Genomic DNA, 110,411 nt, shown 5'->3' with positions numbered 1-110,411 from the left:
GCCCGAGCACGTCTCCCGCGATTGAGAGAAGCCAGTCTGGGAACCAACTCGGGAGCCAACTCGCAGCCATGGCACAGCGCGCGTTCTGGAAGGGCTGGCTGAAGCTCTCCCTCGTCACCTGCCGCGTGGCCATGACCCCGGCCACCACGGAGCGGGAGAAAGTGCGCTTCCATACCCTCAACCGGGAGACCGGCAACCGCGTGGTGGCGCACTATGTGGACGAGGCCACCGGCAAGCCGGTGGATGAGGCAGACGAAGCCCGCGGCTACCAGACCGGCGACGACACCTATCTCCTCATCGAAGACGAGGAGCTCGACCAGATCGCCCTGGACAGCGCCCGCACCATCGATATCGACCGCTTCGTGCCGCGCGACGGCATCGGCTGGGCCTATCTCGACAAGCCCCATTATCTCGTTCCGGACGACACGGTGGGGGCGGAAGCCTTCGCCGTCATCCGCTCCGCCATGGCGCAGAGTGGCACCGCTGCCCTCGCCCGCCTCGTGCTCTACCGGCGCGAGCGCGCGGTGATGATCGAGCCGCGCGGACGCGGCCTCGTCCTGTGGACCCTGCGCTACGGTGACGAGGTCCGTACGTTCGACGGCGCGCCGCAGGCCGATGGCCAGCCGGACAAGGCGGCGCTGGCCCTGGTGAAGAAGCTGATCGCCGAGCGCACCCGGGACTGGTCCCCCGATATGGTGGAGGACCCGGTGCAGCAGGGCCTGCTCGACCTGATCGCCGCCAAGGTCCGCAAGCGCCCCGCTCGCAAGCCCAAGGCGGCGCCGGCCGAGGCCCCGCCGGGCAATGTCATCGATATCATGGACGCCCTGAAGCGCAGCCTTGCGGCCGGAAAGGGCGGCGCAGGGCGCAAGAAATAAGGCGCCCGGAGGCGCCTTATGGTTTCGGCAGGCCCGCCTCAGCCGGCCTTCTTGCCCTCGCCCTCGGCCAGGAAGTGCTCCAGCCAGTGGATGTCGTACTTGCCCTCGGCGATGTCGCGGGTGCGCACCAGGGTGCGGAACAGCGGCAGGGTGGTGTCGATGCCGTCCACCACGAACTCGTCCAGCGCGCGGCGCAGCCGGCGCAGGCATTCGTCCCGCGTCTTGCCGTGCACGATCAGCTTGCCCACCAGGCTGTCATAGGTGGGCGGGATCACGTAGCCCTGGTAGGCATTGGAATCCACGCGGATGCCGAGGCCGCCGGGCACGTGATAGTGGGTGATCCTGCCCGGCGAGGGCCGGAAGGTGGTGGGGTGCTCCGCATTCACCCGGCATTCGATGGCGTGACCCTCGATCACCACGTCATTCTGGGTGAGGGTCAGGGGCTCGCCGGCGGCCACCCGGATCTGCTCGTTGATCAGGTCGATGCCGGTGACCATCTCGGTCACCGGATGCTCCACCTGGATGCGGGTGTTCATCTCGATGAAATAGAACTCCCCGTTCTCGTACAGGAACTCGATGGTCCCCACGCCGAGATAGGCGAGGTCGCGCATGGCCTTGGCGCAGGTCTCGCCGATCTGCGCCCGCTGGGCGGCGGTGATCACCGGGGACGGCGCCTCCTCCCACACCTTCTGGTGGCGGCGCTGGAGCGAGCAGTCGCGCTCGCCGAGATGAATGGCGTGGCCCTTGCCGTCGCCCAGCACCTGCACCTCGATGTGGCGCGGGGTGGAGAGATACTTCTCCAGATAGACCGCATCGTCGCCGAAGGCCGCCTTGGCCTCGTTGCGAGCGGTGGAGAGGGCCTCGGAGAGGTCCTCCCTGGTCATCGCCACCTTCATGCCGCGCCCGCCGCCGCCGGCGGCGGCCTTCACCAGCACCGGGAAGCCGATCTCCTGCGCGACGCGGTGGGCCTCCTCGTCCGAATGGATGCCGCCATCGGAGCCCGGCACCACCGGGATACCGAGGGACTGGGCCGTCTTCTTGGCCTCGATCTTGTCGCCCATGATGCGGATATGCTCCGCCTTGGGGCCGATGAAATAGATGTTGTGATCGGCGAGGATCTCGGCGAACCGGGCATTCTCGGCCAGAAAGCCGTAGCCGGGATGCACCGCATCCGCCCCCGTGATCTCGCAGGCGGCGAGCAAAGAGGGGATGTTGAGGTAGCTCTCGCGGGCGGCCGGCGGGCCGATGCACACGCTCTCGTCGGCGAGGCGCACATGCATGGCGTCGGCGTCGGCGGTGGAGTGGACCGCGACCGTCGCAATGCCCAGCTCCTTGCAGGCGCGCAGGATGCGCAGCGCGATCTCGCCGCGGTTGGCGATGAGGATTTTTCTGAACATCAGCGGTGCCTGCCTCTAAAGCAGATGCGCGCTTCGAAGCGTAGCGGCCCTGCTCCAAGTTTCTGCGTTAACGCGTTTTCGTCACGCGAACCGGTGCCCACTTCGCTTGAAAACGCTTTGGTCTGCGCTAACGCGTTTTCATCACGCGAACCGGTACCCACTTCGCTTGAAAACGCTTTGGAGAGCCCGTTCATTCGATGATGAGCAACGGCTCGCCGTATTCCACGGGCTGGGCATTGCCCACCAGGATGCGCGTCACCGTGCCCGAGCGCGGGGCCGGGATGGCGTTCATGGTCTTCATGGCCTCGATGATCAGCACCGTCTGGCCTTCCTTCACGCTCGCGCCCAGCTCGATGAAAGCGGCAGCGCCGGGCTCGGGGGACAGATAGGCGGTGCCGACCATGGGCGAGGGAACCACGCCCGGGTGCTTGGAGAGATCGGCCGGGGCGGCCTCGGCGACGGCGGCCGCGGGTCCTGCGGCCAGCGGGGCCGCCACGGGCGCCCCATAGGGAGCCTGGGCGTAGGTGACGGGCGCAGGGGCGCGCACCACGCGGATGCGCAGGCCCTCGTGCTCCACCTCGATCTCGGTCAGGTCGCTGCCCGAGAGGAGATCGGCGATCTCCTTGACGATGGCGGTGTCGATGGGGGGGTGATTGGGCTTCATCTTGTTCCTGCTCTTGCCGGCCGGATCTGCTGGCCGGATCGGGCCGCACGAAGGCGTGTTTGACTTGGGCGCGTTTGACTTGGGCGCGTGTGATTTGGGCGCGTGTGATTTGGGCGCGTGTGAATTGGGCGCATGTTACGGGGGCGCATGTGAATGATGCGTCACGGGGCGCGCGGCAGGCTGGCGAGGGCGCGAAGCCCCAGCACGTAACTCTGCGGCCCGAAACCGCAGATCACGCCGCGCACCACCGGCGACAGAAAGGAGTGGTGGCGGAACGCTTCCCGCGCGAACACGTTCGACAGATGCACCTCTATGGTTGGCACCCCCACCGCCGCCACGGCGTCACGCAACGCCACGGACGTGTGGGTGTAAGCAGCGGCGTTCAGCACGATGCCCCGCGCGCCGCGCGCCGCCTGGATGAAATCCACCAGCGCGCCTTCCGAATTTGTCTGGCGGAAGAGGATTTCAAAGCCGAGCGCCGCGCCTTCGGCACGGCAAAGCGCCTCCACGTCGGCAAGCGTCGCCGCGCCGTAGATGCCGGGCTCGCGGGTGCCGAGGAGGTTCAGGTTCGGCCCGTTCAGGACGTGGACGGTATCGGACATCCGTGACAGATCTGCCGCCGGCTCCATTTGGCCGGGTCGCAGCCTTATAGGGGTGCGCGGCCCGCAAGGAAAGAGCAGGCCGCGCGGCGGGCGCACGCTCCTGTGAATGCGCGCCCGCTCATGGCCAAAGGGACTGCCGGAGCCGACGGCCCCGGCGCTCGGATGCTACTTCGCGGCCGGCGGGTGCTTGCGCGCCTCGGCGATGGCGGCCTTCAGCTTGTCGAAGCCCACCGCGCCGATCACCACCTGGTCGCCGATGACGTAGGACGGCGTGCCGTTCAGCGCCAAAGCTTCGGCCATCTTCATGCTCTCGTCGAGGGTGGCGTTCAGCTCGGGCGAGGTGGCCTGCTTCTGGATCAGGGCGGTATCGATGCCCACTTCCTTCGCCGCCGCCAGCGCCTTGGCCCGGTCCGCCTGGCCACGGCCATTGAGCAGGGCCTGATGGAAGGCCATGTACTTCTCGGGCGCCACCATGCGCACCGCCACTGCCACCTGGGCGGCTTCCACGGAGCCCTGGCCCAGCACCGGGAATTCCTTCAGCACCACGCGCAGGTTGGGATCCTGCTTGATGAGGTCCTGGAGGTCGGAGAGCGCCTTTTTGCAATAGCCGCAATTGTAGTCGAAGAACTCCACCAGGGTGACATCCCCCTTGGGATTGCCCGCCACAATGCCGCGCGGGCTGTTCACGAGAAGCTGGCGCACCTCGCCCACGGCCTTGCTGCGCTGGCTGGCGTCCTGAACCATCTGGCGGGATTCGAGGACCGAGATGGCCTCCTGCAGCACCTCCGGATTCTGGATCAGATACTCGCGGATGATGCCGCCAAGCTCCTTCTTCTCGCTGTCGGTGAACGCAGCCGCCGGGCGCGCGACCAGGACGACAGCCGAGACGGCGGCCAGCGCCAGCGTGAAGAGCCGGGGGGCGAGGCGCCGAAGGCTGGTGGTGGGCGAGCCCATATGGGGGGGCATTCGGATCTCCATGGGGTGAAAGGGTGTCACCGCTGGTTGGCGGCGCTTTTGGGCGGTTTGAAGTTCACCAGGTCGTCGGCCTGCAGCCAGCCCGGCGAACCCTGCGGAAAACGTTGGCGGGCGCGGGCGGCAAGCTCCCGCCCCAGCTTGAACTCACCCTCGGCGAAACTGCTCTGGGCGGCGGCAAGGTCGGCGTTGGCGAGGTCGCCGGAGCGGCCATAGGCCAGGGAAAGCGACCGCCAGGCGGAGGCGGAATTGGGATCGCGCTGGGTGGCCTGCACCAGCTCGCGAATCGCCTCCTGGGTGTAGGAGGGATTACCCGCCTGCACCAGCGCCTGCCCCAGCATGGAGCGGATGAGCGGGGCGCCGCCGGTCATGGCCACCGCCTTGCGCAGCGGGGGAACCGATTCGGCGGCCCGCCCGGCCTCCAGCAGGGCCTGACCCTTCAGTTCGTAGAAGTAGGGATTGGACGGATCGCGGGCGATGAGCGCATCGATCTGGGCAACGGAGCCATTCACATTGCCGAAGCGGTAGGCCGAGATCGCCCGCGCATATTGCGCTGCCATGGAGCTGTCGGAGGCCGGATAGCGCCGCGCCACCGTCTCCGGCCGTTCCATGAAGCCGATGAGCTTGGCCCGCATCATGTCGTGGCGGGCCTGGAGCGCCGGCGGGTCCTTGGTCTCGTAATAGGGGCTGGCCTTGGCGAGCTGCTCCAGCGCGGCGATGCGCTCGCGCGCCATGGGATGGCTCAGGGAATAGGGATCCACCCGCTGGCTGATGAAGAGCTGGTCGTTCTGGAAGCGCTGGAAGGTCTCCAGCATGCCCTTGGCCGACTGGTGAGTGGCATCCAGATACTTCACCGCAGACCGGTCGGCCGCCGCCTCCTCGCCCCGCTGGTAGTTGAGGAGCGAGCGGCGGATCAGTTCCTGCGGCGCCGACATGGCCGCGCCGCCCACATTGCCAAGGTCACGCCCGTTCATGCCGCCCGCGGCGCCCGCCGCCATGCCGCCCGCCGCCATCAGCATGGCGACGATGGCCATGGTCTGGGCGCCCGCCAGTTGCTCGCGCATGCGGGCAAGATGGCCGCCGGCGATATGGCCGGTCTCATGGGCCAGCACGCCGATGATCTGGTTGGGCGTGGTCGAATCCACCAGCGCGCCGGTGTTGACGAAGATGCGCTTGCCGTCGGCAACAAAGGCGTTGAACGAGCGTTCCGAGATCAGCACCACCTCGACATTCTGCTGGCCGAGGCCCGCCGACTTAAGGATGGGGCGGGTATAATCCCTCAGCAGGGCCTCGATCTCGGTGTCGCGAATGGTGCTCGGCCCCTTGCGGGCCTGCTCCTGCGCCACCGCCACGACCGGCAGCGCCACGGCGGCCACAAGGCACAGGCCGCGGGCAAAGGCCAGGGCAAGGGCCCGGCCGGCTGCGCGGAGAGCCGTGAGAATAGACGGCGATGAAGAAGGCATGGGCATTGTCGCTCGGCTTCGATCCGTTTCCTTGATCACTCTGGTCCGCGCCGATCCATGATGGGGACGGCGCATCATCCAGGTTCCGGGCGGCGCCGACCTCGACGCATTCGTTCCACGCGGCCCACCCATCGCACCCGCTCGTCGCACCAACGCATCGCACCAGCGCATCGCACCAACTCATCGTACCCTTGGCGACCGCGACGGCGCAGGCTACGAGACGGCCGGACACTGGTGCCCGCCGGACCCATGGTCAAGGCGCCGGTCTTCACGTTGAGGCGAACCCGTCTCAGGGACAGTCAGAATAAGGCGGCAGCACGGCAGCGCGGGCGTTCCGCCGCGTCGATGCCCGTCCGTGCACGAAACAGGCTGGAAATCGCAGCATGGCCACAGCGCCCCTTCCCCGCCCCATCGCCCTCTCCCGCCGCAGCGCGGTGGAGCCGTTCATCGTCATGGACGTGATGGAGCACGCCGCCCGCATCGAAGCCGGCGGCGGCCACGTCATCCATCTGGAAGTGGGCCAGCCGGCCGCCCCTGCCCCCGCCGTGGCCCGGCGCGCGGCGGCGGCGGCGCTGGAAGCGGGACAGGTGGGCTATACCGCCGCCCTCGGCATTCCGGCCCTGCGGGCCCGCATCGCCCGCCACTATGGCGAAGCCCATGGCGTGGCGGTGGACCCCGAGCGCATCGTGGTGACCCATGGGTCGTCCGGCGGCTTCGTGCTCGCCTTCCTGGCCCTGTTCGAGCCCGGCGACCGGGTGGCCATCGCCGCGCCCGGCTATCCGCCCTACCGCCACGTGCTCCATGCCCTCGGCTGCGAGCCGGTGCTGATCGAGACCCGCGCGGAAGACCGCCACGCCCTCACCCCCGAGCGACTGCTGGAGGCCCATCGCGCCGCGCCGCTCAAGGGCGTGCTGGTGGCGAGCCCCGCCAACCCCACTGGCACCATGATGGACCGCGCCGCCCTGACCGCGCTCCACGCCTGCGCCCGCGACCTGAACCTCGCCTTCATCTCCGACGAGATCTACCACGGGCTCGATTATGCCTTCCCGGCGGTGAGCGCGGTGGAGATCGGCGATGATGTCACCGTCATCAATTCCTTCTCCAAATATTTCTGCATGACCGGCTGGCGGGTGGGCTGGATGGTGGTTCCGCCCGGCGTCTCGCGGACCATGGAGCGGCTGCAGCAGAACCTCTCCATCTCCGTGCCCACCCTCTCCCAGATCGCCGCCGACGCCGCCTTCGAGGGCCGCGCCGAGATGGACGGGGTCAAGGCGACCTATGTGGAGAACCGGCGCATCCTGACCGAGGGCCTGCCCCAGGTGGGGCTGAAGCGCTTCCTGCCGGCGGACGGCGCCTTCTATCTCTATGCTGACGTGTCCGATTTCACCGACGACAGCGCCGCCTTCGCCCGCCGCATGCTGGACGCGGTGCATGTGGCGACGACCCCAGGCGTGGATTTCGACCCCTTCCACGGCCACCAGTTCCTGCGCATCTCCTACGCGGGCGCGGCCCCCGATATGGCGGAAGCGGTGGCGCGGATCGGCGACTTCCTGAAGCGGGGGTGAGGCGGGTGCCACACAGCCGCGCCAATTACGGCCGCGCCATTTCCTGCTATTCTTGTTCCCCATGAGCCGGCTGAGCGACCAGATCGTCGAGATCACCCCCGATGTGCTGCTGAAGGCCTATGCCTGCGGCATCTTTCCCATGGCAGAGAGCGCCGAGGATCCCGGCCTCTACTGGATCGAGCCGGAGCAACGCGGCATCATCCCATTGGACGGCTTCCACATTTCCTCCCGCCTCGCCCGCACCGTGCGCTCCGACAAGTTCGAGGTGCGCATCGATCACGATTTCGACGCCGTCATCGACGGTTGCTCGGAGCCGCAGGACGGCCGCGAGAAGACCTGGATCAACGAACGCATCCGCAAGCTTTACGGGGAGTTGTTCCTGCGCGGGCGCTGCCACACGGTGGAAGCCTGGCGCGACGGCAAACTGGTGGGCGGGCTCTACGGGGTGCGGCTCGGGGGCGCCTTCTTCGGCGAGAGCATGTTCCACCGCGAGACCGACGCCTCCAAGGTGGCCCTGGTGCATCTGGTGGGGCGGCTCATCGCCGGCGGCTTCCGGCTGCTGGACACCCAGTTCGTCACCAGCCACCTGAAGACCTTCGGCGCCATCGAGGTGTCGCGGCGGCACTACCACCGCCTGCTCGATCACGCCCTCCAGGGCGAGGCGGACTTCTATTGCTGGCCGCGGGCCGTGACCGGGGCCGAGGCTTTGCAGCCGATCAGCCACACGTCATAGATGGGGTGCTCCACCGCGTGGAGGCCGGGGCTGGCGGCGAACATCCACCCGGTGAAGATGCGCTTGGCTTGTCCCTGTAGCGTCACCTCGTTCACCTCGGTGAAGGAGGTGGTGTTCTGTGTCTCGGTGGCCGGCCGCGTGTAGCACACCCGCGGCGTCACCTGGAGCGCGCCGAACTGGGCCGTCTCGCCGATGGCCACGTCGAATGAGGTGATGCGGCCGGTGATCTTGTCGAGGCCGGCATAGACCGCATAGGCGTTGGCGAATTTCTGCGTCGGCGGCTGCACCACCACCACATCGCCGCCCGCATCCGAGCCCGGGGCGGGCGTTGGCGTCGCGCCGGGAGCCGGCTGGGTACCGGGGGGCAAGGCAGAAGGGGGCAAGGTTGGCGCCGGGCCGCGCTGGACCGCGCCGGGCGCCACCGGCCGGGGCGCCGGAGCGGCGGAGGGTGCAACCTGACGGGGAGCCGGAATGGTGCCCGGCGGCGCCGGAATTGTGCCGGGCGGCGGCAAAGGCGCGGATTCGATCTGGCCCGGACGCTGATACTGCACCTGCGCCAGTGCCGCGGATGCCGTGCCGGCGAGAAGCGCCGCGGCGAGAAGCGGCACGGTACGGTAAAGGCGCATCAGGACATCAACCCGTAACAAAATCTGAAGGCGGCGGGCATCCGCCACGCCGCCCTTCTGAAGCGCCGGATTCGGGCGGCGGCAAGGCGGCCCCACAAAGAAGGCGATCCGACGAAGAAGGCGGGCGCGCGGAACGGTGCCGCGCGACAGCGCGCCATCAATCGCCGGGGGTCCAGGCCTTGTAGTCGCCGGTGACGCGGGGGCGCAGCCCGCCGGCCAGGACCGAGCCCTTGGGCCGGTAGGCGCCGGGCGAGCCGGTCATGTTGCGGCGGTGCGGCTTCTGCCAGGCGTAGGGCGTATAGGCCTCGTCCACCGGCGGGGTATCCACGCGGTGATGCATCCAGCCCCACCAGCCGGGCGGGATGGTGGAGGCCTCCGCATAGCCGGGATAGATGACCCAGCGACGCTCGAAGCCCAGCGTGGGGTCGATCTTGCCGCCCTTGGTGCGGAAATAGCGGTTGCCGAACTCGTCCTCGCCCACGAACTCGCCGAACCGCTTCGTCCACCACATGGTGCCGACGGTCTGCTTGTTCCACCACGTGAAAATATAAAGCAGGAAGTTCTTCACGGCCCGCGCCTCGTTCGGGAAATCGGGCGGGAACATGCCATCTGGCCCGCCGCCTGTCCACCTGTCGCCACCCCGCCTTACGGCATGAACAGCAGCATCACATAGACGCAGAAGACGATGAGATGCACAACGCCGTTCAGCGCATTGGTCCGCCCCGTGCCGAACGACAGGATGGCCAGCACGAAGGTGACCAGCAGCATGGTGCGGTCCTCGGTGTCGAGGCCGAGGACCATGGAGTGGCCGATGAGCACCGAGATGACGGCCATGGCCGGGATGGTGAGCGCCACCGTAGCCAGCGCCGAGCCCAGCGCGATGTTCAGCGAATGCTGCAGGTGGTTGCGGGAGGCGGCCCGCACCGCCGCAATGCCTTCCGGCAAAAGGATCAGCAGCGCGATGAGGGCGCCGGTCACGGCGTCGGGATCGGCCAGCGCGAAATGGCCGAGGAAGTCCTCCAAGGCCGCCGCCACGTGCTTCGACAAGGCCACCACCGCCCCGAGGCTCGCAAGCAGCATGACAAGGCTCAGCGCAAAGACGCGCGGCGGGGGCGGCTGCTCGGTGTGGCCCTCCGGCTGGCTCTCGTAGTGCTCGCGGTAGCGCACCGTCTGCATGTAGAGGAACGCCCCGTAGAGCGAGACCGCGACGAAGCTCATGAAGATGAGCTGGCGCGGCGAGAAGGTGCCGGTTTCGCCCTCATGCGTCTCGGCCGGCAGCACCAGCAGCAGCACCCCCAGCGCGATCATCACCGAGAGGTAGCCCGAAACACCCTGCTGCTGGATGGTCTGTTCCCGGTGCTTGAGGCTGCCCAGCAGCAGGCACAGGCCGACGATGCCGGTATTGACGATCATCAGCACGGAAAACACCGATTCCCGCGCCAGAGTCGGGTTGTTCGCTCCGTGAAGCATCATCGAGGCCATCACCGAGACCTCGATGATGGTGACGGACATGGTCAGCAGCAGCACGCCGTAGGGCTGGCCCAGGCGGCCGGCCACCACATCCGCATGGGCGACGGACGAGATCGCCGAACCACACAGCAGCGCGATGGCGAGAACCGCAGCGATGCTCGGCACCACACCTTCCGCACCCGGCGCAAGGTCCGGCCACAACGACAGCAGCAGCGCGAGTGTCAGGCCCAGTCCCGGCAGGAGATAGTTGCGCATGGTCGGGCGGGGTGCCTTCACGCTGTGCTCCTGTCCGATGCGATCCAGCTCGCTGTCCCACATCCGTTACGGCCCCGCAAGGCTTCGGCACCCTGCCGGGCCGCCGGCTCAGAGGGCGACGGGCCGCCCGGTCGCCTTGCGCTCGGCGAGAAGGCACAGATAGACCGAGGCCAATGTCGCCCCCGCGAGGGCGGTAATCTCCGCATGATCGTAGGGCGGGGACACCTCCACCACGTCGAAGCCCTTGAGATCGAGGCCGCCGAGCCGCCGCAGGCACGAAATCGCCTCGCGGGTGGAGAGCCCGCCGCAGACCGGCGTGCCGGTGCCCGGCGCGAAGGCAGGGTCCAGCGCATCGATGTCGAACGTCACATAGACGGGGGCATTGCCCACCCGCTCGGCAATGCGGCGCGCCAGCGCGATCGGCCCCATCTCGGCGGCGGTAAGGCCATGGACGATCTCGATGCCGCAGGTCTGGGGCGCATAGGTGCGGATGCCCACCTGGATCGAGCGATCCACCCGGATCAACCCGTCCTTCACGGCGCGGGTGATCATGGTGCCGTGGTCCACCCGCTCGCCGCCGTCCTCCCAGGTGTCCTGGTGCGCATCGAACTGCACCAGCGCCACCGGCTCGCCAAGATGGGCGACCAGCGCACGCAGCATGGGATAGGTGAGGAAATGGTCGCCGCCGAGGGTCACCATATGGGCGCCCCGGGCATAATGAGCGCGCGCCTGCGCGGCGATGGCGGCCGGAATCCCGGCGGGCAGGCCGTAGTCGAACACGCAGTCCCCGGCATCCGCCACGTCCAGCGTCTCGAACGGATCGATGCCGAAGGGATAGAACGGGTCGCCGTCGAGGATGGTGGATGCGGCGCGGATGGCGCGCGGCCCGAATCGCGTGCCCGGCCGGTTGGAGACCGCCACATCCAGCGGCACGCCCCACACCACCACCTCCGCTCCGCCGCCGTCGCGCGCATAGCGCCGGCGCAGGAAGGAGGTGACGCCGGAATAATTGGGCTCGGTGGACTGGCCGTGGCGAAAGCCGGGATCAAGGGCGCGATCCACCGGGCGGGGATGCAGCGGATCGGTCGGGGTGGTGTTCGACATGACACTCCTCGAATGGACGGCACCCGAACGCAACCGGCGCCGCAACGGCGGCATCATAAGCATTTTCGCCGATCGGGTTGATGCAATCCGATCTGATCCGGCCTCAGGCTCTCACTCCGGCGCGAGGCGTCCGCGATAGACCACCTTGCCCGGGGGCTGCCCATCGGCGGAGGCCGCGCCGGACCCGAGCTTGGGACCCTGCGTCACCACCACTTCCGCCGTGCCGAGCCGGCTCCTGCCCAGCCCCGCGAGCCCCGGAGCGTGACCGGACATCCCGGCGCTGAACGCGCCGAGCAGCAGCGCCGGCCGGCCGGGGACCAGCAGCCACAACCGATTGATATCGCCGTCCGGCGGTGCCGGCGCGAAGCTGCGCACGAAGATCACGCCGCTGTCCGGATCGAGGCGGACGGCGATGGATGGCAGCGGCTCGCTCTGCAGCACGCCGACCCATTGGCCGTCCCGCGGCCAGAACCATTCGCGATAGGCCGCGAAGGCGGCGACACCGATGAGCAGCGCCAGGAGCGTGAGCGCCGCCGTCCGCCACGCAAGGGCATGCCGCCGCTGCGGCACGAAAAGACCAGCGGCCGCAGCGGGCTCAGTGACCGTCGCGGCCGGGTCCGGCAGCGCCGAGACCACGCCGGAGGCGACCACCGCCGCCCAGCCCGGCAGCGGCGACGCCTCCTCCCCCTTCGCACCGGCCGCCGGATCGGCGGAGGGCGGCTCGGCGGCGGCAGCTTCGATCGGGGCGGGCTCGATGGAGGTGGACTCGATGGGCGCAGCTTTGAGGGGCGCAGCTTTGAGGGCGGCGGATTGGAGGGGGGCGGATTGGAGGGGGGCCGCCTCGGGAGCGGAAGGCACGGCCAGCGCCTCGGCGGAAGGAGCCTGATCGGACGGAGCCTGAACACCGGCCGGCGGGGCTTCAGCCGATCGCGCGTCGACCACCGACGGCTCCGCCGCCCCGGGACCAACGGCCCCGGAGGACGTCCCGACTTCAGGTCCAGCGGGAAGCGCGGCAGGGGGCGCGGCGGGAGGCGGGGATGGTGCGGGGGCCGTCTCGACGCTTGTGTTCTGCTGCGGACCGTCGGGCAAAGCCGCGGACGGCAATGCCACCGGGACCTGCGGGCCAGGGCCGCCTTCGGCAACCTGGGCAACCGGCGCTATGGACTGGGGCGCATTGGACTGGGTGGGCGGAGGGGTCGTCGCGTCCGGCGAAGGAGCGACGGGAACGGTCGCGGCCGAAACGGACGCGGGATTGGCGATCGCCTCGGCATCGACACCGCCGGGCGCGCCGGGCGTCGGGCTCCCGGATGGCGCCGGCGCGAGCGTCACATGCTCCGTTGGCGGAGCGGTTGCGGACGGATCCGCGATCGCCGTGGCCTCGGGAACACTGGCAGCGGGAACACTGGCAGCGGGAATACTGGCCTCGGGAACACCGGCAGCGGGACCCGGGGCCGCAGGCTCCAGCAAGGTGAAGGCCGGCGGCGGTGCAATGGAGGCCGGCGCGCCCTCGTCCGCCAGAGGCGGGGCGGGCGCCATCCCATCCGGCCCAGTCCCGGTCTGGGGATCTTGGGCGGCGGGCGGCGGATCGGGCTCCAGGAAGATGAAAGCCGGGGGCGGAATCAGCGGCTCCGGCACCGGACGCGGGCGCGGCGGCGCAGGGGGCCCCAGCCTGAGCGGTGGCGGCAACGGGTCGGCCCGCTCGGCCGCGGGGGCGGGCGGCGGCTCCGGCAAGGGCGGGGCGGGCGGCAGCAGGCCGGCGGCGACCGCATCCTGAATGGCGCCGCCGAGGGTCCGTCCGCCGGGCACCCTGAGCGCAACCGGAACCGGCGGCGTGGCAAGGGCCGGAGCAGGAGCCGGCACCGGGGCCGCTCGCTTCGGGCGCGGGCTCCCCTCCCCGGCCCCGTGTCCGTGTCCGTGCCCGTGTCCGTGTCCCGGCAGGGCCAAGCCGAACAGCCGGCGGATCGTCGCCACCGGTCCCTGGGGGCGGGGGGCGGGCGCACGGCCGGGGCGCGCCTCTCCCACCACCGGGCGCGGCGCGGGCTCGGCAGGAGAGGGCGGCGCCTTGCGCAGCGCCTTGGGGCGCGCGGCGGGCGGCGCGGCCTTGAGATCAGCAACGATGACCCGCCAGATCGAGGGCGGCGGCATCACCGGGACGGCGAGTTCATGCAAGGGCGACAGCCGGCGCTCCCACAGCCGCACCAGCCCTGCGAACGCGGGATCGGCGGCGATGCGCACGCGCACCCTTTTGCGCTCCTCCGAATCAAGGGTGCCGAGCACGTATTCGGCCGCCAGCGTCCGATCGGCGTCGGTCAGGTGCGCCGCTGGGGCCGGCACCGTCATGAGCGGCGCCCCATGCACTCGCCGAGCTGGGCCACGCTACGCGCCATCCAGGCCCGGATGGCAGCCACCGGCGCGTCGAAATAGATAGAGAGGGCCTCGCGGTTCCAGCCGTCATAGAAGGCGAGCAGCACCATGCGGCGGCGCTCCTCGGGCAGCTTGCCGAGGCAGCCGAGCAGGCGGATCAGCGCCGGGCTCCGGCGTTCGGAGGCCAGCGGGTCCTCGCCCCTCTGGGCGGCGTCGAACGGCTCGAAGGCATCGCCCACGGGCCGCTTCCAGGCCATGTCGAGGGCACAGGAGCGAGCCACGGCCGCCATCCAGCAGACCGGGTCCTCCTGCGGGCGCAGGGTGTGGGCCTCGGCGCGGATGCGCCGGTATGCCTGCCGCATGGCCTCGCCGGCCAGCTCCGGCCGGCGGAGCAGGCGGAGCACGAGCCCGTACAGCTTCGGGCTCGTCAGGCGGTAAAGCTCCTCGAAGGCGTGGAGGTCGCCGGCGGCGACGCGATCGACGAGGGCATGGACCTTGCGGTGGGAGGTCACGGAACACTCGTGCTCGGTGGGGGACCGCGCAGAAGTTACCGGAGCGGCACCGCGCAATGGAAGCCTTGAATGCCACAGGACACGCGTGCCGCGCGCAAAAAAGCGCGCCGCACGACAGGATCAGTTACCTCTCTACCGCCCTCGAACCTTCCCCGGCCTTTCCGTCCCGCAGAAGGCTCCGAGCGAAGGCGTCAAGCGAAGGCGTCAGTGGCGCGCGGTCTCGCCGGGGCGCAACGGGGGACGCCGCCCCGGCGCCTCGACCCGCCCGGCGCGATCCATCTCGCCGGCCGCCTCCACCAGGGCAAGGTCGGTCTCCGCTTCGGCGAGGGTGGCCCGGGCCGCCTCCTGCTGAACTTTCAGATCCTGCGCCGACCTGTGAAGGTTGTCGCGCCGGTTGCGCGCGGCGAGGGCCAGCGGCGGATAGGCGAAATGCCGGGGATCGGAGATGCCGGAGCGCTCCTCTTCCGCGGCAATGTCGCGCTCGAGATCTTGGGCCATGCGCTCGAACTCGGCGATCATGGTGTCGATCTGGCCGAGGCGGCGTCGCGCATCGTCGATCTGGAATCGCTTTGCACGGATCAGGGGGTCACGCGACTTCATCGCCACTACTCCGGTACGCATACGGGAACGCGCCCCCAACGCCCGTGTGCGCTCGGAGCTTCCGGCCTCAGAGAATGTCGCGTGCTGGTTGCCCTTTCCTTACCTCGACCCCGGCAATGGGATGAAAATCGCGTTCGCGGACGCCACGGCAACCAATCGTTTACCGCCTTCATTAATGATGACGCTACGGTTCGGGTGAAGCGCCATGGCGTGCGTCACCCGGGCACCGCCCCAGGGCTCGGGCGGAAGGGGTGGCCGCACACGTGACCGAGGGCTTGTGGAAAAGACCTTAAGTGCTTGATGAAGAGTCAGTCTTGACTCTCCAGCATAAAGTTTTTTCGACAGACTCTTGTGGAATAGAATCAAGATCTGCTAACGATTCTACACACGTAACGCGAATCACCCCGATGGCCGAGCAACAGAAGTCGGCGAGCCCGATTTCTGGGTAGTTGCGAGGAAAGGGATAGCCATGCGCGTCTTGCTCATCGAGGACGACAGTGCTACGGCCCGAGGCATCGAACTGATGCTGAAGACCGAGAGCTTCAACGTCTATACGACCAACCTCGGTGAGGAAGGCGTGGACCTCGGCAAGGTCTACGAATACGACATCATCCTTCTCGACTTGAACCTTCCCGACATGTCGGGGTTTGAAGTCCTGCGCGCCCTGCGCGTAGCGAAGGTGAAGACACCCATCCTCATCCTGTCTGGCCTTGCCAATACGGAAGACAAGGTGAAGGGCTTCGGCTTCGGCGCCGACGATTACCTCACCAAGCCGTTCCACAAGGACGAGATGGTGGCGCGCATCCACGCCATCGTGCGCCGGTCCAAGGGCCATGCCCAGTCGGTGATCCAGACGGGGGACCTCGTGGTCAACCTGGACACCAAGACCGTGGAGGTTGAGAACAACCGGGTCCACCTCACCGGCAAGGAATACCAGATGCTGGAGCTGCTCTCGCTCCGCAAGGGCACGACCCTCACCAAGGAGATGTTCCTCAACCATCTCTACGGCGGCATGGACGAGCCGGAACTGAAGATCATCGACGTGTTCATCTGCAAGCTGCGCAAGAAGCTCGCCAACGCGTCCGCGGGCAAGAACTACATCGAGACCGTTTGGGGCCGCGGCTATGTGCTGCGCGAGCCCATGATGGGCGCCGAGCGCATCGCCGTCTGATCCCCGACCTCCTCGCAGCCAACAAGAGGCCCCGCAATGCGGGGCTTTTTCGTTTGGGGTCCAGGCCCGCGCCGCGAGCGGGAAAATGGTTCCGTGCCTCGAGCGGGAAAAATATGCCGCGCCTGGTGCGGCAAAAACACCCGCGCCGCGGAACGTCCGCCCCCGCGGCCGCCGCGGTCAGGCGGGCGTGGAGATGGTCACGGTGTCGCCCTCCTGGGCGAAGCGGATGGCGATGGCGCAGTCGCGGGCCAGCATGCCGGCATAGAAAGGCTGCACCGAATGGGCGTCGAGCCCGCCCTCGGGGGCAACGCCGTCCACCAGCGCCTGAAGGCCTTCCGGAATGCGCGCCTTCTCGCCGGTGGAGGCCAGCACGAAGCCGGTGGCATCGCCCTCTCCCACCGCAGCGATGCGGATGATGCCGCCGCGCGGAATGGTGGTGCCGGCGAGCAGCACCAGATTGAGCAGCAGTTTCACCCGGTTCTTGGGCAGCAGCTCCCGCGGCAGGGACCATTCCACCCGCGTGCGCCCGTCCTCGATCACCGGGCGCACCACCTGCTCCGCATCGCCGAGATCGAGCCGCGCCCCGGCCGAACCCGCCGCACCGAAGGCCAGGCGGGTGAACTGGAGCCGGGCCGACGCCTGCCGGGCGCTCTTGGCGATGAGGTCGAGGGCCACGTCACGCATGTCCGCGGCGTCCTCGTCCTCCAGCACCTCAAGTCCGTTGACGATGGCCCCCACCGGGCTGATCACGTCGTGGCACACCCGCGAGCACAACAGCGCCCCGAGATCGAGCGCCGAAACGGCCAAGATGACGGCGGGCGTGGCAGCAGCGGACTTTTCGGTGGCGGACTTTTCGGTGGACATGGCGTCTTCCGGTCAGCGACGGCGGGCGGCTCAATGCGGCTCCGCCGGACCGCGCCCGAATCCGTCTGGATCAAAGTCGGTCCAGTTACACCGCCGGCGCGGCGCGCCACAAGCGTTGCCGCTCTGCCGCCGGACTTGTCGCCGGACTTGCCTCTCCTTGCCGCACCGCACCAACCCTGAAGTCGCCCCGCGCATCGACACGGCCGCCGCACAGGGCTAGAGACTGCGTCCCCGAGACCCGCAAAAGCCGCCCGCCATGACCTTGCCCGTGCCCCGCGCGCCTGCCCCCACCGATGCCGCCCTGCTGGCGGGCCTTGCGGAGGCGGCGCTGGCGGCCGGTGTCGTCATCCGCCGCATCGAGGCGGGGGGCATCACCCATCGGCAGAAATCCGACCTGAGCCCGGTCACGGAGGCGGACCACGCCGCCGAGACCACGATTCTCGCCGCCCTGGCCCACCTCATGCCCGGTGTGCCGGTAGTGGCGGAGGAGGCAACGGCGGCGGGCACCGAGGTCGTCTGCGGCAACCGATTCGTGCTGGTCGACCCCCTCGACGGCACGCGCGAGTTCATCTCCGGCAATGGCGAGTACACGGTGAATATCGCCGTGGTGGAGGATGGCGCCCCCGTGCTCGGCGTGGTCTATGCGCCGGCCCGGGCCCTGCTGTTCGCCGGGCGGCCGGGAGCGGCCTTCCGGGCCATCCGCGCACCCGGCGCCCGTGTCGATGCGCAGGACTGGACCCCCATCACCTGCCGCAAGGTGCCGGACGGCCCCCTCGTGGTGGCCGAAAGCCGATCCCACGGCGATCCCGCCACCGACGCGCTCATCGCCCGCCACCGCGTGGCCGAGCGCATCCCGGCGGGATCGGCGCTGAAGTTCGGGCTCATCGCCGAGGGCAAGGCGGATTTCTACCCCCGCCTCGGCCCGGTGATGGAATGGGACAGCGCGGCGGGCCATGCGTTGGTGGTGGCAGCCGGCGGCAGCGTCACCCGGCCGGACGGCAGCCCCCTGACCTATGGACATGCGGAGATCGGCTACAGGGTCCGCGGCTTCGTCGCCTGGGGCGCCGGCGGGCCGCCGGAGACGGGATCGGCCGGTTAACCCACCGATAATTCCGGATCCCGCATGGTGATTTTCAGGTAACGCCCGACCATTCACGCGCGGCCGACGTCCCCGCGTCATACTCACCGCCATAATTTGAGCGATTCGCGCGGTCGCCATAGACGCCCCAGTTGACGCGGCCCCCTTCATCGAAGCCCACTGCGAGATCCCCCATGCGCTTCTCTTCGAGCTTCCTCAAGACCGCCCGCGCCCTGCCGCAGACACTGCGGCGCCAGATGGGGCGGCAGATCACGCGCCATCTTGGCGGCCTCGTTGTCGCCCTCGCCGCGCTCGGTGCCGCGGTGCCCGCGAGCGCCCAGGGCCAGGGGCCGACGCCGCAGGCCTATTCCACCAACGAACTGGTCAGCAAGGGCCACTCCTTCTTCGGCAGCGTCTCACGCGGGCTCGCGCTCAGCATCGAGAAGGCGGTAGGCCAGTGGGGCCAGCCCAACGGCTACATCCTCGGCCAGGAAGGCTCCGGCGCCTTCGTCGGCGGCCTGCGCTACGGCGAGGGCGTGCTTTATACCCGCAACGCCGGCGACCTGAAGGTCTATTGGCAGGGCCCCTCCGTGGGCTGGGACTTCGGCGGCGACGGCGCCCGCACCATGGTCCTCGTCTACAATCTGAGGAGCGTGGACGACATCTTCCGCCGCTTCGGCGGTATTTCCGGGTCGGCCTACGTGGTGGCCGGCTTCGGCATGACCGCGCTGGGGGCCGACGGCATCGTGGTGGTCCCGATCCGCTCGGGCGTCGGCGTGCGTCTCGGCGCCAATCTGGGCTACCTCAAGTTCACCCCCAACCCCACTTGGAACCCCTTCTGAAGCCCCCGTCGGGCGGCAGACGCACGACCCATCGACGCGCCCGGAGCGAAACGGGCGCGTCGCCGCTGGCACGCTGCGGCGCGTCGTGGCATGAATGAAAACGGGTTCCGGGACGGCGCGCGGTGGACGCATTCCACTACCGCCCGCCTGACGGAACGGCAGATGAGACATGGGACGGCCCCCTCCCGCTCGCGACAGCGAAACGGATCCGCCGGGCCGGCTCAAGGGGAAGGGCGAGTGCGCGCGTGATCGAGCAGATCATGTATTTCACGTTGGGCGTGCTGATTGCGACGCTCATCGCTTTGCTCGTGCTGCCAGCGGTCTGGCACCGGGCGGTGCGGCTCACCACCAAGCGGGTGGAAGCCGCCGTGCCCATCTCCATCTTTGAGGTGCAGGCCGACAAGGACCAGCAGCGCGCCTTCTTCGCCCTCAACCAGCGCCGGCTGGAACTCCAGACCGACGCCATGCGCGAGACCATCACCGCGCACGCCGCCACCATCGAGACCCAACGCCAGCGCACCTTCGCCCTTGAGGGCGCGCTGAAGGCTCTTCAGGTTCAGCACGATCTCTCCTCCGCCACCGGCGCCGAACGCGACGTGGTGCTGGGCGAGACCCAGGACCAGCTGGCCGACCGCACCGCGGCCGTCGCCCGCCTGGAAGACGAACTGGCCGCCCGCACCTCGGCGCTCACGGCGCTGGAGGCGGCGCACCGCACCCTGGAGAGCGACGCGCAGGCCCTCGCCGCGACCCTGGCGACCCGCGAGGCGACGCTGGTGAGCGAGCGCGAGCGCATCGCCGCGCTGGAAACGGCAGCAGGCGACCTGCGCGCCCGCCTGGCCGACACCACGCGGCAGCTTGAGGAAACCTCCGCCGCGCTGGAAACCGAACGCTCCACTGCGATCGAGGCGAAAAGAGTCGCGGCGGATGCGGCGACCACCCTGTCCACCGATCTGGCCGAGACCCAGGCAGCCCTCGCCCTGAAGGCCTCGGAAAGCGACCGGCGGCGCGACGTCATCGCCACGCTGGAGGCGGAGCGCGACCGGCTGACCGGGCTGCTTGCCATCGCCGAGCGCGATCTGGACGCCAACCGCGCCGTCGTTCATGCCTTCGAGCAGCGCCGCGCCAGCGAGTTCGCCGCCGCCGAGGGGGAGAACCGCCGCCTCGCCGAAACGCTCCACATGCTCAAGGCCGACCATGCGCTGATGGAAGAGGCGATCCAGCGCGCCCCCCGCGATACGACGGCCGAGGCCGTGCCGGCCCTCGCCCCCGAGGGGCTCGATGCCCTGCGCGACGGCGTCACCGAGGTGGCGGCGAAGCTCGCCGCCCTCAGCGCCCGTCTCGAAGGGCCCGGTTCACCGGTGCGCAAGCTGGTGGCCGACGACGCGACGGGCGAGCTCGCCGCGCGCATCCGGGACCTTCTGGAACAGGACGACGCCGCGCACATGGACGTGGTGGAGGTGGACGCGCAGCTGGCCGATGCCGGTGTGTCCGGCGCTACGGCGGATGCGCCCGCCGAACCTGCGGCGACCAAGCGCTCCGCACAAAAGCGCGGCCGCGCCATCGCCGGCTGATCGCCTGCGCAATTATGATCGGAAGGTCCAGGCGACCTCAGCCTCATGGAAAGGGGGCTTATCGGAAGCCCCCATGCTACCGCGACGCCATCTCCAGCTCGGACAGGCGCGCCCTGATATCCCGGGACAGTTCGGGAAACCGCGCGGGGGCGACGAAGTCGGCTTCGCGATAGGGCGGCCCTCGGCGGCCGCCGGTGAACACCCGGCTGCCCTCCTGCGTCATCACCACATCGCCCCGCCGAAGCGTCGGATCGTTCATCACGTCGATCCGGGTGAGCCCGCCGATGCGGCTGTCCGCCGTGCAGGTGCAGCCCTCCACCAGGCGCTGGCGATAGACGAAGGCGTTGGGCAGTTCGGAATAGGCCTTTCCGGACCGGGAGACCGCCGCGTCGATGCCTTTGCTGCTGTCGGAAGAGGTGTAGATCGCCATCTTCGCGGCCGGGCAGAACGCGTTGCACTGGGCGAGCGCGCCGTCGTCCGCGGCTTTGCCCTGGAGCGGGAAATAGCGGCCGTCGCAGGTGCGCACGCAATAGGCCATGCCCCCGCCCCAGCTGGCATTGGCCGACCCCTCCCTGCGGACGCGGGGCGTGATGACGATGCGCGGCCGTTCCGGCGTGTCAACGAAGGTGCGCGGGCGCATACCGCCGAACAGCAGTGAGAAGAAGTTTCCGGGCGAGGCCTGCGCGTGCGAGGTCTGCGCGTGCGACCCCTGCGGCGCGAACGGCAAGGGTCCGCCTCGCGACTGTGCACGCGCTTCGCCGGCGCCCAGGACGACAGCCACGAGCAAGCACGATGTGAAAAGCAAGCACGATGTGAACAGAACGGCACGCGAAATCGCCGGCCGGCCGATCGGGGCCGCCCCATTGTCCTGTCGTCCCAAGGCCAACCTCCCGTGCCAGCCGCCCCTCGCGACACGGCCGTCGTCTCTCTCCAAGCCCGGCCGTTCCTCACCCCTCCCGCGCCTCAAGACAAGGCGCAGGTCGAGGCTCCAGAATCAGGTGAAGGCTCCAGAAAAAGGGATCGCGTCCAGCAAAAGTGTCAGGCGAACGCAGAAACCGTAAGTAACGGCCGCGGGGCCTCGCTTGGTCGCTCCTGCGGATGGGTCAGGAACGCCAGCGTGGGCGTCGCCAGCAGAACTGCGGCGAACAGCATAGCCACGAGAGAAATCAGAACTGAACCATGAGCCAAGCCAGGCATGGCAGGACTCCCCTTCTTAACCCAGAGTCTCGGCCTCCGGTCCACCGCGCCGTTGCCGATCTTTAAGATAACGTTAAAAGCTTGCCTGTGGCTCTAGTGTCACAGTTCACGTTCGCGCGAGCATGGTTGCAATGCCGCAAATCTGCCCCCTGATACCTTCTGGAACTACCGGCACACCTGCTGCCAGTGGGACTGGCCCTGAGGACCGGTCCGAAGAACCCAGGAGCAGTTCGGACGTGGGGGCGGACCCCAGCTTTGGGCATAAAAGGGGACACGGACGTTGGACCGGGGCCGCCACACGCATCGGCCATAGGTGCAGACCCAGCGCACCTGCCGGGGCGCCACCTCGGGCCGCTCGGCCGCGAGCGCGGTGCCGGGGTTCAGCAGCGAAGCGGCCTGCCCCCCGCCTGCGGCGAGAAGCACGGCACCGGTGCCGAGCGAGAGCGCAACCAGCATGCTCTTCATGGACCACCTCTTCAGCCGGCAGCCCGGCCCACAACAGATATCGCAGGCGCGGCGCCCGGGCGCTACGGGCGCTGGTGGACCAGGGCGCTCGTGGACCAGGGCGCTGGTGGACCCCCAAGGGCGGAAGCCGCCGTAGCCTGGCCCGCGCAAGACCGACTGCGCTATCCGTGCCCGTCTACCGCCGTCATGCCGAAATGCAAGCGTTGCCCACCGGTTGCCCACCACGCCCTGCCGCGTTGGCGCTGCGCTGCGGCAACGAAGCCGCCTTGCGCAGCACCCCGTGTCTCCCTGATATGGCCCCATGATCGACAAACTCGAATACCTGATCGCCCTCGCCCGGGAACGTCATTTCGGCCGCGCCGGCGAAGCCTGCGGGGTGACCCAGCCGACCCTTTCCGCCGGAATCAAGCAGCTGGAAGAGACGCTGGGCGTGCTGCTGGTGCAGCGCGGCTCGCGCTTCCTGGGCTTTACGCCCGAGGGCGAGCGGACGCTGGAATGGGCGCGGCGCATCGTGGCCGATTCGCGGGCCATGCGGCAGGACATCGACGCCCTGAAGCGCGGCCTCGCCGGCCCGCTGCGCATCGCCGCCATCCCCACCGCCCTGCCCATGGTGGCAGCGCTGACCACCCCGTTCCGGGCGCGCCATCCCGACGTGCGCTTCACGGTGATCTCCCGCACCTCCATCGAGATATTGAACCATCTCGAAAACCTGGAGATCGACGCCGGCCTGACCTATCTCGACAACGAGCCGCTGGGCCGGGTGAACACCGTGCCGCTCTATCGCGAGCGCTATCGCCTCGTGACCTCGCCCCAGTCCCGCTACGGCGAGCGCGAGGCGGTGACCTGGGCGGAGGTGGCCGAGCTCCAGCTCGCGCTGCTCACCCCCGACATGCAGAACCGCCGCATCGTCGACAACCTGCTGGCCGCCGCCGGCGCCAGCCACAAGCCGACCCTGGAGTCCAATTCCATGATCGTGCTGTTCACCCATGTGCGCACCGGCCTGTGGGCGAGCGTGATGCCGGCCATGCTGGCGGACTCCCTGGGGCTCACCTCGGTGGTGCGCTCCATTCCCATCGTGGAGCCCGATATCTCCCACTCCATCGGCCTGGTGGTGCCCCACCGCGAGCCGACCACGCCCATCACCGCGGCGCTGGTGGCGGAAGCGCGGCGCATCGCGCCGAAGCTCGAACAGAGCGGTCTCGCCGACCCAGCCATTGCTGCAATGCAATAATTCCGCCGGCTTGGCGCAGGCCCGCGGCGGCTCATACATAGAAAAACACGATCAATATACCAAGAACCATCCCAGACAGACGTGATTGACGCAGCGCCGAGCCTTTGATTTAGGGATGCCGGTCTATAATACCTCCACTATCAATAGGGATGTTCTATTGCAACATCCTACAGCTGGCTTGATAAGAGGGCCGGTTGTGCCACACTTTCCCATAAGCAAGACGAAGCGGCGGCAATGCGCCCTCACGGCTTTTGGGAAAGCGAGACGTCCATGGCGGTCTATGAGGATTGGAGCACCGAACGCGCAGCGCAGGTGATCTCGGAGAACCGGCATCTGGAAGGGGCCACCATGCCCATCCTGCACGCTTTGCAGGAGACGTTCGGCTTCGTGCCGGACCCGGCGGTGCCCATGATCGCCGAAAGCCTCAACCTCTCGCGCGCCGAGGTCTATGGCGTCCTCACCTTTTACCACGACTTCCGGCGCGAGGCGCCCGGTCGCCACGTGGTGAAGATGTGCGCCGCCGAGGCGTGCCAGTCCGTCGGCGGCAAGGCGCTCGCCCACTATGCCGAGGAAAAGCTCGGCGTGGACATGGGTACGACATCTCCTGACGGGCGGGTGACGCTGGAGCCCATCTATTGCCTGGGCCTGTGCGCCTGCGCCCCTTCCGCTTTGGTGGACGGCCAGCTGGTGGCCCGCCTCGACCGCGATGCCATCGACGAGATCGCCGACTGCTTCGCCAACGGCAAGAGCTTCGGAGACGCCTGATGAAGTCCCCCCGCATCTTCGTCCCCAACGACGCCACCGCGGTGGCCTGCGGCGCCGACCGCGTCGCCCGCAAGCTGGAAGCCGGGCTGCTGGCCCGGGGCATCACCGCCGACATCACCCGCAACGGCTCGCGCGGCCTGTTCTGGCTGGAGCCGCTCATCGAGGTGGAGACCGAGCGCGGCCGCATCGGCTACGGCCCGGTGAAGCCCTCCGACGTGGAAGACCTGCTCCACGCCGGCATCCTCCATGGCTCCGACCATCCCCTGTGCGTGGGCGTGGTGGACGAGATCCCGTATCTGAAGAAGCAGACGCGGCTCACCTTCGCCCGCATCGGCATCATCGATCCGCTCTCGCTGACGGATTACAAGGCCCATGGCGGCTATCGCGGCCTGGAGCGGGCCATCACGCTGGGCCCGGCCGCCACGGTGGAAGAGGTGGTGGAAAGCGGCCTGCGCGGGCGTGGCGGCGCGGGCTTTCCCACCGGCATCAAGTGGCGCACGGTGGCAGCCGCCCCGGCGGACCAGCGCTACATCGTCTGCAATGCGGACGAGGGCGATTCGGGCACCTTTGCCGACCGCCTGATCATGGAGGCGGACCCCTTCTGCCTCATCGAGGGCATGACCATCGCCGGCCTCGCGGTGGGTGCCACCCGGGGCTACGTCTACTGCCGCTCGGAATATCCCCTCGCCTTCGTGGTGATGGAAAAGGCCATCGAGAAGGCGCGCATGGCGGGCCTGCTGGGGGACAACATCCTCGGCTCGGGCCTCGCCTTCGACATGGAAATGCGCATGGGCGCCGGCGCCTATGTGTGCGGCGAGGAAACCTCCCTGCTGGAAAGCCTGGAGGGCAAGCGCGGCCTGGTGCGTGCCAAGCCGCCGCTGCCGGCCCACAAGGGCCTGTTCCAGAAGCCCACCGTCATCAACAATCTGGTGTCGCTCGCCACCGTGCCGGTGATCCTGGACAAGGGCGGCAAATATTACCGTGACTTCGGCATGGGCCGTTCGCGCGGCACCATGCCCATCCAGATCGCCGGCAACATCAAGTTCGGCGGCCTGTTCGAGACCGCTTTCGGCATCCCGCTGGGCGAACTGGTCTATGACATCGGCGGCGGCACGGCGTCCGGACGTCCGGTCAAGGCGGTGCAGGCCGGCGGCCCGCTGGGCGCCTATCTGCCCACCCACCAGTTCGATACCCCGTTCGACTACGAGGCCTTCAGCGCCAAGGATGCGCTGATCGGCCATGGCGGCCTCGTGGTGTTCGACGACACGGCGGACCTGGCCGACATGGCCCGCTTCGCCATGGAATTCTGCGCCCACGAGAGCTGCGGCAAGTGCACGCCCTGCCGCATCGGCTCCATCCGGGGCGTCGAGACCCTCGACAAGGTGATGGCCGGCGAGCAGCGCGAGCAGAACCTCGCCCTGCTGACCGACCTTTGCCACACCATGAAGCTTGGCTCCCTGTGCGCCCTGGGCGGCTTCACGCCCTACCCCGTGATCAGCGCGCTCAATCATTTCCCGGAAGACTTCGGCGTCGCGCCGAAGCTGCCGGCCGCCGCAGAATAATTGGAGGAACACCATGTCCCTCGTTCACGAAATCGACTACGGCACGCCGGCTTCCAAGTCGCAGAAGCTTGTTTCCCTCACCATCGACGGCATGAGCGTCTCGGTGCCCGAGGGCACCTCTATCATGCGCGCCGCCATGGAACTGGGGAACCAGATCCCCAAGCTCTGCGCCACCGACATGCTGGAGAGCTTCGGCTCCTGCCGGCTCTGTCTCATCGAGATCGAGGGCCGCAACGGCACCCCGGCCTCGTGCACCACGCCGGTGGCCGAAGGCATCGTGGTGAAGACCCAGACCGAGCGCCTGAAGCAGATCCGCAAGGGGGTGATGGAGCTTTATATCTCCGACCACCCGCTCGACTGCCTCACCTGTTCCGCCAACGGCGATTGCGAATTGCAGGACATGGCCGGCGTGGTCGGCCTGCGCGACGTGCGCTACGGCTATGAGGGCGAAAACCACACCAAGCTCGGCAAGGACGAATCCAACCCGTACTTCACCTACGAGCAGTCGAAGTGCATCGTCTGCAACCGCTGCGTGCGGGCCTGCGAGGAAGTGCAGGGCACGTTTGCGCTCACCATCTCCGGCCGCGGCTTCGGCTCGCGCGTTTCCCCCGGCATGGACGAGCCCTTCCTGACTTCGGAATGCGTCTCCTGCGGCGCCTGCGTGCAGGCCTGCCCGACGGCGACGCTGAACGAGAAGGCCATGTACGACATCGGCACCCCCGAGCATTCGGTGGTGACCACCTGCGCCTATTGCGGCGTGGGCTGCACTTTCAAGGCGGAAATGCGCGGCGACGAGCTGGTGCGCATGGTGCCCTACAAGGACGGCAAGGCGAACCGCGGCCATTCCTGCGTCAAGGGCCGCTTCGCCTATGGCTACGCCGTCCACCAGGACCGCATCCTCAAGCCCATGATCCGCTCGTCCATCCACGAGCCGTGGCAGGAAGTGACCTATGAGGAGGCCATCGCCTACGCCGCCTCCGAGTTCAAGCGGATCCAGGAGAAGTACGGCAAGCGCGCGGTGGGCGGCATCACCTCCTCGCGCTGCACCAACGAGGAAACCTACCTGGTCCAGAAGCTGATCCGCGGCGGCTTCGGCAACAACAACGTGGACACCTGCGCCCGCGTCTGCCACTCGCCCACCGGCTACGGCCTGTCCCAGACCTACGGCACCTCCGCCGGCACCCAGGATTTCGACAGCGTCGAGGAGACGGATGTCGTCCTGATCATCGGCGCCAACCCCACCGACGGCCACCCGGTGTTCGGCTCCCGCCTCAAGAAGCGGCTGCGTGAGGGCGCCAAGCTGATCGTGGTGGACCCGCGCCGCACCGATATCGTGCGCTCGCCCCATATCGAGGCGTCCTTCCACCTGCCGCTCAAGCCCGGCACCAACGTGGCCATCGTCACGGCGCTGGCTCACGTCATCGTCACCGAGGGGCTGGTGAACGAGCAATTCGTGCGCGAGCGCTGCGACTGGGACGAGTTCCAGGACTGGGCCGCCTTCGTCGCCGACGAGCGCCATTCCCCGGAAGCGGTGGAGACCTACACCGGCGTCGATCCGGCCCTGGTGCGCGGCGCGGCCCGGCTCTATGCCACCGGCGGCAACGGGTCGATCTATTACGGCCTCGGCGTCACCGAGCATTCGCAGGGCTCCACCACGGTGATGGCCATCGCCAACCTCGCCATGGCCACCGGCAACGTGGGCCGCAACGGCGTGGGCGTGAACCCGCTGCGCGGCCAGAACAACGTGCAGGGCTCGTGCGACATGGGCTCGTTCCCGCACGAGCTGCCGGGCTACCGCCACGTCTCCGACGACGCCACCCGCTCGACCTTCGAGGCGCTGTGGGGCGTGCCGCTGGACGACGAGCCGGGCCTGCGCATTCCCAACATGTTCGACGCGGCGGTGGATGGCACCTTCAAGGGCCTCTACGTGCAGGGCGAGGACATCCTCCAGTCCGACCCTGACACCAAGCATGTCTCGGCCGGCCTCGCGGGCCTCGAATGCCTGATCGTGCAGGACCTGTTCCTGAACGAGACGGCCAATTACGCCCATGTCTTCCTGCCCGGCTGCTCGTTCCTGGAGAAGGACGGCACCTTCACCAATGCCGAGCGGCGCATCCAGCGCATCCGCAAGGTGATGGCGCCGAAGAACGGCTATGCGGACTGGGAGGTCACCCAGCTCCTGGCCAACGCGCTGGGCTTCCCCATGGCCTACACCCACCCCTCGCAGATCATGGACGAGATCGCGGCGCTCACCCCCACCTTCGCGGGCGTGAACTATGCCAAGCTCGACGATCTGGGTTCGGTGCAGTGGCCGTGCAACGACAGCGCACCGGAAGGCACGCCCATCATGCACATCGGCGGCTTCGTGCGCGGCAAGGGCAAGTTCGTCCTCACCGAATACGTGCCCACCGACGAGAAGACCGGCCCGCGCTTCCCACTGCTGCTCACCACCGGCCGCATTCTCAGCCAGTACAATGTGGGCGCCCAGACAAGGCGCACCGCGAACGTGGCCTGGCATCCGGAGGACGTGCTGGAAATCCACGCCCACGACGCCGAGAACCGCGGCATCCGGGACGGGGATTTCGTGAAGCTGGACAGCCGGGCGGGCTCCACCTCGCTCAAGGCGGTGATCTCGGACCGGGTGGCGCCGGGGGTGGTCTACACCACCTTCCACCATCCGGTGACGCAGGCCAACGTGGTGACCACCGACTATTCCGACTGGGCCACCAACTGCCCGGAATACAAGGTGACCGCGGTGCAGGTCTCGCCCTCCAACGGCCCGACCCAGTGGCAGGAGGACTACGAAAACCTCTCGCGCACCTCCCGCCGCATCGCCGCCGAAGCGGCGGAGTGAGGCAAGCGCTTTCGCGCCCCCTCTCCCGCAGGCGAGAGATCTGCGAAAGCCCCCCAGATGCCCTCCTCCCCTCTCCCCTTGCGGGAGAGGGGTTGGGGGTGAGGGGGTTCCACCACGAGAAACGCCTGTCTGCCCAGGATCGCAGCACACCCCTCACCCCGGCCCTCTCCCACAAGGGGAGAGGGGGCGGCTCTTTGGACCGGCTGGAGGGGACTTTCGCTGAGGTCTCGCTCGCGGGGAGTTCACCCCCTTCCGGAACCAACGCTCCGCTCCCATGTGAAACCTTGAGATGACCGAAACGCCCTCCACCTGCCCGCTGACGGCGGACACCGCCCTCCCCGCCCCGCCTCCGGTGCTGCGGGTGGAGCGCGTGCAGGTGCGGGATGGCTTGGTGTCTGCCGGCGAACGTGCCGTGCCCGAGGAAGTGCCGGTCGCCCTCACCTTCAACGGCACCACCCACGCGGTGATGATGGCGAGCCCCACGGACATCGCCGACTTCGCCCTGGGCTTCGCCCTCACCGAGGGTATTGTCGCCGCCCCGGCCGAGATCCTGTCCCGCGAGGTGATCGTGGTGGAGGAGGGCATCGAGGCCCGCATGTGGATCGCCGAGGAGAAGATGAAGCATCTCTCCGCCCGCCGCCGCGCGCTGGCCGGCCCCACCGGCTGCGGCCTGTGCGGGGTGGAGAGCCTTGCCGAGGCGGTGAAGCCGGCAGCGCTGGTGACCGCGGACATGCATTTCTCGCCGGCGACGCTGCTCGACGCCATGGCAGCCCTCGGCCCGCTCCAGAGCCTCAACCATGAGACCCGCGCGGTGCACGCGGCCGCCTATTTCGAGCCCGGCCGGGGCATCCTCGCCCTGGCCGAGGATGTGGGCCGGCACAATGCCCTCGACAAGCTGGTGGGCAAGGCGGCGGAAGCCGGGTTCGACACCGCCCAGGGCATCCTGCTCCTGACCAGCCGGGTCTCCATCGAGATGGTGCAGAAGGCGGCCGTGCTGGGGGTGGGGGTCATTGCCGCCGTCTCGGCGCCGACCTCGCTGGCCATCCGCACGGCGGACGCGGCGGGCATCACGCTGTGCGCCATCGTGCGCGCCGACGGCTTTGAAATCTTCACCCATCCCGGGCGCATTGCGCTCCCCTCACCGGAACGGCAGAACCATGTCGCATAGCACTGCTGAAAAGCTCGTCTACATGGCGAACCAGATCGCGACCGCCTTCTCGGCTCAGAAGCACGCCGAGGCGGTGGAGGCCACGCGCATTCACATCCAGAAATTCTGGGACCCGCGCATGCGTTCCAAGATCGCCGAGCACATCGCCCATGGCGGCGAGGGTCTTTCGCCCATCGCCAAGGAGGCGCTGGAAGGCCTTCAGGCGGCAAAGGCCGCCTGACCAGCCCACGCGGCGCATGAGCGAAGCCACGCAGAAGGCGGCGAAGGCCGCCTGAAGCCCGCGCGGCGCATGAGCGAAGCCACGCAGAAGGCGGCGAAGGCCGCCTGAAGCCCGCGCGGCGCATGAGCGAAGCCACGAAGGATCGGCAAAGGCCGTCGGATCACGCGCTGGCGACTAAACGACATCCTTCGGCGCGAGGGCGCAGGCCATGCGCCCCTGCTCGATCTGCAGCACCGGATGGGCGATCCCGAATCGCGCCGTGAGTTCGGCGCAGGTCTCGCTCAGGAAATCGTCGTCGAGCGCCGCCTCCGGCCGCACCAGATGGGCGGACAGGGCCACCGACGTGGTGGAAAGCGCCCAGATGTGCAGGTCATGCACCTCACTCACCCCCGGACGGGCGGCGAGAAAGGCTTCTACCTGTTCGGGATCGACGCCCGTCGGCACCATGTCCATGGCGAGGTTGACGCTGTCGCGCAGCAAGCCCCAGGTGCCGAGGATGATGGCGACGGCGATGGCCAGCGACACCACCGGGTCCAGCCACAGCCAGCCGGTGAGCGCGATCACCCCCGCCGCCACCACCACGCCCAGCGAGACGGCGGCATCCGCCACCATGTGAATGAAGGCGCCGCGCACGTTCAGGTCGCCCTTGCGGCCGGCCATGAACATCAGCGCCGTGCCCATGTTCACGGCCACGCCGATGAGCGCCACCACCATGACGATGCCGGTCTGGACCGGCTCGGGCTGCGACAGGCGCGAGATGGCCTCCAGGATGATGCCGCCGGTGCCCAGCAGCAGGATCATGGCATTGGCCAGAGCCGCGAGGATGGAGGAGCGGCCGTAGCCGTAGGTGCGCAGCCGCGTCGGCGCGCGCCGCGACAGCCAGGCCGCGCCCCACGCCAGCACCAGGCCGAGCACGTCGGAGAGATTGTGGCCGGCGTCGGCGAGCAGCGCGAGGGAGCCGGCATAGAGGCCGAAGATCACCTCGAAGATGACGAAGCCGAAATTCAGCCCCGCGCCGATGGCGAAGGCGCGCAGGGAATCGGGAACGGCATGGGCGTGCCCATGCCCCGCGTGAGCATGCCCCGCGTGGCTGTGCTCTGCGGGGCCGTGCTCTGCGGGGGCGTGCACGCCATCGCCTTGCGCGCCACGGCCATGGGAAGGACCAGCGTCGTGGCCGTCATGGTCATGGTCATGATCGTGTGCCCCGGTCTCCGGCGACGCCATCCTGTCCTCCCGGTCCATCCGCCGCGCATGTTCCACAGGCGCGCGCGATTGTCACCGGCTCATACCCACGGCCCATCAGATTGGCTCATCGGCCGCGGGTCTCAAGCCCGCGCGGCGCCTGAGCGATGCGCTCGGTTCCGGTCGAAGACCGGGCCGTGGGTATCGGAGATGTGGAGACCGGTCGCGCCTCAGCCGAGGAAGCCTTCCACCGTGCACACGAACGCCTCCGGCTGCTCGATGGCGGAGAGGTGGCCACCGGGCAGCCGCGCCAGCTTGGCGCCGGGGATGGCGGCGGCAATGGCCTCGCCCCAGGCCGCAGGCGTGGAACGGTCGCCATCGGAGACCATGACCAGCGTTTCCACGCGCACCGCCTCGAGGTCATGGCGAAAATCCATGTCGCGCATGGCGGCGCTGGTCCCCATGTAGCCGGCAGGGCTGGTGCCCGTCACCATGGCCCGCACCGCCGCCACCCTGGCCGGCGCCCCGGCGCGGAACTCCGGCGTGAACCAGCTGTCGATAACGGAATTGGCGATGGGCTCCAGACCGTCGCGGCGCACCGCCTTGATGCGCTGGTCCCAGAAGCGGGGCGGGCCGGCATGGGCGGTGGTGTTGGCGAGCACCAGCCGCGTCAGGCGCTGGGGCGCGTTCAGGGCCAGCCATTGCCCCACCATGCCGCCCAGCGAGAGCCCGCAGAAATCGGCGTGGGCAAGGCCCAGCCGGTCGAGGATCGCCAATACATCCCGGCCAAGGTCGCCCATGGCATAGACCTGATCGGGCGCCGCGCTGGCGCCATGGCCACGGGCGTCGTAACGGATGACGCGCCGGCTGCGGGCGAACAGGGGCGCCACCTCGTCCCACATGCCCAGCGTGCAGCCCAGGGAATGGGACAAAACGAGCGGCGGCGCGCCTTCGGGCCCCGTGACTTCGACCTGGAAACGCTCCCCGGACATGTCGATGAGCGGCACCGCACACCTCTTCTGGATTCATTATGCCACGACAGGTGTAGCGCCTTCGCATGGCGGCGCAAGAGGCCGGACGCTTCGATTCGCGGTCCGCAAGTCGTCGCCCGCAAACCGCCACCCGCAAGTCGCGGTCCCCAAGTGGGGGCAAGGTGGGAGGCGGCACCATCGCGCCGCCCCCCTTTCACGCGGCGAGACCGCGGGCCAGCTCCATGGCCTGCCGCTCGAACAGGCGGCGGTAGAGGCCGCCCTCGCGCCGCACCAGGGCGTCGTGCTCGCCTTCCTCCACGATCCGCCCCCGGTCGAACACCAGCAGGCGGTCGAGCGAACGCACCGTCGAGAGCCGGTGGGCAATGACGAGGGTGGTGCGCCCCACCATCAGCCGCTCCATGGCCTCCTGGATGGCGGCCTCCGATTCCGAATCGAGGCTGGAGGTGGCCTCGTCCAGGATCAGGATGCGCGCATCGGCGAGGAAGGCGCGGGCGATGGCGATGCGCTGGCGCTCGCCGCCGGAGAGCTTCACGCCCCGCTCGCCCACCAGCGTGCCGTAGCCGCGCGGCATGCGCTCGATGAAGCCGGACGCATTGGCCAGTTCCGCCGCTCGCCGGATCTCGGCAAAGGAGGCGTCGGGCCGGCCGTAGGCGATGTTCTCCATCAGCGAGCGGTGGAACAGGACCGGCTCCTGCTGCACCACCGCGATGGCCCGGCGCAGCGACGCCTGCGTCACCGCGCGCACATCCTGCCCATCCACGATCACCCGGCCGGAGGTCACGTCGTGCAGGCGCTGGATGAGCTTCACGAACGTGGTCTTCCCCGAGCCGGAATGGCCCACGAGGCCCACCCGTTCGCCTCCCTCAATGGTGACGTTCAGGTCCTCGAACAGCGGCGCAGCGTGGCCGCGATAGTGGAAGGTGACGTGCTCGAACGCGATGCGTCCATCCTCCACCTTGATGGGCACGGCCTCCTTCGCATCGGCGATGGCCACGGGCTGCTGGTGGATTTCCACCAGCTCCTCCAGCTCGTTGAGCGAGCGCTGGAGATTGTGCACGTGCATGCCGATGTCGCGCAGGTAGGAATGCACGACGAGGTAGGTGGTGAGCACATAGGCGATGTCGCCCGCGCTCGCCGCGCCCTGCCGCCACAGCAAGAGCGCCGTGCCGATGATGGCCGCCTGCAGCGCCACCAGCGCGAGAAGCTGCGCCGTGCCCGCCCAGGTGCCGGCCATCCAGGTGCGATAGGTGCGCCCGTTCCACTTGGCGAGCACGCGGTCGAGCCGCGCCTCCTCCCGCTCTTCGGCGCCGAAGCCCTTCACCACCGCGTTGCAGCCCACCGCATCGGCCAGCACGCCGCCGACGCGGGTGTCCCATGCATTGGAGAGGCGGGCCGCCGGCGCCACATAGTTCAGGGACAGCACCAGCGTCAGCGTCACGAAGGCCACCGCGCCCACCGCCACCACCAGGCCCATCACCGGCCAGTGCAGGCCGAGCAGGATCGCCGAGCCCGCCAGCGCCACCACGGACGGAAACAGCGCCACCAGCAGGGTGTCGTGCAGCACGTCGAGGGACCACATGCCGCGCGAGATCTTGCGCACGGTGGAACCGGCGAACGTGCTCGCATGCCAGTCCGCCGAGAAGCGCTGGACCCGCGCGAAGGCATCCGCCGCCAGGTCCGACATCATGCGCAGGGTGAGCCTGACGATGATCACATAAGTGAGGTGCCGCGCGGTGACCATCACCGCGCCAAGCGCCACGATGGCGAGAAAGGCCGCGCTCGCCGCCTGCCATGCCGCCTCCCGGTCCGCGCCCGCAAGCGCGCCGATGAGCCGGCCGGCAAACAGCGGCACGAACACTTCCGCCAGCGTCGCGACGAGCACGGCGGTCGCGGTGGCGGCGATGATGCCCTTCCGCCGCCGCCAATGGCCGAGGAGAAAGGCGAAAACCGCGCGGAAGGACACCCCGCGCTTGTGGGTCTGAAAGAGCGACATGACACGATTCCGGCCGCGCAAGGGCATGCGCCAGGCGCATACGCCAGGGCCGGTCCCTGGTTCGGACAAGGAGAGGCGGCGCAAGGCGCGCCGCGGACGTAAGGCGGAGGGAGGGCGGGCGTCGTCACCCCCGCCGGGTGCCGGGAGGCTGGCCGGCGCGAGGGAGACCGCGCACTGGAAGGAAAGGCTGGCTAGCGGCGGGGGCGTCGGGGAATGACGTCGGTGTGGTGGGTGCGCCGGAAGATGCCGCGCGCAAGACCCGCACCGATAAGGGCTCCAGACGGGACGCGGGCAAACCTTAAACGGGATGGTGCGTCGGACATGAAATGCTGCATGGACACGACCCTCCCCTTTTCCACCTGACGCAAGGATAACCCCGACAAAACCGTTCGTCGAGGCGGCGCCCGTTTCCGGAAACGCGGTGTTGGCCGATCTGCGGCCGATCTGCCGCGGACCGGGGCCTTTCACCGGCGCGCATCAGAGGCTAAGGTCGCGGCGCTTTTTTGAACGCACACGGGCGGAACCATGGCGGACACCGGCATTCCCCACTTCTGCAACGACCTCGGCGTCACCCTGATCGAGGTGGGCAGCAAGGAGTTCATGTGCGTCGGCGCCCAGCCGCCGTTCGACCACCCGCACATCTTCATCGACCTCGGCGGCGACACCGAGGCGGTCTGCCCCTATTGCTCCACTCTCTATCGCTACAACCCGGCGCTTGCCGCCGGCGCGGCGAAGCCGGAAGAGTGCGAGTGGCACGATACCCCGGCGGCCACCGCCGCCTGACCGAAAGCTGATCCGCCGGCTCCCCGCGCGGAGCCGGATGCCGCCATGGCCGAGCCCATTCCCTTCAAGCCCATTCCGTTTCGGCCAAAGCCCGTCCGCGCGGCGCGCAGTGCCGTCGTAGTGGGCGCAGGGATCGGCGGGCTGGCCGCCGCCATCGCGATGGCCCGCGCCGGCCTCGCGGTGCAGGTGGTGGAGCAGGCGCGAAAGCTGAAAGAGGTCGGCGCCGGCCTCCAGCTCACCCCCAACGCCACGCGTATCCTGCGGGATTTCGGCCTGCTCAACCGGCTTGAGCAGGTGGCGGTCGCCCCGCGCGCCCTTGAGGTGCGCGACGGGCGCAGCGGCGCGCCCCTCACCCGCGCCGAATACGGCCCCGCCGCCAGCCGCTACGGCGCGCCTTTCCTCGTGGTCCATCGCGCCGACCTGCAGAACCTGCTGGCCGAGGCGGCGCAGGAGGCCGGCTGCGCCATCGCCCTGGGCTGCGACCTCACCGCCGTGGAGCCGGCCTTCGGCAGCGTCCGGGCGGTGGTGAAGCAGGGCGAAAACCTCATCGCCCATGGCGCGGACATCCTTGTGGGCGCCGATGGGGTGCGCTCATCCGTGCGCGCCCATCTCGGCCTGTCGGCACCGCCCGTGTTCGCCCGCCGGCTGGCGTTCCGCGCCACCGTGCCGGTGCCGGACGGCCACCCGCCCGAGGTGCGGCTCTATCTGGGGCGCGACGCCCATCTCGTGGTCTATCCGGTGAAGGGCGGCGAGGTGCTCAATCTCGTCGCCATCGTCAAGCAGACCGAGCCGGTGGCCCGCTGGAACGCGCCGGGCGACAGCGCCACCGTGCACGCCGCCTTCGCCTCCTGGACCGGCGAGGTGCGCAAGCTTTTGGAAAGCGCCCCCCATTTCCTGTGCTGGGGGCTCTACGATATCGATCCCCTGCCCCGCTGGAGTTCGGGCCGGGTGACGCTGCTGGGCGATGCCGCCCACGCCATGCTGCCCTTCCTCGCCCAGGGCGCGGCGCAGGCCATCGAGGACGCGGTGAGCCTTGCCGGCGCGCTGACCCGCGAGAACGATGCCGCCACCGCCCTGCGCACCTACGAGGGCGAGCGGCGCACCCGCACCGCCCGCATCCAAAGCGAGGCGCGGCGCAACGGCATCATCTACCACCTCTCCGGCCCGCCGCGGATCGCCCGCGACCTGGTGCTGCGCCGCCAGGGCCCGGCCCTGCTCCACCGCTACGGCTGGATCTACGGCGCCTGACGGCCCGCCCTCTGGACCTTACCCGACGGCCGTGGTATCGGCCCGCCTCTCTCCCGGGGAAGATGTTCTCGTGCAGGACGTGATGGTGAACCACCTTCAGCGACGACGACAGGACACGGCGCGCACGACCGCCCGTGCCTTGCTGCCCGCCTGACGATCCGGTTGGTAATCCCTCCGGCTCTCTCGCGGGCCTTTTGTCCTGCCCGCGAAACGAGCCTTTCCATGACCGAGCTTCCCCTGTCCATCGCCGTCGAGACGGCGGCCGACGACTACGACATCGACAAGCTGCACGACCGCACCTTCGGCCCCGGGCGCTTCGCCCGCACCGCCTTCCGCATCCGGGAACAGGCGCCGCACGAGCGCGCGCTCTCCTTCACCGCGCGGGTGGGCAACATGCTGGTGGGCTCGGTGCGGCTGACGCGCGTGCGCATTGGCGCCACGCCCGCCTTGCTGCTCGGCCCGCTCACGGTGGAGCCGCCGTTCCAGTCGGTGGGCATCGGCGCCCGGCTGATGGAAGTAGCGCTGAAGGCGGCGCAGGAGGCCGGCCATGGCCTGGTGGTGCTGGTGGGCGACGAGCCCTATTACGCCCGCTTCGGCTTCAGCCGCGTGCCCGTCGGCCGGGTGACCCTCCCCGGCCCGGTGGACGCCGCCCGCCTGCTGGTGGCGGAGCTGGCGGAGGGGGCATTTGCGGACGTGCACGGCCTGGTGGGCGCATCCGCTTAAAGTCGTGTAAAACCATAGAGATCAACAGAAAAGGCGATTTTCGGACCGAAGTGTTGCAAGCTTCTGGGAGCATTTGCGTCCAGAGCGCGCCCGCCGCCGCATCCCCCGAAAACGAAAGCGGCGAGCCTGAGCCCGCCGCTTCCATGGATCACAGGATCCACATCACGCGATCCGCGTCACACGATCCACATCACTCCGCTGCCACCACCTCCGGGCGGCCGCGGGCGAGGCGCTCGCGCTTCAGCAGCTCGGCCACCAGGAAGGCGGTCTCGATGGCCTGCTCGGCGTTGAGGCGCGGATCGCAATAGGTGTGGTAGCGATCGCGCAAGTCCTCGTCCGAGATGGCGCGGGCACCGCCGGTGCACTCGGTGACGTTCTTGCCGGTCATCTCCAGATGCACGCCGCCGGCAAAGGTGCCCTCGGCCGCATGGATGTCGAAGAACGAGCGGATCTCCGACTGGATGCGCTCGAACGGCCGGGTCTTGTAGCCCGACGCCGCCTTGATGGTGTTGCCGTGCATGGGATCGCACGACCACGCCACCACGCGCCCCTCCTTCTCCACCGCGCGGATCAGGCCCGGTAGGTAGTCACCCACCTTGTCGGCGCCGAAGCGGCAGATGAGGGTGATGCGGCCCGCCTCATTGTCAGGCTGCAGCATGTCCAGCAGGCGGATGAGGCCGTCCCCGGTGATGGAGGGGCCGCACTTGATGCCGATCGGATTGCGGATGCCACGGAAATACTCCACATGCGCATGGTCCGGCTGGCGGGTGCGGTCGCCGATCCACAGCAGGTGGCCGGAGGTGGCGTACCAGTCGCCGGAGGTGGAATCCACCCGGGTCAGCGCCTGCTCGTAGCCGAGCAGCAGCGCCTCGTGGCTGGTGAAGAAATCCGTGGTCCGCATTTCCGGGTGGCTCTGCGGATTGATCCCGCAGGCGCGCATGAAGTCGAGCGCCTCGGTGATGCGGTCCGCGAGTTCCTGGTAGCGCGAGGACTGGGGGCTGTCCTTCACGAAGCCCAGCATCCACTGGTGGGCGTTCTCAAGGTTGGCATAGCCGCCGTTGGCGAAGGCGCGCAGCAGGTTGAGGGTGGCCGCCGACTGGCGGTACGCCTCGATCTGCCGGCGCGGGTCCGGAATGCGCGCCTCGGGGGTGAAGGCGATGTCGTTGACGATGTCGCCGCGGTAGCTGGGCAGCGTCACGCCATTCTCGGTCTCGGTATCCGAGGACCTCGGCTTGGCGAACTGGCCGGCGATGCGGCCCACCTTCACCACCGGCGTGCCGCCGGCGAACGAGAGCACCACCGCCATCTGCAGGAAGACGCGGAAGAAATCGCGGATATTGTCGGCCGAGTGCTCGTCGAAGCTCTCGGCGCAGTCGCCGCCCTGCAGCAGGAAGGCCTCGCCGCGGGCGACCTTGGCGATTTCCGCCTTCAGGCGGCGCGCCTCGCCGGCGAAGACGAGGGGCGGGTAGGAGGCAAGCTTGGCTTCCACCTCGGCGAGTTCTGCCTTGTCCGGATAATTGGGCATCTGCACGCCGGGATAAAATCGCCAGCTATCCGGACGCCAGCCTTCGGCGCGGCGAGACATCTCGGCGCCAGGGACAGGTGCGGATTGCGGGCGGGTCACCATTTCACTCTCCATGTTCTCAAAATCCGGGCCGGCTCGTCCGGCGCCGGGTCCAACCCCTGCGTTCCTCTTGTGTTCGCCGGATCGGAAGGCGGGCTTATACACGAAGCCGCGCCGCGCCGAAAGGACGCGGCGCAAACACGGTTTGGTGTCGGCGGACGGCACCTCTTCTCCTGCGCCGCGCCATCGCCTATGTGTCCCCCCTTGTGTTCTCCCTTGCCGGTCGCCCTTCCCCGCGCACCGCACCTCACAGCCGTGTCTGTTGCGGGACACGCCCAACGCCAGAGCGTTTCATGTCCCATCCCGAGCGCGCCGCCGCGCCCCGCAACGCGTCCGTCCCGGCGAAGGCGCCGGCACCCCTGCGTCCAGCCTTCGTGGAGTTCGTCGCCCTCATCGCCCTGCTCATCGGCATGACGGCCTTCTCCATCGACAACCTGCTGCCCGCCTTCGGCGCCATCCGGGAGGATTTCGCCCTCGCCAACGCCAACGACGTGCAGGTGATGGTCTATGCCTATCTGCTCGGCATCGGCGCCGCGCAATTCCTCTACGGCCCCATCTCCGACGTGGTGGGGCGCCGGCCGATCCTGTTCGCGGGCCTTGCCATCTATGCGGCGGGCACGCTGCTGGCCCTGTTCACCCAAGACTTCACGGTGCTGGTCGCGGCCCGCGTCATCCAGGGCGTGGGTGCGGCGTCGGGGCGGGTGCTCGCCATCACCATCGTGCGCGACCGGTTCGAGGGGCGCGAGATGGCGCGCATCATGTCGCTGGCCATGATGGTGTTCCTCACCGTGCCCATCCTGGCGCCGGCGCTGGGCAGCCTCATCCTGGCCTTCGGCTCCTGGCACCTCATCTTCATCGCCATGCTCGCGCTGGCCTTGCTGCTGCTGATCTGGTTCGGCCTGCGCATGCCGGAGACGCTGCATCCGGAATACCGCATTCCCTTCTCGTTCCGCGCCATCGGCAAGGCGGTGACGCTCACCCTCACCACCCGCCGGTCGACGGGCTATGCGGTGGCCATCGGCCTGATGATGGGATCGCTGATGGCCTATGTGGGCTCCGCATCCCAGGTGTTCCAGACCGATGTCTACAAGCTGGGCAACCTGTTTCCGGTGGCGTTCGCCGCGGTGGCGGGCATCATGGCGGTGGCCTCCTTCACCAACGCATCGCTGGTGCGGCGGATCGGCATGCGGCGGCTGTCCCACGGCGGCATCTGCGGCTTCATCGCCGTGGGCGCCATGATGGTGGCCGCCAGCCTCGCCTTTGGCGGGAAGCCGCCGCTGCTGTTGTTCTGTGGCCTCGTCGGGGCGGGACAATTCCTGTTCGCGCTCACGGTGCCGAACTTCAACTCCATGGCCATGGAACCCCTGGGCGCGGTGGCCGGAACCGCGTCCTCCTTCATCGGCGGGTTCACCACCCTCATGGCGTCCATGCTCGGCTATGTCGTGGGCCGCGCCTTCGACGGCACGGTGCTGCCGCTGAGCCTCGGCTATCTGGTGCTGGGCGCCATCGCGCTCGGGTTCGTGCTGTGGGCCGAGAAGGGCCGGCTGTTCGGGCACACCCCGTAGCGAGCGCCGTTCGCGACGCTCGGGCATCCCGCTACGTCATGGCGGCATGGCTGCCCTGCCCCCGCGTCGCCGATTCTGTCGGAGAACTGTCCGCAAGCCGTGGTAGAAGAAACGCTTGCGCCTACACGCTTGCGCGATCTTGCGCCCGCAGTTCGAACGACAACAGGAGCCTCATGCCTCAACTCTCGCCCGAAGGCCAGGCGGCCATCAACGCCATCTCCCAGCGCACCGGCTTCAGCCCGGATGCCGTCACATCCATGCTGTTCTCGGTCATCGCCGGCAACGGCTCGATGGCCCAGTTCAGCCATCCCGAGTTCGGCGGATCCGGCCAGTGGATGCGCGGCGGGATGACCATGGTCTCGGACATGTTCAACAATTACCTGAAGGGCCGCGTGGACGGCCTGTGCAGCGAGTTGTCGAACCTCGTCGCCAACCAGCCCGGCCTCACCCAGAGCGGCAGCTTCCAGTCCCAGAACCAGGGCGGCGGGAATTTCGGCAGCGGGCAGTGGCAGTCGAGCGGCGGCGGAATGGGCGGAGGAATGGGGACCGGTGGCAATCAATCCAGCCTGTTCGTGCCGGACGCCTCGGGCAACTTCAACTGGTGGCCGGCCGATCTTGGCCAGCCGGCCAGCACCGGCGCGCAGAACTCGGTGCGCTACGCCTATTTCCCGGGATCGCACCGCCTCGCCATCGACCTCAACGGCCAGGTGACGGTCTATGACAGCCTCGACCACCAGATCGGCGGCTTCTCCCAGCAGCAGGGCGGCTCGGGTTCCCTCACCTTCACCAGCCAGTATGGCACGGTGTTCGTCTCCAACCTGCCCATCGTGAGCGGCGCGCCCCAGGCCCCGGCCTATGCTCCGCCGCCGCCGGTCTACGATCCCCCGCCGCCGCCCCCGCAGCAGCAGACCTATGCGCCGCAGCCCCAGAGCTTCGGCAATGCCCTGCCGCCGCTGGGCCAGAACGAGGTGATCTCCGCCATCGAGAAGCTGGCCGATCTGCATGCCAAGGGCATCCTCAGCGACCAGGAGTTCAGCACCAAGAAAGCCGAGCTGCTCAGCCGGCTCTGAGCGCCCATTTGGAAGTTCATAAGGGCACCACCACAATCACCGTAGTCATGCCCGGGCTTGTCCCGGGCATCCACGCCGAACCGCTTGTGACAGCTTGCGAAAGCTCTTCCCAGCCTCCCCGCGTGGATGGCCGGGACAAGCCCGGCCATGACGATGGTAAAGCACTGCGGCGGCTGCAAGCGCCAATCTGGGCGAATTTTATCTGGCTCTGAGCGCGCCGGACGACCGCCGCTCAGACGCTGCGCGTGGGCGTGCGCAGCGTCACCAGTTCCTCGGCGGAGGTGGGGTGCACGGCGATGGTGCGGTCGAAATCCGCCTTCTTCGCCTTCAGCCCCAGCGCCACGCCGGCCAGCTGGATCATCTCGGAGGCGGCGTCGCCCATGATGTGGCAGCCGAGCACCACGTCACTCTCCTTGTCCACCACCAGCTTCATGAAGGTGCGCGTCTCGCGGCCCGAGAGCGTCGCCTTCAGCGGGCGGAACGACGTGCTGTAGATATCGATGGGCCGGCCGAGGGCACGGGCCGCCTCTTCCGAGAGGCCCACGGTGCCGATCTCCGGTTCGGAGAAGACCGCGGTGGCCACCAAGGAGTGGTCCACCGTCCACGGCTTGTTGCCGAACACCGTGTCGGCGAAGGCATGGCCCTCGCGGATGGCGACGGGGGTGAGGTTGATGCGGTTGGTCACGTCCCCCACCGCATAGATGGACGGCACATTGGTCGCCCCCTTCTCGTCCACCACCACGGCGCCCACCTCGTCGCGCTTCACGCCCACCCCGTCGAGGCCGAGCTGGGCCGTGTTGGGGATGCGGCCGAGGGCCAGCATCACGTCGTCCACCTCGACCACCGAGCCGTCCGAAAGCGTGACCCGCTTGCCGCCATGGATCACCTCGATGGACGTGAGCGTGCGGCCGGGGACAAGGTGGATGCCGGCGCGGGTCATCTCGGCTTCCAGATGGTCGCGGATCTCCCCGTCGAAGCCGCGCAGCACCTTGTCGGCACGATAGACCAGGGTCACGTCGGCGCCGAGCGCGCGGAACAGGCCGGCGAATTCCACCGCGATATAGCCGGCGCCCTGCACCAGGATGCGGTCGGGGAAGTGGGTGAGGTTGAACGCCTCGTTGGAGGTGATGGCCAGCTCGCAGCCCGGAATGGCCGGGCCGAGCGCCGGACGGGCACCGGTGGCGAGAAGGATGTAGCGGGCGTGGATCTCCTCGCCGGTGGACAGGATGCGCACGGTGTTCGGCCCCGCCACCACCGCGCGGGAGGCCACCACCTCCACCCCGGCATTTTCCGCATTGCGGCGGTAGATGGCTTCCAGGCGGGCGATCTCCTTGTCCTTGTTGGCGACCAGGGTGAGCCAGTCGAACTCCGGCTCATTCACCCGCCAGCCGAAGCCGGCCATGTCCTCGATATCATGGGCAAAACGGCCGGCATAAACGAACAGCTTCTTGGGCACGCAGCCGCGGATGACACAGGTGCCGCCGACGCGGTATTCCTCCGCCATCATCACCCGGGCGCCGTGCTGGGCGGCGATGCGCGCCGCGCGCACTCCGCCCGAGCCCGCGCCGATGACAAACAGGTCGACTTCTCGCCGTGACATTCCAATCCGTCCTTCGCGCCGCGCAATGGCCGCCACAAAACGGCCGGCGCTCCCATCCGTCAAGGGAAAGCCACGGTCGTGCCCCATGCGCCGGGGCGAAGGCCGGACGGATCGCCCGGCGGCCTGAGCCGGAAAATGCCGCAAAGGGGCGGGACCACATCTCATGCTGAACGACGTGATCCCGCCGCGGCCCCTGCGTGCCATCAAGTCCGAGCCGGGCGTGGCGGCCTTCCTTCCACCGTTCATCCTGCGCCTGCCGGGTGTCGGGGGCGCGGTGGTGGTGCTCGTCGCGTCCGGAGCCAGCGGTCCGCTGGTGGTCCGCATGGAGGATGGGCGCGGCACGCCCCTCGCCACCTTCGAGGCGCAGGCGGGCGAGCCGATGGCGGCCGAAATCCCCGCCGGCACGGCGCGGATCGTCGTCACGGGGAATGGCGTTTCGTCCGGCGCGGTGGGGCTGGGCTATTACCCCGTGCGCGGGCAGTTTCCCGCCGGGCGGCTGCTGTTGAAGCTCCATGCCTTCCGGAATGGATCGATCGTCGCGCCCGAAGGCGGCGTCAGGGGCCTGCGGCACCGCTGGCGGCAGGCGGAAGGGGCGGCACGCCATCTCGGCCTGAGCCTCATCGCCCTCAGCCAGACGGCGCAGGCGCGCCTGTCGCTGAAGCGGGCGCAGTACCAGCGCTTCCGCAACGCCTATGTGGGCGACTTCACCGCGGTTCCAGCGCCGGGGGCAGCGCCGGCCCTCGTCTTCCTGTCCGCGGCGGGAGACGGGCGCTCGCGCGCCCAGATCGCCGCCTGCGCCGAGGCCCTGAGGGCCCAGAGCGACCGGGCCTTCAGCTGGATCATTGCCGCAAGCGCGGATCGCCTTGCCCGCGAAGGCGCGGCGTTGGCGCAGGCGGTGGGCGATACCGCGCAAATCGTGCCCGCGCAGGCGGCAGACGACGCCAGCCTCCTCAAGGCCGCCCTTGCCGCCAGTGCGGCGCCGGACGACGACCTCATCTGCCTGCTGGACCTGGAAGGGCGGCCCACGCGGGATGCCGTGGCCCTCATCCGCGCGACCTTCGCCGCTTATCCCGATTGCCAGCTGCTCTATACCGACGAGGAGCGCTGCGATGCGGCAGGCACGCCGCTGGCGGGCGTGTTCAAGCCGGCCTTCAATCGCCACCTGCTGGAAGCCTCGCCCTATATGGGCGCGCTCACGGTGATGCGGGCGGGGTTGAGCCAAACGCTGGGGATCGATCCCCGCTTCGGCGCGGCCGCCGTCTATCACCTCATCGTGCGCACGGTGGCGCAGGTCGGCGCCGGCGCCGTGCGGCACCTGCCGCGCATCGCCTTTTCAGGCCCGGAGCAGGCGCCCGGCTTCCCCGAGCCCGAAACCGCCCGGCTGGCGGCGCAGGCGCTCGAAGGCGTGCTCAACGTGCCGGTGAGCGTGGTGCCGGAGGCCGGGACCCACTTCCTGCGGCCCGATTTCCCCCTGCCGGCGGTGCCGCCCAAGGTGTCCATCGTCATCCCCACCCGCGACCGCGCCGGCCTTCTGGCCATGGCCCTTGATTCGCTGATCGGGCAGACCGCCTACCGCAATTTCGAGATCATCATCGTGGACAACGGCTCGGTGGAGCCGGAGACCTTCGCCCTGTTCGCGGAGATGAAGGCCACATGGCCCGACACGACCATCGTGCGGGACGACGGGGACTTCAATTATCCGCGCATCTGCAACAATGGCGTCGCGGTCTCAACCGGCGAGCTGATCTTGTTTCTCAACAACGACATCGAGGTAATCGAGGCGGGCTGGCTCGACGAAATGGTGGCGCTTGCGCTGCGGCCCGGCGTGGGCATCGTGGGGGCGAAGCTGCTCTATCCCGACCGCACCATCCAGCATGCGGGCGTCATGGTCGGCCTGTTCGGCTATGCCTCCCACTGGTTCGCCCATGCCCTGCCGGACACGCCCGGCCCCGAGGGCCGGCTGCTGGTGCGGCAGGACGTGTCCGCGGTCACCGGCGCGTGCCAGCTCATCCGCAGGGACGTGTGGGAGGCCATCGGCCCGCTGGACGCGGAGCGGTTCCAGGAGGATTGCAACGACATCGACCTGTGCCTGCGCGCCCGCCGCGCCGGATACGAGGTGGTGACCACGCCGTTCGCCCTGCTCATCCACCACGAATCCGCGTCGCGGGGGAAAGCCCGCAACAAGCTCCACCGGGAGCGGCTGAAGGCCCAGCACGAGCGCTTCGACGCCCTGTGGCATGCGCGGACGCTGGTGGACCCCCACTCCAACCCCAACCTCGACCGCAAGAACCTGTTCGCCGCCCCCGCCGACGCGCCGCAGGGCTCGCGCGACGCCCGCACCGACGCGATCTGAGGCGGGACACCAAACGAAAAGGCCCCCGGCACTGGGCCGGGGGCCTTTTTTCTTTGACCGAGAGCCGGCCCGCCCCGAAGGACGGACACAAGGGCAAGACCTACAGGTCAACGCCGCGCTTGCGCATTTCCGCGCGCACCCGCTCCACCGCCTGGGCATTCACTTGCGCGCCCCATGCCTGGATGCCCTGCACCGCCTCCTGGACGATGACGGGACGGTCCTGCACCAGCTTCGCGCCGGTGGCCGAGCGATAGAAGGTGATGGCCTCCTTCAGCTCCGCCTCGGTGAAGTGGCGGGCGTAGGAACTGGCGAGGATATCGATGATCTCCACCTGCCGCGCCTCGAACTCCGGCCGCACGATGATCGCGACTTCGCGCAACTGCTTGGCGAGGTCGGGATTGGTCTGGAGGAAGGAAAGCGCCGCCCCGTCGACGATGTTGGGAATGATCCCTTCAAAGGCGCGGGCCTCGCCGTTCACCGCCACGAGATCGCGGGCAAGCTGGAGATGCGGCGCGCTCACCTTCGCCGCCGGCTGGGCTGGCTGCGCCTGCTGGGCCAGGGCAAAGGAAACCGGAAGGGCCGGCACGGCAAGGGCGGCGGCGAGAAGGAGCCGCACGCCGAAGCGGCCGCGATGGGACATGAACATGGGTCTCTCTCCGGGAAGAGGAATCAGAAGCTGCCGGGCTCCAGCACGGTGATACCATCCGCGCCGGCGAGCACGACCCGGCTGGCAAGGCCAAGGAACAGCCCGTGCTCGACCACACCGGCGACCTCCTCCACCGCGCGGGCGAGCGCAGCCGGGTCCGGGATGCGGCCGAGATGGGCGTCGAGGATCAGGTGCCCCTGATCGGTGACAAAAGGATGGCCGTCGCCGTCGCGGCGCAGCTTCACCGGCCCTTCGCAGCCGGCCCTGCGCACCGCCTCGGCCACATGCCGCTCGATGGAGGCGACGCCGAAATCCACCACCTCGATGGGCAGCGGGAAGCGGCCGAGCATCGCCACCTTCTTGCTGGAATCGGCGATCACCACCATCTCGCGCGCGGCGCTGGCGACGATCTTCTCCCGCAGCAGCGCGCCGCCGCCGCCCTTGATCAGGGCGAGGCCGGGGCCGACCTCATCCGCCCCGTCGATGCACAGGTCAAGCGGCCCGGCCTCGTCAAGGGTCGCGATCGGCACGCCGAGGGAGACCGCCTGCGACAGTGTCTGCTCGGAGGTGGGCACGCCGAGGATGTTGAGGCCGGCATGGACCTTCTCCGCCAGCAGCTCCACGAAATGGCGGGCGGTGGAGCCGGTACCGAGGCCGAGGCGCATGCCGTCGGTCACGTAGGTCAGGGCGTGAGCGGCCGCGCGGCGCTTCGGGTCTTCGGCGTGCACCATGGGAGTTTCCGTTCCGGTGCCCCCTCGCGCGCAGCGAACCGGCGCGACGGGGGGCATTGGCGTTTCGTTGATGCGGGCCGGGTCGCCCCGCCGCGTTCCGGCTCTAGCTCCGATCCGGCCCGCCGACAAGCGGCGCGACGCCTCGGCGAGCCTAACGCCTCCATGCAACCCTCACCGCGCGGCGGGCGTGCAGACCAGGCTCGAATCGGTGCCGCCCTGGGGCCGTACCGTTTCACGCACGTAGCAGATGCTCATCTCCCCGGTGTCGCGATTGACCCGGAAGATGCCGGTCTCACCCTCGTAGTGGGTGGGGGCCAAAGCGTAGCTGCCGGCCTTCTGGGGGCCTGCCCCCTCCCCTTGCGCGAAGCAATGGGTGATGCCCACGGCGCTGCCTGCGGGCCGCTCGAACTGGCACACGTTCATCTCGCCGGTCTGGCGGTTGAGCCCATAGATGCGGTTCGCCTGGGCCGAGGGCGGGGCGGCGAACTCGTAGGCCCCTTGAGCCGGCTGGGCCGCCTGGGCCATGGCACCGCCGCTGCCAAGGCCCGCGACGGCCAGCGCCGCCAGCATGGCGCGCACCGCGGGCTTCAGAGTCCGCTGGTGGTTCCGCGATCCTGCCACGGCGAGAGCAATCCGCTGCATTCAAGACTCCTTGCGTGTTATGGACCTGCCAAGTTCAAGTCCGATCCCGGCATGTCCTGTTCCAAGGCTGCGCCATGCAGCCGCAGCCCTGCGAACGGCACGGACGCTCGCGCGAAAAAGCGGCAGGATTTAAGGCAGAGGGTGGGGTCGGCGCCCCCCATCCCTGTCTGTCCCCGAGGAAGAGGCCCGAACATGACTGCCCCGCCCGTTTCCACCCGCCCCGTGGTCGCCTTCGACCTCGACGGGACCCTGGTCGATACCGCGCCCGATCTGCTGGATGCGCTCGACCTCGTCCTCGCCCCGCACAAGATCCCGCCAGTGAACCGCGCCGAGGCCCGCAACATGATCGGCGGCGGCGCGCGCCTGCTCATCGTCCGCGCCCTGAAAAGCGAGGGTCTCGCCCTGCCCGACGGCGAGGTGGAAGCGATGACGCAGCGCTTCATCGCCCATTATGCCGACAACATCGCGGTGGGCTCGCGCCCCTTCCCCGGCCTCATCGAGGCGCTCGATCGCCTGTCGGCGAAGGGCGTGAGCCTGGCCGTATGCACCAACAAGCTGGAGCACCTCGCCCGGCTGCTTCTGGACGCGCTGGACCTCACCGGGCGCTTTAGCGTGATCACCGGTGCCGACACCTATCCGCGCTCCAAGCCGGACCCGCTGCCGCTCATCTCCACCATTGCCGCGGCCGGCGGCTCGGCGGCGCGCTCGATCATGGTGGGCGACAGCATCACCGACGTGCTCACCGCCCGCGCCACCGGCGTTCCGGTGGTCGCCGTCTCCTTCGGCTATACGGAAACCCCGCCCGCCGAGCTGGGCGCGGATGCGCTGATCCACCATTTCGACGAGCTGGAACGGGCCGTGGATGCCCTTCTGGCGCGCCCGGCGGCGTGAGGTCATCCACAGGCCGACACCACCGGCACTTGACAGGAAGGGGCGCGCCGGCCTAAACGGCGCTCCTCGCAATTGGCGCGGGCGATTAGCTCAGCGGGAGAGCACTCCCTTCACACGGGAGGGGTCGCAGGTTCAATCCCTGCATCGCCCACCATTCCTTCTCCGCACCATTCCAGATACTTGGCCAGATTTTTGGCCAAATACTTGGCCTTGCGCGTATCGCGCCAGCGCGCCTCTTGCTGCCCCTTCAACGCGAAAAGCCCCCGCCGCGGGTGCGACGGGGGCAAATGGCGTTTCTCCCCGCGGGAGGGAGAACTGCGGCGCCTGCCGCGGGGAACGGAAGGCGCCGGCGGTGGCCTTGTCAGGCCGCGCGCATGTTGATCTGGGCTTCGGCGAGGCTGGTGAGCTTGGCGTCGGCCGCCTTCTCCTCGTCGAGGGTGCGCTGGAGCACCGTGGCGCAGTCGTTGCGACCGAGGCGCTTGGCCCAGGCGATCAGCGTGCCGTAGCGGGTGATCTCATAATGCTCCACCGCCTGCGCCGCGGCGGCAAGGGCAGCGTCCAGCACCTCGGGATCGGCCACCTCGGATGCGACCTCCTCGGCCTCCGCGATGATACCGTCGATGGCCGGGCATTTCACCGTCTTGGCCTCGACGCCGTGCATGCGGAAGACCTCCTCCAGGCGCTTCACATGGCCCTCGGTCTCGCCGATGTGGGATTGGAAGGCCTGGCGCAGCGTCGCGCTCGATGCCGTCTCGACCATGGTGGGCAGCGCCTTCAGGATGCGCTTTTCCGCATAATAGATGTCGCGCAGGGTGTGCACGAACAGATCGTCGAGAGAATGGATGTCCTTCGAAAAGAAGCCCATGTCTGTCTCCTGATGTCGTTGAAAGGCCGTAGATTCCAGCCGGAGCGCGCCGGCTGAAATCGCGGTTGGCGTCAGCGCGCGCCGCCCTTGCGGCCGGCCTCGTTCTCCCGATCGCGGTCCTGGGTGGAGGCGCGCTTCTCCTCCGCCTGGCCACCCATGCGGCCGGCTTCGGAGGCGCGATCGCGGTCCTTCTCGAAACCGCCGCCCTGCTGGCCGCGGCCATGATCCTGCTGGTGCTGCTGGCGGTTTTCCGCAGCCTTGCGGGCCGCCTCCTTGGCCTGATCCGTCTCGGGAGTGTTGGAACCACCCTGCTGACGATTGGTCATGGGAATGCATCCTCTTGTTCAGCCCCGGTCATGCAACGGAGGGGAGAGAGGATGGTTCCTTCAATTTTTCAGAGCGTACAGCCACGCTATACTCAAACTCAAAGCGCGGCCGTCACCGTATTCTGGGTCGAATACGGTGACGGCCGCGCTTTTATTCGGTCAAAAAGGCGAGAAACTACAGCCTGCGACTATGATTGACGCGGCAGCACCGGAACCATCCTCAATTGTCGTCAGGGTGGCTCACATCGTCGAGTGCGATGTTGGTGCAGGAGATGGCGCCGTCGGGCTCGTCGAAGGCAGTCTGGGTGAGGAAGGCGCAGCGCGTGCCCTCGGCCGCGGCGATGAAGGAGACGATGCGCTGGGTGATGCCGGCGACCTGGCTGGAATCGTCCGCCGGGCGGAAGGCGGCATCGGCGGGCGGCTGCGGGCCCGCCTTCTTGGCGCTCTTCAGGTCGGTCACGGTGGGGATAAGCGAGAGGGTGTCGGCCGCGTCGTCGGGGGTCACCACCGGCTCGAGGGTCAGGGTGAACTGGTCGAAGCTGCCCTTGCCGAGACGCGTCGCCTCGGCCTCTCCGGTCACCGTCGCCTTGAAGGCGGGGCCGGACACGCCAGGCACCACGGCACCGGCGATCCTGAACTTGCGCGGCCCGGCCGCCGAGGCCTCAGGCGCCGCGCCGGACAAAAGGCGCGCCAGCATGGCTTCCGCATAGGATTTCAGCTTCGCCTCGGACACCTTGTCCGCGTCCCCCACCCGGGCGCGCGGGATGGTGGCGAGCGCCATCTCGCCGCACAGCGCCGGAAGCAGCACGGAAGCGACCTGCGGCACGCGGCGCAGCTCTTCGGCCTGTTTCGCCTCGCTGCCCACCGGCACGGCGATGTCCACGGACACGTCATCGCCTCCCCGCGCGGCGAGGCGCAGGCGGCTCCAGGCATCCTTCAACTTCTGCCGGGCCGGGCCGCCCTGCTGCGGCACCACCACCAGGTCTAGGTCCGCCATGGCGGCCGGTGCTTCTGCGGTTGCGGCCAGATCCTTGGCGCGGAACTGGACGGACAGGCCACCATAGACGCGCCCGCACCAGTCCTCCGGATCGTGCTGGAGCGCCAGCGCCGGCTCGGAGAAGCCCGCCGGCGGGCGGAAGAGGGTGACGGAATCAATGCCGGGGATGCTCGTCGTCTCCTCGAAGATGCGGTGCAGGCCGCGCTCGTTCTCGCTGAAGACGAACCGGTAGGCCTCCGTCCCCTGCCCCACGGTGAGGGTGAGCACCCCGTTGGCCAGCGTGCCGGACAGCGGCAGCGCCGGGCGCGAATCGCCCACGGGCGCTGCGAGGGTTCCCGTCACCTTGCCGCCGGCCACATCCATGCTGGCGATGGCCACATGGTAGGGATCGAAGAAGGGCAACCCCGTTGCCATGTAGCGATCGGCGGCTCGCGCGGTGGCGGGCGCGATGGCGGGCGCAAGCAGCCCGAGGGCTGCGACGAGGGCGAGACGCCCGGCTCGGGACACGAGAAGGTCGCGCATGGTTTGCCGCCTCTGCTGGCACTGCCGCGTTGGGTCCGCTCTATAGCACCCGGCAAGAGGCGCGCCCAAGGCGGCCCACCGGCTGCGCTTGCGCTTAAAGCGGGCGCCCCGGAATGCTATGCGAGGGGCATGAACGCTCCCGAGCCCCCTGCCCGCCGCACCGCCCGCATCATCACTCCCGACGGCATCGGCATCGCCGCCGAAGCCTTCGGGGCGGGGACAGGGGCGGGCATCGTCTTCATCCACGGCTTTTCCCAGTCCAGCCTGTGCTGGGCGCGGCAGACCGCAAGCCCGCAGCTCGTCGACTGCCGCATGGTCACTTATGATTTCCGCGGCCATGGCGGCTCGGACAAGCCCGCAGACCCCGCCTGCTACAAGTCCGCCGAGCTGTGGGCCGGCGAGGTGGATGCGGTGATCCGCGCCTTCGCCCTGGAGCGGCCGGTGCTGGTGGGCTGGTCCTATGCCGGGCGCATCATCGGCGACTATGTCGCCACCTTCGGCACGAAGGGCATCTCCGGGATCGTGTTCGTGGATGCGGTGACGGCCAACGAGCGACGCTTCTATGGGAGCTGCAACCGCCTCATGCGGCTCATGTGCAGCCCGGACGTGGCGGAGAACATCACCGCGACCCGCGCCTTCCTGCGCCGCTGCTTCGCCAACCCGATCCCGCAGCCCCTGTTCGAGCAGCTGTTCGGCGTGAACATGCTGGTGCCGCACCACATTCGGGCCGCCCTGTTCGACCGGGTAGCGGATTATGACGCCCTGATCCGCACCCTCGACGTGCCGGTCCTGGTGGTCCAGGGCGCCCTCGACGAGGTGGTGGCCCCGGCCATGGCGGAGCATATCAGCCAGATCGTGCCCGACGCCCGGCTTGATCTCCACGAGGGTGTCGGCCATGCGCCGTTCCTTGAGGCCCCCGAGCGCTTCAATGCGGCGCTGGCCGCCTTCGTCCGGGAGGTAGCCGGCAAGGCTTGAGCGTTGCCGCAGGGCCGCGCCTGCTTAGAATCCGCATCACACTCCCGTGCGGCTGGAACAGCCTTGCCACAAAGCGGTTGCAGTCATGTCCGTTTTGCGGCGACAAAATGGATTGTCAGAGCGCAACCCGCTCCGCGTGTGTCCCCTTCGTTCCTCAGTTGAGACGTAAGACCCATGACGCACTTCAGATCCCTCGCCCTGGCCGCCGTTGCGGCCGCGCTCGTGGCGGCGGGGCCGGCGCGAGCCGACGACCGCTACGACATCTTCAACTTCAACAAGCTGTTCAGCGGCGCCAACACCAATGCCGGCTACGTGGGCACCTCCTCGCCCATCGGCCGGCAGGTGGTGTCCATCGACCCGCGATACGCGCCGGGCACCATCGTCATCCGCACGTCGGAGCGGCGGCTTTATTACGTCACCTCCCGTGGCGAGGCCCTGCGCTACGGCGTCGGGGTGGGCCGCGAGGGCTTCCAGTGGTCCGGCGTGAAGACCGTCAGCGCCAAGAAGGAATGGCCGTCCTGGACGCCGCCGGCGCAGATGCTGAGGCGCCGTCCCGATCTGCCGCGGCACATGCCGGGGGGCATCGAAAATCCGCTGGGCGCGCGGGCCATGTATCTCGGCTCCAGCCTCTACCGCATCCACGGCTCCAACGAGCCGGAGACCATCGGCCAGGCCGTCTCCTCCGGCTGCTTCCGCATGACCAACGACGATGTGGTGGACCTCTACAACCGCGTCCGCGTGGGCACCACGGTGTACGTGCTGCGCTGAGGTGGACCTGCTGCGCTGATCGGGTTGCGCGGCGATCCGTTCGCGCCCATCTTTGATCATCGAGTTCCAAACGCAAAAAACCCCGGCCACCTTGCGGTGACCGGGGTTTCTATCAGAGCTTCAGCTCAGAGAGCGGCGAGGTTCGACGCCTTGCTCTTACCGCGGTTGTCCGCGACGATATCGAAGGACACCTTCTGGCCATCGTTCAGGCTGTAGAGGCCGGAGCGCTCCACGTCCGAGATGTGCACGAAGACGTCGGGGCCGCCCTCATCCTGCTGGATGAAGCCGAAACCCTTCTGGGAATTGAAAAACTTAACGGTACCTGTGGCCATGGTGGCCTCCTGTGCGCGCATGCCGCTCTTCAGCTGTGCGATGCGCCAGTCACCCCCGCGCACGACCAACGTCGCGGCGCAGCGGGGCGTAGTTCTAGACGAGTTCGAATTGGAAGGCTTTTGTGTCGCGGCCCGAAGGAAACGATGAAGCAGGCCGATGACGAACTGTCCGCTCAGCTCGCCCCTCCGCACATCCATGATCATGGAAAGCGGAGGAACGAACACCCTATGCCGCGGCGGGATCGGAGTACATCCGTCCGTCTCCCGAATGCGTTCGCGCTTTGGAGCGCGCCGCGTCCGGCGGTTTGGGTTGAGCGGAAGATAGGGGCCAATAACGGCCTTTTCAAGGGAGGTTCGGAAAATAATGTGAACCGCCTCCACCTATTTTCCGCCCGCCGCCGCCCTCGCGACGAAACGATCGTCGAAGGTCTTCGCCAGACCGATGGTCGCGGCCTTCAGCTCAGGATCAAATTTCACCCGCATGGCAAGCGCGCTTTTCATACGCTGGACGGGAATGACACCGGAGCGAGAATAGATGGGCATGGATTTATTGACACCTGAGAGATAAAGCGCGCGATCCCCTAGCAAATATTCTTCCGGCACCACCGGCCGCCACGTCCTTGGGCTGCGGCGTCTTCAGCCACATCAAGGTCCGGTGGAAGGCATTCACCAGCTTCCGGGTGGTTGCCGGGTTCGCATCGACGAAATCGCGCTTCATGTGGAGCACGACGGGGCGTTCGGGAGCGGCGGCGGCGAAAGAGGCAAGGCGCGAAAAGGCGGACAAGCCAGGGGCAGGGCCGGACGCGCGCCCTTCACCTTCGCCATGATCGGATGCGAGAATGCCGTTCAGGAATCCCCATGGCCCGCATTCTCGCCACCCTCACCCTGTTCGCAATGCTCCTCGCCGGCACGCCATGGCTGCTGCCCGTGGCGAAGGAGAGCATGAAGCTCGTCGCCGCGCGGGATGATCCGGCCGCCCTCGCCGATCTGGGTTTGGCCGGCTTCACGGCGGAAGACGCGCGCCGCTCCATCGCCGCGGCGCTGGCAGAGGACGATGCCGCCCTCGCCGCCTCGTTCCTCGCGCTTGCCGATGCCCGCGGCCTCCCGATCCCGCCAGAATTGCGCGCGCAGGTCACCGACGCCACCGGAGCGCTGCCCGAAGCTATGCGGTCGGCCAAGGCGTTCGGCCTCGGCTTCGTCACCGGTGAGCCGCGCGACCTCGCCGGACTCGCCGGTGCGGCGACCAGCGACCTCATGGTGTGGGGCGACATCCGCGACGCCGGCCGCGAGGGCCTGAAGCTCGCGCGCGGCGAGGATGCGGACGAACTGATTCTCGGCCTGTCCGCCGTGGGCATCGCCGTCACCGCCGGCACCTACGCCACCGTGGGCGCGAGCCTGCCGGTGCGGATCGGCATTTCGCTGGTGAAGGTGGCGAAGCGCACCGGCCGCCTGTCCGCCGCGCTGGCCCGCAGTTTCACCCACGCGGTGCGCGAGAGCGTGGATTTTTCTGCCCTGCGCCGGCTCGCGGCGGCACCCGCCACGGTGGATGCCGCCGCGGTGAAGGGCGTGGTGCGCACCCAGCGCCTCACCGACCTCACCCACATGCTGGACGACACCGCACGCATCGAGGCGAAGGCCGGCAGCCGCGCGGCCCTTGAAGGCCTGAAGGTGGCGGACAGCGGGCACGACCTCTCCCGCGTCGCCCGCCTCGCCGAAGCCAAGGGGTCCCAGACCCTCGCCATCCTCAAGACGCTCGGGCGCGGCGCCATCGCCATCACCAGCGCTTTGTTCCACCTGATCTGGTGGGCATTCGCGGCGGCGCTCTACGCCTTCGCCCTCGTCTCGTCCTTCAATTCGGTCTGCGTCGCCTGCGCCCGCCGCTGCTGGCGCGGGCAGCGCCCGGCCGGTCGCCATCGGCATGGCACGCCGGACCCGGCGAAGGCGGCCCTGCTTCCACCGGTGGCCGCTGCCGAGATGGAGGCCGCCGCCGTCCGCGTGCTGGCGGCGATACAGGTCGCGCGGGACCTCGCCGGGGCTCCCCCACCGCCGGACCATCGGCCGATGCGCCATTCGCTTGAAGACTTGGCACAGCAGGAGCGAGCTTCTAGTTTTCCGCCCCGTCATCCGCCCAGATCGGAGCCGCCGCCCGTGACGGTGCCCCGCGAAGGTCTCCCATGCCCCATTTCTCTTCCGCAGGCGTCGATATCGCCTATTTCGACATCGGCTCCGGTGATCCGGTCCTCCTGATCCACGGCTTCGCCTCCTCCAAGGAGATCAACTGGGTTGGCCCCTCCTGGACGAAGACCCTGACCGAGGCCGGCTACCGCGCCATCGGCTTCGACCATCGCGGTCATGGCGAGTCCGAGAAACTCTACGACCCCGCCCTCTACGACACCCGCATCATGGCGGAGGACGCCCAGCGCCTCCTCGCCCATCTCGGGTTGGAGCGGGCCGACGTGGTCGGCTATTCCATGGGCGCGCGGGTGGGGGCGCAGATGGCGCTGCATTTCCCGCAGGCGGTGCGCTCGCTGATCATGGGCGGTCTCGGCATCCATCTGGTGGACGGGGTCGGCCTGCCACAGACCGTGGCCGACGCGCTGGAGGCGCCGAGCCTCGATGACGTTGCCGACCCCATGGGCCGCATGTTCCGCGCCTTCGCCGATGCCAACAAGGCCGACCTGAAGGCGCTCGCCGCCTGCATCCGCGGCTCGCGGCAGGTGCTCACGCGTGAGGAGGTGGCGCGCATCTTCCAGCCGGTGCTGGTGGCCATCGGCACCCGCGACCTGGTCTCCGGGCCCGGCCAGCCTTTGGTGGACCTCCTGCCGGACGGTACCATGCTGGACATCCCCAACCGCGACCACAATCCTGCCGTGGGCGACAAGGTGTTCAAGGCGGGGGCTCTCGAATTCCTGAAACGCCGCCCCTGACGCGGCGTCGGGGAACCTCTCCCCTTTGCACCTCTTGTGCTAGAACAGGCACCAAGTTGCATCGTCGAGGAGGCAGGAATGCCGCAGTCCCCTATGCCGCAGTCCCCCATGTCCGCGCCTGTTGCGGACGCGTACGCCCCGAAGCTGACCAAGGCGGGAACGGAACGCTGGCACGACGTGGTCGATCCGGTCTGGGCCCGCCTGCGCAACGAGGCGGAAGAAGCCGCCGAGCGCGAGCCCTTGCTCGCCGCCTTCCTCATCGGTGCCGTGCTCGGCCAGCCGAGCCTTGAAGCCGTGATCGGGGAGCGCATCGCCGCCCGCCTCGACCACGCGGACGTGCCGGCCAGCGCCATCCGCGCCGCCTGGCTCGAGGCCGCCGCCCGCGACAAGGCGATCTCCCAGGCCCTGCGCGCCGACATCATGGCGGTGGTGGATCGCGATCCCGCGGCCACGCGCACCCTGGAGCCGGTGCTGTATTTCAAGGGCTTCCACGCCATCCAGGCCCACCGTCTGGCGCATTTCCTGTGGACCAGCGGCCAGCGCGATTTCGCGCTTTATCTCCAGAGCCAGGCCTCGTCAGTGTTTGCCGTGGACATCCACCCGCAGGTGCCCATGGGCCGGGGCATCTTCCTCGATCACGCCACCGGCGTCGTCATCGGCGCCACGGCGGTGATCGAGGACGACGTGTCCATCCTGCAGGGGGTGACGCTGGGCGGTACCGGCAAGGAGACCGGCGACCGCCATCCCAAGATCCGCCGCGGCGTGCTCATCGGCGCCGGGGCAAAGGTGCTCGGCAATATCGAGGTGGGGCGCTGCGCCCGCATCGCCGCCGGCTCGGTGGTGCTGAAGCCGGTGCCGCGCAACACCACGGTGGCCGGCATCCCGGCCAAGGTGGTGGGCGAAGCCGGCTGCGCCGAGCCCTCGCGCTCCATGGACCAGATGTTCGAGGACAACATCTGGTCTGGCGCCGATATCTGAGGGCTGTTGACCGCCGCGACTTGAATGCGCGCGCCTTGGCCGCCATAACGCGGCCATCCGTTCGCAAGGAGAACACCGTTGGAAAAAACCGAGCTCGAGCGCGTGCAGCGCTATTTGCGGACCCTGTTCGGCAACCCGCAGATCAAGGTGACTGCCCGCACGAAGAAGAAGGACTCGGCCGAGGTCTATCTGGGCGAGGAGTTCATCGGCGTCCTCTACCGGGACGACGAGGACGACGACCTCTCGTACAACTTCCAGATGGCGATCCTCGATTCCGACCTCGAGTGAGGCCGGGTGCCGATAAGCTTGCCCCATGAATCGGCATCATGGGTCTGGCATCGGTCTGGCTTCAGCTTGCATGCCTTGGGCACTAAGCCTTGCCCGCACGGTTCGCCCGCACAGATCGACGAGCCGTGCCGCTGACACACAGTGACGGTACGGGAGCGGAGTTTCCGCTTCCGCTCATCAAGCCCTTGTTTCTGAGATGGCAAGCCCCGGCTTCCGAGATGGGCGGCGCCCGCGAACGCCTGACCGCATCCGGCGCGAAGATCAGCCCGGCGTCGGCGGCGCGGTATCCACGATCTCGCGGTCCGGCAGCGCCACGAGGATCAGCACGCCGAGCACGACCATGGTGAAGCGGAAGGCCGCGGCCTGGCCGTTCCAGTCCCTGGACTGCCACATGGCGAAATACTCGCCGGCCACCACCATGAAGCCGAAAAACCAGACCAGGAAAGCCAGTGTGCCGCCCAGATAGACGAAGCGCTTGGCGCGTTCGAAGCGGGCCGCGGGCGCAGTGAGTCGCGCCAGCATGGCGACGGCCCCGAAGGCGAGGAGCAGCCCGCTTGTCGCCTCGCCTGCGATGATGGCGGCATAGGCCACGCGCCACGCCCGCTCATCGGTAACGGCGCGGTGCATCAGGGCGTTGCCGGGAAAGGTCGTGTCCATGCTCAGGACATGGCGCACGAAGGCGTAGTTGGACTCATAGTCCACGAGGTTGTCGTAGGCGACCAGAAGGCAGAAGGCCGACAAAGCCGCCACCATCATCGCCTTCGCAAGACGCAGTTCCATGTCGTCCCCGTTTCCGCGCCCGCTTCCGCGCCCACGTCGCCGGCCACGTCTGCGCCCACGTCTCCTAAGAGCCCGACGCGATCAGATTGAAGCAATCTGATCGGTGAACCGCCCTCCGGATTCAGGAAAGAGCGCGGCTGCTCGAAGATCAGCGGCGGCGGAAATTCTGCTGGCGGCGGGCGCCGGGCGGCGGGGCGTTGCCCTCGGCCTTGTGGCGGAAGTTGATGCGGCCGCGATCGAGGTCGTAAGGCGACATCTCCACCACCACGCGGTCACCCTCAATGGTGCGGATGCGGTTCTTCTTCATCTTGCCGGCCGCATAGGCCAGAATCTGATGATCGTTGTCGAGCCGCACACGAAAGTTACCGTCCGGGAGCACCTCGGTCACCGTTCCTTCGAACTCCAGCAGTTCTTCCTTCGCCATATAGTCTTCTCCAGATGCCCCGAACGATGGGGCGCAACTGCCGGGCTTATCTCACGAAAACACCCGTACGCCCATAGGTAGATGCGCGCGGCGGGCCATTTTCGCCATCCGCGCGCAGAATGATCAATGCAATGCGCCTCAGCGCACCGGGCGCTTGGCCCCGCCCGGACGCGAGTCCGAGCGCTGGCCGCGGTTCGGCACCGACTGCATGAAGCCGAGGCCGCCGATGTCGCCCGCCGGGCGCTGGCCACGCTCGGTCCTCAGGCCACGGCCCTCGGCCCGGGCCGGCTGGCCGGCGCGATGGCCCGCACCCTGAGCGCCGCTGGCATCGGGACGCCCTTCCGGACGACCACCGGCCGGACGACCTTCGCCGCGCGGCTGGGCAGCACGCGCCGGCTGGGGCCGGCCTTCTTCCGAACGCGGCGCCCGCGACCGGCCTTCGCCGGAGCGCTCCTCGCCATGGCGGGGACGCTGGCCGCGCGGGTTCTGCCGGCCGGACCGGCCGATATAGTCCGAACGCTCCGATGTCTCGTCCCGCTCGTCGAGGATGATGGGCTCAAGCTCCGGCACCGCGAAACGGGTGCCCGCGCCCCGGCGGTCGCTGGCAGGAAGCTGCATCTTGATGAGTTTCTCGATGGACCGCAGGAACGCGCGCTCCTCGTGATCACAGAAGGAGATGGCGATGCCCTCGCGGCCGGCGCGCGCGGTGCGGCCGATGCGGTGCACATAGCTCTCCGGCACGTTGGGCAGGTCGAAGTTGATGACGTGGCTCACCCCGGTCACGTCGATGCCGCGGGCGGCGATGTCAGTGGCGATCAGGGTGCGGATCTTGCCCTCGCGGAAGGCGGCGAGCACCCGGTCGCGCTGGTTCTGCGACTTGTTGCCGTGGATCGCTTCGGCGGCGATGCCGGCCTTGGCGAGCACGCGCACCACCTTGTCCGCGCCGTGCTTGGTGCGGGAGAAGACAAGGGCGCGGTCGATCTCCTCGGTGGAAAGCACCTCGGCGAGGAGCTGGCCCTTGTTGGCCTTGTCCACCAGGATCACCCGCTGCTCGACCCGGTCGGCGGTCTTGGCCACCGGGGTCACCGCGACGCGCACGGGATCGCGCAGCATGGAGCCCGCCAGTTCGGCAATGGCGTGGGGCATGGTGGCGGAGAAGAACAGGGAATGGCGCTTGTGGGGCAGCCGGCGCACAATGGCGCGGATGGCATGCACGAAGCCCATGTCCAGCATCTGGTCGGCTTCGTCGAGGACGAGAACCTCGACCTGGTCGAGCTTCACCGCATTGTTCTCGACGAGATCAATCAGGCGGCCGGGGGTGGCAACCAGCACGTCCACGCCGCGGGAGAGCGCGCGGATCTGCCGGCCCATGGGCACGCCGCCGATGGCAAGCGACACGGTGACGTTGGCATGACGGCCGAACCGCTCGAAATTCTCGACGATCTGGCCGGACAATTCACGGGTGGGCGAGAGCACCAGGGCACGCACCGACTTCGGCTCGGGCCGGTGGGGATGACGCACGAGGCGGTCAAGGATGGGAAGGGCGAAGGCGGCGGTCTTGCCGGTGCCCGTCTGGGCGATGCCGATGAGATCGCGACCCGCGAGAATCTGCGGGATGGCTTCGGCCTGGATGGGGGTGGGAGTGATGTGCTGCGCTTCAGTGAGCGCGCGAACGATAGGCTCGGCGAGGCCGAGGTTCGAAAAAGAGGTCAAGCTCTGACTTTCATATGCGAACGACACCGGCGCACGCATGGGCGCAGCGCGGTTCGCGGGGATATTCGACATCCCGCGTGGCCTGGGGTGTCTAAAGGCAATCGTTGAAGTCGGGCAAAGCCGCTCGCGACGCTTCAAAAGGGGAAGCTCCGGCGGTCTCCGCTACGCGGCCCGAGCGCGCTGCAAGGAGGATTGGGAATCCCTCCGGGGCGCTACGGCAGGGTGTATGACCGATCCCCATGACAATTTCAAGGCGCGCGCAGCTTTTTCGCCCAAGTCCTGCGGCATGACCCCTACGCCGCAGGGTGACACCGACGCCGCCTCTTGCGGGAGGCGAGCCGCCTTCCGATCTCTGCGGCTGGAGGGGACATGATCGACCTACAGGCCATCATCGCTGCGACCACCACGTTCGTGCAGAACAACCACGGCCTTGCCGCGCCGATTGTGTTCGGCCTTGCCTTTGGCGAGTCGCTCGCCCTGGTGTCGTTCTTCATTCCGGCGACGGTGCTGCTGCTGGCCGTCGGTGCGCTGATCGAGGCGAGCGGGCTGCACTTCTTCCCCATCTGGCTTGCCGCCGCCACCGGCGCGGCGCTGGGGGACACCATCTCCTACTGGCTCGGCTTCCACTACAAGGAGCGGGCAAAGACCTTCTGGCCCCTGTCGCGACGACCGGACCTGGTGGCCCGTGCCGAGGATTTCTTCCACCGCTTCGGCGTGTGGGGCGTCGCCATCGGCCGCTTCTTCGGACCCGTGCGGGCAGTGGTGCCGCTGGTGGCCGGCGTGCTCGCCATGCGCCAGACCCCTTTTCAGGTGGCAAACGTCACCAGTGCTGCGGTCTGGGCGTTTGCCATGCTCGCCCCCGGTGCGGCCGCCTTCAAGCTGTTCGGATTCTGAGGACCCTCGCGGGGGGGCTGACCAGATCGCCCCAGCCGCCCGGGATCGATCGAGGCGGCGACGCGCCGGGCTGCGCCGTGGCGAGATGCCGCAACGCAACATAAGCCACTGTTTTTGTCCTCCGACCCCCGCCGATCCGACCGGTCGCGAACGCCGCGCCTCTTGTCTCGCCGCGGCGTGCTATATATGAGTGGACATATCAAAGGGGACCTTTGCCATGTCCAGCTTCATTTTGCGTCGCGGCCTCATCGTCGGCCTTCTGCTTGCCAGCCTTGCTCCGGTCCGGGCCGAGGAGCCGGCCAAGGCATCGACCGCCGGGGCCGAGACCACGGTCACCACGTTTGCTGCCGCGAGCCTCACCAACGCCTTCGAGGACGTGGCGAAGGCCTATGCCGCCAGGGGCGAGAAGACTCAGGTGAGATTCTCCTTCGCCGCCTCCTCGGCGCTGGCCAAGCAATTGGACGCCGGGGCGCCGGCCAACATCTTCGCCTCCGCCGACCTCAAGTGGATGGACTATACCGACGGCAAGGGCCTCACCCTGCCCGCCACCCGCGCGACCATCCTCGGCAATGCCCTCGTGCTGGTCGCCCCGGCCGACAAGGCCAAGCCGGTGACCATCGCCAAGGGCATGGACATGGACGCCCTCCTCGGCGCCAACGGCCGCATCGCCACCGGCCTCGTGGACAGCGTGCCGGTGGGGGTCTACGCCAAGACCGCCTTCACCAACCTCGGCCTGTGGGACAAGGTCGCCCCGCGCATCGTCGGGTCCGAGAGCGTGCGCGCGGCGCTCGCCCTGGTGGAACGGGGCGAAGTGCCCTACGGCGTCGTCTATGCGACCGACGCGGCCGTCGCCAAGAATGTGAAGGTCGTCGCTGTCTTCCCGGCCGACAGCCACCCCCCGGTGGAATATCCCTTCGCCCTCGTGAAGGGGCAGGACACGCCTGCCGCCAAGTCCTTCTTCGCCTTTCTCCAGGGGCCGGAAGCCAAGGAAATCTATAAGAAGTACGGCTTCACGGTGAAGTGAGCCCAGCCCGAGGCAGCCGTTCCCGCCCCGGCTGCGGCCCGGCGGGAACGGAACTTGCTTCGCGACTTCGGCGACTTGGGCTTAAGCTCGCGACGCGCTAGAGCACGTGCCGATCAGATGCATCGCAAGCTGATCTGAACGTGCTTTAAACCTTTGTTTCATCGCAATTGTGGACGCAAAACCGCTTCGCACTTTTGCTGGAATTGCTCTAAGCCCAGCACCGTCCCTACCCGGAAGTCTGCCCCATGCTCACCCCTGAAGAATGGACGGCCGTCAGGCTCAGCCTGCAGGTTGCCTTCTGGGCCACCCTCTGGAGCCTGCCGCCCGCAATCCTCATCGGCTGGGTGCTCGCGCGCTTCAATTTTCCCGGCAAGGGCATCTTCGACGGCATCGTCCACCTGCCCCTGGTGCTGCCGAAGGTCGTGGTTGGCTATCTGCTTCTGATCACGCTCGGCAATCGCGGCTTTATCGGCCAGTACCTCCACGAATGGTTCGGCATATCGCTGATCTTCTCCACCGCCGGCGCCACCGTGGCGGCGGCGGTGGTGAGCTTTCCCCTGACCGTCAACGCCATCCGCCTCGCCATCGGCGGCATCGACCAGGGCATCGAGACCGCGGCGCGCACCCTGGGTGCGACCAAGATGGATGCCTTTTTCACAGTCACCCTGCCCCTGATGATGCCCGGCGTGCTGTCCGGCTGCCTCATTTCGCTGGCCTCGGCGCTGGGCGAATTCGGTGCCACCATCACCTTCGTCTCCAACGTGGAGGGGGAGACCCGGACCATCCCGCTGGCCATCTACAGCGCCACCCACATGCCGGACGGCGACGCCATGGCGTTGCGCCTCACCGTGGTGTCGGTGATCCTGGCGCTCGGCGCGCTGGTTCTGGCCGAGCTGGCGGACCGGCGCATCAAGCTCGCGCTGGGGCAGATATGATCGAGATCGACGTTTCCCTGGCGCGCAGCACCGGCTTTCGCCTGGAGGCCCGTTTCGCGGCCCCGGACATGGGCGTTACGGCGCTGTTCGGCCGGTCGGGATCGGGCAAGACCACCATCATCCAGCTGGTCGCCGGCTCGGTGCGGCCCGATCGCGGGCGCATCGTGGTGGGCGACGAAGTGTTCTTCGACAGCGAGAAGGGCATCGACCTGCCCATGGAACGGCGGGGCGCGGGCTACGTGTTCCAGGACGCGCGCCTGTTCCCGCACATGAGCGTCGACAACAACCTGCGCTATGGCGAGCGCCGGGCGCGGCGGGAACGCACCATCCGCTTCGACGCCGTGGTGGACATGCTGGGCATCGGCCACCTGTTGAAGCGCCGGCCCCACACCTTGTCGGGCGGGGAGAAGCAGCGCGTCGCCATCGGCCGTGCCCTTCTGTCCCAGCCGCGCCTGCTGCTCATGGACGAGCCGCTGGCCTCCCTCGACGAGATGCGCAAGGGCGAGATCCTGCCCTATCTCGAGCGCCTCCGGGACGAGCTTCAACTGCCGATCCTTTATGTCAGCCATTCGGTGGAAGAGGTGCTGCGCCTGTCGGACGCGGTGGCGGCGGTGGCCGACGGCAAGGTCATCGCCTGCGGCCCTCTCGCCGACGTGCTGTCCCGGCCGGAACTGTTGCCGGTGCTTGGCCGCTTCGATCTCGGCACCATCTTCGACTGCACCATCGCTGCGCATGACGACGAGTTCGGCCTCTCCACCGTCTCCTTCCCCGGCGGCGAGCTTCGGGTGCCGCTGGTGGGCCGGCCGGTGGGAGCGCCCGCCCGCGTGCGCGTGCGCTCACGCGACGTCTCGCTCTCCCTGTCTCGGCCCATCGACGTCTCGGTGACGAATCGTCTCTCCGGCACCATCGCCAGCATCACCCGGGCGGAAGGCCCGTTTTCGGACGTGGAGGTGGCGCTCGCCCACGGCAAGCTTCATTCGCTGGTGACGCAGGAGAGTGTGCAGCGCCTGGCGCTGGAGCCGGGCATGGCGGTGTGGGCCATGATCAAGGCCGTCACTGTGGAAAGCCGACCGGCCGGCTTCAATTCGCCCGGAGCGGAAATCAGATCGCCTTCGCCTGTTTCCCCGCCGCGTCAGCCGTCTCCGGCTCCTCCGGCTCTGCGTGTGATTGCGGGCGGAACTCCGCCGAAAGTGCCTTCGTGAGTTCGTCCACGGCGGCGCTGGTGGCTTTGGCCGCCTGACGCTCCATGGCACGGTAGAGGGCGATGATGCGCTCGCCGAAGGCGGTCACTTCCGTTCCGGCGCCGCGGCGGCCGGGAAAGGTCACGATCACCCGCTGCTCGAACATGCGGTCAAGTTCGTCCACCAGAAGCCAGGCCCGCCGGTAGCTCATGCCGATGGCCTTGGCGGCGGAGAGGATGGAGCGGTGCTCGCGGATCGCCTCCAGCAACATGATCTTGCCCGGTCCGAGGCGGCGACCGTCGGGAAAATCGACGCGCAGAAACAGGCGGCTACCGACCTTTTTCGTCACGACGTCCCTCCTTGCGCCAGGCACAGCATGGCGGAGATCCATCCTACCGGAAGAGCCCCTGGCCGGGAACGCTTTCCCACAGGAAAGATGCGGCTGGAGGGAGCCGCCCCGATCGCCCCGAAAGGCGGGACGGCATGCCGTCCCGCCTGAACCGTCTGAGCCTGGGGCCTCAGGCCCGCGCCTGGCGGGCCGCACCCGTGGCGGGGGACATGCGGCCGTTCACCACCCCCGACAGAAGGACGATGGTGGCCACCGTTCCGAGATAGGCGATCAACTGCATGCCCGTGGGCTCGGCCCGATAGCCGACGAGGGTGCGCAACACGCGCCCCAGGGCACTGTCGTCGGCGAGCAGCCAGTTGGTGTTCCACAGCGGATCGGCCAGGGACTGGATGAAGCCGGCATCCTGCAGGATGCCCACCACCTGGGCCGCAAGGCCCGCGGCGAGCAGGGTGATGATGACGGCCGTCACCTTGAACAGGTGTTTGAGCGGAATGGCGACCAGCCCGCGATAAAGCACCAGCGAGACCGCCGCACCGCAGGCGAGGCCCACGAGCCCGCCAATGGCCACCGCGCCCACCGTCTCGTCGCCGGTGGTGGCAATGCCATAGAGGAAGAGCACGATCTCCACGCCCTCGCGCAGCACCGCCATGCCCACCACGATGGCGAGCGCCGCCAAAGGCCGGCGCCCATCCTTCACATCACGCCCCAATTCCTTCATCTCGAGGACCATCTGCCGGCCATGGCTCGCCATCCACACCACCGTCCACACCAGCATGACCACGGCGATGGAGAGGATGGCGGCGTTGAGGATGTCCTGGCCCGAGCCTTCGAAGGTGGAGCCGATCTGGTCGGCAAAAAGCGCCAGCAACGCCGAGCCGGACAGGCCGCCCAGGATGCCGAGGCTGATCCACAGGCCGCGGTGGCGGACGCCCTCCGAGGCGGCCAGAACAACGCCGGTGACGATGCCCGCTTCCAGCACTTCGCGGAAGACGATCAGCAGCGCGGCAATCATGGCAACCGTTCCTTCCTGTCAAGCATACCAATACGCATCCCGGGCAAGCATCCCCTGCAAGCATCCCTTGGCAAGCATCTCCGGTACGTTTCCGGCCGGCTTTCGACTTGCAGGCCTCAAAGGGCGCTCGGATACGACGAAAGACGAAGGGATGCCAAGATTTGAACACTTCCAAAACAACCAAAACCGGACGCTACGTAAGGAAAAATTCTGCGAACGACTGGCGAGAGCTTACCACCGCCGTCGCCTCACTGTCATCCGGCATCCCCTTGTTTTGAATTGTTCAAATGACAAGATGCCAATGCCGTCGGACCGGCCTGCAGTGTTTTACCGACCAGACCAGCCGTCCCGTGGAGCACGATGGCAGTTCTTGGCACGGCCATGCGCGCCATCCCGGAGCATTGAACAGGCGCATGGATTGGCGTAGCGTCATTCAACTGCCGCCTGCGTCGTTTTGACTTGGATTTTGCAAGTCTTCGCGACCGATCAGAATATGGAATAATTCCATTGTCCCGGCCGGCACTTGCCGCCTCTTGGGCGGGTCCCTAAGGTCGGCCGGGAGGGTGCCGTCCCGCGCCCCTTTTCGAATATTCATTTCAAGGAGAGAAGGTCGATGCGCGCGCATGTTCTAGGCGCAGTCGTCGCCGCTTTTGCAGCTTTCGGGAGCCCGGCCTTCGCCGAGGCTCCCAAGGACGCCCCCAACAAGGACGCCGCTAAGCCGCGCGATGTGATCGTCCACTATGCCGACCTCGCGCAGGTGATGTACGGGTCCTCCGCCGCCACGGCCCGGGACATGCAGAAGGTCATCCTCTCCTTCCTCGACGCCCCGAGCGCCGACACGCTGGCCAAGGCCCGCGACGCATGGAAGGCCGCCCGTGTCTTCTACATGCAGACCGAAGGCTTCCGCTTTGGCAACCCGGCGGTGGACAAGATCGAGGGCGACGTGAACGCCTGGCCGCTGGATGAAGGCCTGATCGATTACGTGGACAAGACCAGCTATGGCGTGAAGTCGGACGAAAATCCGCTCTACACCGCCAACGTGATCGGCTCCAAGTCCATCCGCATCGGCAAGAAGACCATCGATACCACCAAGATCACGCCGGAGCTGCTGCACACCCTCAATACCGCCGGCGGCGTGGAAGCCAATGTGGGCTCGGGCTGGCACGCCATCGAATTCCTGCTCTGGGGCCAGAACCTGCACGATCCCAAGATCAATGCCGGCAACCGCCCCTATACGGATTTCGACCTGAAGAACTGTACCAACGCCAATTGTGACCGGCGCGCCGAATATCTGAAGGTCGCCACCGCGACGCTGGTGGCGGACCTTGACGAGATGGCCGGCCTGTGGGGACCGAAGGGTGCCGGCCGCACCGCCCTCCTGAAGAAGAAGGACAAGCCGGCGCTCGGCGTCATCTTCACCGGCCTCGGCTCCCTGTCCTACGGCGAACTCGCCGGCGAGCGCATGAAGCTCGGCCTCATCCTGCACGACCCCGAAGAAGCCCACGACTGCTTCTCCAACAACACCCACAATGCGCACTATTACGACGAGATGAGCATCCGCGACATCTATTACGGCCGCTATACCAAGCCCGACGGCACGGTGTTTTCCGGCCCCTCGGTGGCCGACCTGATCCGCGCGGTGGACCCCAAGATCGCCGACGAAATCGACCAGAAGTCGGACGCGGCCCTCGCGGCCTTGAAGAAGATCAAGGACACGGCCGATGCCGGTGAGATGTACTACGACGCCATGCTCGCGGAAGGGAACGCGAAGGGCGGCAAGCTGATCCAGGATGGCGTGGATGCCCTCGTCGCCCAGGCCCATGCCATCGAGCGCGGGGTTTCGGCCCTGAAGCTGCAGATCAAGGTGGAAGGCTCGGACAGTCTGGATGATCCGAAGGCCGTGACGAAGAAATGAGGCTGAGGTGATGATCTCGCGGCGGGCAGTCCTGCTCGGCGCCACGGCGGCGGGGGCGGCCAGTTTCGCCCCCTCCGCCCTCGGGCGCATGCCCCTCGCGCGCGACACGCTCCCCCCGAGCGCGCCGGTGCGCCACCTCACCCTCTCCGCCGCGGAGATGGAGGTGCCGCTTCTCGGCCCCGACAAGCCGAGGACGCAGGGCTTCTGCGCCTATAACGGCACGCCCTTCCTCACCTGGCGCGCGCCGCTGGGCACCCGGCTGATGGTGGATTTCGAAAACCGCCTGCCGACCCCCACCACCGTGCACTGGCACGGCATCCGCGTGCCCAACCTCTCCGATGGCGTGGCGCCCCTGACCCAGGAGCCGATCCCGGCCGGCGGGCACTTCACCTACAACGTGCCCCTGCCCGATCCGGGCTTCTATTTCTTCCATCCCCACTGCGACGAAACCGGACAGGTGGGGCGTGGCCTCGTGGCGCTGCTGCTGGTGGAAGACCCGGCCGAGGCCAGGCTCGGCTTCGATCTGGAACACATCATCGCGGTCAAGGACTGGCGGCTCGACCCGGAAGGTCGCTGGCTGCCCATGTTCACGGACGAAGGCGCCTCCACCGCCGGTAGTTTCGGCACGGTGCGCGCCACCAACGGCTCGGTGATCCCGCCGCGGGTCGAGGCGCCGGCCCATGGCGACGTGCGGCTGCGCGTGATCGTCGCCGATTCCACCCGCACCATCGAACTCGGCTGCGAGACCAATGACGCCGCCATCATCGCCGTGGATGGACAGGCCCTCGCCCCGCTCCCCCTCTCCAAGCTGCCGGACGAGGTCTGGCGCATGGGTCCGGCCATGCGGCTCGACGTGCATGTGCGCATGCCCGGCCCCGGCGAGGAGGTGAAGGTCTTCGATTATCGCACCGCCGAGCCCTATCTGCTCACCACATTGGTGGCGGTGGACACGGGAAGGAAGAAGACCCCCTTCAAGCCCATCGCGCTGCCCGCCGCCAAGGTGCCGCTGCCGGATATCAAGCGCGCGAAGAAGCGCGACTTCATCGTGCAGACCGCCGCCGGCGCCACCGCCATCGCGCCGCCCTTGCCGTCGGACGATCCGCTGGCGAAGGCGCTGATCGATTCCTACTGCGTGGGCGACAAGACCTTCTGGGCCATCAACCGCAATTCCTGGGGCGCGGGCGCCGACCTGCGGCTGCCGCCGCCGCTGGATATCCTGAAAGACGGCGACAGCTACCGGCTCACCATCACCAATGTGACCAAGCACGTGCATCCCATGCACCTGCACGGCCACGTCTTTCGCGTCCTGTCGTCCACGCGGAAGACCACCATCCCGCCCTATCTCGCCGACACGGTGATGACCGAGCCCAACGAGACGGTGGAGATTGCCTTCAAGGCCAACAGCGGCGACTGGGTGTTCCACTGCCACATCCTGGAACATATGGATTCCGGGCTCATGGGCTGGTTCCGGGTGGCATGATGGGGCGGATTGGTCTTCGCGCAGCCCTTGCGCTTGCCCTGTGGGCGATGCCCGTTTCCGCGCAGAACATGGCGGCGGGCGCGCAGCCGTTGGACAAGCTCGACCTCGCCATCGGCAAGGCGCTGTTCAAGCGACCATGGGTGCCCGCCCCCGCCTCCACCCGCGGCGACGACGGGCTCGGCCCCCTGTTCGACGCGCGCTCCTGCATCACCTGCCACCCACGCGACGGCCGGGCGCCGGCCAAGATCGAGGACGGCACGGCCGGGCGCGGCTTCGTGCTCATCATCGCCCGGCCGGACGGGTCCGGCGACCCGGTCTATGGCCGGCGCTTCCAGATCGACGCCGTGCCGGGCATCCCTCCGGAAGGGATCATCGGGGTGAGCGATACGCCGCTTCCCGATGGCCGCATTGCCCGCGCCCCCCATCTCCAGGCGCTGGGCTACGGCCCGCTCGATCCGGCGAGCGGGCTTTCCCTGCGCGTGGCGCCGGACCTGAAGGGGCGCGGGGCACTGGCGCAGGTGCCCGACGCTGCCATCCTCGCCATCGAGACGGAACAGGCCGAGGGCAACGACGGCGTTTCGGGCCGCGCCCGTCGCATCACCCGTCCGGACGGCACCGTCGCCATCGGGCGGTTCGGCTGGAAGGCGGCCCAGCCCGACCTCGCCAGCCAGTCGGCGGAGGCCTTCTTCCTCGATATGGGCCTGTCCAATCCGTATCACCCGGAACCGTGGGGCGATTGCACCCCCACCCAGTCCGCCTGCCGCGACGCCCCCCACGGCACCGCCAACCGCACCGAGGGCACGGCCGACGACGCCCTGGAAATCGGCCGGCCGCTGCTCGACCGGGTGGTGGCCTATGTGGCCTCGCTGCCGCCGCCGGAGCCAGAGCCCCTGCCCGAGCCGCAGCGCCGCGCCGGTGCGCGCCTCTTCGCCTCCACCGGCTGCGCCGTATGCCATCGCCCGGCCCTGCCCACGCGGGACGGCGGGCAGGCGCACATGTTCACCGACCTGCTGCTGCATGACATGGGCCCCGGCCTCGGCGACACCATGCCCGAGCCCGGAGCGGGCGTGTCCCAGTGGCGCACGGCGCCGTTGGCCGGCCTGTCTGAAGCGCTCGCCGCGGACACGGGCTTGCTGCATGACGGACGGGCGCGCACCATTCACGAAGCCATTGGCTGGCACGGTGGAGAGGCAGCGGAAGCGGCGCGACGCTTCGGCGCCCTCGCCGCGCCGGACAAGGCGGCCTTGGTGCGCTACGTGTCTTCGCTTTAAGGCGTTTTCGAGCGAAGGGAATTCCGGTTCGCGTAAAGAAAACGCGTCAACACAAGACTCTGGAGCGATTGCCGTGAGCCATGGCGAACGGCAGACGCTCCAGGTGATGAGAGACGGTCGGATGTTTTACCGCTTTTCAGCCCCCACCCGCCGCGCGGTTCTCAGCCTTGCGCTCGGCCTCGCGCTCGGCCCGGCGGCTGCACCGGCCCGGGCCGCCAGCCCGGCGCTTGATCCCGTGCCCCTCATCGAGACCTGGCTTTTGCCCCGCTACGACGCCTTCGTCAGCGCCACCAAGGCGCAGGCTGACGCCTGGACCACCTTCTGCGCCAAGCCCGAGCCTGCCGGCCTGCCGGCGCTGAAGGCGGCCTATGGCAAGGCCGCCGATGCCTGGAACGCGGTGGAGTTCGCCACCTTCGGCCCCATCAGCCTGTCGCTGCGGGCCGATCGCATCTCCTTCTTCCCGGACCGGCGCAACGCCATCACCCGCGGCCTCGCCGAGATCATCGCCGATCCTGACGCCGGCCGGCTGGAGCCCACCCGCTTCGCCCAGTCGAGCGCGGCGGTGCAGGGCCTGCCGGCGCTGGAGCGGCTGCTTTATGAGGAGAGCGCGGCGGATGCCCTCCTGGCCGGCCCGGAAGCCGCCCGGCGCTGTGCCCTCGGCACGGCCATCGCCATCAATCTCGCCACCATCGCCAGCGAGATCCGCACCGCCTGGGGCGATAAGGCCTCGGGAGCGCTCGGTGCCATCGTCGCAGGCAAGGGCGACCCGGCCCTGTTCCCGGATGTGGGCGCCCTGCCCGGCATGATCCTCACCGACCTCTCCGGCGCCTACCAGCGGGTAACGGATACCAAGATCCTGCCCGTGCTCGGCACCGGCCCCGCGGAGGCCAAGCCCACCCTGGCCGACAACTGGCGCTCCGGCCGTTCGGGGCGGGTGGCCGCAAACATGATCAGGAGCGCCGACGCCCTGCTGGTGGCCGTGGGCGCGCAGATGCCCAGCCGACCGCAATATGTGGTCAACAAGGCCGCCACCGGCGCCGATGCCGCCGCCGACAAGCTGCCCTCCGACTTGGGCGCCGCCGCCGGCACCGCCCAGGGCGCCAGCGCCCTGCAGGCCGCCATCAAGACGTTCAAGGTGGCGCAGGCGAGCGTCTACAAGCCCGTCGCCTCCTATTTCGGCATCTCCCTGGGCTTCAACGCGCTGGACGGCGACTGAGCATGCCTCTGGGTCTCGACCACGCCGGGCTGATGGGCCGGCGGCACTTTCTCCTCGGCGCGGCAACGCTGCTCGCGTCCTCTCCGCTAAGCGCGGCCACCCTTGGGGCCGATCCCCTCGCCGAGGGCTGGCTGGCGACGGCGGGCATGGGCGAGGGCTTCGGCGCCGTAGGCCTCGACACCACCTTCGCCGCCACGACCGAAGCGCAATCCGCCACGCGCCTGCATGGCATCGAAGCAAGCCCGACGGGTCCGCTCGCCGTGGCGGTGGGCCGGCGGCCGGGGCAGATCGCCCTGGTCTTCGACCGGCGCAAGGACGGCCAGAACGGAAGCATCGTCGCCACCCTCGCGCCCGGCGCGGGCCGGGTGTTCTCCGGCCACGCACGTTTCACGGCGGACGGCCGGCTCTTGCTTACCAACGAGATCGAGCGCCCGGGCGAGGGCGCCCATGTGATGGGGCGGGGCGTGGTGGCTGTGCGTTCCGTGGACGGCGGCTTCGCCATCGTCAGCGAATGGCCGAGCGGCGGCGATGGTCCGCACGATTTGATGCAGTCGGGCGCGGCCCTCGTGGTTGCCAACGGGGGTATCGAGCCCAACACGCCGGAAGCCCGCGACGCGGAGGTGACCGGCTCGAGCGTCTGCCTCCTCGACCCCGCCTCGGGCGCCGTGCGCGGCGAGGGCCGGCTCTCGCAGGACCTGGCCAGCCTCTCCCTGCGCCACCTCGCCCGTGACGGGAGGGGCGGCACGGTGGTCGCCGCGCAGGACCTGCTGAAGGACGGCGAGGCGCGACCTCTCCTGTTCCGCATCGCCGCCGACGGCGCGCTCTCGGCCTTCGACGCACCGGATGCGGAATGGCGGGCGCTGCGCGGCTATGTGGGCTCGGTGGCCTTTGACCCTTCCGGTCGCTACGTGGCCTGCGCCTCGCCGCGCGGCAATCGCGTGGCCGTCTGGCAGGCGGATGGTCGATTCGTGGGGGCCGTCACTCTCACGGATGGCTGCGGCCTCGCGGCGGGGCGGGAAGCGGGCAGCTTCGTCGCCGCCTCCGGCTATGGCGAGGTGATCCTCGTTTCGGCGGGACCCGAGGGCGTCGGCATCGCGGCACGACGCACCGGGGGGCCGCGCTTCGACAATCACCTGGTGCGGATCGGCTGATTCTTCAGCGCCACCGTGAAACTCAAACGCGAGCCTCACCGTTGTATCTTCCGACTCCGCCGCGGGCGGACAAGGAAAAGAAGAGGCAAGCCATGACCTGGGTCGTCCTGGTGGGCAGTGTGCGCAAAGGCTCCCTCAACGCGGCGCTCGCCCGCGCCCTCGCCGATCTCGCCCCAGAGGGGGTGAAAATCGCGCTGCTGCCCTCGGTGGCGGACATGCCGCTTTATGACGGAGACATCGAGACCGCCGGCTTTCCCGGCCAGGTGAGCGCCGTGGGCGACCGGGTGAAGGCGGCCGATGCCCTCATCATCGTGACGCCGGAATACAATTACTCGGTCCCCGGCGGGCTGAAGAACGCGCTGGACTGGCTGTCCCGCCTGAAAACCCAGCCGCTGAAGGGCAAGCCCACCCTCATCATGTCCGCCTCGCCCGGCTCCATGGGCGGCGCGCGGGCGCAGTATCACCTGCGGCAGGTGCTGGTGGCGGTGGACGCCCACGTGATGAACGCGCCCGAGGTGATGGTGGCGCAGGCCCACACCAAGATCACCGACGGCGTGCTCACCGATCCGGGCACCCGGGATTTCGTGGGCAAGCAGCTCGCCGCCTTCCAGGGCTTCGTGAAGAAGGCGCAGGCGGCGGCCTGATCCTGGAGCGTTTTCGAGCGAAGTGGACACCGGTTCGCGTGAAGAAAACGCGTCAACACAAGAGTCCAGAGCGGTTGCCGTGAGCCAAGGCGAGCGGAAAACGCTCTGGAGCGGGTCAGTTGCCGTCGAATTCCGCGAAGGAAAATGGCGTCTCGTAGACCCGCACGCAGGACAGCAACGGCAGGAGCGGCTTCACCCGCTCCCAGATCCAGGCGGCGATGATCTCGGCGGTGGGATTTTCCAGCCCCTCCACCTCATTGAGGCAGTAATGGTCGAGCTGCTTCAGCAGCGGCCCGAAAGCGGCCTCCACGTCGAAGAAATCCACCACGAAGCCCGTCACCGCGTCCACCGGCCCTTCCAGCGTCAGGTCCACGCGGTAGGAATGGCCGTGCATGCGCCGGCAGCGATGGCTTTCCGGCACATGGGGCAGGAAATGGGCGGCCTCGAAGGTGAAGCCCTGGGTGATGCGCGCGCGCCGCGGCACCGGGGTGGCGCTCGAACTCATGGAATACCAATCATCTTGTGGGTCTGGAGGGACAGCCGCCAGCGCGGATGCGAGAGGCAATAGGCCACCGCCGCCTCGGTATTGCGCAGGCGATCCGGCCCGTCCATGGGCTGAAGGAAGAAATGGGTGAAATCGAGCCCCGACACGTCCTCGGGGGGGAGGCCGGCCTGCGGGAAGACGAGCTTGAGCTCATGGCCGCGCTTGAGCTTGAGGCCAGTGCCGGCCTTGGGGCTCATGCAGATCCAGTCGATCCCGTGCGGCGCCTCTACCGTGCCGTTGGTTTCCACCGCGATCTCGAAGCCATGGGCGTGGACCGCGTCCACCAACGCGGCATCGAGCTGGAGCAGCGGCTCGCCTCCGGTGAAGACGACGAAGCGGCGATCGGGCGCGCCGGCGCCCCAGGTGCGGGTGATGGCGGCGGCCAGCTCTGCCGCGTCGGCGAAGCGCCCGCCGCCCTCCCCGTCCATCCCGATGAAGTCGGTGTCGCAGAAGCGGCATTGGGCGTCCGCGCGGTCGTCCTCCCGGCCGGACCACAGGTTGCAGCCTGCGAACCGGCAGAACACCGCCGCGCGCCCCGCCTGGGCGCCCTCGCCCTGAAGGGTGAGAAACATTTCTTTGACAGCATAGGCCATGGGCCGATGCCTTTAGACCGAAGGCGCGCGGGGGGGAAGCCGCCGCAGCGCCCGGCAGGCCCGCGCTTATTGCGCGGCGGGGGCCGGAGCGGGGGCAGCCACGTCAGCTGCGGCAGCCTGTTGCGCCGGCTGGCGCAGGCGATCGAGGCCACTGATGCGCATGCCCTGCAGGGCACCGTGGGACGCCCCCGCGGCATCGCCGGGCGTCTCCCCGCGCAGCACCGAGCCGCGCAGTTGCGGCGCCATTTCCGCAAGCTGGGCGAACTTGCCATGGTTGAAGCTGTCAAGGGCCTTCACGTCGGTCATGTCGACCACGACCGCGCCAAGCTCCACCAGTTCCGCGTCGTCGGAATATTCACCGAGCCGCTGCTTCTTGCCGGCGATGAATTCGGAGAAGCCCAGCGCCTTGTCGTCGCGCGAGACGATGACGACGAAGGGCTTCGCCGGCTTCCCGAAGCGCTTCAGCTGGCTCTTGAACACGTCCACGTCGATATCCGGGGCGGCGAGGATGATGTTGCCGATCTTGTTCTGCGGCAGGCCCTTGCCGGAAATCCGGATCTGCCGCAGGGCCTCCACCGTCACCCAATTGCCCATGGAATGAGCCATGATGCTCACCTCGTCCGCGCCGCTGCCGAAGGCGAGGCGGATGGTCTCTTCCAGGTTGTCGCGGGCGGCGGTGGCGCTGTTGTTGTCGTAGACATAGGCCTCGGTGGTCGCCCGCGAGGCCCAGGTGAACAGCACCGGCACGGCGGGCGCGTCGGCGTCATGCGCCATCTGGGCAAGGCGATAGAGCGCCTCGGAGAACTGCGTGTTGTAGCCGTGGACGAAGATGAACACCTTCTTCTGCCCCGCGGGGCGGCGGGCCAGCTCGCTTTTCATGTCGCGCAGGAAGTCCTGCTCGGTATCGCGATAGAGGGCCTCGTGCACCACCATGTCGGTGGCGGGGTCGCCGACGCCCTTTTTCGGCCATTCGATCTCGCCCGCCTTGTGGGCAGGCGGAACCGAGAGATCCACTTTCGCGAAACTGAGGGCGGTGGAGCGTTCGCCGTTGAAGATGACGCCGGGACGGGGATCGCGTTCACGGGTCGAGGCGACGAGGATCACATGCTCCCGAGCGCCGGGCGCCTTGGCGGCAGTGGGCGTCAGCGCCTCGGGGCCGGGACGGTCGGAGCAGCCGGCGAGCAGCGTGAGGCACAAAGCCGTGGCGGCAAGGCGCATCCCGGCGCGCCGCATACCCGCCAGTCCCGGCCTCCCTGTGCCGGACTCCGGCCTCGCCCGCTCGAAAACCTGCACGTCGTCCCCTCCGCGCGCACCCGCATAAGATGCCTTCATGGCACAGCAAAGCGCTGGATGCGCGGTAATTTGCGGCCAATGCTGAACGCCAGCTTTGCGGGAGGTATTAAGTTGGGGAGTGCCGCAAAGTCAGCTGGGACCGGCCTTAAAGACATCGTGCGTTGCAGCACACTCGATACCCCAATTCGAGCCCCATCGCTTGCAGTTCAGCAAATCTGCTTTGCGACTTCGAGTCTCGCTTAAGGGCCGCGGCAGCCCTATCTCCGAGCCAACGCCACCACCGGAGGCATGCCCTCCCCGGAGACACCCTTATGGAACTCACCGGTCTTCACCACGTCACCGCCGTCTCGGCGGATGCGCCCTACAACCACCGCTTCTATACCCAGACGCTGGGCATGCGCCTCGTGAAGAAGACGGTGAACCAGGACGACACCTCGGCCTATCACCTGTTCTATGCCGACGGCGAAGCCAGCCCCGGCACGGATCTCACCTTTTTCGACTGGCCTGTGCCCCGCGAGCAGCGCGGTACCCATGCGGCGGTGCGCACTTTCCTGCGGGTGCGCGACGACGCGGCGCTGGACTACTGGGCCGGCCGCCTCGCCGATTCCGGCGTCGACCATAGCGGCATCGAGACCCGCGACGGCCGCGACATGCTGCCCTTCGAGGACCGGGAAGGCCAGCGCCTCGGCCTGATCGTGGATGGCGGGCGCGGTCCCGGCGTGCCCTGGGCCAAGAGCCCGGTGCCGGCGGCGCACCAGATCCGCGGCCTTGGCCCCATCGTGCTGTCGGTGCCGGATCTCGCCCCCACCGCCGTGGTGCTGAACGAGGTGATGGGGATGCGCGAGGTGCGCACCTATGCCAGCGAAGAAGGCCGCGCCATCCATGTGTTCGAGATGGGAGAAGGCGGCCCCGCCGCCGAGGTCCATGTGAAGGTGGAGCCGGGCCTTGCCCCCGCCGTGCAGGGCGCCGGCGCGGTGCACCATGTGGCGTTCCGCGTCACCACCTTCGATGAATATGAGGAATGGGCGCGGCGGTTGAAGGACTTGCGCATTCCCAACAGCGGCAAGGTGGACCGCTTCTATTTCCGCTCGCTCTACTTCCGCGAGCCCAACGGCATCCTGTTCGAGCTGGCCACCGACGGGCCGGGCTTCGCCGCGGACGAGGACGCCGCCCATCTCGGCGAAAAGCTGGCGCTGCCGCCCTTCCTCGAAGGCCGGCGGGCCGCCATCGAGGCCGGGCTGAAGCCGCTCTGAACCGACGATGCAAAGGAAGGGGCCGGTTCCGCCGGCCCCTTCCGATTCAGCCCCGCTCGTCCAGCGGATTGGTGCGCAGGCGCATGGGATCGTAGAAGGGCGTGCGGACCACATTGGCCTCAAAGCTCTCCGCGCCATCCACCACCGTCACCGCCGTGCCGAGCGCGGTCACGTCCGGCCGCAGCGAGACGAGGGCGAGCGACTTCATGAGGTGGCGGCTGTAGGTGGTGGAATTCACCACGCCCACTTCGGCCCCGTCCTTGAAGATCTTCGCGCCGGGGACGATGGCCTTGGCGGCGAGCACTTCCAGCCCCGCCTGGTGGGTGCGCTCGGTGCCCTTGCGGGCGACGAGCGCCGCCTTGCCGCGGAAGTCCGGCTTGGAGAGGTCCACCGACCAGTCCATCAGCACCTCGAACGGGGTGGTGTCCGCGTGGGGCATGTCGAAGGGGAAGAACAGCAAAGCGCCTTCCACCCGCACGATGTCCAGGCAATCCCACGACACCGGCATGGCGCCATGGGGCTTGCCCGCCTCCAGGATCTGGTCCCACAGGGCGATGGCGTCCTTGGCGGCACAGAACACCTCATAGCCCCGCTCGGCCGAATAGCCGCCGCGCGCAAGCGACACCGGCACGCCGAAAAGCGTGGTCTTGCCATGCCCGAAATAGGGCAGGCCTTTCAGGTCCATGGGGGTGTGGGGCGCGAGGATGTCGAGGGCCTTGGGTCCCTGCAGCGACAGGATATGCACGTCGTTGTCGCGGGAGAAGGCGACCTCGAAGCCCGCGGCGACGAGGGGCAGCGCCTCTTCCAGCGCGCCGCCGCCGTGGGACAGGCGGAAGACGCCGTCGCCATCCACATAGATCAGCACGTCGTCGATCAGTCCGCCGTCATCGCCCACGATGGAGGCGATCATGGAGCGGCCGGCCGGGACCTTGGCGATGTCCGCCGTGACCAGCCGGTTCAGGAAGGCCAGGGCGTCCTTGCCGCCCACGTTGATGATCTTGAGGGCGGACACGTCGAACAGCCCCGCCCGCGTGCGCACCGCCTCCGTCTCCTCATAGGGATCGGTGGCGTAGTGCTGGGGAATCGCCATGTCGTTCCACGTTTCCTCGAGCTTCGACCCCAGCTCTCGGTGACGCGCGTTGAGGATCGATTGGCGCCAGATGGGTGCGCTCGTCATCCCGTCCCTCTCTCTTTTCAGCTGTCGGACAGCACTGAATGGGCAGGCGACGGGGTGCGATGCGCCGCCCGCCGCCGCGACGGGGCGCATCCTGTGCGGCACGACACTTCAGTGTCAATTGATTTTCCTGAGAAGAAATTATTTCTGCCTGATGTGCAATATCAAGGCAGGGCTAAGGCGCATGGCTACTCGATGGCGCCCATTCCGTTCGAAAATTGAGCACAACAACGCCCACCGAATGGGCTTGCACAAGCCGCAATCATCGGCACAGTGTTTCTACGGCGTCAAAAAAGTTCACTGAGGGGAACAGATCGCCGCCTTCGCGAGGATCGCAACTGCGGGACGGCCCAGTCTGGGCGCCGGCCCAGGCGGAGCTTGAAATCATGTCCGATGTCAAAATGTGGGGCAAGGAAGAGTTTTGGGGTCTCGGGTTCGAATGGGACCCCCAATGGCTGCTCACGCCGGCGCAGAAGGAGCTGCAGAAGAAGCTCATCGCCCTATGCGAGAGCACCTTGCGCGCCAACGCCGTGGAAAGCGACGCCAACTACGTCTACCCCCGCAAGAATTTCGAAGCCCTCGCCTCCCTCGGCCTGCTGTCGCTGAACGTGCCGAAGGACCTGGGCGGGCTGGGCGAAAATCACCTCTGCGCCGCCATGGTGGTGGAGACCATCGCCCGCTACGGCTGCCCCTCCACCGCCATGTGCTACACTATGCATCTGGGCGCCACGGCGGCGGCGCTGCTGCGCCACCACGACAACCCCATCCTTACCGACATCCTCAAGCGGCTGGATCAGGACGTGCTCATCGGCACGCTCTCCTATTCCGACCCCGAGACCGGCTCCCATTTCTGGTATCCCATCTCATCCAAGGCCGAGGCCTATGGCGACGGCTGGAAGGTGACGAAGAAAGCCTCCTGGACCACCTCCGGCGGCTTTGCCGACTGGTACATCGTGCAGACCACCAGCCCGGGCTTTGCCGGCGACTATTCGGACCTGTCCTGCTTCCTCGTCACCAAGGACGAGGTGAAGGCCAACCCCTCCGAATGGGATGGCCTGGGCCTGCGCGGCAACCAGTCCGGCCCCATCGTGGTGGAGAACGCTATCCTGCCGAAGGATGCCCTGGTCGGCCCCATCGGCGACGGCGCGAAATCCAATGACGAGGTGGTGGACCCGTTCTTCCTCACCTGCTCGTCGGCCTGCTGGAACGGCATTTCGCTGGCGGTCATCGACATCGCCAAGCGCCACACCACCCGCAAGACCCACAATGACGTAGGGCTCCGCGTCGCCGACTATCCCACCATCCAGGATTATGTGGGCGAGGCGATCATGGACACCAACGCCTGCCGGGCGCTGGACTTCCAGATGGCGCAGGCGCTCGACAGCGTGACCAACAATTGTGACTGGTCCATCCACGCCGATGTGGACGCCCTGCCCCGCTCCGCTTTGCTGCACTGGCTGTGGCAGGTGAAGTTCGAGGCAGCGAAGAACGTGGCCCATGTGGTGGACAAGATGCTCCACGCCACCGGCGGCACCGGCTTCCGTCCGGCGCTGCAGATCGAGCGCTACCTGCGCGACGGCAAGGCCGGCTGGGTGATGGGTCCCACCAACGAAGTGCTGCGCCAGTTCGTCGGCAAGGCCTCCCTGCTCGGCTTCGGCTCGCTGGACTACTGGAACAAGTCCATCAACGAGCGGGTGCTGAACAACGAGATCAAGAAGATGGACGAAGCCGAGAAACGCGCGCTGGCCGAAAAGCTTCTCGCCGAACTCCAGCCCGCCAAGGTGGCGTGAACGAGGCGTTTTGCAACCGGGAGGGCCGCGCGCCGGCCCTCCCCCATTCCGCGGCATCGCCGCCGGCTCCCTCCGCGCGCCCGCCATCAAGAGGGATTATCATGGGCAGAGTGACCCATTTCAGAGAGTCCCGTTCGATGACCACCATTGATCTCGACGCCCGTCTCGATCCGCGCGAATTGCGCAACGCTCTCGGCCGCTTCGCCACCGGCATCGCCGTGGTGATGGCGAAGGATTCCGAAGGGCCCATGGGCGTCACCGTGAATTCCTTTTCCGCCGTGTCGCTGGATCCGCCGCTGATCCTGTTCTGCATGGCGCGCTCGCTCCATTCCCTGGAGCGGCTGGAAAGGGCGAAGGCCTATTCGGTCAACATCCTGCTGGAGAACCAGCAGGACATCTCCAACCGCTTCGCCCGCGCCGGCGAGGACAAGTTCTCAGGCACGCCGTGGGAAGTCGGCCCCTCGGGGGCACCGCGCCTCGTGCCGGCCCACGCCGTGTTCGAATGCGTGCCCTATGCCCATTATGACGGCGGCGATCATGTGATCTTCGTCGGTCGCGTGGTGCACATGCATGCCGAGGGCGAGGGCGATCCCCTGCTCTATTACCGCGGCAGCTATCGGCTGCTAGCGAACCTCATGCAAGACAGCTGAGCCAGAGGGCTGTATGGACGCCTCCCTCCTCCCGCCCGGCCGCTCGCGCAGCGCTGCCGCCACCCGCCCCCGCGAGTGCGTGGTGGTGCGCGGCGGTGGCGCGGCCGTGATCATGCTCGGCACCGGCGACGCTATCACGATCCGCGACGGGGAAGGTCTCCAGCCGGCCCTCGCCTTCGCCATCGACGGTGAAGGACAGGCGGATGGCGCGGCGCTCGGCCTGGAAGGCCCGGCCGAGGCGCGGCTCGCGCATGTGCTGGATGTGGGGGGAGAGGGGAGCGCGCAGGTCGCGCATGCGCTTGCAAAGCGGGGCATCGCGCCGGAGGCCGTGACCGGGCACGAAGCGCTGGCGGGCGGGCATCCGGCGCAGACGCGGGTCACGCTCACGGCCCGCCGCGATCTCCTGGTCGTGGTGGCCGCGCCCGGCGGCCCCATGGCGCCCGATGGGCAGGACGCGCCCACGGACATCGAAGTCACCGTCACCCGCGCCCGCGGCAACGAGCACCCCTTGCCGGAGCCTCTCGCCGAGCCGAAGCTCGACCTCAGGATACCGGCCGCGCAGGCCCGCGCCTTCCGGGTGAAGGCCGGCGATTATATCCAGATCATCGACGTGGACGGGCGCCAGTGCTCGGACTTCCTCGCCTTCGACGCGGCGGCGCTGGAACGGGGCGAAGAATGCGGCCTCGACGCCACCACCACCCGCACCCTCATGGGCGCGGCCTATCCGGGGCCGGGGCTACACTCGAAATATTATGACGAGCGCCAGATCCCGCTGGTGGAGGTGATCCGCGACACGGTGGGGCGGCACGACACCTTCGCTCTGGCCTGCTCGGCGAAATATTACGAAGACATGGGCTATCCGGGCCACGCCAATTGCTCGGATAATTTCAATGCGGTGCTTCAGCCCCACGGCATCCGCCCGCGCGCCGGCTGGCCGGCCATCAATTTCTTCTACAATACAGCTGTGGACCACACCAACGCGCTCACCATGGACGAGCCCTGGTCGCGGCCCGGCGACTATGTGCTGTTGAAGGCGCTCACCGACCTCGTCTGCGCCACCTCGTCCTGCGCCGACGACATCGATCCGGCCAATGGCTGGGTGCCCACCGACATCCATGTGCGCGTCTACGACGCCACCGAGACCTTCTCCAGGGGGACCGCCTTCCGCATGACTGCCGCAGCCGAGCCGCGCCTGACGCGCGAAAGCGCCTTTCATCCGCGCCTGGCGCAGAAGACCCGCAGCTTCGTGGAGTATCGCGGCTTCTGGCTCGCCACCTGCTTCACCGGCGAAGGCCCCATCGCGGAATACTGGGCCTGCCGCGAGAAGGCGGCGGTGATGGATCTCTCCCCCCTGCGCAAGTTCGAGGTGACCGGGCCGGACGCGGAGCTGCTGCTCCAGCGCACGGTGACCCGCGACATGCGCAAGCTGGCGGTGGGACAGGTGGTCTATACGGCGCTCACCTACGACCATGGCGGCATGATCGACGATGCCACCGTCTTCCGCCTCGCGCCGTCCAATTTCCGGGTGGTGTGCGGGGAGGAGTTCACCGGAACCTGGCTGCGCGACAAGGCGCACGAGTGGGGGCTGAACGCTTTCGTGCGGTCATCCACGGACCAGTTGCACAATATCGCGGTCCAGGGGCCGCTCTCCCGCGAGATCCTCGCCGAAGTGATCTGGACCAGCCCGACGCAGCCCGCCATCACCGAGCTGAAATGGTTCCGCTTCGCCGTGGCCCGCCTCGGCGGACCCATGGGGCCGGCGCTGGTGGTCTCGCGCACCGGCTATACGGGGGAACTCGGCTACGAGATCTGGTGCCACCCCAAGGACGCCGGCGCGGTGTTCGACGCGGTGTGGGCGGCGGGCGCCCCGAAGGGCATGAAGCCGCTGGGCCTTAGCGCCCTCGACATGCTGCGCATCGAGGCCGGGCTGGTGTTCGCGGGATATGATTTTTGCGACCAGACCGACCCGTTCGAGGCCGGCATCGGATTCGCGGTGGCGGAGAAGGAGGAGGATTTCGTGGGCAAGGTGGCGCTCATGCGGCGCAAGGCCAGCCCGGCCCGCAAGATGGTGGGGCTGAGAATCGAGGGCAACGACGCGGTCGGCCACGGCGACCCGCTCTACATGGGCCGGGCGCAGGTGGGCGTCGTCACCAGCGCCACCCATTCGCCCATCCTGAAGGCACAGATTGCGCTGGCGCGCATGGATGTGGCCCATGCCGCCACGGGAACGCAGGTGGAGATCGGCAAGCTGGACGGCCTGCGCAAGCGCATCGGCGCCGAAATCGTGCCCTTCCCGCATTTTGACCCGCAGAAAGCCCGCGTCCGCGCCTGAGCAGCGCGGACTCCGGCAGCTTCCGGCTGCTCGATTTATGTATTTACCAGAACACCTCCAGACGAAATGTCGCCTGGAGGTGTTTGTGTTAGCGTAATGTTCGATTGATTAAAAATCAATCACAGTCATGTCTAAAATATAATCCATATCTAACCTTGCATTAGATCCATATGTCATTGACAAATTTTTTTCTTCTCTGGAAACTCCCTCACATAAAAATGAGGGGAACCACATGAGTATCGCAGCAACCACCGGGGCCGCCGCCCCGCCTGAGACCGGCACGCTTCAACGCAAGATCAGCTGGACCGGCGCGTTCTGGATCGCGAGCGGAGTGCCCGCGCTCGTGCTCTTCTCCATCGGCGCCATCGGCGCCACGGTGGGCGCGCCGGCCTGGTTCGTGTGGATCCTGTCCATCGTCTTCGGCTTCATCCAGGCGTTCTCCTATGCGGAGATTGCCGGCCTGTTCCCGCACAAGTCGGGCGGCGCCTCGGTCTATGGCGCCATTGCCTGGGTGCGCTACGGCAAGCTGCTCGCGCCCTTCTCGGTGTGGTGCAACTGGCTGGCCTGGTCGCCAGTGCTGTCCATCGGCTCGGGGCTGGCGGCGGGCTATGTGCTGTCCATCCTGTTCCCTGCGGATGCCGCCATCAATACCTGGCAGCTCACCCTGGTGGACCTCGGCTGGCTGAAAAGCGGCCTCGCCCTGCGCCTCAACGCCACCTTCTTCCTCGGCGCCGCGCTGCTCTTCGTCGCCTTCGCCATCCAGCATCGCGGCATCAGCCAGACCGCCAAGGTGCAGGTGGTCCTGGGCGTGGTGGCGCTGCTGCCGCTGGTGCTCATCGGCCTCGTGCCGCTCATCACCGGCGACGTGCTGGCGGCCAATCTCGGCCCGTTCGCGCCGCTGGCCAAGGACGAGGCGGGCAAGGTGATCGCCGGGTCCTGGAACATGGCCGGCATCACCCTCATGGCGGGTGGCCTGTTCATCGCCGCCTGGTCCACCTACGGCTTCGAGACGGCGGTCTGCTACACCCGCGAGTTCCGCGATCCCAAGACCGACACCTTCAAGGCCATCCTCTATTCCGGCCTGCTGTGCATCTTCGTCTTCACCATCGTGCCCATCTCGTTCCAGGGCGTGCTCGGCCTCGGCCAATTGGTGACGCCGGCGGTGATGGACGCTTCCGGCACCGTGACGACGCCGGCGGTCTATGACGGCATCCTGTCGGCCGATATCTATTCCGGCATGGGCGTCGCCAACGCCATGGCGGACATGATCAAGGGCGGCCCCATCGTCCACAACGTGATCGTGGTGATGCTGATCCTGGCGCTGATGCTCGCCATCATCACCTCCATGGCGGGCTCCTCGCGCACCCTCTACCAGGCGTCCGTCGACGGCTGGCTGCCCAAGTATCTCAGCCACGTCAACGAGAATGGCGCGCCCACCAGGGCCATGTGGACCGACCTTTGCTTCAACCTCATCCTGCTGATGATGTCGGACTACGTGTTCATCCTTGCCATCTCCAACGTCTGCTACATCCTGTTCAACTTCCTCAACCTCAACGCCGCCTGGATGCACCGCATCGACCGCCCGAACTGGGACCGCCCTTTCAAGGCGCCCACCTGGCTCATCGGCATGGGCACGGTGCTCGCCTTCGTGAACCTATTCCTGCTCGGCATGGGCGCGGACATCTGGGGCGCGGGCACGCTGGTGACGGGGCTCGTGGTCTCGGCCGCCATCATCCCGGTCTTCCTGTTCCGCCATTATGTGACGGACAAGGGCCGGTTCCCCGCCGCCATGATGGAGGACATGCACCTGAAGGCCGAAACCGGCGCCGGCACGCGGGCGGGCATGCTGCCCTATCTCGCCCTCGCACTGGGGGCCGTGGTGGTCATCGTGGCACGCATGCTTGCGGTCTATTGAGCGGAGACGAGATGAGCGATCAAGGCATCAAGAGCCGCCCCACGTATCAGCCGATCGCGCCGGACCCGCAGGGCCGCCACCATCTCCTGGTGGTGGACGGGTCCGAAGTTCCGGCCGAGGCTCTGGCGGAGGGGGTTGCCCCCTCCGCCTTCGAGGTGTGGACGGTGGCGCGCAAGAGCGCCGTGCCCGCCAGCCCGGCCATGGAGGAGGAAGCGGGCGCGGTGCGCCTCTTCCGCTCCGTGCCCCACCTGTTCTCGGCGCTTGAGGAGCGGCTTGCCCGCGAGACCATGGGCCTGCGCCTCTACGCCGTCGGGCCGGAACCGTTCCTGTGGGACGCCTACGGCATCGGCATGCGCGCCGGCCTCAGCCCGCAGGAAATGGCCTTCGCCCATGTGGGCGCGCAGGCACGGCGCATTTTCTGCGTCCACTGCCGCACGGTGATGGAGGGCGTCACCACCTCCATCGCCACATGCGCGGGCTGCGGGGCGCCGCTGTTCGTGCGCGATCACTTCTCGCGGCGGCTCGCCGCCTTCATGGCCGTGCAGATCGACGCGGAAGTGCCCGGCGAGGTGCCGCAGGCCGAGGAGCTGTATTCATGACCGCCGGGGAACCCCTTCAGGTGCGCGTGCGCGATATCGTCGAGCTGGCACCGAGCCTCAAGCGCTTCTCGTTCGAGCCGGCCCACGGCGGCCTGTTCCCCCCCCCGCCCGCCGGCGGCCATGTGATGCTCACCCTGCGCGACGGCGCGCGGGTGATGAAGAACGCCTATTCCCTGGTTACGCCGCCCATGGAGCGGGCACGCTACGACATCATCGTGCGTCTGGTCGCCCAGTCGCGCGGCGGCTCGGACTTCCTCCACCGCAAGGTCGCGCCCGGCGACGTGCTGGAGATGGCGCGCCCGGTGAGCCTGTTCCCGCTCGCCGCCACGGCGAAGAAGCATCTGCTCATCGGCGGTGGCATCGGCATCACGCCGCTGTTGTCCTTCCTGCCGGAGCTGAAGGCGCGGGGCGCCCGCTTCGAGCTGCACCACCTTTCAAACGGTGACGAGGCGCCCGTGTTCGAGCGCCTGCTCGCGCCCCATGCCGCCGGCGAAGAGATCCGCGTCCATGGCGGCGGCCGCGCCGCCTTCGACCTCGCCGGCCTGCTATCGCGCCAGCCGCTGGGCACCCATGTCTATGTCTGCGGCCCGCACGCCCTGATGGATGCGGTGACGGGCACCGCCGCCGCGCTGGGCTGGCCCAAGGGCAAGATCCACAAGGAGAGCTTCGGCGGCGCCACCGGCGGCCTGCCGTTCCGCGTCCTCCTCAAGCGCTCCGGCATCGAGGTGGACGTGGGCGAGACCCAGACCCTGCTGGAAGCCATCGAGGCGGCGGGCATCGACGCGCCCTGCCTGTGCCGCGGCGGCGCCTGCGGCGAATGCATGACCTCCGTCATCGAGGGCGAGGTGAACCACCGCGACGACTTCCTCTCCGCCGAGGAGAAGGCGGGCGGCACGCGGATGATGACCTGCGTCTCCCGCGCCCGCGGGCCGCGCCTTGTGCTCGATCTTTAAGCTTCGGAAGGACCATCCCATGACCCTCCAGTTCAAGCCCGCCGAGACCTTCCGCGACACCTTCACCTACAAGAAGTCGCCGGAGGACATCCTGCGCTTCCCCTTCCCGTTCCCCGAGGACGAATACATGTACTCGGTGAACATCGAGCCGCACGTCCGTGGCGGCCCCTCGCCCGCCTTCCAGGCGGCGTTCGACATCGACGAGCACTACATCGCCGAATGCCGCGAGCGCGAGCGGGTGCTGAAGGAAGACCCCAAGCGCTGCCAGGTGCTGCCGCACATGATGGCGGCGGAGTGGGACAGCCTCGAACTCATCATGGAGAGCCTTGCGCAGGACTATCCCGAGCACTTCTCCCTGACCAAGGCGGGTGACCTGTGGACCTGGGTGAACCGGCCGCTCAACATCCACCAGAGCTTCACCTTCGGTAAGGCCGAGACCCTGCCCTGCGGGCCGTTCGAATACATCACGAGGCAGGCGCAGGGCGACTTCACCCTGCAGGACCAGCGCGACGACAACCTCTATGTGGACGGCGGCATGGTGACCACCCAGGCCGACTGGTCGCTGGAATTCGACATCGGCATGAGCTTCCACCAATGGCATGGCCCGGTGCCGCTGGCCCACGAGAAGGGGGTGTTCGACCGGGCGCTGAAATACCTGCTGCGCCTTCAGTATGGCCAGCCGGTGCGGCGCCTCAACTGGACCATGACGGTCAATCCGCGCCTCGATACCTCGCCGGAGAATTATCCGGTGTGGGGGCCGGACAAGGCGAGCGTCACGCCGGACAACGTAGCGCAGAAGGTGTACCTGCGGGTGGAGTTGCAGACCCTCTATCGCCTGCCGCGCTCCAATGCGATCCTGTTCGGCATCCGCTGCTATCTCACCAGCGTGGCCGATATCGCGCGGGTGCCGAAATGGCGCCGGCGCCTGCACCGGGTGCTGCGGGACCTTCACCCCGACATCGCCGCCTACAAGGGCCTGCCCCGCTTCCGCCAGACGGTGCTGGACCACCTTGCCCCCCTGGATGACGGGGAACCGACCTCCAAGGGCATCGCGCCGGACACGGCAGTGCTGGCGGGATGAGGACCGGTCGCGACGCCCCCGGGCACGCCGGCCCGTTCAGCACGCGCTTTTCACGTTGGAGCCGGAGCTTTTCCGTTGGTTGACCTCACGCAACGACACCTTAACCGTGCTAGGTAATGTGCCGTGTCTGTGGAGGAAAACCAAAATGCTTCAGAACATAAAAAGCGTTCTCATCGGCATGACGGAAGAAGGCATCGACGAGCCCTCCTCCGCCCTCGCCTATGGGCTGTCCCTGGCGCAGAAGTCCGGTGCCCATGCCACCATTCAGGCCGCCTCTCTCAAGGTGGTGATGGGCAACACCTTCGTGAGCAACGTGGCCTCCGGCCTCGTGGCCGCGCACAACCGTCGCCTGCGCCACCTCGCCGACGCGGTGGCGGAAAGGGCGCGCGGCGATGCGGCCGCGGCCGGCGTTGCCGCCTCTGTGGACACGCCGCAGCTGTCCTACCCCCAGCTCGTGGATACCTTCATCGCCCAGGCCCGCGTCCACGACATTTCGGTGCTGGATGCGGAGACGGCGACGGTCAATGCCGACCGGGGCCTCATCGAGGGCCTGCTGTTCGAAAGCGGGCGCCCGTTGCTCGTGGTACCGCCCGGCTTCGACACCTTCCGGCACCATCGCGTGCTGGTGGCGTGGGATGCCAGCGCCCGCGCGGTGCGGGCGGTCAACGACGCCATGGACATCCTCAAGGCCGCCGAGACGGTGGAGGTGCTCGCCATCGGTTCGGAAAAGGAGCTGGCGCACGAAGTGCCCGGCGCCGAGCTTGCCCCTCACCTGGTTCGCCATGGCGTGAACGTGAGCGTGAAGAACCTCGTCGCGGGCCCTGAGGGCATCGCCGGCACGCTGCGCGAGCAAGCCTCGCTCATTGACGCGGACCTGATCGTCATGGGCGCCTTCAACCATTCCCGCGTGCGCGAATGGGTGCTGGGCGGGGTCACCCAATCGCTGCTGGAGGACTGCAAGGTCCCCCTGTTCATGTCCTATTGATCGTCCTGAGCCACTGAAAATAAGCGCCCGCACCGCCTCAGGCGACGGGCGCGTTTTCTGCCCCGCGGCGGGCACGTTGACGCGCTTTTCACGCCAGCCGGCATCCCCTTTGCTCGAAAACGCCGGGTATTCCTCCCGACAACCGCCTCAGCTCACCGGCTGCCAGCGCCCGTCCGCCGCGCGGCAGGCGGCGCCGCGGGCGATCTGCGGGCGGTTGTCGATGTAGATGGTGTGGGAATAATCGCGGCAGCTCTGGAAGCCCGCGCGATTGTAGGGCGGCCCGGCCACCACCGTGCCGTGGGTGCCATTTTCGCCCTTCCAGCCGATGGGATAGCCCGGGCCGCCGGTTTCCAGCGCGGAGATTTCGGCATCCAGGGCGCGGCGCCGGTCGGCCTCGTCGAGGCCGTTGCCGATACCGCCGCTGATGAGGCCTCCGGAGACCGCCCCGCTCATGACCGGGGCTGTCGGCAGTGCCGCCTGGGCGGCGATGGACCGGCCCGGCCCGGACTCCGTCGCGCAACCGCCGAGGGCCGAAGCGAGGGCGGCAAGGGCACAGAAGCGGACGCAAACCATGCGGGCGGGCATCGGATGGGGTCTCACGCGCAAGGACACTGGGACGACACCAGAGCACGCGCCGATCGGATCGCACCGCAGTCCGATCAGAAAACGCGGCTCCATCCTTGAGTTCAGAGGGCGATTCACCGAGCAGGTGGAGTCCATCTGCTCGCATCGCGCCCCAAGGCTCTCCTCCCTCTTAAGCGGTCGCGGGCCGCCTGAAAACAGACTTGGACGGGAAGGCGCTCCGGGCGCGTCACTGGAGCGCAGCCCTGCACCTGTGGCGGGGCCGCGCCCTTCAAGACGCGGCGGCCGCGGGCGGCGGCGCGGCGGCCGGCAACACCAGCTCGGTGCGTAGGCCACCGATGGGCGCGGAACTCAGCTCGAAGCGGCCGCCATAGAGCAGCGCCAGTTCATGCACGATGGACAGGCCGAGCCCCGAGCCCGGCTTTGATTCGTCGAGCCGCCGCCCGCGCCGGCCCACATCCACCCGCCGCGCCGGATCCAGCCCCGGCCCGTCGTCGTCGATGATGACGTGGTAGAAGACCCGATCACCGGGGGATTTCGGCTGGCCGATACATACCTCCAGCTCGACCCGGGACGAGGCCCACTTACAGGCATTGTCCACGAGGTTGCCCACCATCTCCTCCAGGTCCTGCTGCTCGCCGCGGAAATGGACGTCGTCGCGGATGTGAACCTCAATGGCGAGATCCTTGGTGCGGTAGATCTTCTCCATGGTGCGGGCGAGCGCGGTGATGACCGGCGTCACCTCGCACACGCTGGCCACCACGGAGACGCGGGCCGCCATGCGCGCCCGCTCCAGGTGGTGGGCCACCTGGTCGCGCATCACGCCGGCCTGGTCGCGCACCCGCATGGCGAGGGGATCGTCCCTGGTGCCGGCCTCGTTCATCAGCACGGAGAGCGGCGTCTTGAGGGCGTGGGCGAGGTTGCCCACATGGGTGCGGGCGCGCTCCACGATCTCCTTGTTGGCGTCGATGAGGGCGTTGACCTCCCGCACCAGCGGGACGATCTCATCCGGGTAGGAGCCGTCCAGCCGCTCCGCCTTGCCGGAGCGCACGTCGACGAGCACCTTCGAGATGCGCGTCAGCGGCATCAGCCCGAAGCGCACCTGCACCATTACCACCAGCAGGAAGGCGCAGGCGAGCACCACCAACGTGCCGGCGAGCGCCAGGTTGAAGGCGGAAATCTCCTCATCCAGTTCGGAGGCCACCGCCGCCACGGAGACCACGTAGCGCTCATTGGCGCCCAGATCCACGTCGCGTTCGGCAAGGCGCAGCTCCTCGCCGTGGGGGCCCTTCACATAGCCCTCGCGCATCAGGCCGGGCCGCCTCTTGATGCCCTGCTTTGCCAGCAGCGGCAGCGCTCCCGTCACCAGTGAGCGCGAGGCCCGCCGCCGCTCCTCGCCATTGCCGGAGAGAAGGGTGATCTGCCAGTACCAGCCGGAATTGGGGAAGGCGAACAGGGGATCGCCAAGGGCTATCGGCTCGGGAAGCGCATCGTCGGTGGCGTTGGCCACCTCCGCCACGATGGTCTTCAGGTACACGTCGAGCCGCCGGTCGAAGGCGCGCTCGGCCGCGGTGCGGTAGAGCGAGGACAGGACGAACCCGACCACCAGCAGCACCACCACGGTGATGCCCATCGCCGAAAGCACGAGGCGGAAGGCCAGCGAGCCGGGGGCGTATTCCGAGGGCCGCGACGCTTTTTCCATCATGGTTCCGCGCTTCAGCGCTGCCCTTCCGGCGCGGCGAGCAGATAGCCGAGGCCGCGCACGGTCTGGATAACGTCGCAGTCGAGCTTCTTGCGCAGGCGCCCGACGAACACCTCGATGGTGTTGGAATCGCGGTCGAAATCCTGGTCGTAGAGGTGTTCCACCAGCTCCCCGCGCGACACCACGCGCCCGGCATGGTGCATGAGGTAGCTCAGCAGCCGGTATTCGTGGGAGGTGAGCTTGACCGGATTGCCTTCCACGGTGACCCGGCCGGAGCGCGTATCGAGCCGCACCGGCCCGCAGGTCATCTCGCTGGAGGCATGGCCGGTGGCGCGCCGCAGCAGGGCGCGCAGGCGGGCCAGCACCTCCTCCATGTGGAAGGGCTTGGCGACATAATCGTCGGCGCCGGCGTCGAAGCCCTGCACCTTGTCGCTCCAGCGGTCGCGGGCGGTGAGGATGAGCACCGGGGTGACCTTGCCGGCACGGCGCCAGCTCTCCAGAACCGAGATGCCGTCAAGCTTGGGCAGGCCGATATCGAGAACGATGGCGTCATAGGGCTCGCTCTCGCCGAGATACTGCCCTTCCTCGCCGTCATAGGCGCGATCCACGGCATAGCCCGCGTCGGACAGGGCCTCGACGAGCTGTCGGTTCAGCTCGGGATCGTCCTCGACCACCAAAAGACGCACAGGTTTCCTCCGGCTTCGGCTTTCCATCTCTTAGAGCACGCGCCAGCCGGCCGGCATCCCCCTTTTTGAGGGATAACGTTTTCATCGTCGCCGCCCGGCCCGTCGAGAATGACAGAGGCGCGCGGCGGAGCAAGCGTGAACGGCGCCGCAGGGCCGCGCGCCCCTCAGTCAAAGCAGGATCAGCGCCAGTTGCACAGGCGAAGGCCCACCGCGTTGTGGGCCTTCGCCTGGCGGATGGTCGCGTCGCTGTCGGCCGCCGACCAGCGGAGGGGCTGGGCCGCGGCGCAATAGACCTTACTCGCGCCGGAACCCGTCGTCGTCGCGCAGCCGGCGAGCGTCAGCATCGCGGCGATCAGCGCCGGCCCGCGCAGCGCGCGCCGTATCGAGGATGCGCTCGGCATCGCGTTCTCCTTCCTTGATGGCGTGGGAATAGCCCTGCTGCGCGCCCTTGCGGTGCGCGAGGACGAAAGCGAGCACGGCCGCCGCCGCGAGCGCCGCGCGCGGTCCCGCGACCCGCATCAGCGCCGCGACGGCGAGAAGGCCGGCCACGGCCCAGAGCCACCAGGGCACGCCGTAGCCGAGGAGATGGGCAAGGCCGCTCACGACGCCGGCCCGGTGGGCAGGAGATCGAGGATCGCCGCTCGGCGCGCCCCGGCGCGGGCGCTCCACCACACATAGGTGACGCCGCCGAGGGTGAGGGCGAGGCCGAGCAGGGTCAGGCCCGTGAAGACGAGGGCGAGGGTCGCGGACGCCTGCGCATGGGGGGCGATCTGGCGTGCCGCCTCGGACACGGCGGAAGCGGCGAGGCCGCCCGCCGCCGCGCCGGCACCCGCCTGCGGCTTCGGCCCCGGGCGGGCACTGGCGACAGGGGCCTTGCCGGCCGGGATCGTGCTGCCCTGCCCCTCCAGCACCGGAATGCGGCGGGCGGGACCGGCACCCGTCGCCCAAGCCTTGCCGGCCTTGCGCACCTCCTCCACCCGCCGCCCCCAGCCGCGGCCGAACACCGGCCAGGTCTTGAGCGCCTTCAGCATGGCGAGGCGGCGGTCGCAGATGGCGTCCACGAGCCGGGCCGGCGCCGTTTCCGCCGCGGTGCGGGCGGCGGCCAAAGTCACCGCCCCCATCTCCCCGTCCGCCGGCAGGCCCAGCGCCCGCTGCAGCCATTTGACCGACTGGCCGGGGCCGGAATTCACCGCCCCGTCGAACACCACATAATCGATGCCCTCCGGCAGTTCGTCGGCGCGGATGGCGTTCCAGTACTGGCGGCGATAGATGTCCTGGAGTTCCTCCTCCGCGATCTCGCGCACCGGGCGCACGCCAAGCCCCTTGCCGCGCCGGTAGCCGTCATAGACGCGCTGGATGACGCCCTTCATGGTGGGGCCGCCGGGATCGTCGGGATGGTTGGAATAGCCGCCCTCGTGGCGCAGCACGGCATGGAGCGCCGGCGCGAAGCTCGTCTTGGCCATGGATATCATCCTGAAGCAGTTTTCCGCGCGGCTCGGACACCGGCCCACGCGACGAAGGAACGATGGAACAGAGCGGGCGGCGTCGCGGGTCAACGCGGCGCGAGGCCGCCCGGATGGCGTTGAAGGGTCACCCGTCGCCACGGCTGCGCGAGCCCCGAGCGGGGCCTCCCGCCGCCGTGGCGTGCCGGTCAGGTGAACCCGGTCAGGTAAACATGGACGGGGTGACGATGCCGGCGGCGACGAGGTTGTTCACGCCGCTGGTGTTGGGGTGCACGCCGTCATTGGTGCGGGCGACGGCGCCGGACGACACCCACTTGCCGGGCGCCGCCGGGTCCTCGAGCACCGCCGCCATGTCGATCAGGCCGGAGTGCCCGTAGGAGATCCAGTTGGCGCGCACGTCGTCGTTGTAGTCGAGGCGCACCGGTTCCTTGGCGGCATCGTAGATGGACTGGCCCGCCGCCGAGGTATAGGTGCCGGTGGTACGCGGCGGGCAGGTGACGATGTAGGTCTTCACCCCATAGTCCCAGTAGCGGGCGCAGACCGTCTGCGTATCCGCCAGGATCTGCGCCTTGGTGCGGCCGATCCAGAGGTCGTTGGTGACCATGGCGAGGATCAGGTGAGTGATCCCGCTGTTCATCAGCACCGAGCGCTCGCCGTCGTCGCGGGAGGCCAGGTACCAGATGCGGTGCCCGCCGCGCCCGGTATAGACCCACGGCAGGGCATTCTGCAGGCTCTTCTGGATGTAGCCCTTCCAGCCATAGGTGGTGGTGGGCGAGGTGTCGTTGGTGCCCTTGCCGATGCTGTCGGTGAGCAGGCCGATGACCGGCGTATCACCGTCCAGCAGCGCGTGGATCGCCACCGGGGTGAACAGGCCGCTGCCGGAATTCACCGGGGCGGCGGCGTCGAAGGCGTCCATGGTCCGGTTGGTGAGGTCGGTGCCGCGATTGCAGCCTTCGCCGGTCAGGACCACCGTGCTGTCGGGGGTGGCGGCCAGCTTCAGCGTGCCGGTCCACTTGCCGTAGGCGCGGACGATGAAGTCGGTCGCCGCCGCGCTGTCGATCCACAGGGGATCCGACAGGAGGGTGCCGCGCCCGGCGGTGATGGTGGTGGAGGGCTGGCCGCCGAAGAACAGGCGATGCACGACGCTGTTGATGACGATGCTCGCCGCGAAACTGGTAATGTCCTGGACGCGGTCGGCCTCGCCGTCCACGTTGATGTCGCCCCGCGACCACTCCACCCGGATGGCCCGCAGCGTCCGCCCGTTGGGAAGAAAGTGCCGCGACCAGTTGTTGAAGGAATTGTTGGTGGCATCAGTGCCGGCATCGCCGGTGAAGCCGACGCCGCGCTGGCCGATGCCGACCCAGCGGGTGCGGCTGTAGCTCTCCGCCAGGGTCCGGACCGCGGAGAAATCGGGGTCATTAATCAACAACATCAGGAAATCCTTCCGTAAAGAGCCCGACCCGTGCCGGACGAGAGGAAGCCGCCACTGCGGCTCCGCAGACGCTCCACGGCGACACCGCCCACCACCTTTCGGGATGGCAGGCCGGCCCGCCGCCAGAGCGAAGCGAGGGAAAGGGAAAGCGACAGCATGGGGACCTCGCGGTTCGGTGCCCCGCCCGCAGGACCCGGCACACCGCCCGGCACACCGCCCGGCTCACGACCGCGCGCGGCGCGCGCCGGGCCGCGGGCGGGTCAGCGGTCGGTGAGGGCGTAGATGGAAAGGCCGGCGGTGGTGCCGGTGGCCCACACCCGCCGCACCTGGCAGGGCGGCAGCGGCTGGAGGCCGGGGAGCGCAAGGACATCCACCGTGTCGGCATCGCCGCCGGCGACGGGGGTGATGCGGATGGTGGCGACGCCTTCGGCCACGTCCTCGGGCACGAACACCCACAGGGCTTTGGCATAGGTGGCAAGGTCGGCGCCGTCGGCGGGGGTGATGCGCACCAGTTGGCGCGCCGGCGACGACAGGGAGGCCGCGAACCCCTTCAGGGGATCGCGGGCGGGATCGTAGGGCATGGGGATCTCCGATGGAGGGCAAAGGCTGGAGCGCGGCCTCGGGTCCAGGCCCGCGCGGCGCTTGAGCGAAACCGTCTCGGCACCGGTCGAGACCGGGGCCGCTGGCCTCACGCCTCGGGCGCGGAACAGGTGAGCAAGTGGAGCGCGACGCGCACCGTGCCGCCGGTAAAGCTGCCGCCGTTGGCGGTGAGGCGCACGGGCGTCGCGGCATAGAAGGCGGTGGGACCGATGACGCCCACGTTGGTGGCGCCCGCCGCCGCGCCAAGGCTGCCGCCGAATTTGGAAGCTTCTCCGGAAATGCCGCAATCGTAAGAGGTTGCGCCGGTCACGGCGGCAAGCGTGCGGGTGGAGACGGCGAGCACGATGGCCCGGTCCGGGATGGCCATGGCCGTCTCCACGAAGGCGCCGGCCAGCGTCACATCCTCTTCCATCACCTGTCCCGCGATGGCGGCGCGATGGGCGCTCGCGGCGAAGGGCGAGACGAAGGCGTCACCATCGAACAGCCCGAGCCGCCCCTCGTCGCGGATGAAGGCGAGGAAGCCCTGGGCCACCGGCAGGAAATCGAACGCGCCCTGCTCATGGGCGGCGATGGAGCCCGCGTGCCCCGCGAAGGCGCCGGTGGCGCCGGCCGGCACGAACCAGCGCGCGCCCTCGGCGGGGACGGACGGCGGGGCGGTGGCGGTGGCACTTTCCAGCACCAGTTGCACCAAGGCATCGAGGCGGCGGATGGCCTCGTTATGGGTGACATGCTTCTGCGCCTGCGCCGCCGCGATATAGGGCAACGCGAGGTTGGCCGACTGGTCGGTCATGGGGGCCTCGGAGAGGGTTGGGGGAGAGGGGGCGAGAGCGCCGAGGCGGTGCTCAGGCCGCGCCGACGTGCCCCGGTCGACTGGAGCGCGAGCGGAAGGAGAGCCGGGGCCCAGCGCAGGAATCCGCCGCAGGCGCTTCTGAACCCGGCAGCGCTGGTATCGACTGCTGCGCAGGACCTTTGCGCTGGATCCCGGCTCGGTGCTCCGGCTGCGCCGTCGCTGGTCCGGGACACGAGCGGCGGGCTTGTTAAGGCACCACCACCGCCGTCACCGCCGCGCCCAGTCCGACGCTGGCGGAACGCTGGGCGACGCGCACGGTGAGGACGGCCTGCGGCACGCCGAAATCGGCCATCTCGTCGGCGGCCCCATAGAGCAGCTGCGGCGCGCCCACCTCGAAGGCGCGCACCACGCTGGCGCCGGAGAGGATTTCCACCCGATAGGCCTCGCTGGCCTCGCCCAGGGGCACCTCCAGCGCGTCCCATCCATCGCCCGCGAGGCGGGTGCGGCGGATGAAGGAGAGCGCCACGCCCTCCGCCGTGCGCCGTCCGCGCACATGCACCGGCGACAGCGGGCTCAAGGCGGTGCCGGTGGCGGTGGCGGTGACTTCGGTGACATCCTCCGCCCCCTGGTCGTCCCGCGCCGCGCCGACCCGGTAGATGGAGCCGCGCCCCAGCGCCGAGAGGCCGCTCGCGACGACCACCAAAGTGCCGTCGATACGCACCAGGCGCGTTCCCGCCGGCCAGCTTTCGGAGCCCGCCGCCTCGGTGCCGGCAAGGCCGCGCAGCAGGCCGGAGAGGCGATAGGTGTCGGTGTCGATCAGCTCGGCGCCGGTGAAGGCGATGACCTCCGGCGCCCGCCCCTCCGCCACCAGCGCGGAGAGGTTGGCGCCGCCCAGCACGGCGTGCGCGCTGGCCGGGACGAGCAGGGAGGATTGCAGCATCACATCGACGCTGTTCCAGTGGTCGAAGCGCCAGACCGGCCCCGGTGGAAGGTCGGAAATCAGCGTCCCCAGGGTCGCGGATGCGGTGACCGGCGCCACCACCTCGAAGCTCTCGCCATCCCCCGAGCGCCAGATGGCGAGCGTCCCCGGCCAGGGGGTCGCTGCGGCGGCAAGATATTGCAGCGGCGCGGGTTCCGCCTCCGACAATGCGGGCAGGTCCAGCACCAGCACATCCGGCGGGCCGGACACGGCGGGCAGCGCCACGCTGCCGCCCGACCCCTGCGCCAGCGCCGCGTCGAACACCTCCGGCTCGATGCTGCGGCCGGTGACCGCGAGGGCTTCCGCCTCCTCCACGCCGGTGATTTCGAGGAGCCGCGCGCGCCCGTCCATGGTGAGGCGCACGAGGTCGCCCGGCGTCAGCGCGCGCTGCGAGGGCGGCAGCGAGAAGGTGACGGTCTCGCGTCCCGCCCACAGGTCCTGAAGCCAGATATCGGCGGCCCGCGCCATGGCTGCATCGGAGGCGACGACGGCGAGGTCCGCATGGCTCACATGGCGGCTGCCGCCCTTGAGCCGGCGGGAGGAGACGGTGGCGCGGCGATAATCCTTCAGGCTGTCCACGAAGCCGATGGAGACCTGAAGCGGCAGCTCGCTTTCCTGCGCGCGGGTGGAGGACACGAGCGGGTCGTCCTCGCTGCGCACCAGGTCGTCGGCGCCGATCTCGGTCACCGGCCCGGCGCCATGGGAGCGGAAGGCGATGCGGCCCTCCGCCTCCCCGGCCTCGAAGCCGAAGGCGCGGGCCAGAGGTTCCAGCGCGTCGCGGCCGGCCATGGGCTGATCCACCACATAGCCATCCACCGCGCCGGAGAGGGCTGAGGCCTCCACATCGCCGACGCCGAAATCGGCGCAGAGCGTCGCCACCAGCCCGTCGAGGGGGGCGCCGCCGAGACGGCCGGTGAGCCAGTGGCCGGTGGCCCAGTTGGCGCCATCGGCCCACACCGTCTCCGCGAGGGGGAATTGCGGGAAGGGCCGCGCGTCCCAGGTCCACGCGAATGCCGCCTCCACCATGCGCCCGCCATAGAGGGGCGCGGGCGGATTGTCGGCCTCGTCCGCATCGGGGGCGAAGGCGCCGAGCACGGCTTCCAGGAAGCGGCGCTGGATCAGGTCATCCCGCGCGCCGGTGGAGAAGGGCGGCAGGGCGTTCTCGGAGGACTTGGCGTCGGGAAAGACGCTCGGCCGGTTGGCGCCCTTGTCCACGGCGGGGCAGCCCGTTTCCATCAGGCGGATGGGCTTGGCGCCGGGCGCGAACGCGGTGGGCGTGGCCAGACGCGTGCCGGCGACGCGCTCGTGATGGGCATTGGCCCACCAGGATTTCAGGTCCTTCTGGCGGTACAGCCAGGGCTCGCCATGGGCGCCGTCGGTGATGGAGGTGCGCGCCTGCGCGGCGCGGGCGGCCTCATCCGCATAGAACCAGTCGAACGCCTCGCCGGAGGTGAGGTTGGCCTTCAGATAGGCGCGGTCGTGGATGTCGCTGGCCAACGCTGCGTCGAGGTGGCCGGCGCCGTCGCGCCAGTCGGCCAGCGGCGGGTAGAAATCGATGCCGATGAAGTCCACCGCCGGGGCGCTCCACACCGCGTCCAGCGGGAAGCGCACATCGCCGTTGGCCATCACCTGCGCGCCATATTCGGTCCAGTCGGCGGCGTAGGAGACGCGGGTGCCGGCGCCCACCACCGCCTTCACATCGGCGGCGAGGGCGGCCAGCGCGACGGCGGCGGGACAGGCGCCGGTGTCGTCGGTGAGGCGGGTGAGCGCCACCATCTCCGAGCCGATGAGGATGGCCTCCACGCCCCCCGCCGCCACCGCGAGATGGGCATAGTGGAGCACCATGCGCCGCAGGCTCCATTCGGCCGGGCCGTGATAGAAAACCGCCGAACCGGAGCGGGTGAAATCGGTGGGCGCGGCGGTGCCGAACAGGGCCGCCACCTGCGTCCCGCACGCGGCGGTTCCGTCCACCGTTCCCGGCTGCCCCGGCGCCGGATCGCACACCATGCGCCCGCGCCAGGGATAGGCCGGCTGGGCGGCGGCGCCGGTCCAGGGATCGGGGCGGGTGTTGTCGGCGGGAATGTCCATCATCAGGAACGGGTTCAGCGTCACCTTCAGGCCGGCCTCGTTCAGCCGCGTGATGGCCCGCACCACGCTCTCGTCGGAGGGGGTGCCGCCATAGGCCGAACGGCCCTCGTACTGGGAGACCGCGAGGGCGCTGAACCGTGTCTCGCCGCTCACGATCCAGGCGACGGACGTCTCCTTGCCGGAGCGCTCGGTGCGCGGGCGCACGGTGCAGGCCCCCGCCCTCAGGTCGTCGCCGAACCAGGCGGCCACGAGGGACACCTGCTCCACGTTCGGGCAGGTGCCCATGAGCTGGTCGAGGGCCACCTCGAAATCGCTCGACGCGGTGCTGACATGGCGGTTCTCCCGCCCGTAGCGCGCCGGCCCGTGCAGCTGGCGGATGGTGCGCGTGTCATAGGCGAACTCGCCGGCGCCGGGGATCAGCGTCACCGCCCGCACCTGCCGTTCCAGCGCGCCCACCGCGCGCTCCACCTCCACCGTGATCTGGGGCAGGCGATTGCCGTAGTCGGTGAGGTCCAGGTTCTCGAACACCACATAAGCGACGCCGCGATAGGCCGGCGTGGCGGCCACCCCCTGGCGGGCCTCGATCAGGGGGTCCGGCGCCTGTGTCTCGTCGCCGAGATGGAGGCGCACGGTCAGGCGTCGGGTATCCAGCAGCTTGCCGTCGGCCCAGATCCGGCCGATGCGCGAGACCGGCCCCTCGCACACCGCCACGGCGAAATTGCCGTAGTAGGTGTAGGTCGTGGTGGTCGGCGCGGAAGAGGTCAGGCTGGAGCCCTTGCCGCCGGTGGACTGGGTGGCGGTGGTGGCCACCTCCTTCAGCTGCGTCGCCCAAACGACCTGCCCGGCAAGGCGGGCCCGGCCGTAGACGCGGGGCAGCGGCGTGCCCTCGGTGGAGCCCATCACGTCGAGGTCGGTGAGGCGGGGGCCCTGGGTGTTGCGCGAGCGGCTGCCGCCGAACAGCGCGCCATCGATCACCGAGCCGCCGAGGGCGCCCAGCGCCCGCCCGGCGATGGCGCCGACGGGCCCGAACAGCGCGCCGCCGACAAGGCTGCCGGCGGCGCCGAGAAGCAGGGTCGCCATGGGATATCCTAAAGGGTTTGGGAGGGGGGCACGAAACGGCCGGGGTGTCAGCGTGTGGACGTTCACGCGAAGATCGTCGCCGTGGGTGCGGAGGGCAGCTATCGTGTTCGTATGGTCCGACAGGAAAGCGAGATGGCACGCAAGTCGAAACCCAGCGAAGAAGATGTGCTCGATCGTGCGCAGGAGCTGATCTATGAGGCATGGGATGCGCGCACGGCCAAGCGCCGCATTGCGCTCGCCGAGAAGGCGCTGACCGTCAGCGCCCTCTGTGCGGATGCCTACGTGCTTCTGGCCGAGCACGCCGAAGTCGGCTCCGATGCGGCACTCGACCTGTGGCGCCGCGGAGAGGAAGCCGGGCGCGCCGCGCTCGGCGCGGCGGCCTTCAAGAAAGACGAGGGGGACTTCTGGGGCCTCCTCGAAACCCGCCCCTTCATGCGCGCGCTGTTCGGCCTCGCATGCACCGAGAAGGTGCGCGGCGACCATGCAGCGGCCATCGACCACCTGCGCGAGATGCTGCGGCTGAACCCGAATGACAACCAGGGCGCCCGCCACATCCTGGCCGCCGTCCTGTTGGAGGCGGGACGTGACGACGACCTCGCGGCGCTCTTCGAGACGTATCCCGAGGACAGCGCGGCCGCGTGGTCCTGGACGAGGCCGCTGGCGGCCTTCCGCCGGTCCGGCGACGACGCGCAGAACCGCAAGCTGCTGGCCAAGGCCATGGCAGAGAACCCCCACGTGCCGGCTTTCCTCACCGGCGAGAAGCCGATCCCCGCGCGCCTGTCGCCCTACTACACACCCGGCGACGCGAACGAAGCGATCGAATATGTCCTCGACTTCCGCTCGGGATGGGAGAAGACGCCCGGCGCCATCGACTGGCTGCGCGCCCATGCCTCCGCCCCGAAAAAAGCGCCGCGGCGCAAGCCCTCGGGCCGGTCGAGTCCTGAATAGCGCCACGCACGGGCAGCGCCCCTACCTCACCCCCGGAAAGGCGAAGGCGAAGGCGAGGCGGCGGCGCCACCAGGGCGCAAGGTGCCCCTCGCACACGCACGCCCCGTCATAGGCGTGGATCATGCGCCCGCCCTCGGCGAGGATGGCGGCGTGCTTGGCCGGAAGGTGCGCGCGGAAGCGAAACAGCAGCACGTCGCCGGGCTGCGCCGCTTCCACCGGCACGGCCGTAAGGCAGCGTCGCGCAGCCTCCGCCAGGGTCTCGCGGCGGCCGGCCTCGGCCCAATCCGGCGCGTAAGGCGGCATGGCCTCCGGCTCGGGGCCGATCAGCTCCCGCCACACCCCGCGCACGAGGCCGAGGCAATCCGCCCCCTGCCCCTTCAGCGAGGCGCGATGGAGGTAGGGCGTGCCGATCCAGCCGCGCGCCTCGGCGAGGACGGCGGCGCGGGTGAGGGACGCGGTCATTCCATGAGGCTCCCGTCGTATCCGCCCTCGCCGGGAATGGCGACGGAGATGACGAAATCGTTGCCGGGCATGTGGGGGAAGCCGCGGAAATTGAGTGCGTTCGAGAAGCGGTCGCGACAGGTCGCGAACTGCTTGTCGCACCCGGCGGTGAGCGCGATCCCGTCCCCCTCCGCCACCGCGAACGGCGGGCGCTGCCACAGGCGCAGCAACACCCCCTCGGCATCCACCAGATGCGCCTTCACCTCGGTGACGAAGCCCGCGTTGGCACCGCTCGAAAACCGCGCGCGACCCCGCGCGAAGGCCGCCTCCGCGAAGGCGGAAAGGCCGGTCACGCGCAGGCTCAGCGCGCCCGGGACCGCCGCCACAATGGCGCTCGCCGCATGGGCCGGGAGGGTGAGGTCCACGCCGCAGCGCCCGTCGCCCAGATCCGCATCGCAGGTCGAGGACAGCAGGCGCCCGCGGGTCTGGTTGAGGCCATCGGAGAGGCTGCGGATCTCGGCGGTGAAGACGCCATCTTGGGCGCGCACCTCGCCGATGGTGCCGCGCCTCAGGAGGAGGTGCTGGCCGGGGTCCTGCCAGTTCACCAGCAGCAGGTCGACGGACGCGCCGTCATAGAGGCCGGCGGCGAGATCATCCTCCGACAGCGCATCGTGGGACAGCGCGCCGGAGACCTCCGCGCCGGTCACCGCGAGGCCGGCGGCGTGGGTGCTCTGCGAGCCGGAAATGCCCGATGCCGCCTTGCAGGCGAGCCCGTCGACCACGAGGTCGCGATCATGATCGGTGAAGCCGGTGACGAGGCCGTCGCGCCGGGTCACGCGCCAGGCATGGCACAAGGTGGTCGCGCCCGATGCGAGATGGGCCGCGAGGGCGGAAGGAAGGGTGCGCATCTGGCCTCACACGCGGATCTCGATGACGGGGATGCGCGGGATGTCGCCCGCGGCGAAGGCGGTGAGATTCACCTCGAGGAAATCGGTGTCGAAACGCACCGGGACATCGAAGGTGAAGCCGGCCGACACGAGGGCCGACGATGCTGGGACGGCGGCCGCGGCGAAGGTGATCTCGCCGCGCGTCGCGTCCAGAAAAAAGTGCGTGCCTTCAATGCGTTCGACCCCGTTCACGGCAACGCGCACGCTGCCCGCAACGGGCTTGGTGACGGCCCGCGCATAGGGCGCGTGGAGGCCGCCGTAGGTCTTCGTCAGCGCGAAGGTTGCGCGCGTGCCGTCGCCGGCCCCGATCACCTGGTCGAGGGGCGTCACGGCGTGCCCCGGCGGGGCCGAGGAGTGGTCGAGCCGGTCGCGCCAGCGGAAGCCGTAGAGACGCCCGCGACGCTCCTCGAAAAACGTCACCACATCGGCGAGCGCGGCGAGGCTCTTCACCCCGTATCCGGCGTCCCAGCGCCGACGCGAATCAGCCTGTCGCGTGTTGCGTTCCTCGCGTCCGGACGCGGTCGTCACCACTTCCGTGACGCGCTCGGGACCGCCCGAAGCGCCCAATGCGACCTCCAGCGGGAACAAAATCTCATGGAAGGCGGCCATATGATGCCCCTATTCCCCAATTCTTAGGCGAAAACAGTAGAGATGGCCTTGACATAGTTGAACGTGACGCCTTGACTTTGCCCCGCCCCGTTGAGCATGGAGCGAAAGCATGGCCCCCAAGCCCGCAAAAAAACCGGCCGCCGCCGCCGAGAAACCCGCCGAAAAGGCACTCGTCCCGAAGGCTGCGGCGAAGGCCGCTCCCAAGGCGGCGGTCGCCAAAAGCACAGCACCCAAGACCGCAGCGACTTCCCCAGCGACTGCCGCAGCGACCCCGAAGGCCGCCGCAGCGAAGGCCCCCGCGAAAGCCGCGGCGCCCAAACCGGCTGCTGCCCCCAAGGCCGCTGCCCCCAAGGCGGCAGCCAAGCCCGCCGCCGCAAAGAAGGCCGCAGCTGAAAAGCCTGCCGCTGAAAAGACCGCGCCGAAGGCCGTGGCGGCCAAGTCGCCGGCACCGAAGGCTGCATCTGCCAAGCCCGCCGCCGCGAAGCCGGCCAAGGCTGCAGCCAAGCCCGCTGCAGCTAAGCCCGCCGAGGTGAAAGCCCCCGCGAAGGCTGCCGCAGCCAAGCCCGCTGCCAAGAAGGCTGCCGCTCCCAAGGCTGCTGCCCCCAAGGCCGAGCCCGCGCCAGAAGCCAAGGCCGCACCGGCCAAGCCTGCGGCCGCCAAACCTGCTGCCGCCAAGGCTGCTGCCCCCAAGGCCGCCGCTCCGAAGGCCGCCGCCCCGAAGGCCGCTGCGAAGCCGGCCGCCAAGAAAGCTGCTGCCCCCAAGGCTGCTGCTCCCAAGGCTGCTGCTCCCGCCCCGGCTGCTCCGAAGCCTGCCGCTGCAAAGGCCGCCGCTCCGAAGACTGCTGCAAAGGCCCCCAAGGCCGCCGCCAAGAAGTGAGGTTCGCTTCCCCGATGGCTGGCACTCGGCCCTGTGCTGTGGTGTCCCATCGGAGCGAAACAGGCCTGTCGCCCACGGGCGGCGGTTGAACAGGGCCCGCATCCGGATCGGCGGAACGGATGCGGCCTGTGCTTGCGTTCTTAAAAGACCGGCTGTTCTTTCTCACGGGCTGTTCCTTCTCACGGTCCGTCGTCATCGCACCTCTTCAGGCTCCGGTTGTCGGCCCGCACCGGCGTCGCGGCGATCCCCGTCAGGTCGTGCGGCGCAGAAGGCTCTGAGCCTGGTATCGCATCGGCGCCTAAGGCGTGCATGCGCTGAGGTGCACCATTCGTCGACGTGCCCTCCAAGACACGCCTTCCAAGACGTGCCCTCCAAGACACACGCCCTCGAAACCGCACCGTCCTGAGGTGCATGCCGGGACCGATCATCGCCCCGCGTCCTTCGCCCGCCATCAAGCGGCCGGAACGCGCCGCGCGGTCCCCGTTTCCCGGTGCTGTTTTTCCAATGCCGACCTGGCGTTGAGGCATGCGCACCGTCGAACCGGGGGATTTTCCCACAGCTGCGGGCGCGCTATGGTCCGCCCGTCCCGCCTCAAGCGGCGGGAGCAATCCGGACCCGCCCCATGCCTGATGCAGCATCGCTCCCGCCCTGCCCCGCGCCGCGCCCGGCGCGTCTGGCGCGCCATGGAGGACACCCATTGCGGCGTGCCGGAGCGTTGGGCGCCGGCCTCGCCACGCTCCTTCTGGCGAGTGGCGCGCACGCCCAGTCGGCGGCCGCGAAGAAAGAGGATACCAGCTGCGCCCAGTACGGCGCCGGCTTTCAGAAGGTGCCGGGCGGCACGTCCTGCGTGCGCACGGGCGCGACGGTGCGGGCGGACGGCTTCAGCGGCTCCGCCCTCACCGGCGCGCCGAACCAGTTCGGCGGCACCCCCTCCGGCAGCGGCACCGCCGCCGCCAGCGACCCGTGGAAGAGCACGCGTTGAAACCCGGCGCTCACGCCCCGCGCTGGCCGCGCGCCACCGCCCGCGCCACCAGGCCCGACAGATAGGCCTCGGAGCGGCGGAAGCCGGCCACATCCGGGGTGGAGACATTCACCGTCACCGCCGCCCGTCCCGCCCCTTCCGCCGAGCGCACGCCCAGCTTGCCATCGGCGCCCCGCGCCAGCGGCAAAATAGCCTCCGCGCCCTTCTCGCCCATGAGGCCGAGGCTGGAGCCGCCGAGGGGAAAATAGGTGGGCGCCGCCACCACGCCGCCGCGCGCGAACGGCATCACCCGCCCGTCCGAGATCACCCCGCCCTGGGCAAATCCGAGCCCGCCGGCCGCCCCCGAGAACAGCGAGGACAGCCCACTCTCCAGGGGCTTGAGGGCCGCCGTGAGGGCGAGGTTGGAGAGCCGCGTGGCGAGCTGTTCCAGCACGCTGCCGAGGTCCTTGCCCTGCACGGCGATGCCGGTGAAGGCGGAGGCCAGCGCCGAGGCGAAGCCCTTGGCGGACACCTCCACCTCCCCCAGTGCCGCCTTGGCGGTGCGGGTGTCCACTTCGATGGCGATGTCGACGGTTTCGGTCATGGGTCGGCCTCAGGACAGATCGGGGAAGCGCGTCATCAGCGCGGAAAGATCGGGTCGCGACAGGCGCTCCGGCGCGGGCGGCAGGAGCGCTGAAACGGCGGCGGCCAGCTCGCGCGGCGTCATGCGCCAGAAGGCATCGGGGCTCAGCCGCAGCAGGCCGAAGCCGGCGCCCATGGCCGCCGCCCAGGGAAAGGGACGGGCGGCGAAGGGTTCCGGCCTCAGGCCCGCTGCGGCGACGGAGGGGACGCCGGCGCCTCCGCCGCCCCGTCGGCGGCAAAGGTGATGGCAAGAAGATCCGCGACGATGCGCGCAAAGCCCGCCGCCCCGCCGTCGGCGCGCATGCGCTCCACCTCGGCGAGGGTCACGCTCTCGCCCGCGCCGTTGAGGCCGGCTTTGATGATGCACGCCGCGTCGCGGGCCGACAGGCGGCCGGTCTCGAAGCGCGCGGCCAGCGCCATGAGGTCGTCGGCGCCGAAGGCGCTCTCCAGCTCCGCGAGGGCACCGAGGGTGAGCACCAGGACGCACGGGCGTCCATCGAGCACGGCCGCGATCTCGCCGCGTCGGGCATTGGGCATGGGATGTCCTTTCGGGGCCGGCGTCAAAGCGCGGCGAAGGCGAGTTCCCCGGCGCTTTCCAGCGTCAGGTCGAAGGTCACCTCGCGGTCGTGCTCGGCGGCGATCTCCAGCGCGGTGATCTGGAACGGCCCGGTGACGGTGCCGAAATCCGGGATCACTACCTGGCAGGAGGCCAGCACGCCGGAGAAGAAGGTCTGCCGCACCAGCGCGTCGGAAGCGGCATCCTTGAACACGCCGGAGCCGGAGACCGACGCCCGCTTCACCCCCGCCCCGTCCAGCAGCTCGCGCCAGCGCCCGGCGCTGTCGGAATGGGTCACGTCCACGCTCTGGGCGTTGAAGGCCAGCGTGCGCGAGCGCAGGCCCGCCACCGTGGTGAACTGGGTTCCGTCATGCATCTTGAGGAGCAGGTCCTTGCCCTTCTGCGCGGCCATCTCGATCTCCGAAAATTCACGTCCCAAAACTCAAAGGGGCTCGGTGACGGCGCGGAACCGCACCAGAGCGTGGAAGGTGCGCCCATCGCTGTCGCGGCGGACCTCGGCGGTGGTGGCGCGCAGATTGGCGAGCCGATGGCCGGCGAGCGCCAGCGGCGCATCGTGCAGCGCCTGGGCGACCGCTTCCGCCACCGCATAGGCCTCCGCCCGCCCGCCGGAGCGGGAGAAGACGTGCAGCGTCAGCGCATGCTCGGTGCCGGCCTCGGTGGCGGTGGACCAGTCGGCCACCACCGCCTCCCCGAGCGCCACGAAGGGGAAGTCGGCCTCCGCCGGCGGCACGTCATGGATGCGCGGGCCGCCCAGCAGCGCGGTGAGCGCCCCATCGGCGACGAGGGCCCCGTGGAGCGCCGCCCGCAGGGCCAGCGCCGGGCTGTCGAGGGGCACGCTCACGGGCGCCTCCGGGCGAAGGCGAGGCGGATGCGGTCGAGCACCGGATCGCCCGGCCGCCCCAGCCCGCCCCGGATGCGCGCCAGCAGCGCGGGATCGGCAACCCGCACCACCGGCCGCAACGGCGATCCGGCGATGGTGGCGGGGGCGCCGGTCTCGGCGGTGATCTCGGCGGCCAGTTCCCGCGCGGCGCGGGCAGCGGCTTCCGCCTGGGCCGCGGGCAGATGGCGGGCGGCGAGGCGCTGGGCCAGCCCCTGGAACCCCAGGCCCTGGAGGCCGCTGGTGCCGATGGTCGCCTTCATGTCTCTTCCTCGCGGCAGCGGATGTGGTGGAAGCGGCCGCGCCCGTCCGCGTCCACCACCGCCTCCACATGGAAGCGGCGGCCGGCATGGAGCAGGCGGTCGCCAGCGGCGACGGTGTTGGGCGCGCGCACGGTGAGGCGCAGCAGGCGGCTCGCCCGCGCACGCTCCTCAGCGAGGCCGTAGTCGGTGGAGAGGGCTTCGATGGCGCCCCACAGCACATCCACGGTGAGGAAGGTGCGGGCGATGCCGCCGGCCCCGTCGGGCAGGTCCACGGCGGTCTGGTGCGTCAGGCGGTGACGCAGGCCCCCGACGCTCACAGCCGCACCACGCGATAGGGCGCCATCAGCGCCCGCGCGGCGGCGGGCAGCGCGGTGGCCTCGCCCGGCCCGTCGCGATGCTCATAGAAGTGCGCCACCAGCAGGCGCACCACCTGCACCAGATCCGCCGGCACGTCAGCCGCATCGGGGCCATAGCCGGCGGTGAAGGTGATGATGATGCCGCCATGGCGCACCAGCGGCGCGCTCACCCGCCCCGGCTCCACGCGGAACAGGGCGGGGGCGCGATCGCCCACCAGCGCCAGCGCGCCGGCGGGCAGCGCCACGGGTGTCCCGTCCGCCGCCGCGACGGTGGCGCTGAGGATCTGCCGCACCGGCGACACGGGGGCGGGGATGATGCCGCGCAGGGGCCAGGCATCGAGGCTGAAGCGCCAGGTCTGCTCCATCAGCGCGCGGCCGGTCTCCACCTCCACCCGGCGCCGGGCGGCGGTGACGAGGGCGTCGAGGAGGGCATCCTCGTCCGTGTGGTCGATGCGCAGATAGGCCTTCGCCTCGGCGCGCGTGAGCGGCTCGGCGGCGGGGCCGGCGACAAGGTCTGCCATGGGGGGCTCCGGTGGATGTTTGGGGGCGGCGGTCGAAGATGGAAACAGCGATCCCCGCCCGCGCGATGCGCTCCCTCTCCCGCCTGCGGGGGAGGGCTGGGGAGGGGGCAGCCCGGCGGGGCCAAGAGCCGGCGGGAGACACGGCGAAATCAGGCGGTACACCCCCCGCCGCCGGAAGCCACCACGCGAAAAACCGCACACGGCCAAGCCCAAGACACGATGTCGGCGGCGCTGTGACAGAACGGCATCGCCTCGCGGGGAAAGGAAATTCCCAGCCCCGCCCGCCATTGACGCACCGTCCGGCGGGCGGCAGAAACGGGGGATGATCGCCGTTCGCCTTCCCGTCCTCGCGCTCGTCGCGGCTCTTCTTGCTCCAGGCGCGGCGCAGGCCATCATGGGCGGCACGCCGGCGGCGGCGGAGGTGGCGGCGCAGACGGTGCTCATCGTCTCCACCCGCGGCGCCTCCTGCACCGGCGCGGTGCTGGCCCCCGATCTGGTGCTCACCGCCGCCCATTGCGTGGCGCCGGCGTCGGACTATGCGGTGGCCATCATCGGCGACGGGCCGCCGAAGCTGGTGCCGGCGAAGCGCATCGCCGTGCATCCGCGCTTCGATGCCGGCCAGCTCGAGACCCGCCGGCCGACCCCGGACCTCGCCCTCGTGAAGCTCGCCGAGCCTTTGCCTGCGCGCTTCCGCACCGCCCGGCTGGCGGACGCCGATGGCCTGCCCGAAAACGGCACCGCCTTCCTGATCGCCGGCTATGGCGTCGTCGCCAACGGCCAGGGCAAGAGCGCCGGCACGCTGCGCGCGGTGGCGCTGCCCTCCATCGGCATCACGGGCGGCATCATGGTGCGGCTCTCCGCACCGGGGGGCGCGGCCGGCGCCTGCACCGGCGACAGTGGCGGCCCCGCCTTCCGCGACGGGGCGGTGGCGGGCGTCACCGGCTGGGCCACCGGGCCGGGGGGCAGCCGTGGTTGCGGCGGCGTCACCGGCGTGACCTTGGTGTCGCTCCATCGCGACTGGATCGAGGCCACGGCGAAGAGCCTCGGCAGCCCGCTCGGCAGCGGGAGATAGGGATGGCGCCGGCCGCATCGCCCCGTTGCAGGCGCGCCGGCCGGATCCTCGCTGTCGCCGTCGTCGCCCTTCTGGGCGCCGGGCCGGCTTTCAGCCAGACCGCGGGTGAAGCCGCGCCGGACACGCCGGCGGCCCCTCCCGCAAGTCCCGCACGCGGCGAAACCGTGGACCAGGCCATCTGTCGTCTCATCGATGCGGCGGCGGCGAAAGAGGGCCTGCCGGCCGCCTTCCTCACCCGCCTCATCTGGCGCGAAAGCTCGTTCCGCCCCCATGTGGTGAGCCACAAGGGGGCCCAGGGCATCGCCCAGTTCATGCCGGGCACGGCCAAGGAACGCGGGCTCGAAAATCCATTCGATCCGGAGGCGGCGATCCCGGCCTCCGCGGCGCTGCTCGCCGACCTCAACCGCCGCTTCGGCAATCTGGGTCTGGCGGCGGCGGCCTATAATGCCGGTCCCGGCCGCGTCTCCGGCTTCCTCAACGGCGGCGGCCTGCCGGAGGAGACGCGCACCTATGTGCGCCTCATCACCGGGCGCCCGGCGGAGGAGTGGGCCGCGCTGCGGCGGCAGGAAACTGAGAAGGCGGCGGACAAAGGCGCGGACAAGGCGAGCGAAGCCCCGGCCCTCCCGCAGGAGGCCTGCCTTGCCACCGTGGCCGCCCTGCGCAAGGGCGCGCCGGCACCGCTGGCGGGCGAGCCGGCCAACCCGCTGTTCGCCCCCTGGGGGGTGCAGATCTCCGGCAATTATGCGCGCGACATCGCGCTTGCCTCCTTCCGCCGGGAGGCGACCCGGCATCCCGCAGTGTTCGCAGACCTGACCCCGGTGATCGTGGCGACGCGGGTGGGCGGGCGCGGCCCACGCACCTTCTATCGCGTGCGCCTCCCGGCCCAGACCAAGGCCGAGGGCATGAAAATCTGCGACCGCCTGCGCAAGGCCGGCGGCGCCTGCCTGGTACTGCCGAACTGAGGGGGTGCGCGGGGGACCCGACGGCAGGACCGCCCTCGCCCCGGTCGCAACGCGGCGCCTCCCCGCACGCGGGGGAGGGTTCAAGAGCGGCGCGGAATGACAAACCACACTCTCCACTGGCCCCAACGCGGCCCCCTCTCCCACCTGCGGGGGAGGGTTGGGGTGGGGGTAGGAACGGCGGGGGCAGAAGACCAGCGGCGGGAAGGCGGAAACGCCCTGCCCCCACCCTGCCCTCCCCCGCACGCGGGAGAGGGTTCGGCCGCCGCGCGGAATGACAAACCTCCCTTCTCCACCGGTCGCGGTCCGCCCCCTCTCCCGCGTGCGGGGGAGGGTGGGGGTAGGAACGGTGGGGGCAGGAACGGCGGGGGCAGAAGACCAGCAGCGGGAAGGCGGAAACCGTCCGCCCCCACCCTGCCCTCCCCCGCAAGCGGGAGAGGGTTCTCCAGCGGCGCGGGAGGACAACCCCCTTCTCCACCGATCGCGGTCCGCCCCCTCTCCCACGTGCGGGGCAGGGTTGGGGAGGGGGCAGGAACGGCGGGGGCAGAAGACCAGCAGCGGGAAGGCGGAAACCGTCCGCCCCCTCCCTGCCCTCCC

General features: G+C 68.9%; 110 protein-coding genes and 1 tRNA gene (1 of these 111 running past the window's edge). 53 read left to right on the top strand and 58 right to left on the bottom strand.

All coding sequences use genetic code 11. The features are described from left to right. Together V5F48_RS11980 and ku are read left to right on the top strand one after the other, a co-directional pair. Positions 1-25: the final stretch of a DUF3008 family protein gene (locus V5F48_RS11980; RefSeq protein WP_394107737.1), read on the top strand. Its footprint begins 164 nt before the window's first position; the window shows 25 of its 189 coding nt (coding positions 165-189); the start codon falls outside the window, past its left edge; the stop codon is at positions 23-25. 43 nt (positions 26-68) lie between these two features. Continuing rightward, positions 69-875, top strand: a complete 807-nt coding sequence (gene ku / locus V5F48_RS11975) for a non-homologous end joining protein Ku (RefSeq protein WP_394258898.1) — start codon at positions 69-71, stop codon at positions 873-875. 38 nt (positions 876-913) lie between these two features. Here ku and accC read toward each other — a convergent pair whose 3' ends face one another. The 5 genes from accC to V5F48_RS11950 all read right to left on the bottom strand — a co-directional run bounded on the left by accC (position 914) and on the right by V5F48_RS11950 (position 5,979). Continuing rightward, positions 914-2,272 (bottom strand): acetyl-CoA carboxylase biotin carboxylase subunit, encoded by a 1,359-nt coding sequence (gene accC / locus V5F48_RS11970; RefSeq protein ID WP_394258897.1) that lies wholly within the window; start codon positions 2,270-2,272, stop codon positions 914-916. 190 nt (positions 2,273-2,462) lie between these two features. Next, on the bottom strand, positions 2,463-2,936 hold the full coding sequence (gene accB / locus V5F48_RS11965) for an acetyl-CoA carboxylase biotin carboxyl carrier protein (RefSeq protein ID WP_394107740.1): 474 nt from the start codon (positions 2,934-2,936) through the stop codon (positions 2,463-2,465). 161 nt (positions 2,937-3,097) lie between these two features. Then, a complete protein-coding gene (aroQ, locus tag V5F48_RS11960) occupies positions 3,098-3,538 on the bottom strand; it encodes a type II 3-dehydroquinate dehydratase (protein WP_394107741.1) in 441 nt (146 codons plus the stop codon). Between the two features lie 165 nt (positions 3,539-3,703). Continuing rightward, complete coding sequence (locus V5F48_RS11955; protein WP_394258896.1) at positions 3,704-4,504, bottom strand: DsbA family protein; 801 nt, start codon at positions 4,502-4,504, stop codon at positions 3,704-3,706. A 26-nt stretch (positions 4,505-4,530) separates the two neighbouring features. Further along, the gene (locus tag V5F48_RS11950; protein ID WP_394258895.1) at positions 4,531-5,979 is read right to left on the bottom strand and encodes a M48 family metalloprotease; all 1,449 of its coding nucleotides are present in this window, start codon (positions 5,977-5,979) and stop codon (positions 4,531-4,533) included. Positions 5,980-6,356: 377 nt separating this feature from the next. Here V5F48_RS11950 and V5F48_RS11945 point away from each other — a divergent pair, with 377 nt between their 5' ends. Both V5F48_RS11945 and aat read left to right on the top strand, forming a co-directional pair. Then, positions 6,357-7,538, top strand: a complete 1,182-nt coding sequence (locus V5F48_RS11945) for a pyridoxal phosphate-dependent aminotransferase (RefSeq protein WP_394258894.1) — start codon at positions 6,357-6,359, stop codon at positions 7,536-7,538. Between the two features lie 61 nt (positions 7,539-7,599). Continuing rightward, the gene (gene aat, locus V5F48_RS11940) at positions 7,600-8,271 is read left to right on the top strand and encodes a leucyl/phenylalanyl-tRNA--protein transferase (protein WP_394107745.1); all 672 of its coding nucleotides are present in this window, start codon (positions 7,600-7,602) and stop codon (positions 8,269-8,271) included. Here aat and V5F48_RS11935 read toward each other — a convergent pair. The 7 genes from V5F48_RS11935 to V5F48_RS11905 form a co-directional block, all read right to left on the bottom strand. After that, positions 8,208-8,897: a DUF2155 domain-containing protein gene (locus tag V5F48_RS11935; protein WP_394258893.1), complete on the bottom strand. Its 690-nt coding sequence runs from the start codon at positions 8,895-8,897 to the stop codon at positions 8,208-8,210. The genes aat and V5F48_RS11935 overlap by 64 nt on opposite strands. Positions 8,898-9,054: 157 nt before the next feature. After that, positions 9,055-9,465 (bottom strand): NADH:ubiquinone oxidoreductase subunit NDUFA12, encoded by a 411-nt coding sequence (locus V5F48_RS11930; protein WP_394258948.1) that lies wholly within the window; start codon positions 9,463-9,465, stop codon positions 9,055-9,057. 77 nt (positions 9,466-9,542) lie between these two features. Then, entirely contained in the window at positions 9,543-10,643 is a 1,101-nt protein-coding gene (locus V5F48_RS11925) for a calcium:cation antiporter (protein WP_394258892.1), read from the bottom strand. A gap of 87 nt (positions 10,644-10,730) precedes the next feature. Continuing rightward, positions 10,731-11,726 carry an agmatinase gene (gene speB, locus V5F48_RS11920; protein WP_394258891.1) on the bottom strand — a complete coding sequence of 332 codons (996 nt, stop codon included), beginning with the start codon at positions 11,724-11,726 and terminating at the stop codon, positions 10,731-10,733. A gap of 111 nt (positions 11,727-11,837) precedes the next feature. Next, on the bottom strand, positions 11,838-14,066 hold the full coding sequence (locus V5F48_RS11915; RefSeq protein ID WP_394258890.1) for a hypothetical protein: 2,229 nt from the start codon (positions 14,064-14,066) through the stop codon (positions 11,838-11,840). Beyond that, entirely contained in the window at positions 14,063-14,602 is a 540-nt protein-coding gene (locus tag V5F48_RS11910; protein ID WP_394107750.1) for a sigma factor-like helix-turn-helix DNA-binding protein, read from the bottom strand. Before V5F48_RS11910 ends, V5F48_RS11915 begins: the two co-directional genes overlap by 4 nt. 204 nt (positions 14,603-14,806) lie before the next feature. Then, on the bottom strand, positions 14,807-15,202 hold the full coding sequence (locus V5F48_RS11905) for a flagellar export protein FliJ (RefSeq protein WP_394258889.1): 396 nt from the start codon (positions 15,200-15,202) through the stop codon (positions 14,807-14,809). 469 nt (positions 15,203-15,671) lie between these two features. Here V5F48_RS11905 and ctrA point away from each other — a divergent pair, with 469 nt between their 5' ends. Continuing rightward, positions 15,672-16,373, top strand: a complete 702-nt coding sequence (gene ctrA, locus V5F48_RS11900) for a response regulator transcription factor CtrA (RefSeq protein WP_394107752.1) — start codon at positions 15,672-15,674, stop codon at positions 16,371-16,373. A 177-nt stretch (positions 16,374-16,550) separates the two neighbouring features. Here ctrA and chpT read toward each other — a convergent pair whose 3' ends face one another. Further along, on the bottom strand, positions 16,551-17,237 hold the full coding sequence (chpT, locus tag V5F48_RS11895; RefSeq protein WP_394258888.1) for a histidine phosphotransferase ChpT: 687 nt from the start codon (positions 17,235-17,237) through the stop codon (positions 16,551-16,553). Positions 17,238-17,493: 256 nt separating this feature from the next. Here chpT and cysQ point away from each other — a divergent pair, with 256 nt between their 5' ends. Next, on the top strand, positions 17,494-18,336 hold the full coding sequence (gene cysQ / locus V5F48_RS11890; protein WP_394258887.1) for a 3'(2'),5'-bisphosphate nucleotidase CysQ: 843 nt from the start codon (positions 17,494-17,496) through the stop codon (positions 18,334-18,336). A 34-nt stretch (positions 18,337-18,370) separates the two neighbouring features. Here cysQ and V5F48_RS11885 read toward each other — a convergent pair whose 3' ends face one another. Next, positions 18,371-18,511, bottom strand: coding sequence for a hypothetical protein (locus tag V5F48_RS11885; RefSeq protein ID WP_394258886.1), 141 nt, complete (start codon positions 18,509-18,511; stop codon positions 18,371-18,373). A 61-nt stretch (positions 18,512-18,572) separates the two neighbouring features. Here V5F48_RS11885 and V5F48_RS11880 point away from each other — a divergent pair, with 61 nt between their 5' ends. After that, on the top strand, positions 18,573-19,157 hold the full coding sequence (locus V5F48_RS11880) for a DUF1134 domain-containing protein (protein WP_394107958.1): 585 nt from the start codon (positions 18,573-18,575) through the stop codon (positions 19,155-19,157). Positions 19,158-19,402: 245 nt separating this feature from the next. Further along, positions 19,403-20,728, top strand: coding sequence for a coiled-coil domain-containing protein (locus V5F48_RS11875; RefSeq protein WP_394258885.1), 1,326 nt, complete (start codon positions 19,403-19,405; stop codon positions 20,726-20,728). A 76-nt stretch (positions 20,729-20,804) separates the two neighbouring features. Here the strand turns inward: V5F48_RS11875 and V5F48_RS11870 are convergent, their stop codons facing one another. Next, positions 20,805-21,608 (bottom strand): DUF2865 domain-containing protein, encoded by an 804-nt coding sequence (locus V5F48_RS11870; RefSeq protein WP_394258884.1) that lies wholly within the window; start codon positions 21,606-21,608, stop codon positions 20,805-20,807. 482 nt (positions 21,609-22,090) lie between these two features. Further along, positions 22,091-22,390, bottom strand: coding sequence for a hypothetical protein (locus tag V5F48_RS11865; RefSeq protein ID WP_394258883.1), 300 nt, complete (start codon positions 22,388-22,390; stop codon positions 22,091-22,093). 301 nt (positions 22,391-22,691) lie between these two features. On the opposite strand from V5F48_RS11865, the gene V5F48_RS11860 reads away from it, so the two are divergent. From V5F48_RS11860 to V5F48_RS11835, 6 genes are all read left to right on the top strand, one after another. Continuing rightward, positions 22,692-23,621 (top strand): LysR family transcriptional regulator, encoded by a 930-nt coding sequence (locus tag V5F48_RS11860; protein WP_394107758.1) that lies wholly within the window; start codon positions 22,692-22,694, stop codon positions 23,619-23,621. A gap of 270 nt (positions 23,622-23,891) precedes the next feature. After that, positions 23,892-24,386 carry a formate dehydrogenase subunit gamma gene (locus V5F48_RS11855; RefSeq protein WP_394258882.1) on the top strand — a complete coding sequence of 165 codons (495 nt, stop codon included), beginning with the start codon at positions 23,892-23,894 and terminating at the stop codon, positions 24,384-24,386. After that, positions 24,386-25,948, top strand: coding sequence for a formate dehydrogenase beta subunit (locus V5F48_RS11850; RefSeq protein WP_394258881.1), 1,563 nt, complete (start codon positions 24,386-24,388; stop codon positions 25,946-25,948). Before V5F48_RS11855 ends, V5F48_RS11850 begins: the two co-directional genes overlap by 1 nt. A gap of 13 nt (positions 25,949-25,961) precedes the next feature. Further along, positions 25,962-28,802 carry a formate dehydrogenase subunit alpha gene (gene fdhF, locus V5F48_RS11845; RefSeq protein WP_394258880.1) on the top strand — a complete coding sequence of 947 codons (2,841 nt, stop codon included), beginning with the start codon at positions 25,962-25,964 and terminating at the stop codon, positions 28,800-28,802. 289 nt (positions 28,803-29,091) lie between these two features. Continuing rightward, positions 29,092-29,970: a formate dehydrogenase accessory sulfurtransferase FdhD gene (gene fdhD / locus V5F48_RS11840; RefSeq protein ID WP_394258879.1), complete on the top strand. Its 879-nt coding sequence runs from the start codon at positions 29,092-29,094 to the stop codon at positions 29,968-29,970. Then, the gene (locus V5F48_RS11835; RefSeq protein ID WP_138399889.1) at positions 29,960-30,190 is read left to right on the top strand and encodes a formate dehydrogenase subunit delta; all 231 of its coding nucleotides are present in this window, start codon (positions 29,960-29,962) and stop codon (positions 30,188-30,190) included. The genes fdhD and V5F48_RS11835 overlap by 11 nt, the downstream gene beginning before the upstream one ends. Before the next feature lie 174 nt (positions 30,191-30,364). On the opposite strand, the gene V5F48_RS11830 is transcribed toward V5F48_RS11835, so the two are convergent. From V5F48_RS11830 to V5F48_RS11820, 3 genes are all read right to left on the bottom strand, one after another. Beyond that, positions 30,365-31,414 (bottom strand): cation diffusion facilitator family transporter, encoded by a 1,050-nt coding sequence (locus V5F48_RS11830; protein WP_394258878.1) that lies wholly within the window; start codon positions 31,412-31,414, stop codon positions 30,365-30,367. A 188-nt stretch (positions 31,415-31,602) separates the two neighbouring features. Further along, on the bottom strand, positions 31,603-32,379 hold the full coding sequence (gene pcaD / locus V5F48_RS11825) for a 3-oxoadipate enol-lactonase (RefSeq protein ID WP_394258877.1): 777 nt from the start codon (positions 32,377-32,379) through the stop codon (positions 31,603-31,605). Between the two features lie 178 nt (positions 32,380-32,557). Continuing rightward, positions 32,558-34,357 (bottom strand): ABC transporter ATP-binding protein, encoded by a 1,800-nt coding sequence (locus V5F48_RS11820; protein ID WP_394258876.1) that lies wholly within the window; start codon positions 34,355-34,357, stop codon positions 32,558-32,560. Between the two features lie 525 nt (positions 34,358-34,882). Here V5F48_RS11820 and V5F48_RS11815 point away from each other — a divergent pair. From V5F48_RS11815 to V5F48_RS11805, 3 genes are all read left to right on the top strand, one after another. Next, positions 34,883-35,140 carry a zinc-finger domain-containing protein gene (locus V5F48_RS11815; RefSeq protein ID WP_394107765.1) on the top strand — a complete coding sequence of 86 codons (258 nt, stop codon included), beginning with the start codon at positions 34,883-34,885 and terminating at the stop codon, positions 35,138-35,140. Between the two features lie 45 nt (positions 35,141-35,185). Next, a complete protein-coding gene (locus V5F48_RS11810; RefSeq protein ID WP_394258875.1) occupies positions 35,186-36,388 on the top strand; it encodes an FAD-dependent monooxygenase in 1,203 nt (400 codons plus the stop codon). 222 nt (positions 36,389-36,610) lie between these two features. Next, positions 36,611-37,111 (top strand): GNAT family N-acetyltransferase, encoded by a 501-nt coding sequence (locus V5F48_RS11805; protein ID WP_394258874.1) that lies wholly within the window; start codon positions 36,611-36,613, stop codon positions 37,109-37,111. Positions 37,112-37,301: 190 nt separating this feature from the next. On the opposite strand, the gene V5F48_RS11800 is transcribed toward V5F48_RS11805, so the two are convergent. Then, on the bottom strand, positions 37,302-38,696 hold the full coding sequence (locus tag V5F48_RS11800; RefSeq protein WP_394258947.1) for a class II 3-deoxy-7-phosphoheptulonate synthase: 1,395 nt from the start codon (positions 38,694-38,696) through the stop codon (positions 37,302-37,304). A 332-nt stretch (positions 38,697-39,028) separates the two neighbouring features. On the opposite strand from V5F48_RS11800, the gene V5F48_RS11795 reads away from it, so the two are divergent. Next, the gene (locus tag V5F48_RS11795; RefSeq protein ID WP_394258873.1) at positions 39,029-40,300 is read left to right on the top strand and encodes a multidrug effflux MFS transporter; all 1,272 of its coding nucleotides are present in this window, start codon (positions 39,029-39,031) and stop codon (positions 40,298-40,300) included. Between the two features lie 173 nt (positions 40,301-40,473). Then, complete coding sequence (locus V5F48_RS11790; protein ID WP_394258872.1) at positions 40,474-41,370, top strand: SHOCT domain-containing protein; 897 nt, start codon at positions 40,474-40,476, stop codon at positions 41,368-41,370. 232 nt (positions 41,371-41,602) lie between these two features. Here V5F48_RS11790 and gor read toward each other — a convergent pair whose 3' ends face one another. Further along, positions 41,603-42,970 (bottom strand): glutathione-disulfide reductase, encoded by a 1,368-nt coding sequence (gene gor, locus V5F48_RS11785; RefSeq protein WP_394258871.1) that lies wholly within the window; start codon positions 42,968-42,970, stop codon positions 41,603-41,605. Positions 42,971-43,133: 163 nt separating this feature from the next. On the opposite strand from gor, the gene V5F48_RS11780 reads away from it, so the two are divergent. Next, positions 43,134-45,323 (top strand): glycosyltransferase family 2 protein, encoded by a 2,190-nt coding sequence (locus V5F48_RS11780; protein WP_394258870.1) that lies wholly within the window; start codon positions 43,134-43,136, stop codon positions 45,321-45,323. 100 nt (positions 45,324-45,423) lie between these two features. On the opposite strand, the gene V5F48_RS11775 is transcribed toward V5F48_RS11780, so the two are convergent. The 3 genes from V5F48_RS11775 to V5F48_RS11765 form a co-directional block, all read right to left on the bottom strand. Then, on the bottom strand, positions 45,424-45,969 hold the full coding sequence (locus V5F48_RS11775) for a DUF2059 domain-containing protein (RefSeq protein WP_394258869.1): 546 nt from the start codon (positions 45,967-45,969) through the stop codon (positions 45,424-45,426). Positions 45,970-45,992: 23 nt separating this feature from the next. Beyond that, positions 45,993-46,697, bottom strand: a complete 705-nt coding sequence (gene rpiA, locus V5F48_RS11770) for a ribose-5-phosphate isomerase RpiA (RefSeq protein WP_394258946.1) — start codon at positions 46,695-46,697, stop codon at positions 45,993-45,995. Between the two features lie 174 nt (positions 46,698-46,871). Further along, complete coding sequence (locus V5F48_RS11765; protein WP_394107776.1) at positions 46,872-47,342, bottom strand: hypothetical protein; 471 nt, start codon at positions 47,340-47,342, stop codon at positions 46,872-46,874. A 192-nt stretch (positions 47,343-47,534) separates the two neighbouring features. On the opposite strand from V5F48_RS11765, the gene gph reads away from it, so the two are divergent. Further along, positions 47,535-48,233 carry a phosphoglycolate phosphatase gene (gph, locus tag V5F48_RS11760; protein ID WP_394258868.1) on the top strand — a complete coding sequence of 233 codons (699 nt, stop codon included), beginning with the start codon at positions 47,535-47,537 and terminating at the stop codon, positions 48,231-48,233. Between the two features lie 79 nt (positions 48,234-48,312). Then, positions 48,313-48,387: transfer RNA gene (locus tag V5F48_RS11755), tRNA-Val, on the top strand. Between the two features lie 207 nt (positions 48,388-48,594). Here V5F48_RS11755 and V5F48_RS11750 read toward each other — a convergent pair. The 3 genes from V5F48_RS11750 to V5F48_RS11740 all read right to left on the bottom strand — a co-directional run bounded on the left by V5F48_RS11750 (position 48,595) and on the right by V5F48_RS11740 (position 50,943). Further along, positions 48,595-49,098 carry a YciE/YciF ferroxidase family protein gene (locus V5F48_RS11750; RefSeq protein ID WP_394107778.1) on the bottom strand — a complete coding sequence of 168 codons (504 nt, stop codon included), beginning with the start codon at positions 49,096-49,098 and terminating at the stop codon, positions 48,595-48,597. Positions 49,099-49,169: 71 nt separating this feature from the next. After that, positions 49,170-49,424, bottom strand: coding sequence for a KGG domain-containing protein (locus V5F48_RS11745; RefSeq protein WP_394258867.1), 255 nt, complete (start codon positions 49,422-49,424; stop codon positions 49,170-49,172). A gap of 220 nt (positions 49,425-49,644) precedes the next feature. Further along, positions 49,645-50,943: a hypothetical protein gene (locus V5F48_RS11740; protein WP_394258866.1), complete on the bottom strand. Its 1,299-nt coding sequence runs from the start codon at positions 50,941-50,943 to the stop codon at positions 49,645-49,647. A gap of 129 nt (positions 50,944-51,072) precedes the next feature. On the opposite strand from V5F48_RS11740, the gene V5F48_RS11735 reads away from it, so the two are divergent. Beyond that, positions 51,073-51,918: an alpha/beta fold hydrolase gene (locus tag V5F48_RS11735; protein ID WP_394258865.1), complete on the top strand. Its 846-nt coding sequence runs from the start codon at positions 51,073-51,075 to the stop codon at positions 51,916-51,918. 174 nt (positions 51,919-52,092) lie between these two features. After that, positions 52,093-52,686 carry a L,D-transpeptidase gene (locus tag V5F48_RS11730; RefSeq protein WP_394258864.1) on the top strand — a complete coding sequence of 198 codons (594 nt, stop codon included), beginning with the start codon at positions 52,093-52,095 and terminating at the stop codon, positions 52,684-52,686. A 125-nt stretch (positions 52,687-52,811) separates the two neighbouring features. Here V5F48_RS11730 and V5F48_RS11725 read toward each other — a convergent pair whose 3' ends face one another. Together V5F48_RS11725 and V5F48_RS11720 are read right to left on the bottom strand one after the other, a co-directional pair. After that, the gene (locus tag V5F48_RS11725; RefSeq protein ID WP_138399870.1) at positions 52,812-53,018 is read right to left on the bottom strand and encodes a cold-shock protein; all 207 of its coding nucleotides are present in this window, start codon (positions 53,016-53,018) and stop codon (positions 52,812-52,814) included. Between the two features lie 381 nt (positions 53,019-53,399). Further along, the gene (locus tag V5F48_RS11720) at positions 53,400-53,624 is read right to left on the bottom strand and encodes a hypothetical protein (protein WP_394258863.1); all 225 of its coding nucleotides are present in this window, start codon (positions 53,622-53,624) and stop codon (positions 53,400-53,402) included. Positions 53,625-53,876: 252 nt separating this feature from the next. On the opposite strand from V5F48_RS11720, the gene V5F48_RS11715 reads away from it, so the two are divergent. From V5F48_RS11715 to V5F48_RS11700, 4 genes are all read left to right on the top strand, one after another. Then, positions 53,877-55,265, top strand: coding sequence for a hypothetical protein (locus V5F48_RS11715; RefSeq protein ID WP_394258862.1), 1,389 nt, complete (start codon positions 53,877-53,879; stop codon positions 55,263-55,265). After that, positions 55,193-55,945: an alpha/beta fold hydrolase gene (locus V5F48_RS11710; RefSeq protein ID WP_394258861.1), complete on the top strand. Its 753-nt coding sequence runs from the start codon at positions 55,193-55,195 to the stop codon at positions 55,943-55,945. The genes V5F48_RS11715 and V5F48_RS11710 overlap by 73 nt, the downstream gene beginning before the upstream one ends. 78 nt (positions 55,946-56,023) lie before the next feature. Next, positions 56,024-56,923: a serine O-acetyltransferase gene (gene cysE / locus V5F48_RS11705; protein WP_394258860.1), complete on the top strand. Its 900-nt coding sequence runs from the start codon at positions 56,024-56,026 to the stop codon at positions 56,921-56,923. A 78-nt stretch (positions 56,924-57,001) separates the two neighbouring features. Continuing rightward, on the top strand, positions 57,002-57,211 hold the full coding sequence (locus V5F48_RS11700) for a DUF3126 family protein (protein WP_012115183.1): 210 nt from the start codon (positions 57,002-57,004) through the stop codon (positions 57,209-57,211). Between the two features lie 261 nt (positions 57,212-57,472). Here V5F48_RS11700 and V5F48_RS11695 read toward each other — a convergent pair whose 3' ends face one another. From V5F48_RS11695 to V5F48_RS11685, 3 genes are all read right to left on the bottom strand, one after another. Next, positions 57,473-57,991: a DUF2165 family protein gene (locus V5F48_RS11695; RefSeq protein WP_394258859.1), complete on the bottom strand. Its 519-nt coding sequence runs from the start codon at positions 57,989-57,991 to the stop codon at positions 57,473-57,475. Between the two features lie 148 nt (positions 57,992-58,139). Continuing rightward, positions 58,140-58,415: a translation initiation factor IF-1 gene (gene infA / locus V5F48_RS11690; RefSeq protein ID WP_012115181.1), complete on the bottom strand. Its 276-nt coding sequence runs from the start codon at positions 58,413-58,415 to the stop codon at positions 58,140-58,142. Between the two features lie 138 nt (positions 58,416-58,553). Further along, on the bottom strand, positions 58,554-60,167 hold the full coding sequence (locus V5F48_RS11685; RefSeq protein WP_394258945.1) for a DEAD/DEAH box helicase: 1,614 nt from the start codon (positions 60,165-60,167) through the stop codon (positions 58,554-58,556). Between the two features lie 330 nt (positions 60,168-60,497). Here V5F48_RS11685 and V5F48_RS11680 point away from each other — a divergent pair, with 330 nt between their 5' ends. The 4 genes from V5F48_RS11680 (at position 60,498) to modC (ending at position 64,183) form a co-directional block, all read left to right on the top strand. Then, entirely contained in the window at positions 60,498-61,022 is a 525-nt protein-coding gene (locus V5F48_RS11680) for a DedA family protein (RefSeq protein WP_394107789.1), read from the top strand. Between the two features lie 217 nt (positions 61,023-61,239). Beyond that, positions 61,240-62,046, top strand: coding sequence for a molybdate ABC transporter substrate-binding protein (gene modA / locus V5F48_RS11675; protein WP_394258858.1), 807 nt, complete (start codon positions 61,240-61,242; stop codon positions 62,044-62,046). 245 nt (positions 62,047-62,291) lie between these two features. Next, positions 62,292-62,981 (top strand): molybdate ABC transporter permease subunit, encoded by a 690-nt coding sequence (modB, locus tag V5F48_RS11670; RefSeq protein ID WP_394107791.1) that lies wholly within the window; start codon positions 62,292-62,294, stop codon positions 62,979-62,981. Continuing rightward, positions 62,981-64,183, top strand: coding sequence for a molybdenum ABC transporter ATP-binding protein (gene modC / locus V5F48_RS11665; protein ID WP_394258944.1), 1,203 nt, complete (start codon positions 62,981-62,983; stop codon positions 64,181-64,183). The genes modB and modC overlap by 1 nt, the downstream gene beginning before the upstream one ends. On the opposite strand, the gene V5F48_RS11660 is transcribed toward modC, so the two are convergent. Then, the gene (locus tag V5F48_RS11660; protein ID WP_394258857.1) at positions 64,083-64,511 is read right to left on the bottom strand and encodes a winged helix-turn-helix domain-containing protein; all 429 of its coding nucleotides are present in this window, start codon (positions 64,509-64,511) and stop codon (positions 64,083-64,085) included. The two genes, modC and V5F48_RS11660, sit on opposite strands and share 101 nt — an antisense overlap. Before the next feature lie 169 nt (positions 64,512-64,680). Further along, positions 64,681-65,523: an FTR1 family iron permease gene (locus V5F48_RS11655; protein WP_394258856.1), complete on the bottom strand. Its 843-nt coding sequence runs from the start codon at positions 65,521-65,523 to the stop codon at positions 64,681-64,683. A gap of 613 nt (positions 65,524-66,136) precedes the next feature. On the opposite strand from V5F48_RS11655, the gene V5F48_RS11650 reads away from it, so the two are divergent. The 6 genes from V5F48_RS11650 (at position 66,137) to V5F48_RS11625 (ending at position 73,200) form a co-directional block, all read left to right on the top strand. Next, the gene (locus tag V5F48_RS11650; protein ID WP_394258855.1) at positions 66,137-67,438 is read left to right on the top strand and encodes an imelysin family protein; all 1,302 of its coding nucleotides are present in this window, start codon (positions 66,137-66,139) and stop codon (positions 67,436-67,438) included. A 10-nt stretch (positions 67,439-67,448) separates the two neighbouring features. Next, positions 67,449-68,918 (top strand): multicopper oxidase family protein, encoded by a 1,470-nt coding sequence (locus V5F48_RS11645; protein ID WP_394258854.1) that lies wholly within the window; start codon positions 67,449-67,451, stop codon positions 68,916-68,918. Positions 68,919-68,965: 47 nt separating this feature from the next. Next, positions 68,966-70,189 carry a di-heme oxidoredictase family protein gene (locus tag V5F48_RS11640; protein WP_394258853.1) on the top strand — a complete coding sequence of 408 codons (1,224 nt, stop codon included), beginning with the start codon at positions 68,966-68,968 and terminating at the stop codon, positions 70,187-70,189. 121 nt (positions 70,190-70,310) lie between these two features. Then, positions 70,311-71,405 (top strand): imelysin family protein, encoded by a 1,095-nt coding sequence (locus V5F48_RS11635; RefSeq protein WP_394258852.1) that lies wholly within the window; start codon positions 70,311-70,313, stop codon positions 71,403-71,405. Positions 71,406-71,407: 2 nt separating this feature from the next. Continuing rightward, a complete protein-coding gene (locus tag V5F48_RS11630) occupies positions 71,408-72,556 on the top strand; it encodes a DUF1513 domain-containing protein (RefSeq protein WP_394258851.1) in 1,149 nt (382 codons plus the stop codon). A gap of 92 nt (positions 72,557-72,648) precedes the next feature. After that, entirely contained in the window at positions 72,649-73,200 is a 552-nt protein-coding gene (locus tag V5F48_RS11625) for an NADPH-dependent FMN reductase (protein WP_394258850.1), read from the top strand. A 115-nt stretch (positions 73,201-73,315) separates the two neighbouring features. On the opposite strand, the gene queD is transcribed toward V5F48_RS11625, so the two are convergent. The 3 genes from queD to V5F48_RS11610 all read right to left on the bottom strand — a co-directional run bounded on the left by queD (position 73,316) and on the right by V5F48_RS11610 (position 75,570). Then, on the bottom strand, positions 73,316-73,705 hold the full coding sequence (gene queD, locus V5F48_RS11620) for a 6-carboxytetrahydropterin synthase QueD (RefSeq protein ID WP_394258849.1): 390 nt from the start codon (positions 73,703-73,705) through the stop codon (positions 73,316-73,318). Continuing rightward, the gene (queE, locus tag V5F48_RS11615) at positions 73,702-74,337 is read right to left on the bottom strand and encodes a 7-carboxy-7-deazaguanine synthase (RefSeq protein WP_394258848.1); all 636 of its coding nucleotides are present in this window, start codon (positions 74,335-74,337) and stop codon (positions 73,702-73,704) included. Before queE ends, queD begins: the two co-directional genes overlap by 4 nt. Positions 74,338-74,403: 66 nt before the next feature. Then, a complete protein-coding gene (locus tag V5F48_RS11610; RefSeq protein WP_394258847.1) occupies positions 74,404-75,570 on the bottom strand; it encodes an alpha/beta hydrolase in 1,167 nt (388 codons plus the stop codon). Between the two features lie 371 nt (positions 75,571-75,941). On the opposite strand from V5F48_RS11610, the gene V5F48_RS11605 reads away from it, so the two are divergent. Then, the gene (locus V5F48_RS11605) at positions 75,942-76,883 is read left to right on the top strand and encodes a ring-cleaving dioxygenase (RefSeq protein WP_394107803.1); all 942 of its coding nucleotides are present in this window, start codon (positions 75,942-75,944) and stop codon (positions 76,881-76,883) included. 46 nt (positions 76,884-76,929) lie between these two features. Here V5F48_RS11605 and V5F48_RS11600 read toward each other — a convergent pair whose 3' ends face one another. Next, the gene (locus tag V5F48_RS11600) at positions 76,930-78,060 is read right to left on the bottom strand and encodes an aminomethyltransferase family protein (protein ID WP_394258846.1); all 1,131 of its coding nucleotides are present in this window, start codon (positions 78,058-78,060) and stop codon (positions 76,930-76,932) included. On the opposite strand from V5F48_RS11600, the gene V5F48_RS11595 reads away from it, so the two are divergent. From V5F48_RS11595 to V5F48_RS11555, 9 genes are all read left to right on the top strand, one after another. After that, on the top strand, positions 78,044-78,361 hold the full coding sequence (locus tag V5F48_RS11595; RefSeq protein ID WP_394258845.1) for a hypothetical protein: 318 nt from the start codon (positions 78,044-78,046) through the stop codon (positions 78,359-78,361). The two genes, V5F48_RS11600 and V5F48_RS11595, sit on opposite strands and share 17 nt — an antisense overlap. A gap of 82 nt (positions 78,362-78,443) precedes the next feature. Beyond that, complete coding sequence (locus tag V5F48_RS11590) at positions 78,444-79,847, top strand: acyl-CoA dehydrogenase family protein (protein ID WP_394258844.1); 1,404 nt, start codon at positions 78,444-78,446, stop codon at positions 79,845-79,847. Between the two features lie 137 nt (positions 79,848-79,984). Next, positions 79,985-80,497, top strand: a complete 513-nt coding sequence (locus V5F48_RS11585; protein ID WP_394107806.1) for a flavin reductase family protein — start codon at positions 79,985-79,987, stop codon at positions 80,495-80,497. A 13-nt stretch (positions 80,498-80,510) separates the two neighbouring features. Beyond that, positions 80,511-82,829 (top strand): DUF1989 domain-containing protein, encoded by a 2,319-nt coding sequence (locus V5F48_RS11580; RefSeq protein ID WP_394258843.1) that lies wholly within the window; start codon positions 80,511-80,513, stop codon positions 82,827-82,829. A 232-nt stretch (positions 82,830-83,061) separates the two neighbouring features. After that, positions 83,062-84,744 (top strand): APC family permease, encoded by a 1,683-nt coding sequence (locus tag V5F48_RS11575; protein ID WP_394258842.1) that lies wholly within the window; start codon positions 83,062-83,064, stop codon positions 84,742-84,744. Between the two features lie 11 nt (positions 84,745-84,755). Next, positions 84,756-85,343, top strand: a complete 588-nt coding sequence (locus V5F48_RS11570; RefSeq protein ID WP_394258841.1) for a dimethylamine monooxygenase subunit DmmA family protein — start codon at positions 84,756-84,758, stop codon at positions 85,341-85,343. Further along, positions 85,340-86,296, top strand: coding sequence for a PDR/VanB family oxidoreductase (locus tag V5F48_RS11565; protein ID WP_394258840.1), 957 nt, complete (start codon positions 85,340-85,342; stop codon positions 86,294-86,296). The genes V5F48_RS11570 and V5F48_RS11565 overlap by 4 nt, the downstream gene beginning before the upstream one ends. Positions 86,297-86,315: 19 nt before the next feature. Continuing rightward, complete coding sequence (locus tag V5F48_RS11560) at positions 86,316-87,377, top strand: heme-dependent oxidative N-demethylase family protein (RefSeq protein ID WP_394258839.1); 1,062 nt, start codon at positions 86,316-86,318, stop codon at positions 87,375-87,377. Between the two features lie 145 nt (positions 87,378-87,522). Next, entirely contained in the window at positions 87,523-88,362 is an 840-nt protein-coding gene (locus V5F48_RS11555) for a universal stress protein (RefSeq protein WP_394107812.1), read from the top strand. A gap of 147 nt (positions 88,363-88,509) precedes the next feature. Here V5F48_RS11555 and V5F48_RS11550 read toward each other — a convergent pair whose 3' ends face one another. The 9 genes from V5F48_RS11550 to V5F48_RS11510 all read right to left on the bottom strand — a co-directional run bounded on the left by V5F48_RS11550 (position 88,510) and on the right by V5F48_RS11510 (position 99,764). Further along, a complete protein-coding gene (locus V5F48_RS11550; RefSeq protein WP_394258838.1) occupies positions 88,510-88,947 on the bottom strand; it encodes a hypothetical protein in 438 nt (145 codons plus the stop codon). A gap of 268 nt (positions 88,948-89,215) precedes the next feature. Then, positions 89,216-90,646 (bottom strand): ATP-binding protein, encoded by a 1,431-nt coding sequence (locus tag V5F48_RS11545; RefSeq protein ID WP_394107962.1) that lies wholly within the window; start codon positions 90,644-90,646, stop codon positions 89,216-89,218. Between the two features lie 14 nt (positions 90,647-90,660). Then, entirely contained in the window at positions 90,661-91,332 is a 672-nt protein-coding gene (locus V5F48_RS11540) for a response regulator transcription factor (RefSeq protein WP_394258837.1), read from the bottom strand. Positions 91,333-91,626: 294 nt separating this feature from the next. Beyond that, positions 91,627-91,935: a hypothetical protein gene (locus V5F48_RS11535; RefSeq protein WP_394107815.1), complete on the bottom strand. Its 309-nt coding sequence runs from the start codon at positions 91,933-91,935 to the stop codon at positions 91,627-91,629. Further along, positions 91,932-92,795, bottom strand: coding sequence for a glycoside hydrolase family 108 protein (locus V5F48_RS11530; protein WP_394258836.1), 864 nt, complete (start codon positions 92,793-92,795; stop codon positions 91,932-91,934). The genes V5F48_RS11535 and V5F48_RS11530 overlap by 4 nt, the downstream gene beginning before the upstream one ends. Before the next feature lie 202 nt (positions 92,796-92,997). Continuing rightward, positions 92,998-94,227 carry an SGNH/GDSL hydrolase family protein gene (locus tag V5F48_RS11525; protein WP_394258835.1) on the bottom strand — a complete coding sequence of 410 codons (1,230 nt, stop codon included), beginning with the start codon at positions 94,225-94,227 and terminating at the stop codon, positions 92,998-93,000. Between the two features lie 260 nt (positions 94,228-94,487). Continuing rightward, complete coding sequence (locus tag V5F48_RS11520) at positions 94,488-94,808, bottom strand: spike base protein, RCAP_Rcc01079 family (protein ID WP_394258834.1); 321 nt, start codon at positions 94,806-94,808, stop codon at positions 94,488-94,490. A gap of 107 nt (positions 94,809-94,915) precedes the next feature. Further along, a complete protein-coding gene (locus V5F48_RS11515; protein WP_394258833.1) occupies positions 94,916-95,617 on the bottom strand; it encodes a DUF2793 domain-containing protein in 702 nt (233 codons plus the stop codon). A gap of 247 nt (positions 95,618-95,864) precedes the next feature. Then, a complete protein-coding gene (locus V5F48_RS11510; protein WP_394258832.1) occupies positions 95,865-99,764 on the bottom strand; it encodes a baseplate multidomain protein megatron in 3,900 nt (1,299 codons plus the stop codon). A gap of 132 nt (positions 99,765-99,896) precedes the next feature. On the opposite strand from V5F48_RS11510, the gene V5F48_RS11505 reads away from it, so the two are divergent. Beyond that, positions 99,897-100,712, top strand: coding sequence for a hypothetical protein (locus tag V5F48_RS11505; protein ID WP_394258831.1), 816 nt, complete (start codon positions 99,897-99,899; stop codon positions 100,710-100,712). Positions 100,713-100,733: 21 nt separating this feature from the next. Here the strand turns inward: V5F48_RS11505 and V5F48_RS11500 are convergent, their stop codons facing one another. Genes V5F48_RS11500 through V5F48_RS11490 form a run of 3 tightly spaced genes read right to left on the bottom strand, consistent with a single transcriptional unit; the run spans position 100,734 to position 102,709 of the window. Beyond that, the gene (locus tag V5F48_RS11500) at positions 100,734-101,174 is read right to left on the bottom strand and encodes an NlpC/P60 family protein (protein ID WP_394258830.1); all 441 of its coding nucleotides are present in this window, start codon (positions 101,172-101,174) and stop codon (positions 100,734-100,736) included. Then, positions 101,171-102,061, bottom strand: a complete 891-nt coding sequence (locus tag V5F48_RS11495) for a DUF2163 domain-containing protein (protein ID WP_394258829.1) — start codon at positions 102,059-102,061, stop codon at positions 101,171-101,173. The genes V5F48_RS11500 and V5F48_RS11495 overlap by 4 nt, the downstream gene beginning before the upstream one ends. A 6-nt stretch (positions 102,062-102,067) precedes the next feature. Beyond that, on the bottom strand, positions 102,068-102,709 hold the full coding sequence (locus tag V5F48_RS11490; protein WP_394258828.1) for a phage distal tail protein, Rcc01695 family: 642 nt from the start codon (positions 102,707-102,709) through the stop codon (positions 102,068-102,070). 109 nt (positions 102,710-102,818) lie between these two features. Here V5F48_RS11490 and V5F48_RS11485 point away from each other — a divergent pair, with 109 nt between their 5' ends. Together V5F48_RS11485 and V5F48_RS11480 are read left to right on the top strand one after the other, a co-directional pair. Continuing rightward, positions 102,819-103,586 (top strand): hypothetical protein, encoded by a 768-nt coding sequence (locus tag V5F48_RS11485; protein WP_394258827.1) that lies wholly within the window; start codon positions 102,819-102,821, stop codon positions 103,584-103,586. Positions 103,587-104,283: 697 nt separating this feature from the next. Further along, a complete protein-coding gene (locus tag V5F48_RS11480) occupies positions 104,284-104,568 on the top strand; it encodes a hypothetical protein (RefSeq protein WP_394258826.1) in 285 nt (94 codons plus the stop codon). A gap of 10 nt (positions 104,569-104,578) precedes the next feature. On the opposite strand, the gene V5F48_RS11475 is transcribed toward V5F48_RS11480, so the two are convergent. From V5F48_RS11475 to V5F48_RS11440, 8 genes are read right to left on the bottom strand one after another with little or no spacing between them, the layout of a single operon-like run. Next, complete coding sequence (locus V5F48_RS11475) at positions 104,579-105,151, bottom strand: phage tail tape measure protein (RefSeq protein ID WP_394107826.1); 573 nt, start codon at positions 105,149-105,151, stop codon at positions 104,579-104,581. A 9-nt stretch (positions 105,152-105,160) separates the two neighbouring features. Beyond that, the gene (locus V5F48_RS11470; RefSeq protein WP_394107963.1) at positions 105,161-105,373 is read right to left on the bottom strand and encodes a rcc01693 family protein; all 213 of its coding nucleotides are present in this window, start codon (positions 105,371-105,373) and stop codon (positions 105,161-105,163) included. Next, positions 105,370-105,726: a gene transfer agent family protein gene (locus V5F48_RS11465; protein WP_394258825.1), complete on the bottom strand. Its 357-nt coding sequence runs from the start codon at positions 105,724-105,726 to the stop codon at positions 105,370-105,372. Before V5F48_RS11465 ends, V5F48_RS11470 begins: the two co-directional genes overlap by 4 nt. Before the next feature lie 23 nt (positions 105,727-105,749). Then, on the bottom strand, positions 105,750-106,157 hold the full coding sequence (locus tag V5F48_RS11460) for a phage major tail protein, TP901-1 family (RefSeq protein ID WP_394107828.1): 408 nt from the start codon (positions 106,155-106,157) through the stop codon (positions 105,750-105,752). Between the two features lie 30 nt (positions 106,158-106,187). Then, positions 106,188-106,607, bottom strand: coding sequence for a DUF3168 domain-containing protein (locus V5F48_RS11455; protein ID WP_394258824.1), 420 nt, complete (start codon positions 106,605-106,607; stop codon positions 106,188-106,190). Continuing rightward, complete coding sequence (locus V5F48_RS11450; RefSeq protein WP_394258823.1) at positions 106,604-106,906, bottom strand: hypothetical protein; 303 nt, start codon at positions 106,904-106,906, stop codon at positions 106,604-106,606. Before V5F48_RS11450 ends, V5F48_RS11455 begins: the two co-directional genes overlap by 4 nt. Then, positions 106,903-107,223, bottom strand: a complete 321-nt coding sequence (locus tag V5F48_RS11445) for a head-tail adaptor protein (RefSeq protein ID WP_394258822.1) — start codon at positions 107,221-107,223, stop codon at positions 106,903-106,905. Before V5F48_RS11445 ends, V5F48_RS11450 begins: the two co-directional genes overlap by 4 nt. Further along, positions 107,220-107,783 (bottom strand): head-tail connector protein, encoded by a 564-nt coding sequence (locus tag V5F48_RS11440; RefSeq protein ID WP_394258821.1) that lies wholly within the window; start codon positions 107,781-107,783, stop codon positions 107,220-107,222. The genes V5F48_RS11445 and V5F48_RS11440 overlap by 4 nt, the downstream gene beginning before the upstream one ends. A gap of 322 nt (positions 107,784-108,105) precedes the next feature. Between V5F48_RS11440 and V5F48_RS11435 the strand changes: the two genes are divergently transcribed. Together V5F48_RS11435 and V5F48_RS11430 are read left to right on the top strand one after the other, a co-directional pair. Next, on the top strand, positions 108,106-108,855 hold the full coding sequence (locus V5F48_RS11435) for a S1 family peptidase (RefSeq protein WP_394107833.1): 750 nt from the start codon (positions 108,106-108,108) through the stop codon (positions 108,853-108,855). 2 nt (positions 108,856-108,857) lie between these two features. After that, positions 108,858-109,817, top strand: a complete 960-nt coding sequence (locus tag V5F48_RS11430) for a lytic transglycosylase domain-containing protein (RefSeq protein WP_394258820.1) — start codon at positions 108,858-108,860, stop codon at positions 109,815-109,817. Positions 109,818-110,411: the final 594 nt, after the last annotated feature.

Origin of the sequence: Xanthobacter autotrophicus ATCC 700552 (assembly GCF_043194565.1) — a bacterium.
Lineage (GTDB): Bacteria > Pseudomonadota > Alphaproteobacteria > Rhizobiales > Xanthobacteraceae > Xanthobacter > Xanthobacter autotrophicus_F.
Note: the sequence above shows the minus strand (reverse complement) of the source record. Positions and strands in the feature narration are given on the sequence as shown.

Bases quoted from the DNA above. Each gene is read 5' to 3' on its own strand.
- V5F48_RS11745 (WP_394258867.1), bottom strand. From the start codon at position 49,424: ATGACCAATCGTCAGCAGGGTGGTTCCAACACTCCCGAGACGGATCAG.
- V5F48_RS11530 (WP_394258836.1), bottom strand. From the start codon at position 92,795: ATGGCCAAGACGAGCTTCGCGCCGGCGCTCCATGCCGTGCTGCGCCAC.
- V5F48_RS11935 (WP_394258893.1), bottom strand. From the start codon at position 8,897: ATGCGCCTTTACCGTACCGTGCCGCTTCTCGCCGCGGCGCTTCTCGCC.
- V5F48_RS11650 (WP_394258855.1), top strand. From the start codon at position 66,137: ATGCGCGCGCATGTTCTAGGCGCAGTCGTCGCCGCTTTTGCAGCTTTC.
- V5F48_RS11805 (WP_394258874.1), top strand. From the start codon at position 36,611: ATGACCGAGCTTCCCCTGTCCATCGCCGTCGAGACGGCGGCCGACGAC.
- ctrA (WP_394107752.1), top strand. From the start codon at position 15,672: ATGCGCGTCTTGCTCATCGAGGACGACAGTGCTACGGCCCGAGGCATC.
- modB (WP_394107791.1), top strand. From the start codon at position 62,292: ATGCTCACCCCTGAAGAATGGACGGCCGTCAGGCTCAGCCTGCAGGTT.
- V5F48_RS11735 (WP_394258865.1), top strand. From the start codon at position 51,073: ATGAACGCTCCCGAGCCCCCTGCCCGCCGCACCGCCCGCATCATCACT.
- V5F48_RS11520 (WP_394258834.1), bottom strand. From the start codon at position 94,808: ATGCCCTACGATCCCGCCCGCGATCCCCTGAAGGGGTTCGCGGCCTCC.
- V5F48_RS11815 (WP_394107765.1), top strand. From the start codon at position 34,883: ATGGCGGACACCGGCATTCCCCACTTCTGCAACGACCTCGGCGTCACC.
- V5F48_RS11955 (WP_394258896.1), bottom strand. From the start codon at position 4,504: ATGCCCCCCCATATGGGCTCGCCCACCACCAGCCTTCGGCGCCTCGCC.
- V5F48_RS11685 (WP_394258945.1), bottom strand. From the start codon at position 60,167: ATGCGTGCGCCGGTGTCGTTCGCATATGAAAGTCAGAGCTTGACCTCT.
- V5F48_RS11860 (WP_394107758.1), top strand. From the start codon at position 22,692: ATGATCGACAAACTCGAATACCTGATCGCCCTCGCCCGGGAACGTCAT.
- V5F48_RS11630 (WP_394258851.1), top strand. From the start codon at position 71,408: ATGCCTCTGGGTCTCGACCACGCCGGGCTGATGGGCCGGCGGCACTTT.
- V5F48_RS11915 (WP_394258890.1), bottom strand. From the start codon at position 14,066: ATGACGGTGCCGGCCCCAGCGGCGCACCTGACCGACGCCGATCGGACG.
- aroQ (WP_394107741.1), bottom strand. From the start codon at position 3,538: ATGTCCGATACCGTCCACGTCCTGAACGGGCCGAACCTGAACCTCCTC.
- V5F48_RS11495 (WP_394258829.1), bottom strand. From the start codon at position 102,061: ATGCGCACCCTTCCTTCCGCCCTCGCGGCCCATCTCGCATCGGGCGCG.
- V5F48_RS11475 (WP_394107826.1), bottom strand. From the start codon at position 105,151: ATGACCGAAACCGTCGACATCGCCATCGAAGTGGACACCCGCACCGCC.
- gph (WP_394258868.1), top strand. From the start codon at position 47,535: ATGACTGCCCCGCCCGTTTCCACCCGCCCCGTGGTCGCCTTCGACCTC.
- V5F48_RS11820 (WP_394258876.1), bottom strand. From the start codon at position 34,357: ATGTCGCTCTTTCAGACCCACAAGCGCGGGGTGTCCTTCCGCGCGGTT.
- V5F48_RS11570 (WP_394258841.1), top strand. From the start codon at position 84,756: ATGAGCGATCAAGGCATCAAGAGCCGCCCCACGTATCAGCCGATCGCG.
- V5F48_RS11585 (WP_394107806.1), top strand. From the start codon at position 79,985: ATGACCACCATTGATCTCGACGCCCGTCTCGATCCGCGCGAATTGCGC.
- V5F48_RS11565 (WP_394258840.1), top strand. From the start codon at position 85,340: ATGACCGCCGGGGAACCCCTTCAGGTGCGCGTGCGCGATATCGTCGAG.
- V5F48_RS11560 (WP_394258839.1), top strand. From the start codon at position 86,316: ATGACCCTCCAGTTCAAGCCCGCCGAGACCTTCCGCGACACCTTCACC.
- V5F48_RS11905 (WP_394258889.1), bottom strand. From the start codon at position 15,202: ATGAAGTCGCGTGACCCCCTGATCCGTGCAAAGCGATTCCAGATCGAC.
- speB (WP_394258891.1), bottom strand. From the start codon at position 11,726: ATGTCGAACACCACCCCGACCGATCCGCTGCATCCCCGCCCGGTGGAT.
- V5F48_RS11810 (WP_394258875.1), top strand. From the start codon at position 35,186: ATGGCCGAGCCCATTCCCTTCAAGCCCATTCCGTTTCGGCCAAAGCCC.
- V5F48_RS11515 (WP_394258833.1), bottom strand. From the start codon at position 95,617: ATGACCGACCAGTCGGCCAACCTCGCGTTGCCCTATATCGCGGCGGCG.
- V5F48_RS11945 (WP_394258894.1), top strand. From the start codon at position 6,357: ATGGCCACAGCGCCCCTTCCCCGCCCCATCGCCCTCTCCCGCCGCAGC.
- V5F48_RS11850 (WP_394258881.1), top strand. From the start codon at position 24,386: ATGAAGTCCCCCCGCATCTTCGTCCCCAACGACGCCACCGCGGTGGCC.
- V5F48_RS11485 (WP_394258827.1), top strand. From the start codon at position 102,819: ATGGCCCCCAAGCCCGCAAAAAAACCGGCCGCCGCCGCCGAGAAACCC.
- V5F48_RS11950 (WP_394258895.1), bottom strand. From the start codon at position 5,979: ATGCCCATGCCTTCTTCATCGCCGTCTATTCTCACGGCTCTCCGCGCA.
- V5F48_RS11610 (WP_394258847.1), bottom strand. From the start codon at position 75,570: ATGCGGCGCGCCGGGATGCGCCTTGCCGCCACGGCTTTGTGCCTCACG.
- V5F48_RS11740 (WP_394258866.1), bottom strand. From the start codon at position 50,943: ATGCGCGACCTTCTCGTGTCCCGAGCCGGGCGTCTCGCCCTCGTCGCA.
- V5F48_RS11855 (WP_394258882.1), top strand. From the start codon at position 23,892: ATGGCGGTCTATGAGGATTGGAGCACCGAACGCGCAGCGCAGGTGATC.
- V5F48_RS11800 (WP_394258947.1), bottom strand. From the start codon at position 38,696: ATGTCTCGCCGCGCCGAAGGCTGGCGTCCGGATAGCTGGCGATTTTAT.
- V5F48_RS11595 (WP_394258845.1), top strand. From the start codon at position 78,044: ATGGGTGCGCTCGTCATCCCGTCCCTCTCTCTTTTCAGCTGTCGGACA.
- queE (WP_394258848.1), bottom strand. From the start codon at position 74,337: ATGGCCTATGCTGTCAAAGAAATGTTTCTCACCCTTCAGGGCGAGGGC.
- V5F48_RS11500 (WP_394258830.1), bottom strand. From the start codon at position 101,174: ATGACCGCGTCCCTCACCCGCGCCGCCGTCCTCGCCGAGGCGCGCGGC.
- V5F48_RS11830 (WP_394258878.1), bottom strand. From the start codon at position 31,414: ATGGCGTCGCCGGAGACCGGGGCACACGATCATGACCATGACCATGAC.
- V5F48_RS11550 (WP_394258838.1), bottom strand. From the start codon at position 88,947: ATGCCCGCCCGCATGGTTTGCGTCCGCTTCTGTGCCCTTGCCGCCCTC.
- V5F48_RS11765 (WP_394107776.1), bottom strand. From the start codon at position 47,342: ATGCAGCGGATTGCTCTCGCCGTGGCAGGATCGCGGAACCACCAGCGG.
- V5F48_RS11835 (WP_138399889.1), top strand. From the start codon at position 29,960: ATGTCGCATAGCACTGCTGAAAAGCTCGTCTACATGGCGAACCAGATC.
- V5F48_RS11730 (WP_394258864.1), top strand. From the start codon at position 52,093: ATGACGCACTTCAGATCCCTCGCCCTGGCCGCCGTTGCGGCCGCGCTC.
- V5F48_RS11865 (WP_394258883.1), bottom strand. From the start codon at position 22,390: ATGAAGAGCATGCTGGTTGCGCTCTCGCTCGGCACCGGTGCCGTGCTT.
- V5F48_RS11775 (WP_394258869.1), bottom strand. From the start codon at position 45,969: ATGTTCATGTCCCATCGCGGCCGCTTCGGCGTGCGGCTCCTTCTCGCC.
- V5F48_RS11725 (WP_138399870.1), bottom strand. From the start codon at position 53,018: ATGGCCACAGGTACCGTTAAGTTTTTCAATTCCCAGAAGGGTTTCGGC.
- infA (WP_012115181.1), bottom strand. From the start codon at position 58,415: ATGGCGAAGGAAGAACTGCTGGAGTTCGAAGGAACGGTGACCGAGGTG.
- V5F48_RS11505 (WP_394258831.1), top strand. From the start codon at position 99,897: ATGGCACGCAAGTCGAAACCCAGCGAAGAAGATGTGCTCGATCGTGCG.
- V5F48_RS11490 (WP_394258828.1), bottom strand. From the start codon at position 102,709: ATGGCCGCCTTCCATGAGATTTTGTTCCCGCTGGAGGTCGCATTGGGC.
- V5F48_RS11795 (WP_394258873.1), top strand. From the start codon at position 39,029: ATGTCCCATCCCGAGCGCGCCGCCGCGCCCCGCAACGCGTCCGTCCCG.
- cysQ (WP_394258887.1), top strand. From the start codon at position 17,494: ATGACCTTGCCCGTGCCCCGCGCGCCTGCCCCCACCGATGCCGCCCTG.
- V5F48_RS11625 (WP_394258850.1), top strand. From the start codon at position 72,649: ATGACCTGGGTCGTCCTGGTGGGCAGTGTGCGCAAAGGCTCCCTCAAC.
- ku (WP_394258898.1), top strand. From the start codon at position 69: ATGGCACAGCGCGCGTTCTGGAAGGGCTGGCTGAAGCTCTCCCTCGTC.
- V5F48_RS11430 (WP_394258820.1), top strand. From the start codon at position 108,858: ATGGCGCCGGCCGCATCGCCCCGTTGCAGGCGCGCCGGCCGGATCCTC.
- V5F48_RS11880 (WP_394107958.1), top strand. From the start codon at position 18,573: ATGGGGCGGCAGATCACGCGCCATCTTGGCGGCCTCGTTGTCGCCCTC.
- aat (WP_394107745.1), top strand. From the start codon at position 7,600: ATGAGCCGGCTGAGCGACCAGATCGTCGAGATCACCCCCGATGTGCTG.
- V5F48_RS11440 (WP_394258821.1), bottom strand. From the start codon at position 107,783: ATGGCAGACCTTGTCGCCGGCCCCGCCGCCGAGCCGCTCACGCGCGCC.
- V5F48_RS11715 (WP_394258862.1), top strand. From the start codon at position 53,877: ATGGCCCGCATTCTCGCCACCCTCACCCTGTTCGCAATGCTCCTCGCC.
- chpT (WP_394258888.1), bottom strand. From the start codon at position 17,237: ATGTCCACCGAAAAGTCCGCCACCGAAAAGTCCGCTGCTGCCACGCCC.
- cysE (WP_394258860.1), top strand. From the start codon at position 56,024: ATGCCGCAGTCCCCTATGCCGCAGTCCCCCATGTCCGCGCCTGTTGCG.
- V5F48_RS11435 (WP_394107833.1), top strand. From the start codon at position 108,106: ATGATCGCCGTTCGCCTTCCCGTCCTCGCGCTCGTCGCGGCTCTTCTT.
- accB (WP_394107740.1), bottom strand. From the start codon at position 2,936: ATGAAGCCCAATCACCCCCCCATCGACACCGCCATCGTCAAGGAGATC.
- V5F48_RS11635 (WP_394258852.1), top strand. From the start codon at position 70,311: ATGTTTTACCGCTTTTCAGCCCCCACCCGCCGCGCGGTTCTCAGCCTT.
- V5F48_RS11790 (WP_394258872.1), top strand. From the start codon at position 40,474: ATGCCTCAACTCTCGCCCGAAGGCCAGGCGGCCATCAACGCCATCTCC.
- modA (WP_394258858.1), top strand. From the start codon at position 61,240: ATGTCCAGCTTCATTTTGCGTCGCGGCCTCATCGTCGGCCTTCTGCTT.
- V5F48_RS11555 (WP_394107812.1), top strand. From the start codon at position 87,523: ATGCTTCAGAACATAAAAAGCGTTCTCATCGGCATGACGGAAGAAGGC.
- V5F48_RS11885 (WP_394258886.1), bottom strand. From the start codon at position 18,511: ATGGGGGATCTCGCAGTGGGCTTCGATGAAGGGGGCCGCGTCAACTGG.
- V5F48_RS11640 (WP_394258853.1), top strand. From the start codon at position 68,966: ATGCCCGTTTCCGCGCAGAACATGGCGGCGGGCGCGCAGCCGTTGGAC.
- gor (WP_394258871.1), bottom strand. From the start codon at position 42,970: ATGTCACGGCGAGAAGTCGACCTGTTTGTCATCGGCGCGGGCTCGGGC.
- queD (WP_394258849.1), bottom strand. From the start codon at position 73,705: ATGAGTTCGAGCGCCACCCCGGTGCCGCGGCGCGCGCGCATCACCCAG.
- fdhD (WP_394258879.1), top strand. From the start codon at position 29,092: ATGACCGAAACGCCCTCCACCTGCCCGCTGACGGCGGACACCGCCCTC.
- V5F48_RS11545 (WP_394107962.1), bottom strand. From the start codon at position 90,646: ATGGAAAAAGCGTCGCGGCCCTCGGAATACGCCCCCGGCTCGCTGGCC.
- V5F48_RS11780 (WP_394258870.1), top strand. From the start codon at position 43,134: ATGCTGAACGACGTGATCCCGCCGCGGCCCCTGCGTGCCATCAAGTCC.
- V5F48_RS11750 (WP_394107778.1), bottom strand. From the start codon at position 49,098: ATGGGCTTCTTTTCGAAGGACATCCATTCTCTCGACGATCTGTTCGTG.
- V5F48_RS11655 (WP_394258856.1), bottom strand. From the start codon at position 65,523: ATGATTGCCGCGCTGCTGATCGTCTTCCGCGAAGTGCTGGAAGCGGGC.
- V5F48_RS11680 (WP_394107789.1), top strand. From the start codon at position 60,498: ATGATCGACCTACAGGCCATCATCGCTGCGACCACCACGTTCGTGCAG.
- V5F48_RS11590 (WP_394258844.1), top strand. From the start codon at position 78,444: ATGTCCGATGTCAAAATGTGGGGCAAGGAAGAGTTTTGGGGTCTCGGG.
- V5F48_RS11525 (WP_394258835.1), bottom strand. From the start codon at position 94,227: ATGTTGTTGATTAATGACCCCGATTTCTCCGCGGTCCGGACCCTGGCG.
- V5F48_RS11710 (WP_394258861.1), top strand. From the start codon at position 55,193: ATGCCCCATTTCTCTTCCGCAGGCGTCGATATCGCCTATTTCGACATC.
- V5F48_RS11575 (WP_394258842.1), top strand. From the start codon at position 83,062: ATGAGTATCGCAGCAACCACCGGGGCCGCCGCCCCGCCTGAGACCGGC.
- V5F48_RS11605 (WP_394107803.1), top strand. From the start codon at position 75,942: ATGGAACTCACCGGTCTTCACCACGTCACCGCCGTCTCGGCGGATGCG.
- V5F48_RS11465 (WP_394258825.1), bottom strand. From the start codon at position 105,726: ATGCCCAATGCCCGACGCGGCGAGATCGCGGCCGTGCTCGATGGACGC.
- accC (WP_394258897.1), bottom strand. From the start codon at position 2,272: ATGTTCAGAAAAATCCTCATCGCCAACCGCGGCGAGATCGCGCTGCGC.
- V5F48_RS11510 (WP_394258832.1), bottom strand. From the start codon at position 99,764: ATGGCGACCCTGCTTCTCGGCGCCGCCGGCAGCCTTGTCGGCGGCGCG.
- V5F48_RS11645 (WP_394258854.1), top strand. From the start codon at position 67,449: ATGATCTCGCGGCGGGCAGTCCTGCTCGGCGCCACGGCGGCGGGGGCG.
- V5F48_RS11695 (WP_394258859.1), bottom strand. From the start codon at position 57,991: ATGGAACTGCGTCTTGCGAAGGCGATGATGGTGGCGGCTTTGTCGGCC.
- V5F48_RS11450 (WP_394258823.1), bottom strand. From the start codon at position 106,906: ATGAAGGCGACCATCGGCACCAGCGGCCTCCAGGGCCTGGGGTTCCAG.
- fdhF (WP_394258880.1), top strand. From the start codon at position 25,962: ATGTCCCTCGTTCACGAAATCGACTACGGCACGCCGGCTTCCAAGTCG.
- V5F48_RS11460 (WP_394107828.1), bottom strand. From the start codon at position 106,157: ATGGCCGCGCAGAAGGGCAAGGACCTGCTCCTCAAGATGCATGACGGA.
- V5F48_RS11600 (WP_394258846.1), bottom strand. From the start codon at position 78,060: ATGACGAGCGCACCCATCTGGCGCCAATCGATCCTCAACGCGCGTCAC.
- V5F48_RS11580 (WP_394258843.1), top strand. From the start codon at position 80,511: ATGGACGCCTCCCTCCTCCCGCCCGGCCGCTCGCGCAGCGCTGCCGCC.